At 71.7% G+C, this 111262-nt stretch carries 108 protein-coding genes and 2 pseudogenes (1 of these 110 only partly in view); 52 read left to right on the plus strand and 58 right to left on the minus strand.

The window, feature by feature from the left end; all coding sequences use genetic code 11:
- The 4 genes from ABD241_RS08660 to ABD241_RS08675 all read right to left on the minus strand — a co-directional run.
- The coding region (locus tag ABD241_RS08660) for an alpha/beta hydrolase-fold protein (protein WP_344060634.1) at nt 1–499 on the minus strand (499 nt) is incomplete at its 3' end.
- 60 nt (nt 500–559) lie between these two features.
- Nucleotides 560–1711: an alpha/beta hydrolase gene (locus ABD241_RS08665; RefSeq protein ID WP_344060637.1), complete on the minus strand. Its 1152-nt coding sequence runs from the start codon at nt 1709–1711 to the stop codon at nt 560–562.
- Nucleotides 1708–2697, minus strand: coding sequence for a Type 1 glutamine amidotransferase-like domain-containing protein (locus ABD241_RS08670; RefSeq protein WP_344060640.1), 990 nt, complete (start codon nt 2695–2697; stop codon nt 1708–1710). The genes ABD241_RS08665 and ABD241_RS08670 overlap by 4 nt, the downstream gene beginning before the upstream one ends.
- A gap of 14 nt (nt 2698–2711) precedes the next feature.
- On the minus strand, nt 2712–3941 hold the full coding sequence (locus ABD241_RS08675; RefSeq protein WP_344060643.1) for an ATP-grasp domain-containing protein: 1230 nt from the start codon (nt 3939–3941) through the stop codon (nt 2712–2714).
- Nucleotides 3942–4121: 180 nt separating this feature from the next.
- On the opposite strand from ABD241_RS08675, the gene ABD241_RS08680 reads away from it, so the two are divergent.
- Nucleotides 4122–4733 (plus strand): HdeD family acid-resistance protein, encoded by a 612-nt coding sequence (locus ABD241_RS08680; RefSeq protein WP_344060646.1) that lies wholly within the window; start codon nt 4122–4124, stop codon nt 4731–4733.
- A gap of 140 nt (nt 4734–4873) precedes the next feature.
- On the opposite strand, the gene ABD241_RS08685 is transcribed toward ABD241_RS08680, so the two are convergent.
- From ABD241_RS08685 to ABD241_RS08700, 4 genes are read right to left on the minus strand one after another with little or no spacing between them, the layout of a single operon-like run.
- Nucleotides 4874–5488 (minus strand): response regulator transcription factor, encoded by a 615-nt coding sequence (locus ABD241_RS08685; protein ID WP_344060649.1) that lies wholly within the window; start codon nt 5486–5488, stop codon nt 4874–4876.
- Nucleotides 5485–6585 carry a sensor histidine kinase gene (locus ABD241_RS08690; protein ID WP_344060652.1) on the minus strand — a complete coding sequence of 367 codons (1101 nt, stop codon included), beginning with the start codon at nt 6583–6585 and terminating at the stop codon, nt 5485–5487. The genes ABD241_RS08685 and ABD241_RS08690 overlap by 4 nt, the downstream gene beginning before the upstream one ends.
- Nucleotides 6582–7328, minus strand: a complete 747-nt coding sequence (locus ABD241_RS08695) for an ABC transporter permease (RefSeq protein ID WP_344060655.1) — start codon at nt 7326–7328, stop codon at nt 6582–6584. The genes ABD241_RS08690 and ABD241_RS08695 overlap by 4 nt, the downstream gene beginning before the upstream one ends.
- On the minus strand, nt 7325–8365 hold the full coding sequence (locus ABD241_RS08700; RefSeq protein ID WP_344060658.1) for an ABC transporter ATP-binding protein: 1041 nt from the start codon (nt 8363–8365) through the stop codon (nt 7325–7327). Before ABD241_RS08700 ends, ABD241_RS08695 begins: the two co-directional genes overlap by 4 nt.
- A gap of 110 nt (nt 8366–8475) precedes the next feature.
- Here ABD241_RS08700 and ABD241_RS08705 point away from each other — a divergent pair, with 110 nt between their 5' ends.
- The 5 genes from ABD241_RS08705 to ABD241_RS08725 are packed head-to-tail and all read left to right on the plus strand — an operon-like array spanning nt 8476 to nt 12117.
- Complete coding sequence (locus ABD241_RS08705) at nt 8476–8922, plus strand: SRPBCC family protein (RefSeq protein WP_344060661.1); 447 nt, start codon at nt 8476–8478, stop codon at nt 8920–8922.
- 46 nt (nt 8923–8968) lie between these two features.
- Nucleotides 8969–9316 carry a lycopene cyclase domain-containing protein gene (locus tag ABD241_RS08710; protein ID WP_344060664.1) on the plus strand — a complete coding sequence of 116 codons (348 nt, stop codon included), beginning with the start codon at nt 8969–8971 and terminating at the stop codon, nt 9314–9316.
- Nucleotides 9309–9731: a lycopene cyclase domain-containing protein gene (locus ABD241_RS08715; RefSeq protein WP_344060667.1), complete on the plus strand. Its 423-nt coding sequence runs from the start codon at nt 9309–9311 to the stop codon at nt 9729–9731. Before ABD241_RS08710 ends, ABD241_RS08715 begins: the two co-directional genes overlap by 8 nt.
- On the plus strand, nt 9713–10525 hold the full coding sequence (locus ABD241_RS08720) for a class I SAM-dependent methyltransferase (RefSeq protein ID WP_344060670.1): 813 nt from the start codon (nt 9713–9715) through the stop codon (nt 10523–10525). The genes ABD241_RS08715 and ABD241_RS08720 overlap by 19 nt, the downstream gene beginning before the upstream one ends.
- Nucleotides 10522–12117, plus strand: a complete 1596-nt coding sequence (locus tag ABD241_RS08725) for an FAD-dependent oxidoreductase (protein ID WP_344060672.1) — start codon at nt 10522–10524, stop codon at nt 12115–12117. Before ABD241_RS08720 ends, ABD241_RS08725 begins: the two co-directional genes overlap by 4 nt.
- A gap of 63 nt (nt 12118–12180) precedes the next feature.
- Here the strand turns inward: ABD241_RS08725 and ABD241_RS08730 are convergent, their stop codons facing one another.
- The 4 genes from ABD241_RS08730 to ABD241_RS08745 are packed head-to-tail and all read right to left on the minus strand — an operon-like array spanning nt 12181 to nt 16809.
- Nucleotides 12181–13224: a Rieske (2Fe-2S) protein gene (locus ABD241_RS08730; RefSeq protein ID WP_344060675.1), complete on the minus strand. Its 1044-nt coding sequence runs from the start codon at nt 13222–13224 to the stop codon at nt 12181–12183.
- Nucleotides 13221–14135, minus strand: a complete 915-nt coding sequence (locus ABD241_RS08735) for a phytoene/squalene synthase family protein (RefSeq protein WP_344060678.1) — start codon at nt 14133–14135, stop codon at nt 13221–13223. The genes ABD241_RS08730 and ABD241_RS08735 overlap by 4 nt, the downstream gene beginning before the upstream one ends.
- A complete protein-coding gene (locus ABD241_RS08740; protein WP_344060681.1) occupies nt 14132–15649 on the minus strand; it encodes a phytoene desaturase family protein in 1518 nt (505 codons plus the stop codon). The genes ABD241_RS08735 and ABD241_RS08740 overlap by 4 nt, the downstream gene beginning before the upstream one ends.
- Nucleotides 15634–16809 (minus strand): polyprenyl synthetase family protein, encoded by a 1176-nt coding sequence (locus tag ABD241_RS08745; RefSeq protein WP_344060684.1) that lies wholly within the window; start codon nt 16807–16809, stop codon nt 15634–15636. Before ABD241_RS08745 ends, ABD241_RS08740 begins: the two co-directional genes overlap by 16 nt.
- 156 nt (nt 16810–16965) lie before the next feature.
- Here ABD241_RS08745 and ABD241_RS08750 point away from each other — a divergent pair, with 156 nt between their 5' ends.
- From ABD241_RS08750 to ABD241_RS08780, 7 genes are all read left to right on the plus strand, one after another.
- Complete coding sequence (locus ABD241_RS08750; protein ID WP_344060687.1) at nt 16966–18489, plus strand: molybdopterin-dependent oxidoreductase; 1524 nt, start codon at nt 16966–16968, stop codon at nt 18487–18489.
- 165 nt (nt 18490–18654) lie between these two features.
- The gene (locus ABD241_RS08755; RefSeq protein WP_344060690.1) at nt 18655–19329 is read left to right on the plus strand and encodes a fasciclin domain-containing protein; all 675 of its coding nucleotides are present in this window, start codon (nt 18655–18657) and stop codon (nt 19327–19329) included.
- 66 nt (nt 19330–19395) lie between these two features.
- Nucleotides 19396–20007 (plus strand): ECF RNA polymerase sigma factor SigK, encoded by a 612-nt coding sequence (gene sigK, locus ABD241_RS08760; protein ID WP_344060693.1) that lies wholly within the window; start codon nt 19396–19398, stop codon nt 20005–20007.
- Nucleotides 20004–20861, plus strand: a complete 858-nt coding sequence (locus tag ABD241_RS08765; RefSeq protein WP_344060696.1) for an anti-sigma factor — start codon at nt 20004–20006, stop codon at nt 20859–20861. The genes sigK and ABD241_RS08765 overlap by 4 nt, the downstream gene beginning before the upstream one ends.
- 146 nt (nt 20862–21007) lie before the next feature.
- A complete protein-coding gene (locus ABD241_RS08770) occupies nt 21008–22720 on the plus strand; it encodes an ATP-binding protein (RefSeq protein WP_344060699.1) in 1713 nt (570 codons plus the stop codon).
- Between the two features lie 25 nt (nt 22721–22745).
- Nucleotides 22746–23666, plus strand: a complete 921-nt coding sequence (locus tag ABD241_RS08775) for a helix-turn-helix transcriptional regulator (RefSeq protein WP_344060702.1) — start codon at nt 22746–22748, stop codon at nt 23664–23666.
- A gap of 74 nt (nt 23667–23740) precedes the next feature.
- The gene (locus ABD241_RS08780; protein WP_344060705.1) at nt 23741–23992 is read left to right on the plus strand and encodes a DUF4242 domain-containing protein; all 252 of its coding nucleotides are present in this window, start codon (nt 23741–23743) and stop codon (nt 23990–23992) included.
- Nucleotides 23993–24092: 100 nt separating this feature from the next.
- Here ABD241_RS08780 and ABD241_RS08785 read toward each other — a convergent pair whose 3' ends face one another.
- On the minus strand, nt 24093–25190 hold the full coding sequence (locus ABD241_RS08785; RefSeq protein WP_344060708.1) for an Lrp/AsnC family transcriptional regulator: 1098 nt from the start codon (nt 25188–25190) through the stop codon (nt 24093–24095).
- Nucleotides 25191–25293: 103 nt separating this feature from the next.
- Between ABD241_RS08785 and argE the strand changes: the two genes are divergently transcribed.
- The 7 genes from argE to ABD241_RS08820 all read left to right on the plus strand — a co-directional run bounded on the left by argE (nt 25294) and on the right by ABD241_RS08820 (nt 30965).
- Nucleotides 25294–26511: an acetylornithine deacetylase gene (argE, locus tag ABD241_RS08790; RefSeq protein WP_344060711.1), complete on the plus strand. Its 1218-nt coding sequence runs from the start codon at nt 25294–25296 to the stop codon at nt 26509–26511.
- Between the two features lie 39 nt (nt 26512–26550).
- Nucleotides 26551–27837: an MFS transporter gene (locus tag ABD241_RS08795; RefSeq protein WP_344060713.1), complete on the plus strand. Its 1287-nt coding sequence runs from the start codon at nt 26551–26553 to the stop codon at nt 27835–27837.
- A 58-nt stretch (nt 27838–27895) separates the two neighbouring features.
- On the plus strand, nt 27896–28480 hold the full coding sequence (locus ABD241_RS08800; protein ID WP_344060715.1) for a hypothetical protein: 585 nt from the start codon (nt 27896–27898) through the stop codon (nt 28478–28480).
- A 31-nt stretch (nt 28481–28511) separates the two neighbouring features.
- The gene (locus ABD241_RS08805) at nt 28512–29453 is read left to right on the plus strand and encodes a phosphotransferase enzyme family protein (protein WP_344060718.1); all 942 of its coding nucleotides are present in this window, start codon (nt 28512–28514) and stop codon (nt 29451–29453) included.
- A gap of 72 nt (nt 29454–29525) precedes the next feature.
- Nucleotides 29526–30080 carry a hypothetical protein gene (locus ABD241_RS08810; protein WP_344060721.1) on the plus strand — a complete coding sequence of 185 codons (555 nt, stop codon included), beginning with the start codon at nt 29526–29528 and terminating at the stop codon, nt 30078–30080.
- Nucleotides 30081–30162: 82 nt separating this feature from the next.
- On the plus strand, nt 30163–30540 hold the full coding sequence (gene trxA / locus ABD241_RS08815) for a thioredoxin (RefSeq protein ID WP_344060724.1): 378 nt from the start codon (nt 30163–30165) through the stop codon (nt 30538–30540).
- Nucleotides 30541–30557: 17 nt separating this feature from the next.
- Entirely contained in the window at nt 30558–30965 is a 408-nt protein-coding gene (locus tag ABD241_RS08820; protein WP_344060727.1) for a DUF302 domain-containing protein, read from the plus strand.
- A 34-nt stretch (nt 30966–30999) separates the two neighbouring features.
- Here ABD241_RS08820 and cobA read toward each other — a convergent pair whose 3' ends face one another.
- The 9 genes from cobA to ABD241_RS08865 form a co-directional block, all read right to left on the minus strand.
- Entirely contained in the window at nt 31000–32226 is a 1227-nt protein-coding gene (cobA, locus tag ABD241_RS08825; RefSeq protein ID WP_344060730.1) for a uroporphyrinogen-III C-methyltransferase, read from the minus strand.
- Nucleotides 32214–33530 carry a sulfate adenylyltransferase subunit 1 gene (locus ABD241_RS08830; RefSeq protein WP_344060733.1) on the minus strand — a complete coding sequence of 439 codons (1317 nt, stop codon included), beginning with the start codon at nt 33528–33530 and terminating at the stop codon, nt 32214–32216. The genes cobA and ABD241_RS08830 overlap by 13 nt, the downstream gene beginning before the upstream one ends.
- Nucleotides 33531–33603: 73 nt before the next feature.
- Nucleotides 33604–34596 (minus strand): sulfate adenylyltransferase subunit CysD, encoded by a 993-nt coding sequence (gene cysD, locus ABD241_RS08835; protein ID WP_344060736.1) that lies wholly within the window; start codon nt 34594–34596, stop codon nt 33604–33606.
- Nucleotides 34593–35342, minus strand: a complete 750-nt coding sequence (locus ABD241_RS08840) for a phosphoadenylyl-sulfate reductase (protein WP_344060739.1) — start codon at nt 35340–35342, stop codon at nt 34593–34595. Before ABD241_RS08840 ends, cysD begins: the two co-directional genes overlap by 4 nt.
- A complete protein-coding gene (locus ABD241_RS08845; RefSeq protein ID WP_344060742.1) occupies nt 35339–37063 on the minus strand; it encodes a nitrite/sulfite reductase in 1725 nt (574 codons plus the stop codon). The genes ABD241_RS08840 and ABD241_RS08845 overlap by 4 nt, the downstream gene beginning before the upstream one ends.
- A 260-nt stretch (nt 37064–37323) precedes the next feature.
- The gene (locus tag ABD241_RS08850) at nt 37324–38073 is read right to left on the minus strand and encodes a lytic transglycosylase domain-containing protein (protein ID WP_344060745.1); all 750 of its coding nucleotides are present in this window, start codon (nt 38071–38073) and stop codon (nt 37324–37326) included.
- A gap of 217 nt (nt 38074–38290) precedes the next feature.
- The gene (locus tag ABD241_RS08855) at nt 38291–39928 is read right to left on the minus strand and encodes a 5-oxoprolinase subunit B/C family protein (RefSeq protein WP_344060747.1); all 1638 of its coding nucleotides are present in this window, start codon (nt 39926–39928) and stop codon (nt 38291–38293) included.
- 45 nt (nt 39929–39973) lie between these two features.
- Nucleotides 39974–40732 (minus strand): LamB/YcsF family protein, encoded by a 759-nt coding sequence (locus ABD241_RS08860; RefSeq protein WP_344060750.1) that lies wholly within the window; start codon nt 40730–40732, stop codon nt 39974–39976.
- Nucleotides 40733–40774: 42 nt separating this feature from the next.
- Complete coding sequence (locus tag ABD241_RS08865) at nt 40775–42136, minus strand: 6-phospho-beta-glucosidase (RefSeq protein WP_344060752.1); 1362 nt, start codon at nt 42134–42136, stop codon at nt 40775–40777.
- A 120-nt stretch (nt 42137–42256) separates the two neighbouring features.
- Between ABD241_RS08865 and ABD241_RS08870 the strand changes: the two genes are divergently transcribed.
- Complete coding sequence (locus tag ABD241_RS08870; protein WP_344060754.1) at nt 42257–43378, plus strand: carbohydrate kinase family protein; 1122 nt, start codon at nt 42257–42259, stop codon at nt 43376–43378.
- Between the two features lie 172 nt (nt 43379–43550).
- Here the strand turns inward: ABD241_RS08870 and ABD241_RS08875 are convergent, their stop codons facing one another.
- Nucleotides 43551–44012: a VOC family protein gene (locus tag ABD241_RS08875; RefSeq protein ID WP_344060757.1), complete on the minus strand. Its 462-nt coding sequence runs from the start codon at nt 44010–44012 to the stop codon at nt 43551–43553.
- Between the two features lie 46 nt (nt 44013–44058).
- Here ABD241_RS08875 and ABD241_RS08880 point away from each other — a divergent pair, with 46 nt between their 5' ends.
- The gene (locus tag ABD241_RS08880; RefSeq protein WP_344060760.1) at nt 44059–44391 is read left to right on the plus strand and encodes a cupin domain-containing protein; all 333 of its coding nucleotides are present in this window, start codon (nt 44059–44061) and stop codon (nt 44389–44391) included.
- 47 nt (nt 44392–44438) lie between these two features.
- On the opposite strand, the gene ABD241_RS08885 is transcribed toward ABD241_RS08880, so the two are convergent.
- The 4 genes from ABD241_RS08885 to ABD241_RS08900 all read right to left on the minus strand — a co-directional run bounded on the left by ABD241_RS08885 (nt 44439) and on the right by ABD241_RS08900 (nt 48254).
- Nucleotides 44439–45290, minus strand: a complete 852-nt coding sequence (locus tag ABD241_RS08885) for a carbohydrate ABC transporter permease (protein WP_344060763.1) — start codon at nt 45288–45290, stop codon at nt 44439–44441.
- Complete coding sequence (locus tag ABD241_RS08890; RefSeq protein ID WP_344060768.1) at nt 45291–46016, minus strand: carbohydrate ABC transporter permease; 726 nt, start codon at nt 46014–46016, stop codon at nt 45291–45293.
- 272 nt (nt 46017–46288) lie between these two features.
- The gene (locus ABD241_RS08895; protein WP_344060771.1) at nt 46289–47602 is read right to left on the minus strand and encodes an ABC transporter substrate-binding protein; all 1314 of its coding nucleotides are present in this window, start codon (nt 47600–47602) and stop codon (nt 46289–46291) included.
- Between the two features lie 175 nt (nt 47603–47777).
- Entirely contained in the window at nt 47778–48254 is a 477-nt protein-coding gene (locus ABD241_RS08900) for a hypothetical protein (RefSeq protein WP_344060774.1), read from the minus strand.
- A gap of 184 nt (nt 48255–48438) precedes the next feature.
- Between ABD241_RS08900 and ABD241_RS08905 the strand changes: the two genes are divergently transcribed.
- Nucleotides 48439–49356 (plus strand): SDR family oxidoreductase, encoded by a 918-nt coding sequence (locus ABD241_RS08905; RefSeq protein WP_344060777.1) that lies wholly within the window; start codon nt 48439–48441, stop codon nt 49354–49356.
- Between the two features lie 137 nt (nt 49357–49493).
- On the opposite strand, the gene ABD241_RS08910 is transcribed toward ABD241_RS08905, so the two are convergent.
- The 5 genes from ABD241_RS08910 to ABD241_RS08930 form a co-directional block, all read right to left on the minus strand.
- Nucleotides 49494–50540 (minus strand): LacI family DNA-binding transcriptional regulator, encoded by a 1047-nt coding sequence (locus ABD241_RS08910; RefSeq protein WP_344060780.1) that lies wholly within the window; start codon nt 50538–50540, stop codon nt 49494–49496.
- A gap of 78 nt (nt 50541–50618) precedes the next feature.
- Nucleotides 50619–52472, minus strand: a complete 1854-nt coding sequence (locus ABD241_RS08915; RefSeq protein ID WP_344060783.1) for an ABC transporter ATP-binding protein — start codon at nt 52470–52472, stop codon at nt 50619–50621.
- A complete protein-coding gene (locus tag ABD241_RS08920; protein ID WP_344060786.1) occupies nt 52469–53401 on the minus strand; it encodes an ABC transporter permease in 933 nt (310 codons plus the stop codon). Before ABD241_RS08920 ends, ABD241_RS08915 begins: the two co-directional genes overlap by 4 nt.
- Complete coding sequence (locus ABD241_RS08925) at nt 53398–54387, minus strand: ABC transporter permease (protein ID WP_344060789.1); 990 nt, start codon at nt 54385–54387, stop codon at nt 53398–53400. The genes ABD241_RS08920 and ABD241_RS08925 overlap by 4 nt, the downstream gene beginning before the upstream one ends.
- A 115-nt stretch (nt 54388–54502) precedes the next feature.
- Nucleotides 54503–56188: an ABC transporter substrate-binding protein gene (locus ABD241_RS08930; protein ID WP_344060793.1), complete on the minus strand. Its 1686-nt coding sequence runs from the start codon at nt 56186–56188 to the stop codon at nt 54503–54505.
- A 179-nt stretch (nt 56189–56367) separates the two neighbouring features.
- Between ABD241_RS08930 and ABD241_RS08935 the strand changes: the two genes are divergently transcribed.
- From ABD241_RS08935 to ABD241_RS08945, 3 genes are read left to right on the plus strand one after another with little or no spacing between them, the layout of a single operon-like run.
- On the plus strand, nt 56368–59766 hold the full coding sequence (locus ABD241_RS08935; protein WP_344060796.1) for a GH36-type glycosyl hydrolase domain-containing protein: 3399 nt from the start codon (nt 56368–56370) through the stop codon (nt 59764–59766).
- Between the two features lies 1 nt (nt 59767).
- On the plus strand, nt 59768–61978 hold the full coding sequence (locus ABD241_RS08940; protein WP_344060799.1) for a glycoside hydrolase family 3 N-terminal domain-containing protein: 2211 nt from the start codon (nt 59768–59770) through the stop codon (nt 61976–61978).
- Nucleotides 61975–64305, plus strand: coding sequence for a beta-galactosidase (locus ABD241_RS08945; RefSeq protein WP_344060802.1), 2331 nt, complete (start codon nt 61975–61977; stop codon nt 64303–64305). Before ABD241_RS08940 ends, ABD241_RS08945 begins: the two co-directional genes overlap by 4 nt.
- 444 nt (nt 64306–64749) lie before the next feature.
- On the opposite strand, the gene ABD241_RS08950 is transcribed toward ABD241_RS08945, so the two are convergent.
- The 4 genes from ABD241_RS08950 to ABD241_RS08965 form a co-directional block, all read right to left on the minus strand.
- A complete protein-coding gene (locus tag ABD241_RS08950) occupies nt 64750–66504 on the minus strand; it encodes a DUF262 domain-containing protein (protein WP_344060805.1) in 1755 nt (584 codons plus the stop codon).
- Between the two features lie 473 nt (nt 66505–66977).
- Entirely contained in the window at nt 66978–67151 is a 174-nt protein-coding gene (locus tag ABD241_RS08955) for a hypothetical protein (RefSeq protein ID WP_344060807.1), read from the minus strand.
- A gap of 109 nt (nt 67152–67260) precedes the next feature.
- Complete coding sequence (locus ABD241_RS08960; RefSeq protein WP_344060810.1) at nt 67261–67635, minus strand: YciI family protein; 375 nt, start codon at nt 67633–67635, stop codon at nt 67261–67263.
- Between the two features lie 313 nt (nt 67636–67948).
- Nucleotides 67949–68350, minus strand: a complete 402-nt coding sequence (locus ABD241_RS08965) for a DUF898 family protein (protein WP_344060813.1) — start codon at nt 68348–68350, stop codon at nt 67949–67951.
- A gap of 341 nt (nt 68351–68691) precedes the next feature.
- On the opposite strand from ABD241_RS08965, the gene ABD241_RS08970 reads away from it, so the two are divergent.
- The gene (locus ABD241_RS08970) at nt 68692–68919 is read left to right on the plus strand and encodes a heavy metal-binding domain-containing protein (protein WP_344060816.1); all 228 of its coding nucleotides are present in this window, start codon (nt 68692–68694) and stop codon (nt 68917–68919) included.
- Between the two features lie 377 nt (nt 68920–69296).
- Here ABD241_RS08970 and ABD241_RS08975 read toward each other — a convergent pair.
- Nucleotides 69297–69923, minus strand: a pseudogene (locus ABD241_RS08975) (NAD-dependent epimerase/dehydratase family protein); the annotation flags it as partial.
- A gap of 349 nt (nt 69924–70272) precedes the next feature.
- Here ABD241_RS08975 and ABD241_RS08980 point away from each other — a divergent pair.
- Nucleotides 70273–70485, plus strand: a pseudogene (locus ABD241_RS08980) (ArsR/SmtB family transcription factor); the annotation flags it as partial.
- Between the two features lie 155 nt (nt 70486–70640).
- On the opposite strand, the gene ABD241_RS08985 reads toward ABD241_RS08980, so the two are convergent.
- A complete protein-coding gene (locus ABD241_RS08985) occupies nt 70641–71165 on the minus strand; it encodes a GNAT family N-acetyltransferase (RefSeq protein WP_344060819.1) in 525 nt (174 codons plus the stop codon).
- Between the two features lie 150 nt (nt 71166–71315).
- Here ABD241_RS08985 and ABD241_RS08990 point away from each other — a divergent pair, with 150 nt between their 5' ends.
- Genes ABD241_RS08990 through ABD241_RS09005 form a run of 4 tightly spaced genes read left to right on the plus strand, consistent with a single transcriptional unit; the run spans nt 71316 to nt 75163 of the window.
- Entirely contained in the window at nt 71316–72167 is an 852-nt protein-coding gene (locus ABD241_RS08990; RefSeq protein ID WP_344060822.1) for an ABC transporter substrate-binding protein, read from the plus strand.
- A gap of 10 nt (nt 72168–72177) precedes the next feature.
- Nucleotides 72178–72999 (plus strand): amino acid ABC transporter permease, encoded by an 822-nt coding sequence (locus ABD241_RS08995; RefSeq protein WP_344060825.1) that lies wholly within the window; start codon nt 72178–72180, stop codon nt 72997–72999.
- A complete protein-coding gene (locus ABD241_RS09000) occupies nt 72996–73901 on the plus strand; it encodes an amino acid ABC transporter ATP-binding protein (protein WP_344060828.1) in 906 nt (301 codons plus the stop codon). Before ABD241_RS08995 ends, ABD241_RS09000 begins: the two co-directional genes overlap by 4 nt.
- Nucleotides 73901–75163 (plus strand): NAD(P)/FAD-dependent oxidoreductase, encoded by a 1263-nt coding sequence (locus tag ABD241_RS09005; RefSeq protein ID WP_344060831.1) that lies wholly within the window; start codon nt 73901–73903, stop codon nt 75161–75163. Before ABD241_RS09000 ends, ABD241_RS09005 begins: the two co-directional genes overlap by 1 nt.
- A gap of 81 nt (nt 75164–75244) precedes the next feature.
- Here the strand turns inward: ABD241_RS09005 and ABD241_RS09010 are convergent, their stop codons facing one another.
- Entirely contained in the window at nt 75245–76051 is an 807-nt protein-coding gene (locus tag ABD241_RS09010; protein WP_344060834.1) for an alpha/beta fold hydrolase, read from the minus strand.
- A gap of 1146 nt (nt 76052–77197) precedes the next feature.
- Between ABD241_RS09010 and ABD241_RS09015 the strand changes: the two genes are divergently transcribed.
- Together ABD241_RS09015 and ABD241_RS09020 are read left to right on the plus strand one after the other, a co-directional pair.
- The gene (locus ABD241_RS09015; RefSeq protein ID WP_344060836.1) at nt 77198–78463 is read left to right on the plus strand and encodes an HNH endonuclease family protein; all 1266 of its coding nucleotides are present in this window, start codon (nt 77198–77200) and stop codon (nt 78461–78463) included.
- Nucleotides 78464–78531: 68 nt separating this feature from the next.
- A complete protein-coding gene (locus tag ABD241_RS09020) occupies nt 78532–79761 on the plus strand; it encodes a DUF4236 domain-containing protein (protein ID WP_344060838.1) in 1230 nt (409 codons plus the stop codon).
- Nucleotides 79762–79775: 14 nt separating this feature from the next.
- Here ABD241_RS09020 and ABD241_RS09025 read toward each other — a convergent pair whose 3' ends face one another.
- The 3 genes from ABD241_RS09025 to ABD241_RS09035 form a co-directional block, all read right to left on the minus strand.
- The gene (locus ABD241_RS09025) at nt 79776–79931 is read right to left on the minus strand and encodes a hypothetical protein (RefSeq protein ID WP_344060840.1); all 156 of its coding nucleotides are present in this window, start codon (nt 79929–79931) and stop codon (nt 79776–79778) included.
- Nucleotides 79932–80014: 83 nt separating this feature from the next.
- Nucleotides 80015–80317, minus strand: a complete 303-nt coding sequence (locus ABD241_RS09030) for a YrhB domain-containing protein (protein ID WP_344060843.1) — start codon at nt 80315–80317, stop codon at nt 80015–80017.
- Nucleotides 80318–80473: 156 nt separating this feature from the next.
- Entirely contained in the window at nt 80474–81253 is a 780-nt protein-coding gene (locus ABD241_RS09035; protein WP_344060846.1) for a TIGR01458 family HAD-type hydrolase, read from the minus strand.
- Nucleotides 81254–81378: 125 nt separating this feature from the next.
- Between ABD241_RS09035 and ABD241_RS09040 the strand changes: the two genes are divergently transcribed.
- From ABD241_RS09040 to ABD241_RS09050, 3 genes are all read left to right on the plus strand, one after another.
- The gene (locus ABD241_RS09040) at nt 81379–82809 is read left to right on the plus strand and encodes a purine-cytosine permease family protein (RefSeq protein WP_344060849.1); all 1431 of its coding nucleotides are present in this window, start codon (nt 81379–81381) and stop codon (nt 82807–82809) included.
- Complete coding sequence (locus ABD241_RS09045; RefSeq protein ID WP_344060852.1) at nt 82806–83279, plus strand: nucleoside deaminase; 474 nt, start codon at nt 82806–82808, stop codon at nt 83277–83279. Before ABD241_RS09040 ends, ABD241_RS09045 begins: the two co-directional genes overlap by 4 nt.
- 133 nt (nt 83280–83412) lie before the next feature.
- Nucleotides 83413–83883: a GNAT family N-acetyltransferase gene (locus ABD241_RS09050; RefSeq protein ID WP_344060855.1), complete on the plus strand. Its 471-nt coding sequence runs from the start codon at nt 83413–83415 to the stop codon at nt 83881–83883.
- A 68-nt stretch (nt 83884–83951) separates the two neighbouring features.
- Here the strand turns inward: ABD241_RS09050 and ABD241_RS09055 are convergent, their stop codons facing one another.
- From ABD241_RS09055 to ABD241_RS09065, 3 genes are all read right to left on the minus strand, one after another.
- Complete coding sequence (locus ABD241_RS09055) at nt 83952–84326, minus strand: YciI family protein (RefSeq protein ID WP_344060858.1); 375 nt, start codon at nt 84324–84326, stop codon at nt 83952–83954.
- A 174-nt stretch (nt 84327–84500) separates the two neighbouring features.
- Nucleotides 84501–85397: an NAD-dependent epimerase/dehydratase family protein gene (locus tag ABD241_RS09060; protein WP_344060861.1), complete on the minus strand. Its 897-nt coding sequence runs from the start codon at nt 85395–85397 to the stop codon at nt 84501–84503.
- A gap of 105 nt (nt 85398–85502) precedes the next feature.
- The gene (locus tag ABD241_RS09065) at nt 85503–85718 is read right to left on the minus strand and encodes a hypothetical protein (protein WP_344060864.1); all 216 of its coding nucleotides are present in this window, start codon (nt 85716–85718) and stop codon (nt 85503–85505) included.
- 179 nt (nt 85719–85897) lie between these two features.
- On the opposite strand from ABD241_RS09065, the gene ABD241_RS09070 reads away from it, so the two are divergent.
- The 4 genes from ABD241_RS09070 to ABD241_RS09085 all read left to right on the plus strand — a co-directional run bounded on the left by ABD241_RS09070 (nt 85898) and on the right by ABD241_RS09085 (nt 90174).
- Nucleotides 85898–87163, plus strand: coding sequence for a threonine/serine exporter family protein (locus tag ABD241_RS09070; protein ID WP_344060867.1), 1266 nt, complete (start codon nt 85898–85900; stop codon nt 87161–87163).
- Nucleotides 87164–87325: 162 nt separating this feature from the next.
- Nucleotides 87326–88132 (plus strand): P-loop NTPase family protein, encoded by an 807-nt coding sequence (locus ABD241_RS09075; protein ID WP_344060870.1) that lies wholly within the window; start codon nt 87326–87328, stop codon nt 88130–88132.
- Between the two features lie 154 nt (nt 88133–88286).
- Nucleotides 88287–88859, plus strand: a complete 573-nt coding sequence (locus ABD241_RS09080) for a GNAT family N-acetyltransferase (RefSeq protein WP_344060873.1) — start codon at nt 88287–88289, stop codon at nt 88857–88859.
- Nucleotides 88860–89043: 184 nt separating this feature from the next.
- Entirely contained in the window at nt 89044–90174 is a 1131-nt protein-coding gene (locus ABD241_RS09085) for a TIGR03118 family protein (protein ID WP_344060876.1), read from the plus strand.
- 102 nt (nt 90175–90276) lie between these two features.
- Here the strand turns inward: ABD241_RS09085 and ABD241_RS09090 are convergent, their stop codons facing one another.
- On the minus strand, nt 90277–90852 hold the full coding sequence (locus ABD241_RS09090) for a sugar O-acetyltransferase (protein ID WP_344060879.1): 576 nt from the start codon (nt 90850–90852) through the stop codon (nt 90277–90279).
- 73 nt (nt 90853–90925) lie between these two features.
- Complete coding sequence (locus tag ABD241_RS09095) at nt 90926–91945, minus strand: zinc-dependent alcohol dehydrogenase family protein (protein ID WP_344060882.1); 1020 nt, start codon at nt 91943–91945, stop codon at nt 90926–90928.
- A 175-nt stretch (nt 91946–92120) separates the two neighbouring features.
- Here ABD241_RS09095 and ABD241_RS09100 point away from each other — a divergent pair, with 175 nt between their 5' ends.
- The 5 genes from ABD241_RS09100 to ABD241_RS09120 all read left to right on the plus strand — a co-directional run bounded on the left by ABD241_RS09100 (nt 92121) and on the right by ABD241_RS09120 (nt 96294).
- Entirely contained in the window at nt 92121–93017 is an 897-nt protein-coding gene (locus ABD241_RS09100; RefSeq protein ID WP_344060885.1) for a helix-turn-helix transcriptional regulator, read from the plus strand.
- 10 nt (nt 93018–93027) lie between these two features.
- Nucleotides 93028–93441, plus strand: coding sequence for a (R)-mandelonitrile lyase (locus tag ABD241_RS09105; protein WP_344060888.1), 414 nt, complete (start codon nt 93028–93030; stop codon nt 93439–93441).
- Between the two features lie 267 nt (nt 93442–93708).
- Nucleotides 93709–94011: a hypothetical protein gene (locus ABD241_RS09110; RefSeq protein ID WP_344060891.1), complete on the plus strand. Its 303-nt coding sequence runs from the start codon at nt 93709–93711 to the stop codon at nt 94009–94011.
- Nucleotides 94012–94209: 198 nt separating this feature from the next.
- Nucleotides 94210–94671, plus strand: a complete 462-nt coding sequence (locus ABD241_RS09115) for a phage tail protein (protein WP_344060896.1) — start codon at nt 94210–94212, stop codon at nt 94669–94671.
- Between the two features lie 84 nt (nt 94672–94755).
- Complete coding sequence (locus ABD241_RS09120) at nt 94756–96294, plus strand: hypothetical protein (RefSeq protein WP_344060899.1); 1539 nt, start codon at nt 94756–94758, stop codon at nt 96292–96294.
- 124 nt (nt 96295–96418) lie between these two features.
- On the opposite strand, the gene ABD241_RS09125 is transcribed toward ABD241_RS09120, so the two are convergent.
- From ABD241_RS09125 to ABD241_RS09140, 4 genes are all read right to left on the minus strand, one after another.
- Nucleotides 96419–97321: an ABC transporter permease subunit gene (locus ABD241_RS09125; protein WP_142180453.1), complete on the minus strand. Its 903-nt coding sequence runs from the start codon at nt 97319–97321 to the stop codon at nt 96419–96421.
- Nucleotides 97318–98313 carry a carbohydrate ABC transporter permease gene (locus tag ABD241_RS09130; protein ID WP_344060905.1) on the minus strand — a complete coding sequence of 332 codons (996 nt, stop codon included), beginning with the start codon at nt 98311–98313 and terminating at the stop codon, nt 97318–97320. Before ABD241_RS09130 ends, ABD241_RS09125 begins: the two co-directional genes overlap by 4 nt.
- Nucleotides 98314–98330: 17 nt before the next feature.
- Nucleotides 98331–99593, minus strand: coding sequence for an extracellular solute-binding protein (locus tag ABD241_RS09135; protein ID WP_344060908.1), 1263 nt, complete (start codon nt 99591–99593; stop codon nt 98331–98333).
- A 167-nt stretch (nt 99594–99760) separates the two neighbouring features.
- A complete protein-coding gene (locus ABD241_RS09140; RefSeq protein WP_344060910.1) occupies nt 99761–100561 on the minus strand; it encodes a DeoR/GlpR family DNA-binding transcription regulator in 801 nt (266 codons plus the stop codon).
- Nucleotides 100562–100692: 131 nt separating this feature from the next.
- Between ABD241_RS09140 and ABD241_RS09145 the strand changes: the two genes are divergently transcribed.
- Complete coding sequence (locus ABD241_RS09145) at nt 100693–101592, plus strand: SIS domain-containing protein (protein WP_344060913.1); 900 nt, start codon at nt 100693–100695, stop codon at nt 101590–101592.
- Nucleotides 101593–101839: 247 nt separating this feature from the next.
- Here ABD241_RS09145 and ABD241_RS09150 read toward each other — a convergent pair whose 3' ends face one another.
- From ABD241_RS09150 to ABD241_RS09165, 4 genes are all read right to left on the minus strand, one after another.
- On the minus strand, nt 101840–102673 hold the full coding sequence (locus ABD241_RS09150; RefSeq protein WP_344060916.1) for a class II fructose-bisphosphate aldolase: 834 nt from the start codon (nt 102671–102673) through the stop codon (nt 101840–101842).
- Nucleotides 102670–103626, minus strand: a complete 957-nt coding sequence (locus tag ABD241_RS09155) for a 1-phosphofructokinase family hexose kinase (protein WP_344060919.1) — start codon at nt 103624–103626, stop codon at nt 102670–102672. Before ABD241_RS09155 ends, ABD241_RS09150 begins: the two co-directional genes overlap by 4 nt.
- Nucleotides 103623–104528: an ROK family protein gene (locus tag ABD241_RS09160; RefSeq protein ID WP_344063464.1), complete on the minus strand. Its 906-nt coding sequence runs from the start codon at nt 104526–104528 to the stop codon at nt 103623–103625. The genes ABD241_RS09155 and ABD241_RS09160 overlap by 4 nt, the downstream gene beginning before the upstream one ends.
- A 218-nt stretch (nt 104529–104746) precedes the next feature.
- A complete protein-coding gene (locus ABD241_RS09165; protein WP_344060922.1) occupies nt 104747–105094 on the minus strand; it encodes an MmcQ/YjbR family DNA-binding protein in 348 nt (115 codons plus the stop codon).
- A gap of 209 nt (nt 105095–105303) precedes the next feature.
- Between ABD241_RS09165 and ABD241_RS09170 the strand changes: the two genes are divergently transcribed.
- Complete coding sequence (locus ABD241_RS09170) at nt 105304–106209, plus strand: hypothetical protein (protein WP_344060925.1); 906 nt, start codon at nt 105304–105306, stop codon at nt 106207–106209.
- Here ABD241_RS09170 and ABD241_RS09175 read toward each other — a convergent pair.
- The gene (locus tag ABD241_RS09175) at nt 106134–106691 is read right to left on the minus strand and encodes a GNAT family N-acetyltransferase (RefSeq protein WP_344060928.1); all 558 of its coding nucleotides are present in this window, start codon (nt 106689–106691) and stop codon (nt 106134–106136) included. The genes ABD241_RS09170 and ABD241_RS09175 overlap by 76 nt on opposite strands.
- A gap of 132 nt (nt 106692–106823) precedes the next feature.
- Between ABD241_RS09175 and ABD241_RS09180 the strand changes: the two genes are divergently transcribed.
- The 3 genes from ABD241_RS09180 to ABD241_RS09190 all read left to right on the plus strand — a co-directional run bounded on the left by ABD241_RS09180 (nt 106824) and on the right by ABD241_RS09190 (nt 109157).
- On the plus strand, nt 106824–108176 hold the full coding sequence (locus ABD241_RS09180; RefSeq protein WP_344060931.1) for a S53 family peptidase: 1353 nt from the start codon (nt 106824–106826) through the stop codon (nt 108174–108176).
- A gap of 217 nt (nt 108177–108393) precedes the next feature.
- Nucleotides 108394–108684 carry a hypothetical protein gene (locus ABD241_RS09185; protein ID WP_344060935.1) on the plus strand — a complete coding sequence of 97 codons (291 nt, stop codon included), beginning with the start codon at nt 108394–108396 and terminating at the stop codon, nt 108682–108684.
- A gap of 62 nt (nt 108685–108746) precedes the next feature.
- The gene (locus ABD241_RS09190; protein ID WP_344060938.1) at nt 108747–109157 is read left to right on the plus strand and encodes a VOC family protein; all 411 of its coding nucleotides are present in this window, start codon (nt 108747–108749) and stop codon (nt 109155–109157) included.
- Nucleotides 109158–109198: 41 nt separating this feature from the next.
- Here the strand turns inward: ABD241_RS09190 and ABD241_RS09195 are convergent, their stop codons facing one another.
- Both ABD241_RS09195 and ABD241_RS09200 read right to left on the minus strand, forming a co-directional pair.
- On the minus strand, nt 109199–110014 hold the full coding sequence (locus ABD241_RS09195) for a CPBP family intramembrane glutamic endopeptidase (protein ID WP_344060941.1): 816 nt from the start codon (nt 110012–110014) through the stop codon (nt 109199–109201).
- Nucleotides 110015–110160: 146 nt separating this feature from the next.
- Nucleotides 110161–110688 (minus strand): mycothiol transferase, encoded by a 528-nt coding sequence (locus ABD241_RS09200; protein WP_344060944.1) that lies wholly within the window; start codon nt 110686–110688, stop codon nt 110161–110163.
- Between the two features lie 182 nt (nt 110689–110870).
- Here ABD241_RS09200 and ABD241_RS09205 point away from each other — a divergent pair, with 182 nt between their 5' ends.
- Nucleotides 110871–111262: the beginning of an FAD-binding oxidoreductase gene (locus tag ABD241_RS09205; RefSeq protein ID WP_344060947.1), read on the plus strand. It continues 1024 nt past the right edge of the window; the window shows 392 of its 1416 coding nt (coding positions 1–392); it begins with the start codon at nt 110871–110873; the stop codon falls past the right edge of the window.

Below are 111262 nucleotides of genomic sequence, written 5' to 3' on the forward strand. Positions count from 1 at the left end.
AGCGCAGCGGCGAGCTGAAGTAGAGGTCGTCGTTGACGTGGCCGCCGATGAACTGCTCGATGGCATACGTCCCGCTCATGCACACGGCCGACTGCACGAGCTCGGGGTAGCGGCACGTGATCGCGAGGGCGTTGAAGGCCCCGATCGACGCCCCGGCCACCGTCACCGGCAGCAGGTGCCCGCCCAGGTCGGAGTGGATCGCCGGGATGACCTCGCGCGCGATCGCCTCGTGGAAGGCGTTGAAGAGCGCGAGGCGGTAGTCGGGGCTGCCGCGGCGCTCGGCGAGCGCCCGGCCCGCGACGCTGTCGACGGAGTAGACCTTCGCCCGGCCGGCCGCGAGGAGCGGCTCCAGGTGGGCGATCATCTGGTTGCGCTCGACCTCCTCGGCGTCACCGCCGGCGGTCGGGAAGAGCAGCACGGGCGACCCGTAGCTGCCCCACCTCGCGACGCTGAGGTCCTGGCCCAGGCGGTCGGAGTACCACCGGTCGGTCACCTTCATGCGGGCTGCTCCTGTCTGCTGACGGCTGGTCTGCTGCTGGTCGGCTGCTGGTCGGGTCGGTCACTCGTAGACGAACTTCTGGGGTCCGGGGAACAGCCACGAGAGCGCGTCGCCCAGGCGGTCGCGCCAGTTCTCCCAGTTGTGGCCGTCGCGCGCCTCGGTGTAGCGCACCTTCATCCCGGTGTGGCGGAACACCGGCACCATCGACCGGTTCGGGGTGATGAGCGGCTCGTAGACGCCGCACGACATGTAGATGCGGTCGACGACGGCCGTCGGCCTGGCCCGGAAGCGGTTGACGAACTTCACGACCGGGTCGAACGCCGGGCCGCCGCCGTGGTCGAAGCCGATGTCGGTGAAGACGAGCGAGGCCGACTGCAGCAGCAGCGAGCCGAAGACGCCGGGATAGCGCACCGCCACCGACAGCGCCGCGATCCCGCCGAACGAGCTGCCCATGAGGCACCGCGCCTCGGGGGCGTCGATGAGCGGCAGTCGCTCGTTCAGCAGCGGCACCAGCTCGCGGGCGACGAACCGGGCGTGCGGGGCGTGGTTGGGGTACTCCTTGAGCCGGTCGCGCGGTGAGACGAAGACCGCCACGAGCGGGTCGACCTCGAGGCGGTGGATGAGGTTGTCGAGGACCGTCTTCATGGCCGCGAACGCGAGGTAGTCGCCGCCGTCGTGGACGATGAGCAGCGGGTAGCGCTGGGCCCGGTTGAAGCGGGCCGGCAAGTAGATGGTGACCGGCTGGTCGCGGCGCAGCGCCCGGCTGCGGACCGTCTCCTCGACGAGCGTGCCCTCACGGGCCTCCGGGTCGTGGGCCACCCAGTCGGGCACGCGGTAGCCGACGGCCGCGCACACCGACGACGACCCCATCGGGCTGTGCGCGAGGCGGGAGTTCAGCGGGTCGTTGAACCGCTCGTAGTGCTCGCCCTTGCGGATCTCGATCTGGTACTCGACGCGCGAGCCCTCGGGCAGCACCGTGGTCACCGCCCACAGGTCCGACTCGCCGATCCGCTTGAGCGGCAGGGGGTCTGGCAGGCCGACGACGCGGTGGCGCACCCACACCTCGTCGACGTCGCCGCGGAAGAGGAACGTCGCGCGCTCGCCCTCGATGATGGGGCTGCCGAAGCGCTCGAGGAACCGGTCGATGGCCGGCCCGTCGAGGGGCTCCTGGGCACGCAGCCGGTTGACGGCGAGCCGCTCGACGGGGCTCATGCGGCCTGCACCACGGACACGTGACCGTCGGCCTGCACGACACGCGCCCCTGCCGGGACCACCGGCGCGCCTCCGGACGTGGCGGCACCCTCGGCGCCACCTTCGGCGCCACCCTCGGCGCCGTGAGCGGCGTCGTGGTGGAAGCGCACGACGGCGCCGTCGTCGAGCAGCAGCAGCCGGTGCTCGACGAAGCGGCGGGCGAGGCGAGCCATGTGCTCGCGGTCGTCGAGGCGCAGGCGCCGCTTCGCGTGCGGCAGCGCGATGACGCCGGGCAGCCGCCCGAGCCCGCGGTCGTGCAGCTCGGCCGCGGTGACCCCGTGCGGGGCGAAGTCGTGGAAGAGGACGACCTCGTCGGTCAGGGCCATCGCCCCGGCCGACCAGGCGACGACCACCTGCTCCGGCCGGAACGACACGTCGAAGAGGCGCAGCGTCTCGAGCAGGACGCGCACGTTGCCGCCCGCGACGACGACCCCCTCGCACTCGGCCAGCACCGCGCCGATCTCCCCGCGGTGCCACCCGATGATGCCGCTGCTGTCGGGTGACGTCGCGGCACGGAGGGAGGCGTGCAGCTCGGCGACCGCGGCGGCATACCACTTGTCGACGTCGCGAACGGACTCGATCGCCGCCTCGGCCGCCCACGGCCGGACGTCGTGCAGCGAGGTGCGGTGCGCGACGGCCTCGACGGCGTCCATCGCGCTCTGCAGCCGGATGCCGTAGAAGGCGCGCAGCTCGTCGACGCTCTCGCGGAACTCGCGCAGCGCGGTGGCGACCTGCTCGTCCTTCTCGAGCACGTCGGTCATCCGGTGGTGCAGGCCGAGGTTGACACCGCGCCCGTCGAGGTGGCCGGCGAGCTCGAAGTCGTCGGCCTCGCGCTCCTCCCAGCCGGCGTTGACCATGGCGATGCGCCCGGTCAGGTCGAGGCTGCGCACGACTGCCCCGACGGTCGTCGTGAAGCGTTGCGGGCCCAGCAGGATCGTCGTCGACATCTCGGCGGCCGCGCTCAGCCGGCGTGCACGTGGACGGTGCGGCCGATGTCGTCGAGCATGGCGCGGGCCGTGTCGTAGTCGGGGTGGCGCACCCGCACCCACGCGTTGGCCATGTAGCCGGCCTCGACCGCCTGCGTGCCGTGCCCGACCGGCGGGAAGTGCCCGTCGATGACCCACTCGCCGTAGCGGGCCTGGATCTCGTCGATGCCGCTGTAGCCGCTGATCGACCCGTCGCGGTCGGGGCGCAGCGCGACGATGCCGGCGGCATACGTCCGCTTCATCTGCTGCTCCGGCGCGCGGTGCGTGATCACGTGCGCCCACTCGCGGTAGACGTCGACCTCGTTGGCCGCCGAGTAGAGGTCCCACGCGCCGACGCCCGGCGGGCGGCAGCCGATCTCGCTGAAGCGCAGGCCCTTCGGGCCGTAGAACCACTCCATGTGCGTCGCCGACGTCTCGATGCCGAGCGCCTCGATGACCCGACGGCCCAGCTCGCGCACCTCGGCGTAGAAGGCGTTGCCCGGCTCGTCGATGCGGTTGGTCGTGATGAACTGCGGGGAGATCCAGCGGTGGCGCATCGCCTCGAGGACGTTGGGGTAGTAGTGCGTGGCCCAGTCGTGGACGACCCGCCCGTCGAGGGTGATGGTGTCGTAGAAGCCCTCGTGCCCCTCGACGAACTCCTCGATGGCGATCGAGGTGGCGCCCTCGCGGCCGTAGGCCTGCAGCGCCTGCTCGAGCTCGTGGTCGTCGTCCACGCGGACGGTGCCCTGGGCGCCGGCGCCCGCGCGCGGCTTGAGGATCAGCGGGTAGCCCTCGCGCCGCGCGAAGTCGCGCGCCTCGGCGGCCGACTCGATCGCGGCGCTGGCGGCGGTGGGGACCCCCGCCTGCCGCAGCACCTCCTTCATCGACGGCTTGTCGCGACACAGCCAGGTCGTGCGCACGCTCGTGCCGGGGATGCCGCACGCCTCGCGGACCTGCGCCGCGGGCATGGTGTGCGACTCGACGACCGCCTCGAGGCCGTCGATCCACACCCGGTCCTGGAAGTAGCGCACGGCCTGCACCATCTGGTCGACGTCGGTGACGTTGCCGACGCGGTAGTAGCCGCGCAGCGCCCCGCGCACCTCGCCGTCGAGGTGCGCCTCCTCGGTCTCGCCGATGCCGTAGACGTTGGCGCCCACCGCCGCGAGCGCATGCACGAAGCGGCGCTGGTTCGCCGGGAACGACGGCTCCACGAAGATGATGTTCACGCGCCCGACGCTATCTGCCGGCCGGGACCCTCGCCACGGCTGGCGCGCGGCGTCGCCGCCACTTCCGAGCACGTATGCCGGGTGGCCGGGCCTTGCGCAAAAGCCCCCGACGGCCGCGCGGGCGGCGTGACACTGGAGGTGCCGCACCTCGGGCGACACCTTCACCCTCAGGAGGAAGCCATGTCGAGCTCCGCACCGCACCGACCGACCTCGAGCGCCTGGGCCACGACGACGGGGAGCTCCGGGCCGCCGACGCTCTGGTCCGGCGCGGTGGTGGCCATCGGCGTCATCTCGGTCGTCCTCGGCATCGTCGTGCTCATCTGGCCCAAGGCGACCCTGCTCGTCGTCGCCATCATCTTCGGGCTGCAGCTCATCGCTGCCGGCGCCATCCGCGTCGCCGTGACGAGGGAGCTGCCCAGCGACCCGGGCTGGGTGAGGCCGGTCTCCATGGCGCTCGGCGTCCTGACGATCATCGCCGGCATCGTCTGCCTGTTCCGGCCGGGCGCCTCGCTCTTCGTCATCGCGATCCTCATCGCGGTGGGGTGGATCGCCGAGGGTGTGGCCGCGCTCGCCCACGGCTTCGCGTCCGGCCGATCCGCCGGGGCCCGGGTCTTCCTCTTCATCTTCGGCGCCATCGCGATCGTCGCGGGCATCGTCGTGGCCGCGTGGCCCGCCGAGACGCTGGTCATCCTGACCCGGGTGGGCGGCATCCTGCTCATCGTCCTCGGCGTCGCCGAGCTCGTCACGGTGTTCGTGGCCCGGCGCGCCTCGAACCGGCCGGTGGCCGCCTGAGGGCTCGGGGCGGCATACGTCCCCGGGCGGCGCGCGGGCCCGGGGCCCACCGTGGAAGGTCGCACCCCCACCAAGGGGGGCGACCTTCCACGCTCATGTGGCTCAGGATCGCGGGAGGCGCGGCCCCGCTTCGACCCGGCTCACAGCCAGCCGCGCTCCTGGGCGACCCGGGCGGCGCCGGCACGGGTCGCGGTGCCGGTCTTGCCGATGGCCGAGCTGAGGTGGTTGCGCACCGTCCCCGGCGAGAGGTGGACCACGCCGGCGATGGCGGCGACCGTCCCGCCGCCGAGCGCCACGCGCAGCACCTCCCGCTCGCGCTCGGTGAGCGGGTTGGCGCCGTCGACGAGGGACTCGGTCGCCAGCGACGGGTCGACGACGCGCAGGCCGGCGTGCACCCGGCGCACCGCCTCGGCGAGCTGCCGCGCGGGGGTGTCCTTGACGACGAAGCCCGACGCCCCTGCCTCGAGCGCGCGGCGCAGGTAGCCGGGCCGGCCGAACGTCGTCACCACCAGGGTGCGCACACCGGGCAGGGCCGCGCGGACGGCGGCCGCGGCGGCGATGCCGTCCTGGCCGGGCATCTCGATGTCGAGCAGGCACACGTCGGCGCCGGACGCCCGCGCCGCCTCCACGACCTCGTCGCCGGTGCCCACCTCGGCGACGACCTCGAGGTCCGGCTCGAGCGCGAGCAGGGCGGCGAGCGCCCCACGCACGAGCGCCTGGTCGTCTGCGAGCAGCACCTTGATCGTCTCGCTCACAGCGTCACCTCCAGCTCGGTCCCGTGGCCCTGGGGCCCGCTGCCGATGGTGAGGCGGCCGCCCGCGGCCTCGACCCTCTCACGGAGACCACGGATGCCGTTGCCCTCGGGTCGCCCGCCGAGGCCGCGCCCGTCGTCGCGCACCGTCATGCCGTCCGCCGCCAGCTCGACCCAGCAGGTGTCGGCGTCGCTGTGGCGCACGACGTTGGTGACGGCCTCGCGCAGCACCCAGGCGAGCACGGTGCGGTGGCGCGGGTCGACGGCGCTGGGGTCCTCGGGCACGTGCCCGTCGATCCCGGCGCCGGCGAGGGCCGCCCCGGCAGAGGCGAGCTCGTCACCGAGCCGGGCCACGCGCAGCCCGCCGACCGTGGCGCGGATCTCGGCGAGCGCCTGGCGGCTCAGGGCCTGGATCTCGAGCAGCTCGGCCTTGGCGCGGTCGGGGTCGAGGTCGACGAGGCGCTCGGCGAGCTCGGCCTTGACGGTCACCACCGTCAGCGAGTGGCCGAGCACGTCGTGGACGTCCCGGGCCACCCGCTCGCGCTCCTCGACGATCGCGAGGTCGCGCGACATGCGTTCGTAGTCCTCGCCGCGGTCGGAGACGAGCCGCACGCCGCCGGTCATCACCCCGACGGCGAAGACGATGATCGCCACGCTCCACGTCCCCTCGTCGGGGCTCGAGAACATCGCCGCCGCGCCCGCCGCGAGAGTCGAGGCGACCCCGACGGCCATGGCCCACAGCAGCGGCAGCGCGAACATGCCGAATGCCACGACGAAGGGCAGGAAGCCCAGGCTCGCGGCGCCGATGAGCGGTGCCGTGCCGACCGTGCAGCCGAGCAGGACGAGCAGGTATGCCGCCGCCCACCCGGTCGTCGCCCGTCCCCGCCGCATCCGCTCGAGGTCCTGCGACCCGCGCACGTAGGCGACGGCGAAGACGACGACGAGCACGAGGCCCAGCACGACCTGCCAGAGCGGGTGGGGCTCGGTGACGAGCGCGATCACCGGGAAGACGAGGAAGACGAGCCAGACCCCTCGGACCACCCATCCGTAGCGCTCCCACGGGTTGCGCACGGACGCCCGCTCGTCGCACACGTCCGTCACTGCCGCTCCCGGCCCCTGCGCACGAAGTAGGTGGCGAGGGCGCCGAAGACGAGCGTCCACACCACGACGTTGGTGATCGGCAGCCACAGCGGGTCGCGTGAGCCGTCGGTGAGCCACCCCTCGGTCAGGGGGTAGCGGGCCAGGGCCGCGTAGCCGTAGAGGGGCGTGAACTTGGCGAACGCGAGCAGGCCGCCGGACAGCGGCACGAAGAGGTTGCCGAGGAAGGCGAAGACGACGATGGAGCCGGACGCGGCGCCGGCCGACGCCTCGGACTGGAACGCGGTGCCCACGAGGAGACCGTAGACCGCGAAGACGGACGAGCCCACCAGCGCGAGCAGCGCGCTCAACGCCCAGGCGGACGCCGAGCCCCTGGCACCCGTGGCGACCCCGAGCGCATACGTCAGCGCGACGGGCACCGCCGCGACCGTCATGGCCACGAGGGCCTTGCCCGCGATGTAGGCGGAGTCGGCGAGCGGGGTGAGCCCGAGCTGCCGGCCCCAGCCCTGGACGCGTTCGACGGCGGCGTTGGCGCTGACGCTCGTCGCGGCCAGGACGGCGCCGTAGGCGGCCATCGTGATCATGACGTACATGGCGACGTTGCCGTTGCCGATGTCGGCGCCCTTGGCGTCGACCGTCGCTCCGAAGATGACGTAGAAGAAGGTCGGCAGCACCGCCGTGAAGAACATGGCGCTCCAGTTGCGCGTGATGCGGCGCAGGTCGAGCAGGACGAAGGTGGCGTTCATCGGACGAGCTCCTTGTCGACCGGTGTGGTCGGTGCGGTCGGTGCGGTCGTTGCAGTCGGTGCGGTGGCGGCGGTTCGGGTGGAGCGGGAGGCGCCGTCGGTGAGCGTCATGAAAGCCTGCTCGAGGCCGGCCGCGACGACCTCGAGGTCGGATCCTCCGGCGTCGAGGAGGAAGCGGGCGACCGCGTCGGAGTCGCTCGCGGTGACCACCGCGCGTGCACCGCGCTCCTCGACGGACGCGACACCCGGCAGGGTCCGCAGGTGCGCGAGCAGCTCGCCGGCCCGGTCCTGCGGGAGCGTCGCCGAGACGATGCGGCCGCTGGCGCGAGCGCGGATCTCGGCCGTGGTCCCGTCGGCGACGACCCGTCCTCCGGCGACCAGCACGATCCGGTCGGCGAAGGAGTCGGCCTCCTCGAGGTAGTGCGTCGCGAAGACCACGGTGCGCCCGGCGCTCGCGTCGGCGTGCATCGCGTCCCAGAAGTCCCGGCGCGCGGTGACGTCCATGCCGGCCGTCGGCTCGTCGAGCACGAGCAGCGGCGGGTCGGGCAGCAGCGCGAGGGCGAAGCGCAGCCGCTGCTGCTCACCGCCCGAGCACTTCGAGACGCGCCGGCCGGCCAGCGGTCCGAGCCCGGCACGCTCCATCACCTCGTCGACCGGGGTGTGGGCGGCATACGTGGACGCGAGCATGCGGACCGTCTCGCGGACGGAGAGGTCGCGCAGCAGCCCACCGGTCTGCAGGACGGCCGAGACGAGGCCCGAGACGACGGCCTCGCGCGGGGCGCGGCCGAAGACCTCGGCGGTGCCGCTCGTCGGCGAGGTCAGCCCGAGCACGACGTCGAGCGTCGTCGTCTTGCCGGCGCCGTTCGGGCCGAGGAACGCGACGACCTCGCCGGGCTCGATCCGCAGGTCGATGCCGTCTACGGCACGCACGGCCGGCCCACGGGAGCCCCGCCGGGAGGGGAAGGTCTTGACGAGCGAGCAGAGCTCGACCGCCGGCGCCCCCGAGGAGCCGGCGGTCGAGAGAGGGGTGGTGGTCATGGGTGCAACTGTGCCGTTCGTCCGACGCCGGTGGCAGCGGTGATCGTCACGTCCTTCGCATGACAGGTGTCACGGCCTCGGCGGCGCTGACGACCAGACAGACTGGGCCCATGGCGACCTTCACGGTGCACCTCGACTCGACCCTTCCCGCGCCGGAGGCGTGGCGACGCGTGCTCGACCTGGACGCGCACACCGCCGTCATCCCGCTGACGACGGTCACCGGTGAGGCGATGAGCGCCGACGAGCTGGTGCCGGGGTCGCGGTTCGTCGCGCGCACGGCCGTCGGCCCGGTCGGCTTCGACGACGTCATGCTCGTCGAGTCGATCACGCAGCCGGGCGCCGACCAGGCCGGCACCGCATGGATCCAGAAGGAGGGCAGGGTCGTCCGCGGCTCCATCGACCTGCGGATCACCCCGGCCGCGTCGGGCTCGACCGTCGAGTGGTCGCAGCAGATCGGGGTGCTCGGGGTGCCCCGCTTCCTCGACCCGGTCGTCGCCCGCGTGGCCAAGGCCGCCTACGGCAGCACGCTCCGGCGCCTGCTGGAGCGGCGACGTTAGGCTGTGCGCACGGCCGACGGGCCGGCGACGACTGGAGGACTCGGCGGTGGATCGCTACCAGTACCTGCTCCTCATGGCGGGCTGCCTGGCGATCACCCTGCCCCTGGAGTACCTCCTGCGCGCCCGCGTCTACCGGCGGCCCGGCCTGCTCGTCACCGCCCTCGTGCCGGTCGTCGTCGTCTTCTCGGTCTGGGACCTCGTCGGCATCCGGCGCGACCACTGGAGCTACAACCCGGCCTACGTCACCGGCCTCGACCTGCCGGGCGGTATGCCGATCGAGGAGCTCGTCTTCTTCGTCGTCGTCCCGATCTGCGGGCTGCTGACCTACGAGGCCGTCGGCTGGGTGCTGTCGGTGCTGCGGCGGCTGCGGCGGCGGGAGGCCGGCGATGCGTGAGTACACCGTGCTGGCGGTCCTCGCCGTGCTCGCCACCATCGCCCTCGAGCGGTGGTCGGGCACCCGGGTGTTCGCGCGGGCGCAGTTCTGGATCAGCATGGCCATCGTCTTCGGCTTCCAGGTGCTCGTCGACGGCTGGCTCACCAAGCTGAGCGCCCCCATCGTCCTCTACTCGCCCGACGAGTTCCTCGGCATCCGCTGGCCCTGGGACGTGCCGGTCGAGGACTACCTCTTCGGCTTCGCCATGGTCGGCGGCGCCATCATCCTGTGGGAGCGCGCCAAGCAGCGGCGGCAGGCCCGAGCTGCCGGGTCGGGCGCCACCGGAAGGGCCGGAGCCTCCGGGGCCACCCGGACCACCGACACCACCAGGGCCGCACCGGCCCACGAGGAGGATGCATGCTCCAGGGACCAGTAGCCCGCTGCGAGGACGTCCCGGAGGCGTTCGACGACGTGGCCGAGCGCTACGACCTCATGGTCGGCCTCAGCCCCGGCTACCACCGCCAGCTGCGGTCCTCGGCCCACGCCCTGGCCCGGGCGGTTCCGTCCCCACCGGCGCACGTCCTCGACCTCGGCTGCGGCTCGGGTGCCTCCACCGCCGCCCTGGTGCAGGCGCTCACCGTCCACCACGGCCCCGAGCCGACGACCGTCGTGCTCGGCGTCGACGGCTCGGAGGGCATGCTCGCGAGCGCCCGCAAGAAGCGGTGGCCGGCGACGGTCTCCTTCGCCCAGGGCCGGGCAGAGGCCCTCGGGGAGCACCCCGAGCTCGAGGCGGCCCGTGCGGCCGGCGGCCTCGACGGCGTGCTGGCGGCCTACCTCGTGCGCAACGTCCCCGACCGCGACGCAGCGCTCGGCGCCATCCACGACGAGCTGCGTCCCGGCGGCGCGCTCGTCGTCCACGAGTACTCCGTCCGCGGTCGCATCATCCCGACGCTGCTGTGGACGCTCGTGTGCTGGGGCGTCATCATCCCGCTGGGCTGGCTGACCTCGCGCAACACGAGCCTCTACCGCTACCTGTGGCGCAGCGTGCTGCACATGGACTCAACCGCCGAGCTCGAGCAGCGCCTGCGCCGTGCCGGGTTCGAGCGCGTCACCACGCACCCGGTGCCTGGCTGGCAGCGCGGCACCGTCCACACCGTCGTCGGCCACAAGCCGCACGCGGCCACCCCGACCGACGCGGCGACCGACGCGACGTCGGGGAGCATGCCGTGACGCCGCTCCGGGGTGCCCGCGCCTGGCAGCCGGGCCTCGACCCGCGCGCAGAACGCCACCTGCCGCAGCCGCCGCTGTCTTCTGGGAGCGGTTCTGCCGGGAACGGCTCTGCCGCAACGGGGCCCGTCCTCGTCGTCGGCGGCGGGATCGCCGGCCTGACGGCGGCCACCGGTCTCGCGGAGCGCGGTGTCGACGTCGTCCTCGTCGAGCGCGAGGCGACCCTCGGTGGACGGGTGCGCTCGTGGCCGGTCGACGCCGACGCCGCTGCCGAGGCCCCGGGGCTGACGATGAGCCGTGGCTTCCACGCCTTCTTCCGGCAGTACTACAACCTGCGCGCCCTGCTGCGCCGCGCCGACCCGGGCCTGGAGCGGCTGCGTCCGGTCCCCGACTACCCGCTGACGCTGGCCGACGGGCCGACCGACTCCTTCGCCGGCATCCCGCGCACCCCGCCGCTGTCGATCGCCGCCTTCGTGGCGCGCAGCCCCAGCTTCCCGATCTCGGCCCTCGCCAAGGTCGACATCGGGGCAGCCCTCGGCCTGCTCGACGTCCGCTTCCCGCAGACCTACTCCGAGCTCGACGGGGTCAGTGCCGCAGAGGTGCTCGACCGCCTGCACTTCCCCGACCAGGCCCGCCACCTCGCGCTCGAGGTCTTCGCCCGCAGCTTCTTCGCCGACCCCACGGACTTCTCCGGCGGCGAGCTCGTCGCGATGTTCCACACCTACTTCACCGGATCCGCCGAGGGCCTGCTCTTCGACGTGCCCGACGACGACTACGACAGCGCCCTGTGGCAGCCGCTCGCCCGGCACCTGACGGGCCTTGGCGTCGAGCTCCGCACGGGCACGTCGGTCACGCGGCTCGAGGAGTCGGCGGACGGCATACGCGCCGAGCTCGACGACGGCAGCTCGCTCACCGTGAGCGACGTCGTGCTCGCCACCGACCGGGCCACGTTGCAGCGGCTCGTCGGCGAGGCCACGTGGCTCGGCACCCCGACGTGGCGCGACGCGCTCGCCACCCAGCGCGTCGCGCCACCCTTCGCGGTCTGGCGGCTCTGGCTGGATCGGCCTGCGGCACAGGGCAGCCCGCTCTTCCTCGGCACGAGCGGCTACGGCCCGCTCGACAACATTACCTTCGTCGACCAGATGGAGGCCGGTGCGGCCGCCTGGGCGGAGCAGTCCGGCGGGTGCGTCGTCGAGGTGCACGCGTATGCCGTCCCGCCGGGCACCGAGGAGGCGACCCTCCGCGAGGTGCTGCGTCGCGAGCTGCACCGCCTCCACCCCGAGCTCGCCACGGCGACCGTGGTCCACGAGGAGTGGCAGCTGTCGCAGGACTGCCCGCTGGCCGGCACCGACCCCTGGGCCGACCGGCCCGGCGTCGTGACGCCCGACCCGCGGGTGGTCCTCGCCGGCGACGGGATCCGGTGCGAGCTGCCGGTGGCCCTCATGGAGCGTGCCGCCACGACCGGCTGGCTCGCTGCGAACGCCCTGCTCGCCCGCCGCGGCCTGGCCGGCCACGAGCTGTGGACCGTGCCCATGCGCGGGCGCGGCCAGTCGGTCGCGCACTCCGCGCGGCGGCTGCTCGGCGCCGCGCGCTGACGACGACCGGCTGACGTCGACGGACTGACAGCGAGCGGCTGACCGCGACCGGCGGACGGGACGTCAGTAGCCGTAGGTCTCGCCGCGGTCGCGCAGCAGCCAGCGGCGCTCGGCGTAGGCGAGGTCGTCGACCCAGAGCCGCCGGGCGGTCGAGGCGACGGCCGGGCGCAGCAGCGGGGCGAGCGACCGGGCGACCGCGAAGCCCTTGCGGTCGGAGTGGGCGATGGTCGCCTCGGTGACGACGGTCGTCGGGCGGCCGCTGCGGTCGCGGCCGACGAGTGTCGCGTGGGTCTCGACGACGCTGCCCTCACCCTCACCCTCGACGATCGTCATGACGATGGTGCGGGCGTCGGGGCAGGTGAACTCGGCACGGACGGGGACGGCATACCGCCGGGTCACGCGGAAGGCGACGTCGACGACGAGGCGGTCGTCGGACGAGGCGGCGTCGTCGACGGTGAGGTGGCTGAAGGCGTAGGGGTGGTACCACGTGCCGTGCCACGGGTCGAGGCGGTTGGCGATGACGTCGGACGGCTCGCACGTGCCGCGCAGCGCGACGACCGTCGCGAACGACGCCTCGGCCGGCGGGCGCACCGGCAGGGCCGGCGCATCGGTCGGTTCCTCACCCTCGGTGGGCAGGCGCACCCACAGCAGCACGCCGTCGTCCTGGGCGGGGAAGGTGAGCCAGTCGCGGCGGACGCCCGGCCCGAGCGCCAGCCCGTGCCAGCGGCAGTAGACCTGGTCGTGCATGACCTCGCAGTCGTCGAGCAGCGCGCCGAGGTGCGGGCACGTGCCCGGTCCGGCGAGCAGGCTGCCGTCGCCGGCACGCCAGAGGACGATCTCGCGGCCGCCGACGGTGCGCGTCACGGAGCGGGTGGTGCCGACGTCGGTGGAGGCGCCGATGACGTGCCAGCCGCCGGGGTTGCGGCCCTGGGCGTCGAGGAAGGAGCGGCGGATCCGCGACGGGCGCGCCTGCCGCCACGTGCCGGCGAGCCGGTCGCGGGGCTCCTCGGGCATCAGGCGCAGCGGGTTGGGGCTGCGGCGCTCGCGTGCCGCAGGGCGGCCGGCGGCGCGGTCGACGTGGGCGACGAGGTCGTGGGGCAGGCTCATGGGGTGACCTCCTGGGGCTGGGCAGGGCGGGCCGGGCCGAGGACGAGGACGCGGGCGGACAGCGCGGCCTTGTGCCACGTGGGCACCCGGGCGCGTCCGGTGAAGACGTCGTAGTCGCGGGCCTCGATGCGCTCGAGGATGCGCGCGTAGAGGGTGCGGGCCGTCGACACGCACCGCGCGGACGCGGCAGGGAGCAGGGGTATGCCGGCATCGGCCTCCCGGTAGAGCGCGCGGTTGCGCTCCACCTCGAAGCGCATGAGCTCGCGCCACTCGGGCGTCACCCGGCGGGCGGCGGCGTCCGCGCCGAACCGGCGCAGGTCCTCCTGCGGCACGTAGACCCGCCCCCGGTCGAGGTCCTCGCCGACGTCGCGCAGGAAGTTCGTCAGCTGGAAGGCGAGGCCGAGGGCACGGGCCGGCCCGAGCGCCTCCGGCGAGCGGGGCTGCAGGACAGGAAGCATCATCTCGCCGATGACGGCGGCCGAGCCGTCCATGTAGCCGAGCAGGTCGTCCCACGTCTCGTAGGTCGTCGTCGTGAGGTCGAGCGCCATGGCCCCGAAGAAGCGCTCGAAGCACTCGTCGGCGATGCCGCACGAGCGGACGCTGTGGCCGATGGCGGCCAGGACCGGGTCGTCGGTGGGCTCCCCGTCGGCCACGCGCCGGAAGGTCGCGGCGAGCTCGTGCAGGCGGGTCGCCGTCGTGGCGACGTGCGCGGGACTCGTCGCCCCCTCGTCGTCGACGATGTCGTCGGCGAGACGGCACAGGGCGTAGACGGCATAGACGTGACGGCGGCGCTCGGGGGGCAACAGGAGCGCGCCCCAGTAGTAGGTCGTGCCGTAGCGGCGGGTGATCTGCGCGCAGCGCCGGTAGCCCTCGGTCAGGAGCGGATCGGCTTGCGTCGCAGTGCTTCTCACAGACGTCCCCTGACGGCCGGCGGTCGGGGCCTCGGCCCCGGGAGGTAGGCGTCGACCCGGTCGGCGGCGAGCTTGCCGCTGACGAGCACCATCGGCACGCCGACGCCGGGCACCGTGCCGGAGCCGGCGAAGACGAGGCCCGGGACGCGGCGCTCGAGGTTGCCGGGCCGGAACGGCCCGGTCTGCAGGAAGGTGTGCGCGAGCGCGAACGGCGTGCCCTGGTGCATGCCCATCTGCTGCCACTCCAGCGGGGTCACGAGCTCCTCGGTGAGGATGCGGTCGGGGTAGCCGTTGGCGGTGAGGAAGCCGTGCAGCCGCTCGCGCATCGGCTCGCGCTCGCGGCTCCAGTCGATCGTCGAGCTGAGGTTGGGCACCGGCTCGAGGACGTAGAGCACGGAGTCACCGTCGGGCGCGAGCCCCGGCTCGGTCAGGGTCGGCACGGTGACGAGGCGCGACGGGTCGGGCATGAGCCGGCGGTCGTCGATGAGTGCACGGAAGGCGCCGTCCCAGTCGGCGCCGAAGTGGATGTTGTGGTGGGCCGTGCCCGGAGCCGGGGCCCCCGAGGCGCCGACGTGCCACACGACGGCCGAGGGCGAGTACGTCCCGGACCGCACGACCCGCGGCGCCTTGAGGTCGGGCAGCAGCTGGTCGTAGGCGGTGGGCAGGTCGAGCGTGCACACGACGGCGTCGGCGCGCAGCCGCTCGCCGGAGTCGAGCTCGACCCCCGCCACCGCGCCGCGGCGGTCGCGGACGAGCCGCGTGACGCTCGTGCCGTAGCGGATGTCGGCGCCTGCCTTGCTCGCCGCGGTGGCGAGCGCCGCGGGCACGGCGTCCATGCCGCCCTCGGGCCACCAGACGCCCTCGATGCTGTCCATGTAGGTGATGACCGCGTAGAGGGCGAGCGCGCTCTCGGGCGACAGGCCGGCATACAGCGCCTGGAAGGAGAAGAGCCGGTGGAGGCGCTCGTCGCGGAACCACTCGCGGATCACGGGGCCGAGGCGGCGGAAGCCGCCGAGCCGCAGCAGGCGCGCGGCGGCTCGGGGGTTGCCGGCGAGGTCGAGCGGGCTGTCGAAGTTGGCGTCGATGAAGTGCGGCATCTCGACGCGGTAGAGCTTGCGCAGCCAGTCGGCGAAGTCGACGAAGGAGGCAGCATCGACGCTGCCGCACATGGCGGCGATCTCCTCGCGCATCGCCTCGACGCCGTGCCGCACCATGATCTGGCTGCCGTCGTCGAAGAGCGCGCGGTAGGCCGGGTCGAGCAGGCGCATCGGCAGCGCGTCGTGCAGCGAGGTGCCGGCCGCGGCGAGGGCGTCACCGACGAGGTCGGGCATCGTCATGACCGTCGGGCCGGTGTCGAAGGTGAAGCCGTCCCGGCGCAGGCGAAGGCCCCGGCCGCCGGCGGCGTCGTGGCGCTCGACCACGGTCACGTCGTGGCCGCGGCCGACGAGGTGGCAGGCCGCCGCCAGGCCCGAGAGCCCGGCGCCGATGACGACGACGCTCACGAGTCGCGCCACGCGATCAGCTCGGCGAGGCTTCGCAGCTCGGCGACGGCCCCGGGTTCGAGGTCCGCGCCGTCCAGTGCCTCGCAGGCGAGCCGGACCTCGGTGGTGATGCGCTGCTCGGTGCGGTCGAGCACCCCCGCCTCGCGCATCAGCTCCTGCAGCACCGGGACCGTGTCGGGCGTGACGACGCCCTGCTCGCCGAGGTGCTGCTCCGCGACGTCGGGCGGCAGCGCCTCGCGGGCCTCCGCCAGCAGCACCGTGGGCTTGCCCGAGAGGAGGTCGTCGCCGACGGGCTTGCCGGTGCGGGCGGGGTCGCCCCACACGCCGAGGATGTCGTCCCGCAGGGCGAACGCCTCGCCGAGGTGCGTGCCGTAGACGTCGAGCGCCGCGAGCACGTCCGGCTCCGCGCCGGCCGCGAGGGCGCCGAGGTGCAGCGGCCGCTGGACGGTGTAGGCGCCGGACTTCAGGCGCGCGACCCGCCGGGCGCGCTCGAGGTCGCGGCGCCGGGCGGCGGCCCCCGTGACGTCGAGCAGCTGGCCCTGGACGAGCTCGCGGAGCATGTCGGACCACGCGCGGCGCAGGGGCGGCGCGCAGCCGGCGGCGAGGTCCCACGCCTCGTTGAGGGCCAGGTCGCCGAGGAGGATCGCGATGCTGTCACCGAAGAGCGTCGGGTCGCCGAGCCCGCCCGCGGAGACGTGCGCACGCGCCGCCTCGACGTGGGTGGTCGTGCGGCCCCGGCGCGAGTCGGAGCGGTCCATGACGTCGTCGTGGACCAGGGCGAAGAGGTGCACGAGCTCGAGCGCGGCGCACATCGCGACCAGGTCGTCGGCGGCGGCGCGGTCGGGACCGTGCGCGGCTGCCCAGCCCCAGTGGCACATCACCGGCCGCAGCCGCTTGCCCGCAGTCGGGAGCAGCCAGGCCCGCAGCAGCTGCGGGAAGTCGTCCGTCAGCACGTCCGGCGGCTCGGGGGACCGTTCGCGCCACTGGGCCTCGAGCCGCTCGCACACCTGCTCGAGGAGCTCGTCCGTGCGAGCGAGGGTGTGGGCCGGACTCTGCAGGGCCGAAACGCGCCCGGCGTCAGCAGGATCCGGGGCGACGCCACCGGCTGGGGACCGACCGCCGTGGGGCAGCACGAAGCCTGAGCCCGCCTGCATCGACACCTGCGAGGTCATGCAGCCGGCCGGGGTGCGGCGGCTCTGTACGTCGGCGACACATGCCTACCTTGTGCCACAGCGGCACCACCGGCAAGTGGGGTGTCCAATGTTGGCGCATATGTGAGAGGACATCTCGCGCAATCCGTGCGGTGGCTCCGCACCGAACTCCCACCCATGACGCGCCTCCGACTCGCCCTCAGCGGGATCCTCGCCGCGGTCGCCGGCATCGCAGCCGGCCACCTCGTCGCGAGTTTCCTCGCACCTGCCTCGTCACCGGTCCTCGCCGTCGGCTCGACGGTCATCGACCTGACACCGACTCCCTTGAAGGAGTGGGCGATCGCGACCTTCGGCACGAACGACAAGGCGGTCCTGCAGGGGTCGGTCCTCGTCGTGACGCTGGTGCTCGCCGCGCTGGCCGGCCTGCTCAGCCGGCGCCGGACGGCATACGCCGTCGGGTTCATCGTCGTGCTCACGGGACTCGCCGGCGCTGCGGCGCTCCTGCGGCCCGCCGCACGCCCGCTCGACGTCGTGCCGGCCGTCGTGGCCATGGCCGTCGGGGTGACCACCCTGCTCTGGCTGACCCGTCTGGCGGGTCGATCCTCGGCGGATGCCCCCGACCGGGTGGTCTCCGCCGCCGGCGGCACGTCGGGCCGGCGGGGCTTCCTCGCCGGCGCGCTCGGCGTCACGGCCCTCTCGATCCTCGCGGCCGCCGGGGGCCAGCTGCGCAGCGGCGCCCAGACCATCAAGAAGGTCGTGCTCCCGGCCGCCGCCGACAAGGCCGAGCCGCTGCCGACGGGCCTGGAGACGACGGTCCCGGGCGTCTCCCCGCTGCGCACGCCGACCGAGAAGTTCTACCGCGTCGACACCAACCTCACCGTCCCGAAGGTCGACGTCGACTCGTGGACGCTCGAGGTCGACGGGATGGTCGAACGCCCCTTCACCCTGACCTTCGCGGAGCTCGCGGCGCTGCCGCTCATCGAGCGCGACATCACCATGACGTGCGTCTCCAACGAGGTCGGCGGCGGCTACATCGGCGCCGCCCGCTGGCTCGGGGTCCGGCTCACCGACGTGCTCGACCGCGCCAGGGTCAAGGGCAGTCCCGACCAGGTGCTCAGCACCGCCGTCGACGGCTTCACCATCAGCACGCCGCTCGCCGCCGTCCGCGACGGCCGGGACGCGATGGTCGCGATCGGGATGAACGGCGCGCAGCTCACCGACGTCCACGGTTTCCCCGCGCGGCTCATCACCCCGGGCCTCTACGGCTTCGTCGGCGCCACGAAGTGGCTGACGAAGCTCACCCTGACGACGTATGCCGCCGAGCAGGCCTACTGGACGAAGCGGAAGTGGGCGACGGACGCCCCCATCAAGACGAGCGCGCGCATCGACACGCCGGCGCCGCTCTCGACGATCAAGGCGGGTCGCACCGCCATCGGTGGCGTCGCCTGGGCGCAGCACCGCGGTGTCGGCACGGTCGAGGTCAAGATCGACGACGGAGCCTGGCAGCAGACGCGGCTCGGCCCGGACGTCGGCATCGACTACTGGCGCCAGTGGTACCTCCCGTGGGACGCCACACCGGGGCTGCACCGCCTCTCGGTGCGGGCGACCGACCGCCAGGGCCGCCTGCAGTCGACCGAGCGCGCCACGCCGTTCCCCGACGGGTCGAGCGGCATCCAGGAGGTCGTCGTGACCGTCGCCTGACCACCGCCCCGCGGTCCAGCGCCCGCTTCCCGGCACCCACACCGAACATCGGCACGTTTGCGAAAAAACCTGTCGTACAGGCAATCCGGGGCCAGAGCGGCTCCGAACTCCTGATGACACAGCAAGACCAAGCCAGCAACAGCCACCCCACAAGGAGTGACCGACATGAAGAGCATGAAGACGCGCAGCGGCCTCGTCGCCCTCGCCATCGCCCTGCCCCTGGGCCTCGCCGCCTGCAGCAGCAACAGCGACGCCGCCAGCCCGGCAGCCAGCAGCACCGCGGCCGGCTCCATGAGCAGCACGCCGTCGGACAACATGAGCAGCACCCCCTCCGACACGATGAGCTCGTCCGCCTCGATGGACGCCGCCTCTGCCGTCTTCGGCGAGGGCTGCGCGGCCGTGCCGAAGGACGGCAAGGGCTCCTTCAACGGCATGGCGACCGACCCGGTCGCGACGGCCGCGAGCAACAACCCGCTGCTCTCGACGCTCGTCACCGCCGTCAAGCAGGCCGGCCTCGTCGACACCCTGAACTCGGCCCCCGAGATCACCGTCTTCGCGCCCGTCAACGACGCGTTCGCCAAGATCCCGGCTGCCGACCTCAAGAAGGTCCTCGCCGACAAGCCGACCCTGACCAAGATCCTCACCAACCACGTCGTGGCGGGCAAGATCGCTCCGGACCAGCTCGCGGGTGACCACAAGACGCTGGCGGGCACGACCATCACGGTCAAGGGCTCCGGCAAGGACTTCACCGTCGGCAAGGCGAACGCCAAGGTGATCTGCGGCAACGTCCCGACCGCGAACGCCACCGTCTACATCATCGACGGCGTCCTGATGCCCTGACGGTCCCGGACCAGTCAGCGGCACGCAGAACCCAGGTAGACGCGAACCACGACGACGGGCGACACAATGGACCCCATGTCAAGGATCTCGGTGGTCCCCTCCGGCGATGACTCGTCGGAGGGGCCCGCCCGCCCAGTCCAGCTGGAGCAGCTGCTCCGCAGAGCGGCAACCGGGGACGAGACCGCGTTCGCAGAGCTCTACGACGCGGTCTCTCCCCGGCTCTTCGGTCTGGTCCGCCGCGTCGTGCGCGACCCCGCCCAGTCCGAGGAGGTGACCCAGGAGATCTTCCTCGAGATCTGGCGGCACAGCGCCCGCTTCGACCCGAGCAAGGGCGGGGCGATGTCGTGGATGCTCACGATCGCCCACCGAAAGGCGGTCGACCGGGTGCGGGCGGCGGAAGCCGCCCGCTCCAGGGACGAGGGCTACGGCGCCAGCAACCAGGACGTGACCCACGACTCCACCGCGGAGGCCGTCGTCGAACGGCTCGACGCGGAGCGGGTACACCGGGCCCTGGGCACCCTCACACCGGTCCAGCGGCAGGCGCTGGAACTGGCCTACCTCTCCGGATACACACACACGGAAGTGGCGAGCATGCTCGACCTACCGCTCGGCACGGCGAAGACACGCATCCGTGACGGACTCATCAGACTTCGAGACACGTTGGGGGTGACCCTGTGAGCGACGACATCCACGCGCTCTCCGGCGCATACGCCGTGGACGCCCTCGACGACGTCGAAAGGGCGCGGTTCGAGCGCCACCTCGCCGACTGCTCGGCCTGCCAGGCCGAGGTCGACAGCCTCGCGATCACCGCATCCGAGCTGTCGGTGCTGACCGAGGTCGCACCGCCGGCCTCGCTGCGGGCCAAGGTGCTCGCCGACATCGCGACCGTGCGGCCGCTGCCGCCGCTGGCGGGCACGCTGCGGACCGACGAGACCGACCAGGCCGACCGGTCTGACCAGACCGCGCCGGCCGCACCTGCAGCACCCGGCCCGCAGGCGTCCGGTGGGCAGCCCTCGCCGGTCGAGCAGCCGGAACAGGCCGCCGAGACGGACGAGCTCGCCGCCCGGCGCTCCCGCTCGGCTCGCGGCTTCTCCCGCGGCTGGAGGCTCCTCGTGGCGGCAGCCACGGTGGCGGTGCTCGCCATCGCGGGCTTCACGGTCTGGCGCCAGGTCGAGAAGGACCCCCAGCAGGCCCTCGCCGACCAGGTGCTCGCCGCCCCGGACGCCACCCGCTACGGCAAGCGGCTCCCCGACGGCGCCACCGCGACCGTCGTGAGGTCCACCTCGCTGCAGAAGGCCGTGCTCATCACGTCCGGCATGTCGCAGCCGCCCTCGGGCAAGGTGTTCCAGCTCTGGCTCGAGGACGCGACCGGCCACATGACGTCGGCAGGCCTCATGCCGAGCGGCGGCGACAAGGTGGTCGTGCTGGCCGGCGACGCCACGCACTCCAAGGCGGCGGGCGTCACGGTGGAGCCGCCCGGCGGCTCCGACCAGCCCACGTCCCCTCCGGTGGCACTGATCCCCTTCGCCTGACACCAGCGGCCGGCCCACGGACCGGCGGTCACGAGTCTCGTCCCGGCTTCCCCGCCCGGGACTCGTGACCGCCGACCGACGCAGGCTCGAGTCGGCTGGTCGCCGAACCCTGTCCCACGGGCTCGAGCACGACCTAGCATCGACAGGTGCCGCTTCTCGAGCGCCGTGAGCAGCTCCGGGCCGTCGCCGGCTACCTCGATGAGGCGGCCGCGGGACTTGGTCGGCTCGTCTTCGTCTCGGGCGAGGCCGGTATCGGCAAGACGTCCTTCGTGACCACGGCGGCCGCCGCGGCCACAGGGCGCGCCCGGGTCGGGATCGGCGCGTGTGACGGGTCGGCCACTCCGGCGCCGCTCGCTCCGCTGCGAGACGTGCTGCCCGCCTTGCCGGCCGGCGTCTGGTCCGAGGATGCGTCCCGCCAGGACGTCTTCGTCCGGGTCGTCGACGCCCTCCGGGTCGCCCCTCCCGACGAGCCCTATCTCCTCGTCGTCGAGGACGCGCATTGGGCGGACGAAGCGACGCTCGACCTCCTGCGTCACCTGGCGCGTCGGATCCACGGATGCCGCGCCCTGATCCTGGTGACGTATCGTCCCGAGGACACCCACGCCGGGAGTGCCTTGCGAATCCTGCTGGGGGACACGGCGTCCGCTGGTGGGACGCGCCGGATCGACCTCCCGGCCCTCAGCCCCGCAGCGGTGGCCACCCTCGTCGCCGAGCGCGCTCGTGAGATGTCCGGGTCCGTTGCCCTCGACCCCGTTCAGCTGCACGACGTCACCGGCGGCAACGCCTTCTTCGTCACCGAGGTGCTCGCCGGTGATCCGTCCGGGGTGCCGCCGACCGTGCGGGACGCCGTGCTCGCGCGAGTGGCACGGCTTCCCGAGCCGGCGCGCAGGGCGCTCGAGATCGTCGCGCTGGCCGGGTCCCGGGTCGAGTCCGACCTGCTCGAGGAGCTGTTGGCCGACGGACTCCCGGCGATCGACGAGCCCCTCAGCCGCGGACTGCTGGTTCCCACGGGACACGACATCACGTTCCGGCACGAGCTCGGACGGCTCGCCGTCGCCGGCGAGGTCCCCGCCGGGCGCCGGATCCACATCCACCGCCGGCTCCTCACCGCGCTGGAAGCGCGGGGGGCCGACCCGGCCCGGCTGGCCCACCACGCCGACGCCGCCGGCCTCGGTCGCTCCGTGCTGGTGCATGCCCCGGAGGCGGGGGCACGAGCGTCCAGGCTCGGCGCCCACCGAGAGGCCGCCGAGCAGTACCGGCGCGCCCTGCACCACGCCGAGGCGCTGGGCGAGAAGGAGGTGCCCCCCGAACGGCACGCCGACCTGTTGTGGGCCCTCGGCTACGAGCTCTACCTGACCGACCACATCGACGGCGCGATCGAGGCGGTGGAGGCGGCGCGGCGCATCTGGGACCGGGCCGAGGCGACGGTGCGGGTCGGGGACGCGTGGCGGTGCCTGTCGCGACTGAGCTGGTTCGCCGGCCACAACCACGACGCGGAGTCACAGGCCCGGACCGCCATCGACGTCCTCGAGGGGACGGCGACCTACGAGCTGGCGCTCGCCTACAGCAACCGTGCCCAGCTGAGGATGCTCGCCAACGACCTGGCCGGCACGCGAGAGTGGGCCGGACGGAGTCTCGAGCTCGCCGCGTCCCTTCCCGAGGACCAGCACACCATGGTCAGGGTGCACGCCCTCAACAACCTCGGCGCGATGGAGATCGCGGCAGGTGACTTCGCCGCAGGGACGAGGCTGCTCGACGAGCAGCCTGCACCAGGCTCGCGCCCACGACCTGCACGAGCACGCCGCACGGGCCTACTGCAACTTGGCGTCCTCCGCGGTGCTCCAACGTCGGCACGATGACGCGCGCCGCCACCTGCGCGAGGGCATGGAGTACTGCACCGAGCGCGACCTGGACTCGTGGACCCGCTATCTCGAGGGCTGGGAGGCGCAGCTGCATCTCGACAGCGGCGACCTGGGCCACGCCCGGGCACGCGCCGAGACCATCCTGCGTCACCCCGAGCTCGCGAGCGTGGGCGCGATACAGCCGCTCGTCACCCTCGCGCACGTGCGCGGCCGCACCGGCGAGGGGGACGTCGACGAGCCCCTGACACGCGTGTGGGCACTCGCCTCCGGCACCGGGGAGATGCAGCGTGTGGCGCCGGCGGTCGCGGCCAGATGTGAGGTCGCCTGGATCGAGGGTGATGTCGCACGTGCCGCCGCGATCGCGGCAGAGACGTGGCCGATCGTCGAGTCGGCCGACTGCTCGTGGAACCGCGGCAGTGTGGCGCGCTGGCTGGGTGCCGATAGACCGGACGCCGACCGGCTCGAGGCCTTCGGAGGGCTCGCGGTGATCGGACCCGTGGCTGCGCCGTTCGCGGCCGAGCTGGCAGGGAGGTGGCGCGAGGCCGCCGACATCTGGGAGTCGCTCGGATGCCCGTTCGACCGGAGCCTCGCGCTGGCACGCAGCGGCGAGCGGGAGGCGCTGGCCGAGGCGGTGGCGGGCTTCGACCGCCTCGGCGCCCACGCGGCGGCCGCGCGCACCCGGGCGCAGATGCGGGCGCACGGCTGGCCGACGTCTCGTACCCCTCGCACGTCGACGCGTCAGCACCCCGCGGGCCTGACGGCGCGAGAGAGGGAGGTGCTCGACCTGCTCGAGCAGGGGTGCACGGACGCCGCGATCGCCGAGCAGCTCGTCATCTCACGTCGAACGGCCGAGCACCACGTGTCCTCGGTCCTCGCGAAGCTGGGGGCGTCGAGCCGGCGTGACCTGCTCAAGATGGGTAGTGCCTCGCGGGCCGATGGGTAGCGAGCACCCATGACCCGGCGGTCCCGGACGGCGACGCTGGACGTATCCAGTCCACACCAGAAAGGACCACGAGCATGCCGCTCTTCATGGACATCCACTCCCTCGGTGACGGGGTCACCATGGACGCCGTCGCCCAGGCCCACCAGGCCGACCTCGCCACGCAGGGACCCCACGGCGTCAGCTACCTGCGCTACTGGGTCGACGAGGACCGGGGTCAGATCTTCTGCCTCGTCGAGGCGCCCGACGCCGAGGCCGCCCACACCGTGCACCGTGACGCGCACGGGCTCGTGGCGGACTCCATCTACGAGGTGAAGGAAGGCGTCTGACCTCGCCGCGTCCACCAGCCGTATGCCGTCGGTCCGAACCGACGGCATACGGCTGCCTGGTCCTCAGCCTCGTCGACCGCACCGGAGGTGTCGCGGGGTCTCAGGACGGCTGCCGCCAGGCGGCGTCGGCCCAGATGTCCAAGGGCACCGAGCGGATGCTGCGGCCGTGCAGGTCGAGCTCGCGACCCATGCGCTTGACCGACCGCAGCACCATCGAACGGTCGTGGATCGTCATCTGCGGCACCTCGGCGGCCAGCCGCGCCTCCACGTGCGACAGCTCGTGCAGGGAGTGCGTGGTCAGGGCGAGCATGAGGTTCGACAGGCCGCCGGAGATGCGCCAGCACACCCGGATGCCCGGCAGGCGCCGCAGGGTCGTCGCCACCTCGTCGATGTCCCCGGCATCGGCCGAGGCCCACAGCCAGCTGATGACGGGCCACCCCGAGTCGGAAAGGGCCATGTCGCACCGCAGGACGACCCGTCCGTTGCCGACGAGGTCAGCCAGGCGCCGGCGAACCGTGCTCTCGCTGAGGCCCGCGCGGTCGGCCATGGTGGCGACCGGCATACGCCCGTCCTCTCCGAGGAGCAGGATCAGCCGGCGGTCGACGGCGTCGTACCCTCGAGCGGACTCCGCCTGGCCGGCGGTGAGCCCGTCCAGGCGCGGTTTCGCACCTCGCAGCATCACCGCCTGCTGGGAGGCGTCGAGCACGTGCAGCTGCCAGTGGTCGCCCATCGAGTAGACCTTGGTGACGGCGTGGCTGCTCGTCGCGACGACACCGGGGATCGCCCCGACCGACTCGAGCAGGAAGCGGGACAGGAAGGCGAGGTCCCGCACCTCCACGAGCATCGTCAGCGACCGCGGTCCGCTGGTGTGCTCGACGCTGAGCACGTGCGGCAGCTCGGTCACGCGCCGGGCGATCTCGAGGGTCTGGGCGGCGCTGCAGCTCAGCTCGACCACGGCGAGGCACGACTCGGGGCCGCCCTGCCCCGTCGCCCGACCGGACACCCAGGCAATGCCGGCGGAGGAGAGCCGCTGCCACCGGCGCGCGACGGTCACGGGGTCCACGTCGAGCGCCTCCCCCACCAGGGTCCAGGAGGCGCGTGGCTGCAGCTGCAGGCAGTTGACGATCTGCAGGTCCAGCTCGTCGGCGAGCGCGGCGGATTCCTGCGCGATCTCATGACGCGTCGCGCGATCCTGCACTGAGCCGCTCCTCGATGGCACGAGTGCCATCCTCGGTGACTGGCGCGGGCACCACAAGTGCCCGCCCGCCCAGACCCCGACCCGCCCGACCCAGGAGCCCCAGATGTCGCCCCACGGCGCAACCCGAGAGGCCGCCCACCCCACCGAGTCGAGCCGTCCCACCCGGCCGGCCAGCCTCGACTGGACCACCCGGCTGCTCGAGGTGGACACGACGAGCCGCGAGACCAACCTGCCGCTCATCGAGCTCGTCGAGGCGGAGCTGCAGGCGCACGGGGTCGAGCCCGTCCTCATCCGCAACGAGGACGGCACCAAGGCCAACCTGCTCGCCACCTTCCCCGCCGCAGACGGCACGACGACGGGGGGCATCGTCCTGTCGGGTCACACCGACGTCGTGCCGGTCGACGGGCAGCAGTGGTCGAGCGAGCCCTTCGTCCCGGAGGTGCGCGACGGCCGGCTCTACGGTCGCGGCACCTGCGACATGAAGGCCTTCATCGGGTCGGTCATGACCGCCGTCCCTCGCCTGGCCGGCACCGCCCTGCGGGAGCCGGTGCACCTGGCCTTCTCCTACGACGAGGAGGTCGGCTGCGTCGGCGCCGTCTCCCTCGTGGACGAGATCGTCGCGCGGGGCCTGCGCCCCCGCGCCTGCATCGTGGGCGAACCGACGAGCATGCGGGTCATCCGCGGGCACAAGTCCCTGACGATGATCGAGGTCACCTTCCACGGCGTCGCCGCCCACTCCTCGCGCACCCCGTACGGCGTCAACGCGATCGAGTATGCCGCCCGGCTCGTCCGCTTCGTCCGTGGCGTCGCCGACCGGTTCCGCGCAGACGGGCCGTTCGACGAGCACTACGACGTGCCCTTCACGACGGCCACGGTCAACCAGGTCGAGGGCGGCATCGCCGTCAACACCGTCCCCGCCGAGTGCCGCCTGACCTTCGAGTTCCGCGCCGTCGGAGCCGTCGACGTCGACGCGACGGTCGAGGAGTTCCGGGCCGAGATCGGTCGCATCGAGGCCGCGATGCGGCAGGAGAACCCGGACGCCCACGTCGAGGTGTCCATCGGCGCCCAGGCGCCCGGGCTCGACACGCCGGACGACGAGGACGTCATCGACCTCGTGACCTCGCTCGGCGCCGTCGCGAGCGAGGAGAAGGTCGCCTACGGCACCGAGGCCGGCCTCTTCCAGCGGGCCGGGATCCCGACGGTGGTGTGCGGGCCCGGGGACATCGCCCAGGCGCACGCCCCGGACGAGTTCGTGGCGCTCGAGCAGATCGACCGCTGCGACGCGCTGCTCGACGCCCTCATCGGCCACCTCAGCGCCTGAGCGCCTGACCACCCCACCCCGCAGGACCGAAGGAGCACCATGACCACCCTGACCGCCACACCGACAGAGGTGACTCCAGAGCGCCTGGCAGAGGCCCGCAAAGCGGTCCTCAGCAGCTCGATCGGCGCCGCCCTCGAGTGGTTCGACATCATCGTCTACGCATCGTTCGCGATCGTCATCGCCGAGAACTTCTTCCCCGACGGCGACAAGACGCTGGGCCTGATCCTCACGTTCGCGACCTTCGCCATCTCCTACCTCGTGCGGCCGCTCGGCGGGATGATCATCGGCGGCTACGGCGACCGTCACGGGCGCAAGAAGGCCCTGACCCTCACCCTCCTGCTCATGATGGTCGGCACCGTGCTCATGGCCGTCGCGCCGACGCACGCCATGGTCGGCGCGTGGGCCGGGGTCATCATCCTCGTGTCCCGCCTGGTCCAGGGCTTCTCGGCCGGCGGCGAGTTCGGCTCTGCCACCACGTTCCTCGTCGAGACCGCCCCGCACCGCAAGGCGTACTACGCCTCGTGGCAGGTGGCGAGCCAGGGCATCTCGATGTTCCTCGCCTCCGCCTTCGGCTACGTCCTGTTCAACCAGCTGTCGAAGCAGGACCTCTACTCCTGGGGCTGGCGCATCCCGTTCGTCATCGGCTGCCTCATCGGGCCGGTCGGCCTCTACATCCGGGCGCGCCTCTCCGAGACCCAGGAGTTCACCGACAGCACGCCGCACGAGGCCCCGATCCGCGCCACCCTCACGAGCCACCTGGGACGCGTCCTCACCGGCTCGGCCTGCGTCGGGGTCGCCACCATCTCGGTCTACCTCATCCTCTTCATGCCGACCTACGCGGTGAAGAACCTCGGGGTGCCCGCGAGCGCCGCCTACCTCGGCGGTGTCGTGGCCGGTGTGGTGACCATGGTCGGGGTGCCGCTGGTGGGCCGGCTGGCCGACCGGGTCGGCCCCGCCCGCGTCATGGTCTGGGCCGCCGTCGGCGCGCTCGTGCTGGCCTGGCCGCTGTTCGCCGTGGTGATCGCCTCGCCGACCGTGCCGGTGCTGGTCATCTCCATCGGCATCCTCGGGGTCATCATGGCCTTCTACTTCGGCCCGCTCCCCGCGCTCCTGACGACCCTCTTCCCGAGCGACGTGCGCGCCACCGGCGTCTCCGTGGCCTACAACGTGGGCGTCACGGTGATGGGCGGCATCGCGCCCCTCGTGCTGACCTGGCTCATCGGCCTCACCGGCTCGCTCAACGCGCCGAGCGTCTACTACATGGCCGTCGCCGTCATCTCCCTGGTCGGCCTCGCGGTCGCGCGTCGGCGGTTCTCCGCGGCCTGACCGGCGAGGCGGCCTTCGCCGCGGTACCCCCGGGCAGCCCCGGGGGTACCTTGTGGCCATGAGCGACACGCCGGGGAGGGCAGGCTCGCAGGGGCCCGACGAGCAGTTCACCGTGCCGGTGCCGCAGCCGTCGCGAGCCACCGCGGGTGCGACGCAGGCCCTGCCGGTCGTCGAGCACACCCGCGAGCTCCCGGTCACCGAGCCGGGCGGGGCGACGCCACCTCCCGCGGCGGCCCCCGTGACGGGCCCCGGGACCACCAACCCGTATGCCGGTCAGCCGGTCTGGCCGGCGCCCGTGGCGTCTGGCGCGCCGTCGAGCGGATACCGACCCACCGGGCAGGGCGCCGCCGACCCGCTCGTCTCCCAGGTCGGGATCGCGCTCTTCTGGGTCACCGTCGGCTGGTGGGGCTTCCTGCTCGTCCGGGTCCTCGGCTACCTCAGCCGGTTCGGCGCCGCCGACACCATGCTCATCCGCACGATCGACCGGGGCGCGGAGGAGACGATCGTCGCGGCGGGTGCCGCCGTCCTGGCCGCGGTGCTGCTCGTCAGCGTCGACCGCGGCCGCCGGTCCCCGCTCACCATCGCATCGGTCGCCCTCGCGCTCGCCACCGTCGCCATCGCCGTCTGGCGGGTGCTTCCGTGAGCGCAGCCGGCTGAGCCGCAGTCGGTCCCCGGTGCTCACCCCCACGGCGGCGCAGCAGGTCGCGGACGCGTACGGCCTCGCGGGGCCCGCGACGCTGACCGGGCCGGTCTCGCGCGGCCAGCTCGGCCAGGTGTGGCGCCTCGACACGGCCGACGGCAGCCACGCCGTCAAGGAGTGGTTCGCCAGCCCCGACCTCGCGGAGGTCGCCAAGGACGCCCTGCTGGTCGACCCCGCGCGGGCCGAGGGCGTCCTCACGCCGGCGACACGGCATACGCCCTCGGGAGACGTGGCGACGACCGTGGACGGCACGGCCGTACGCGTCTTCGAGTGGTTCGACCTGCGACGACCCTCGCGACGGCTCGACCCGACAGACGTCGGGCGCGCGGTCGCGCGCCTCCACCGCGCGGGGGCGCCCACCGACGCGGGCGTCGAGAACTGGTTCGCCACCGGGCTCGGGGAGGAGCAGTGGCGGCAGGTGCACCAGCGGGTCGTGGCGGCCGGCGCGCCCTTCGCGGGCCAGCTTGGCGCCCTCGTCGACGACCTCGTCGCCGTCGAGTCGGTGCTCGAGCCGCACGAGTCGCCGATCGTCTGCCACCGGGACCTGTGGGCCGACAACGTGCGCGCGACCGCGGACGGGCGGGTCTGCGTCCTCGACTTCGAGAACCTCGGACCGGCCGACCCGAGCCAGGAGCTGGCGATGGTGCTCTTCGAGTTCGGCGACGACGACCCGTCGCGGGCACGGCTGCTCCACACGGCATACCGCGAGGCCGGTGGTCCGGGGCGGGTGACGCGGCGCGGGCACTTCACGATGCTCGTCGCCGAGCAGGCCCACATCGCCCAGCTGGCGTGCTCGCGGTGGGTCGGGGCGACCAGCGAGTCGCACCGGGAGCGGCTCGCGACCTGGTTCCTCGAGGTGCCCGACGACCCGGTGACCCTGGCGCGCATCGACCGGATCCTCGCGGCCGTCACCTGATCCGCTGCCGATCCGCTGCCGATCCGCCGCCGATCCACGGCGCCCCGCCCGAGGCCGCCCTATCGTGACGGCGTGACGAGTGTCGGGCGCCTCGTGCTGGCGCAGCTGAAGTCGATCGGCTCCCGCAACGCCTGCCTGCCGGCGGGTCGACTGCCCGGGGGTCCCTGGGCGGCGCGCGGAGGACGCACCTACCGCACGGGGGCGAGCGGCAGCACCAGCGGCGCCATCACGCGGGCACGGCAGATGCGGTCGGTCACGAGCGTGCGCGCCTACCAGGAGGTCGGCCGGGCCGACCTGTTCCTCCAGGTCATCCCGTTCGCGTCACCGGAGGACGCTCGGGCAGCGGTGGACGAGCTGCGCTCGCTCCCGCGCACGATGCGACAGAGCAAGGGGCTCTCCGACATCGGCGAACCGAGGACCGTCTCCGCACCGGAGGTCGCCGGGACGACGCACGTGGCGGCGGCGGAGCAGCCCTTCGTCCTCGACGGTGCGCACTCGCGGTCGCTGACGCTGTGGTGCGTCGCAGGGAGCACGGTCGTCGTGGCCGCGCTCGGCGGGCGCGCCGAGGTGGTCCGCTGGCCGGACCTCGCCTCCATCGTGGAGGCGCAGGTGGCCGCGCTCGGGTGAGCCGGACCGCGGAATCTTTCTCGCGCACCGCTCGTTGAATACCCCGAGGGGTATAGGATCGACGTACCGAGAAGGAGCACCCATGACCACTCGCACCCTGACCGCGGCCGACTTCGAGGCCACCATCACCGACAACGACATCGTCCTCGTCGACTTCTGGGCGTCGTGGTGCGGGCCGTGCCGCATGTTCGCGCCCGTCTACGAGGCGGCGTCGCAGCAGCACCCCGACATCGTCTTCGGCAAGGTCGACACCGAGGCCGAGCCGCAGCTCGCCGGCGCGGCGCGGATCACCTCGATCCCGACGCTGATGGCCTTCCGCGGCGGCATCCTCGTCTTCAGCCAGCCCGGCGCCCTGCCGGCGGCCGCGCTGGAGCAGGTCATCACCGCCGTTCGCGAGCTCGACATGGACGACGTGCGCCGGAAGGTCGCCGCCTCGCAGGCCGGCGACGTCAGCGCCTGAGATCCGGAGGCACCAGCATGGGACACACGATCAGCACCACGGTCGACCACGGCTTCGCCGAGACCCTGGAGGCCACGCGCAGCCGGCTCGCCGACGCCGGGTTCGGCGTGCTCACCGAGATCGACCTCGCCGCCACGCTCAAGGCCAGGATCGGCGCCGACATCGCGCCCCAGGTGATCCTCGGGGCGTGCCGGCCGCCGCTCGCCCTGGCCGCCCTCGAGGCGGAGCCGACCATCGGGGTCTTCCTGCCGTGCAACGTCGTCGTCCGCGCGGTCGACGCCGACCACACGCTCGTCGAGGCGATGGATCCCGAGGCGATGGTCGAGCTCACCGGCAACGAAGGCCTGGCCGAGGTCGCGGCCGACGCGCGCAAGCGGCTCTCGGCAGCCCTCGAGGCACTGTCGGCCGAGGCGGTCAGCCCGTAGGGCGCCACCCGGCGTCGAGTGCCGGCCTGCCGCGTCAGTGCGCGGCGCGCCAGTCGGGCCCGAGGCGCACCACGTCGCCGACCACGACGACCGCCGGTGCCTGCACGCCGCGCTCACGCGCGAGCTTCGCGATGGTGCCCACCGTGCCGACCGTCGTGCGCTGGTCGGGCGCGTAGCCGCGCTCGACGACGGCGGCCGGGCAGTCCGCCGAGCGTCCGTGCTCGACGAGCAGCTCGGCGGTGCGGCCCAGCTGGGTGACACCCATGAGCAGCACGAGCGTGTGGTCGCCACCCACGGGCAGCACCGGGATGTCCTCGTGGCCCGTCACGACGGTGAAGCCGCGCGCGACCCCGCGGTGGGTCACGGGTATGCCGGCCGCTGCCGGGACGCTGACCGCGCTCGTCACGCCGGGCACCACCTCGACGGGTATGCCGTGTGCCTGGCACGCCTCGCGCTCCTCGCCCCCGCGGCCGAGGACGTAGGGGTCGCCGCCCTTGAGGCGCACGACGCCGAGGCCGCGCCGGGCCTCCTCCACGAGGATGTCGTTGATGCGTGACTGGGGCACCGGGTGGTGGCCCGGCGTCTTGCCGACGTCGATGACGCGGACGGAGGCGGGCAGCCGGTCGACGACGGCGCGCGGCGCGAGCCGGTCGACGACGACGACGTCGGCCGAGGCGAGCAGCTCGTGGCCGCGTGCCGTGAGCAGGCCGTCGGTGCCGGGTCCGCCGCCGACGAGGGCGACCCAGCCGGTCCGGCCGTGCGTCCGCGTGCGGCGCAGGTCCAGCGCTCCCGAGACGAGCCCCCTCTCGACCCCGTCGCGGACGGTCACGGCCAGGCCGGGGTCGCCCGCGGCATACGCGGAGACGGTGACCCGGCCGTCGGGGGTGACGACGTCGGCGCGGGCGGTGACGCTCGCGGTCGTGCCGGCGGAGTCGGTGGCGTCGACGCACCAGACGCGGAGCGACTCGGCGTCAGCGGCGACCTCGCGGTCGACGGAGGGCTCTCCGGTCGCGGTGTGCGCGAACCAGGCGCCGTCGAGGTCCGAGGGGCCGGCGTAGTCGCGCTCGACCCAGTCGATGCGCCCTGCGGCGACCAGGTCGCGCAGGTCCTCGCAGAGCCACGGCGCGACGACCCGCACGACGGCGCCCTCCTCGAGGAAGGCCCGCACCCGTCGGGCTGACACGGGCCCGCCTCCGACGGCCACGACGAGGCGACCGGCCACGTCGAGCACGACGGGCAGGGCCGACTTCAGATCTCCCATTCCTCGTCACCCTCCGGCTGGGACGGCGCGGGGGCCGCGGTGGGCAGCGTCGCACCGACCATGCCGGCGGCGACCGTCCGCCCGTCATGGGCGTCGATGAGCAGGAACGACCCGCCGCGGCGCGAGACCGAGTAGTTCTCCACCGGGACCGGCGACGCGAGACGCAGGGTCACCACGCCGATGTCATTGAGGGACAGGGCTTCTGCCGGCACCGCTTGCAGGTCGTCGAGGTCGAGCACGCCGTCGAGCGTGCGGACCGCGGTCTGGACGGTGCGCGAGCCGTGCTTGAGCAGCAGCCGCTGGCCCGGGCGCAGCGGCGCGTCCCCGAGCCAGCACGCGACGGCCTTGATGTCCTGCGTGGGCTCGGGTGCGTCGGCTGCGGCGGCGATGACATCGCCGCGCGAGATGTCGATCTCGTCGGCGAGGCGCAGCGTGACCGACTGCGGCGCGAACGCCTCCTGCAGCTCACGGTCCCCGAGGTCGATGCCGGTGACGGTCGTGCGCCGGCCGGACGGGAGGGCCACGACCTCGTCGCCGACGCGGACGACGCCCGAGGCCACCTGGCCGGCATACCCGCGGTAGTCGCGGTGGGTCTCGTCGCGGGCGGCACCCTGCGGGCGGATGACCAGCTGCACCGGCAGCCGGAAGGACTCGCCCCCCGGGTCGTCCGACGGCGGGAGCGCCTCGAGCAGCTCGAGCAGGCTCGGGCCGTCGTACCACGGGGTCCGGGCCGAGCGCTCGGCCACGTTGTCGCCGTCGAGCGCGCTCACGGGGATCGCGATGGCGTCGACGACGCCGAGCTCACGGGCGACGGCCTGCACCTCGGCCTCGACGCGCTCGTAGACCTCCTGCGAGAAGTCGACCAGGTCGATCTTGTTGACGGCCACGACGACGTGCGGCACCCGCAGCAGCGCCGTCACGGCCAGGTGCCGGCGGGTCTGCTCGAGCACCCCCTTGCGGGCGTCGACGAGGAGCACCACGACGTCGGCGGTGGAGGAGCCGGTGACGGTGTTGCGGGTGTACTGCACGTGCCCGGGGCAGTCGGCGAGCACGAACGACCGTGTCGCCGTGGCGAAGTAGCGGTAGGCGACGTCGATCGTGATGCCCTGCTCACGCTCGGCACGCAGGCCGTCGGTCAGCAGCGCCAGGTCGGCGGCGGTCAGGCCGCGGTCGCGGCTGACGCGCTCGACGGCGGCGAGCTGGTCGGAGAGCACCGACTTCGTGTCGTGGAGCAGCCGGCCGACGAGGGTCGACTTGCCGTCGTCGACCGAGCCGGCGGTGGAGAGCCGGAGCAGGGTGCTCATCTCAGGGTGTCCTTGTCTTGGGGCCCACGCGAGGTATCGGAGCGAGGGACGAGCGGAGAACGTCGTGGGGTGTTCAGAAGTAGCCCTCCTTCTTGCGGTCCTCCATGGCGGCCTCGGAGATCCGGTCGTCGGCGCGGGTGGCCCCGCGCTCGGTGAGCGTCGAGGCAGCGACCTCGACGACGATCTCGGCGTTGGTCCGGGCTGGGGACTCGACGGCGCCGGTGCACGACATGTCGCCGACGGTGCGGTAGCGCACGAGGCGCGTCTCGACGGGCTCGTCGTCGCGTGGCCGGCTGTACGGGCCGACGGCCAGCCACATGCCGTCGCGGCGGAAGACCTCGCGCTCGTGGGCGTAGTAGAGCGGAGCGAGCGGGATGTCCTCGCGCTCGATGTAGCGCCAGATGTCGACCTCGGTCCAGTTGCTGATCGGGAAGATCCGCACGTGCTCACCGGGGCGGTGGCGCGGGTTGAAGAGGTTCCACAGCTCGGGCCGCTGGTTCTTCGGGTCCCACTGGCCGAACTCGTCACGGAGGGAGACGATCCGCTCCTTGGCGCGCGCCTTCTCCTCGTCGCGCCGGCCGCCGCCGAATACCCCGTCGAAGCGGTTGTCGTTGATGGCGTCGAGCAGCGGCAGGGTCTGCAGCGGGTTGCGGGTGCCGTCGGCGCGCTCGCGCAGCCGGCCGTCGTCGATGTAGTCCTGCACGCTCGCCACGACCAGGCGCAGACCGAGCCGCTCGACGGTCTCGTCGCGGTAGGCGAGCACCTCGGGGAAGTTGTGGCCGGTGTCGACGTGCAGCACCGGGAACGGGATCGGTGCCGGCCAGAAGGCCTTGGTCGCCAGGTGCAGCATGACGACGGAGTCCTTGCCGCCGCTGAAGAGCAGCGCGGGACGCTCGAGCTCGCCGGCCATCTCGCGGATGACGAGGATCGCCTCCGCCTCGAGCGCGTCGAGCTGGCTCAGCCTCCGGTCGGCGGAGATGCCTTCGTACGCGGCGGCCTCCGTCGCGCGGGCGAGCGCGGTCTCCGGGATGGCTTGCGGGGCAGTCGGGTCCACGGTCGTCGTCATGTGTGGAGTCCGCACTCGGTCTTGGCGAAGCCGGCCCAGCGGCCGGCGCGAGGGTCCTCGCCGGGCTCGACCCGGCGCGTGCACGGCTCGCAGCCGATGGAGGGGTAGCCGTCCGAGAGGAGGGAGTTGACCTCGACACGGTGCTCGGCGGCATACGCAAGCAGCTCGTCGAAGGTCCACGCGGCGATCGGGTTGATCTTCACGAGGCCGTTCTTGTCGTCCCACGTCACGAGCGGTGTGTCGGTCCGGGTGGGGCTCTCCTCACGGCGGACTCCGGTCACCCACGCCTCGTACGTCGGCAGGGTGCGGGCGAGCGGCTCGACCTTGCGCAGCTGGCAGCACAGGGCGGGGTTGCGCTCGTGGAGGCGCGGTCCGTACTTCTCGTCCTGCTCGGCGACGGTCAGCTCGGGGGTCACGTTGACGAGGGTGATCGGCAGGTCCTCGGCGACGATGTCGCGGGTCACGATCGTGTCGGAGAAGTGGTAGCCGGTGTCGAGGAAGAGCACGTCGACGCCGGGGGCGAAGCGCGAGACGACATGCGGCAGAACGGCATCGGCCATCGAACAGGCCACCGCGAGGGAGCCGTCGAAGTGGAAGGCAGCCCAGGCCGCGACCTCGTCGGCGGTCGGCTCGTGCTCCGGGTCGGCGGCGAGCGTCGCGTTGAAGTCGTCGACGAGGGCCTTGAGCTCGGCCTCGCTGCGCCGCTTGCGGCGCACCGTGGGGGTGGCGAGGTTGACGGTGGTCACTGGAGGGCTCCTTCCTCGGCGCGGTGGCTCCACTCGGCGAATGTCTCGCCGTCGGCGCGCTCCGCCACGTAGGTGCGCACGACGCGCTCGACGTAGTCCGGCAGCTGGGTGGCCGGCACCTTGAGGCCGCGGACCGTGCGACCGAGGCCGGCCTCGTCCCGGTCGCTCGAGGCCAGGCCGCCGCCGAGGTGGACCTGGAAGCCGGCCTGCTGCACCCCGTCGACCGTGATGATCTGCCCCTTGAGGCCGATGTCGGCGGTCTGGATGCGGGCGCAGGAGTTGGGGCAGCCGTTGACGTTGAGCAGGATCGGCGTGTCGAGCGAGCCGTCGTCGACGAGGTCGGCGAGGCGCGTCTCGAGCTCGGTGATCGCGGCGGCCGCGGTGTCCTTGGTGTCGACGATCGCCAGCTTGCAGAACTCGATGCCGGTGCAGGCCATCGTCGTGCGGCGGAACGGGCTGGGCTTGGCGATGAGGCCCAGGGCCGGGAGCCCGGCGACCAGCGCGTCGACCCCCTCCTCCGGCACGTCGAGGATGACGAGCTTCTGGTGGGCGGTGAGGCGCACGCGGCCGGCGCCGACCGACTCGAGGAGGTCGGCCAGGCCGGTGAGCGTGTTGCCGCCGACGCGTCCCACGACCGGTGCGGCGCCGACGTAGAAGCGGCCGTCCTTCTGCGCGTGGACCCCGACGTGGTCGCCGGGGCCGGTCGCCGGCGCGGGTGCCGGGCCGTCGGGCAGCGGGTGGCCGAGGTACTCCGTCTCGAGCACCTCGCGGAACCTGGCCGGACCCCACTCGGCGAGCAGGAACTTCAGGCGCGCCTTGTTGCGCAGCCGCCGGTAGCCGTAGTCGCGGAAGATCCGGATGACGCCGTGCCAGACGTCGGCGGCCTCGTCCTCGGTGACGAAGACGCCGAGGCGCTCGGCCAGGCGCGGGGTCGTGGAGAGCGCGCCACCGACCCACAGGTCGTAGCCGGGTCCGAGCTCGGGGTGCACGACGCCGACGAGCGACACGTCGTTGATCTCGTGGACGACGTCGAGGCTCGGGTGGCCGGTGATCGCGGTCTTGAACTTGCGCGGGAGGTTCGCCAGCTCGGGGTCGCCGAGGTAGCGGCGCTTGATCTCGAGGATGACGGGCGTCGGGTCGATGATCTCGTCCGCCGCGATGCCGGCGACCGGGCTGCCGAGGAAGCCGCGCGGGGTGTCGCCGCACGCGGTCGTCGTCTCGAGCCCGACCGTCTCGAGCCGGCGCCAGATCTCCGGCATGCTCTCGATGTCGATCCAGTGGTACTGCAGGTTCTGCCGGTCGGTGATGTCGGCGGTGCCCCGGGCGAAGTCGGCCGAGATGCCGCCGAGGACCCGCAGCGCCTCGGGGCTCAGGGCCTGCCCGTCGGTGCGCACCCGGAGCATGAAGTAGCGGTCCGACAGCTCGTCGTCGCTCAGCTGCGCGGTGCGGCCGCCGTCGATGCCCGGCTTGCGCTGCGTGTAGAGGCCCCACCAGCGGAACCGGCCGGTGAGGTCCTGTGGTGGGATGGAGTCAAAGCCGTCTCGCGCGTAGATCGTCTCGATGCGCTCGCGGACGGCCAGGCCACCCTCCTCCTGCTTCCACACCTCGTTGGCGTTGAGCGGGGTCGTGCCGTCGACCTTCCACTGGCCGTTCGAGCGGTCACCACGGGGCGGGCGGGTGGCGGCGCGGCCGGCGGGGCCGGAGGTCTCGGTGACGGTCATGTAATCGAATGTATAACCCGGCCTTATCTGACCAGCAGGTCGGTCCACACTCCGGGCCTTTCCCACCGTTTGGGTGGGAGTTCGGGCTGGCCGTCACCACCAGAGGACGTATGCCGTCCCGCCGGCTCGGCGACGCGGCATCCCGGACGGGCGGGAGCGATGACGGAGGTTCGTCACGCCCCTCCGCTCGGCGGCCGGTCCCGACCCCCGGAGGCTCCGTCGTCAGGTCCCGGCGCCCGCGTCAGGGGCCGGCGACCGCGTCAGGGGCCGGCGACCTGGCCGGAGTCGACGGCCTGGACGATGCCGAGCACGGCCGCGAGGTACTGGCTGGAGTGGTTGTAGGAGAGCACCGCCGCCTGCAGGTCCGCGGGCCGGGACAGGTCCCGCCCGCCGGCGCAGAGGTAGCCGGCGGCCGCGAGCGCCGCGTCCTCGATGTTCTGCGGGTCCCTGACCCCGTCGCCGTTGCCGTCGGCGCCCCACAGCCGCCACGTCGCCGGGATGAACTGCATCGGGCCGACGGCGTGGTCCCAGACCGGGTCGCCGTCCCACTGCCCGTGGTCGGTGTCGGGGATGGCGGCGAAGGTCCCGCCGGACAGCACGGGGCCGACCACCGGCGGGACGGCGTCGTGCGCCGCGCTCAGCGTGCGCCCGCGCAGCGACGACGACTCGACCTCCCCGATCGCGGCGAGCAGCATCACCGGCAGGTGGCAGCTGCCCTCCTCGGCGGCGGCGGAGGTGTAGGCCGCCCAGATCAGCTGGTCCTTCGACAGCGCGGTGCCGGTGCCGGACTTGCCCGAGGGAGCAGGCGCGGCGGTCGGCACCCGGAGGTCGGCCCTGGGGTGCCACGGCGTCGGGTTGCTGCTCGACCCGCCACCCGGTTCCAGGGCCGTGACGGGGACCGGACCGGACGCCTCGATGCTCAGGGCCGCTGCGACCCGGATCTCGTCGAACACCGGGGCCACGACGTCGCCCGCCACCGCACCGAACCCCGGGCCGGGCGATGGTGGCACCGGAGCTCCACCGCCTGCGGCTGCGGACGCGGTCACTGAGAGAACGCAGGCCATCGCGGCGGCCATGGCCGCGGCGACAACGTGTTGCATCCGACCTGTCATGCCCCTACCTCGAAACGGCTCGGCCTGCGCCGAGCCGGGCCCCCCGGCCCTGCCTCCAGTGAAGCGCCGAAGCCGTCACCGCGGGACGGAAACGCGCAGCTGCGGCCCGACGCGCCTAGACCTGGACCCAGCGCAGCCGGACCCGGTCGCCGGGGCGCAGCTGCGCCGCCCGGGCCACGGCCTGCGCGGTGAGCACGGCAACGACGGGGTAGCCCCCGGTGACGGGGTGGTCGGCGAGGAAGACGACCGGCTCGCCGCCGGGTGGCACCTGCACCGCCCCGGGGACGAGACCCTCGCTCGGGAGCTCGCTGGCCGCATACGCCTCGGAGCGCTGGACGGGCTTGCCCTCCAAGCGGATCCCGACACGGTTGCTGCGCTGGGCGACGGTGCGTATGCCGTGGGTCAGGCCCTCGAGGTCGCACCAGTCCGCGCGTGGCCCGGGCGTCATCGAGAGGACGACGTCGTCGTCCGTGGCGGCGTGCGGCGCGAGCTCCACCGACGGGAACGCGTCCGGCGGGGGCCCGACCGCCAGCACGTCGCCTGCCTTCAGCGGCGCCGGGCCGACGCCCGACAGCGTGTCCGCAGAGCGGGAGCCGAGGACCGGTTCGACGTCGATCCCACCGCGCACCGCGAGATACGTGCGCAGGCCGGCGACCGGCGTACCGAGCGCGAGCATGCGGCCGTCAGCCAGCGTGAAGGGGGCGGCGTGGCCCACGGGGGTGCCGTCCACCGTGGCCGGGCACGGTGCGCCGGTGAGCGCGACGAGCAGGTCGCCCTGTGCACGGACGACGAGCCCACCGAGGGTCGCCTCGACCGAGGCGGGCGCGCGGGGGTCGTCCGCGTCCGGGTCGTCGACGGCGTGCCCCACGAGGCGGAGCCCGAGGAGGTATGCCGCCCGGTCGGCTGCGCCGGAGCGCCCGACGCCGACGTCGCCGAGCCCACTGCGGCCGAGGTCCTCGACGAGGGCGAGGGGGCCGGGGTCCACCACGTGGAGCGCGCGAGCAGGTGGTCGGGTCGTTGCCCGGCGGCTCTGTGCCCCAGACGGTTTCAGGGCAGCGACCTCTTCCGTGGCGGCGGCCCGGCCGGGCGGCGGTGCCCACTCGGCCCGGTCGGCGTCGACGAAACGCACCGTCGTGCCGGGCGCGAGCAGGGCGGGCGGGTCGCGTTCGACGTCCCAGAGGACGACCTCGGTCGTGCCCACGAGCTGCCAGCCGCCGGGCGACTCCTGCGGGTAGACCCCGCTGAACTCGCCGGCCAGGCCGACGGCGCCGGTCGGCACCCTCGGGCGCGGTTCGGCGCGGCGGGGCACGTGCAGGCGCCGATCCCCGCCGACGAGGTAGGCGAAGCCCGGCGCGAACCCGCCGAAACCGACCCGCCAGGGCGTCGCCGTGTGGGCGCGGATGACGGTCGCAGGGGTCAGCCCGGTGTGGCGGGCGACGTCCTCGAGGTCGGGCCCGTCGTAGCGCACCGGCAGCTCGACGGCGTGGACCGACCCCGGAGTCTCGAGCGCCGCGCGGTCCAGCGTGCGGGCCAGCTCGGCCACCGCCTCGGCGACCGCGTCGCGGTGCTGCGGGGCGGCCACCCGGAGCAGCACGGTCCGGGCCGCGGCCACCACCTCGGTCACCGCCGCCCACGGGTGGTGACGCGCGGCCACCCGGCCGCCCACCGCGAGTCGCAGCGCCACCGCGTGCGAGGTGCCCTCGACCTCGACGAGGACGGCCGTCCTCCCCATCGGCAGCAGCCTGGCGTCCATGCTCTCGGGCTCTCGTCGGTTTCAGCAGGTCAGCGGGCCGGCAGGTCAGCGCGTGAAGGAGCGGATGGTGACGCCGGCCGCCTCGAGGGCGGCACGCACCCCGCGCGCCAGCACCTGGGCGCTGGGGGTGTCGCCGTGGATGCACACCGAGGCGGCCCCGACCGCGACCTCGTGCCCGTCGACGGAGGTGACCTTCCCCTCGGTGACGATCCGGACCACGCGAGCGGCCACCGAGTCGGCGTCGTGGATCACCGCACCGGGCTCGCTGCGCGGGACGAGTCGGCCCTCCCGGGTGTAGGCCCGGTCGGCGAACGCCTCTGCCACGACAGGCAGCCCGGCCGCCTCCGCCGCCTCGAGCAAGAGGCTGCCGGGCAGCCCCAGCACCGGGAGCTGGTCGTCGTACGCGAGGACGGCCTCGACGACGGCCTTGGCCTGCGCCTCGTGGTGCACGACCGCGTTGTAGAGCGCCCCGTGCGGCTTGACGTAGGCGACTCGCGTCCCGGCCGCTCGCGCGACTCCGGCGAGCGCCCCCAGCTGGTAGACGACCTCGGCGGCGAGCACGTCGGCGGGCACGTCGATGAAGCGCCGCCCGAAGCCCGCGAGGTCGTTGTAGCTGACCTGCGCGCCGACCGACACGCCGCGGCTCGCGGCATACCGGCACGTCGTCAGCAGCGTGAGCGGGTCGCCGGCGTGGAAGCCGCACGCGACGTTGGCGCTGGTGACGACGTCGAGGATCGCCTCGTCGTCACCGAGCGTCCACTGCCCGAACGACTCGCCGACGTCGGCGTTGAGGTCGATCTCCACGAGTCGATTGTCCCGCACCGCGGCGTCAACCGCGCCGACCGCTCAGCGCAGGCCGGAGTAGAAGGCCGGGAGCCGGGTTCGGTAGGCGTCCAGCAGCTCGCGTGCCACGGTGACGGAGTCGACGAGGGGGTGCAGCGCGAACGCCTCGACGGCCAGCGACCCGGACCGCTCGACGGCGGCCCGGATGACGAGCTCGTCGACGGCCTTGACCTGTTGGGCCAGGCCCAACGCGTGACCCGCCAGCCCGGTGACCGGCAGCGGCACCGGACCTGAGGCGTCGACGCGGCACGGCACCTCGACGACCGCGTCCGCCGGGAGGCCGGAGACGGCGGTTCCGTTGCGCACGTTGAGGATCAGGCGCGCGGGCTCGTCGCGCGCGATCGCTGCCATGAGCGCGAGCGCGACTCCTTCGTAGCCGCCGCCCTCGACGTCGGCCTCGGCCCGCTCGTGGGACTCGCCGTCGTCGGCCTCGCGGGTCTCCTGCATGTAGGTCGCGTTGCGCTCGCGCCGCACGGCGTCCCACCGCTGCCAGGCGTCGTCGCGCGAGCCGGCCACGGCCGAGTAGAAGTCGGCCTGCTGGGCGACGAGGTACTCGCCGCGCGTCCGGGGAGCGCTCATGATCTGCGCGATCGCGTCGCGCGTGTAGTAGTAGTAGTAGAGGTACTCGTTCGGCAGCGACCCCAGCGTCCGGAGCCACTCGGTGCCGAAGAGCTGCCCCTCCTCGATCGCGCCGAGGGCCGCCTCGTCGGCCAGCAGGGCGGGCAGCACGTCGCGCCCGTCGACGCGCAGGCCGGTGAGCCAGCCGAGGTGGTTGAGCCCGGCGTAGTCGATCTCGAGGTCGGCGAGGTCGTGCCCGAGCGCCCCGGCCGCGCGCTTGGCCAGGCCGAGCGGCGAGTCGCAGATGCCGACGACCCGATCGCCGAGCACCGTCTGCATCGCCTGCGTGACCATGCCCGCGGGGTTGGTGAAGTTGATGACCCACGCGTCGGGCGACAGACGGCGTATGCGTTCGGCCACGTCGAGCGCGACCGGGACCGTGCGCAGGCCGTAGCCGACACCCCCGGGCCCCGTCGTCTCCTGCCCGAGCAGGCCGAGGTCGAGCGCGATCCGCTCGTCGGCGGTGCGCCCCTCGAGGCCGCCGACGCGCATCGCCGAGAAGACGAAGTCGGCCCCGGCGAGTGCCGTGTCGAGGTCGGTGGTGGCGGTGACCGTGGGCGGCTCGACCTCGGGCGCCGACTGCGACTCGGCCTGCGCGGCGAGGACGCGCTGCATGACCTCGAGCCGAGTCGGGTCGGTGTCGTGGAGCACCACCTCAGTGACCCGACGGTCGGCGGTGTCGCGCAGCAGCGCACCGTGCACGAGTGGCACGCGGAACCCGCCGCCGCCGAGGATCACCAGCTTCATCGCGTCACCACCCTCGGACCGTACCAAGGCGGGACGCGCGGCCCGCTCGACTGGGGCGGGAGGCTCACTCCAGGTGGGGAAGTCGGTGAGTCGCGCACGCGCATGCGCGATCATGGAGGCGTGCCGCTCAACCAGTCCTTCGACCCGCTTGTCTCCCGGCGCGGCGCCGACGAGCCGCCGCTCGACGTGTTCGTCTGGGGCACCGTCTTCCTCGACATGATCTTCGCCGGGCTGCCGAGCGCCCCCAAGCCGGGCACGGAGGTGTGGGCCGAGGGTCTCGCGTCGTGCCCCGGCGGCATCGCGAACCTTGCCGTGGCCACCCGTCGCCTCGGGCTGCGCACCGGCCTGGCCGCGGCCTTCAGCGACGACGACTACGGCGACTTCTGCTGGCGCACCCTCGAGGAGCAGGAGGGCATCGACCTCGGCTCGAGCCGCCGCTTCGCCGACTGGCACAGCCCCGTGACGGTCTCGATGTCGGTCGACCGCGACCGCAGCATGGTCTCCCACGGCCACCCGTCGCCGGTCCCGGCGAGCGAGCTGATCGGCACGCCGCCGCGGTCGCGTGCCGTCATGGTCGACCTCGCCGAGGACGAGGTCTTCGGCTCGAGCGGCCGCACCTGGGTCGACGTGGCGCGCGGCAACGGCGCCCTCGTCTTCGCCGACGTCGGCTGGGACCCCGACGAGCGGTGGTCGCCGCACGTGCTCGACCGGCTCGACCGCTGCGACGTCTTCATGCCCAACGCCGTCGAGGCCATGGCCTACACGGGCACGGGGTCACCGGCCGAGGCGGTCTACGCCCTCGCCGACCGGGTGCCGGTCGCCATCGTCACCAACGGGTCCGAGGGTGCCCTCGGCATCGACGCCCGCACGGGCGAGGAGGCGAGCGTCCCGTCCCTGTGCGTGCAGGCGGTCGACCCGACCGGGGCCGGCGACGTCTTCGGCGCGGCCCTGCTCGTCGGCACGCTCGCCGAGTGGCCGCTCCAGCAGCGGATGGCTTTCGCGAGCCTCTGCGCGGGGCTCTCGATCCAGCAGTACGGCGGGTCGCTCGCGGCTCCCGGCTGGGGCGACCTCGCCGACTGGTGGAACGCGCTCGTCGCCGACACGAGCGCCGACGCCTACCACCGGTCGCTGCGCCGCCGCTTCGCCTTCCTCGACGACATCGTGCCGCGCGTGCCCGTCATGGCCTGCCGCCGCGCGACCGCCACGATCGCCCGCCGCGCCGACGTCCACGACCTCGATTGACCGCGCCCCTCCTGGCGCCGGCTCCCACACATCGCGGCGGCCCTGCGTCAGTGACCCACTTTCCGGGTCACTGACGTAGCCCCGAGCCCGCACACCCCGCCAGCCACCCCTACGTCACTGACCCCCTTTCCGGGTCACTGACGCAGCCAGTGCGGCGCGGCGCTGGCGGTGCTCAGTCGAGGCAGAACTCGTTGCCCTCGACGTCCTGCATGACCAGGCACGACTCGTTGAAGCCGTCGGCCGTCAGGAGGCGTACGCGTGTGGCTCCGAGCGCCTCGAGCCGGGCACCTTCGGCCTCGAGCACGTCGAGGCGCTCCTGGCCCACGAGCCCACGACCGACGCGCACGTCGAGGTGCACCCGGTTCTTGACGACCTTGCCCTCGGGGACGCGCTGGAAGAACAAGCGGGGACCGGTGCCGGTGGGGTCCTCGCACGCGAACGCCGAGCCCTGGCGTTCCGGCGGCAGGGACCGGTCGAAGTCGCCCCACGAGTCGAAACCGGGCGGTGGCGGCGGCACGACGTAGCCGAGCACCTCGCACCAGAAGCGCGCCACCCGCTCGGGGTCGGCGCAGTCGAACGTGACCTGCACCTTCTTGACCTGACCGACCTGCCCGACCTGCCCCGTTGCCGTCATGGCGCTCACCCTAGGCGCCGCACCGCGATGAGTGCCATGGTGAACCATGGAGAAGTCGTCGCTGACCGCCCTCGCCCGTGAGCTGCTCGAGCACGCCACCCGGACCTCGAACGGGCGTGCGGCCGACACCGTCTACGGCGGCCACGAGCACGTGCTGCGCCAGACCGTCATGGCCCTGGCGGCCGGCCAGTCGCTGACGGAGCACGAGAACACCGGCGAGGCCACGGTCCACGTGCTCCGCGGACGTGTGCGGCTCGTGTCCGGGGACCTCTCGTGGGAGGGCGTCGCGGGCGACCTGCTGATCGTGCCGCAGGCGCGACACTCGCTCGAGGCGGTCGAGGACTGCGCGGTGCTGCTCACCGTCGCCAAGCGCGACTGAGGCCGGCCGCGAGAGCGCGCGACACGGCATACGCCCTCGGTGCCGCCCTAGTCGCCGGCGATGCCGGTGCGCTCGACCCCCTCGACGATCCAGCGTTGGAGGAAGAGGAACATCAGCAGCAGTGGCACGATCGCCACGAGCGCGGCCATGAAGAGCTGGCTCACCTGCACCGACTGGGCGGTGAGGAAGGTGGAGAGCGCGATCTGCACCGTCCACGACTCCTGGTCGCGGCCGATGACGAGCGGCCACAGGAAGGCGTTCCACGACCCGATGAAGGTGATGGTGCCGATGGCCGCGACGAAGCCCAAGGAGTTCGGGACGACGATCTTCCAGAAGGTGCCCCAGTAGCCGAGGCCGTCGATGAAGGCGGCCTCCTCGATCTCCTTGGGGAAGCCGAGGAAGAACTGCCGGAAGAGGAACGTCGCGAGCGCCTGGAACAGGCCCGGGATGATGAGGCCGCGCAGCGTCGAGATCCAGCCGAGCGTCGAGACCAGCACGAAGCTCGGCACGAACGTCACGGCCGCCGGGATGAGCAGCGTCGCGGTGATGACGTAGAAGACGGCGTTGGACCAGCGGTAGGGGATGCGCGCGAGGCCGTAGCCGGCGAGCCCCGAGATGACGAGCACGCCGACGGTCTGCGTCACCGCGATGAGGCCGGAGTTGAGCAGGCTGCGCGCCATCGGGATCGCCGGGTTGTCGAAGAGGCCAGTGAGGTTCGAGGTCTCCCACTGCGGCGGCAGCCAGTGGAAGTCGGGCGAGCCGAGGTCCTGCTCGCGCATGAACGCGCTGCGCAGCAGCAGGTAGAAGGGGATGAGGAAGAGCACCGCCCCGACCACGAGGGCGCTGTAGCGGGCCCACCCCACGACGCGGGACTGCCGCTTGCTCCGGACGATCGCCATCTAGTCGCCCCTCTCGCCGAGCCGGAGGACGCGGCCCTGCACCACCGCGATGACCGCGATGATGAGGGTCAGGATGACGGCGCCGGCCGAGCCGTGGCCGAAGTCCTGGCCCGAGCCGAGCGCCGTGTAGTAGAGGTAGACGAGTGGGGGCCGCGCGTAGGGCGGGTAGGTGCCGAAGCTCGCGAGGATGTTGTAGAACTCGTCGAACGCCTGGAACGCGTTGATGAGCAGGAGCAGCAGCACCGCGGTCGAGGTGGCACGCAGCTGCGGCAGGGTGATGTGGCGGAAGACCTTCCAGCCCTCGGCGCCGTCGATCGCGGCCGCCTCGTAGAGCGTCGGGCTGATCCGCTGGATGCCGGCGAGGAACAGGATCATGTAGAAGCCGACCTGCAGCCACAGGCGGGCGGTGACGATGACGAGCCAGTACCACGGCGGGTCGGCGAGGCTCAGCCACGGGATGGAGTCGACGCCGAACCAGCCGAGCACCGCGTTGGCCAGGCCCGAGCGGATGCCGCTGAAGATCGACATCTTCCAGATCAGCGCCGCGACGACGTAGGAGCAGGCCGTCGGCAGGAAGAAGACCGACCGGAAGAACGCCTGCATGAACCGGGTGCGGGCCACGAGCAGGGCCGCGGCGAGCGAGAGCACGAACGTCGTCGGCACGATGAAGACGGCGAAGGCCAGGAAGGTCAGCAGGCTGCTGCGGAACGCCGGGTCGCCCAGCATGTCGAGGTAGTTGCCCAGGCCGACGAACGTCGTGGGCGTGACCGTGTTGTAGGAGTCGAAGAACGACAGGTAGATCGACCAGGCGATCGGGATGTAGACGAAGACGACCAGGCCGATGACGAAGGGGCCGACGAAGACCCAGAACCACAGGTTGCGGTCCTGCCGCCCGCGCAGGCGGCGACCGAGCGACGGCTTCGGTGGTCCGGGAGCTGGCGTCCCGGGTGCCTGAGGTGCCGTCGCCCGGTCGTATGCCGCCGGGCCGGCCTGCGCTGTCAGGCCTGGACCCGCTTCAGCTCGGGCTCGGCGACCGCCTTGACCTTGGCGATCTCGGCGGCGGGGTCGGCGCCCTCCTTGACGATGCGGTTCATCGCGTCACCGAACGCCGTGGAGCACTTCGGCGTCCACAGGATCGGGCTCTGCGCGTGGCCGACGTCGGTGGCGAGCTTGGCGGCCTCGGCCGCCTGGCCGCTCTTGAGGGTGTTCGCCTGGCTGATGAGGCTCGTGCGCGCCGGGATGTGGAAGCCGTAGGAGGTCGCGAAGTCGAGCTGGTCCTGGGTCTGGTCGATCCACAGCCACTTGACGAACTTCTTGGCCGCCTCGACGTCCTTGCTCTTGGCGCTGACGCACGAGCCGTAGGCGCCGACGGGCACCGACGCCTTGCCGCTGCCGTCGAGGGCCGGCCACGGCATGACGCCGAAGTCGTCGCCGAGGCCCTTCTTGATGTCGGGGAAGGTCCACAGGCCGGTGAACTGCATCGCCGTCAGGCCCGAGACGAGCGCGGACGGGTCGAACCAGTCCTTCGGCGCACCGAGCAGGAGCACCTTGGCGTCCCACATCTCACGCAGCTTGCCGAGGGCGGTGGCGGCGCGCGGGTCGTCGAAGCCGAACTGGTTGTCCTTGGTCAGGTAATCGAGCCCGGCCGACCACAGCATCGGGCCGCCCATCAGGTCGGCGCCGCCGGCGTTGCCGAGGAAGAGGCCCTTGACGTTGCCCTGGGTCAGCTTCTTCGCGGCGGCGATGAGCTCGTCGATGGTCTGCGGCGGGGTGATGCCGGCCTTGTCGAGCATCGACGTGCGGTAGACGAGCAGCTGCATGTCGATGACCTGCGGGATGGCATACGTCTTGCCCTGGTAGGTCATCCGCTCGAGCAGGCTCTGGTTGAAGTCGGACTTCGCGTCGCCGAGCAGGTCGGTGAGGTCGACGACCTGGCCGCCCTTGATCATGTCGATCGTCGGGCCGTTGCCGTACTCGAAGACGTCGGGGCCGGCGCTCGTCAGCAGCGAGGCGGCCGTGGACTGGTCGTAGTCGCCGGGCTTCCAGCTGACCTTGACGGTGGCGTCCTTGTAGGCGGCGGCGTACTTCTCCACGGCCTGCTGGGTGCCGGCCTCGCCGTACTGGTGGTACCACTGGTTGAGCGTCGTGCCGCTGCCGCCGCCGCTCGCGCCGCCGGAAGAGGCGGCCTCGCGCCCGGTGTTGCTGCCGCAGGCCGCCAGGGCGCCCGTCACCGCAGCGGCACCGCCGAGCGCGAAGAGCGACCGCCGGCTCAGGTTGGCCCGGAGGGCCTGACCGATGTGCTTGTCAGACATGAGGTTTCCCCTGCGTCCTTCCTGCCCGGGCGTGCGGGCACGTCTCTGACGGGCGCTCGGCCAGGCTGCTCGACCTCGCCCACCCGGCGATCGTATGCCCGACCCGTACCCGTATGCCGGATGGGCCACTCGGCGACCTTGTGCGGTCGGCCCGGGGTCGGATCGGCAAGGACGCTCAGATGGCGGTGGAGGAGTCGAGCGGGTTGTCCTCGGCCTCCTCGGCAGACGTCTGGAGGAGCTGTCCCACGAGCAGCAGGGTCTGCTCGTCCTCGACCGTCATCCGCCGGCCGAAGGGACCGCGGGCGCGGGCGACCGACTCACCGACGCGCAGGATGCTGGCGCGGACGTCGTCGCGGGTGTCGGGGGCCATCCGCTCGAGCAGGCGCGTCACGGCCAGCAGGCCCGAGACGACCGGCCGCCCGTCCAGCTCGAACTCGTCGAAGAGCCAGCGGCGCTCGGCGGCAGCCGTACCGAGCAGCTCGCGGCCAGGGCCCGTGCTGCGCAGCGCGGCGTCGGTCACCGCGTCCCAGAAGGCGCTGCGCTCGTCGGCGTCGAAGCGGACCCGTCCCGCGATGGCGCTGAGGACCCACACGGGCCCGAGCCGGAGCGTGGCCCACTCCGGGTCGGTCCACTGCTCTTGCCACTTCGACACGGACACAGCGCCACCTCCCGCACCTCCGAGCGAGTCCAGCGTACGACCGCCCGGCAAGCGCCGGTCAGCGCACGATGACCGCCTCGGGCATCCCGGAGCGCCGTTGCGCGTTGTCAGGGACGATCGACAGCAGCCCCCGCCCACGCGTGCTCGCTCGGGCGGCACCCTCAGAGAGGCACCGCGCATGGACCAGCTCCCCGACCTCACCGGCAGATACGTCGTCGTCACCGGCAGCAACAGCGGCACCGGCAAGGAGGCAGCCCGACGCCTGGCGGCGGCCGGCGCCGACGTCGTCATGGCGGTGCGCTCCACCGAGAAGGGAGACGCCGCCCGGGCGGAGATCCTCGCGGGCACCCCCGACGCGTCGGTGACGGTCCGCCGCCTCGACCTCGCCGACCTCGCGTCGGTGCGGTCCTTCGCTGGCGAGCTGCTCGCGGAGGGGCGCCCGATCGACGTGCTCGTCAACAACGCCGGCGTCATGGCGCCGCCCAAACGGTTCGAGACCGTCGACGGGTTCGAGCTGCAGCTCGGCACGAACTTCCTGGGCCCGTTCGCCCTGACCAACCTCCTGCTGCCGCTCGTGCTCGCCGGCGACCGGCCCCGGGTGGCGACGATGACGAGTGGCGCCGCGTCGTTCGGCACGATCGACTTCGCCGACCTCCAGTGGCGGACGCGTCGGTGGAGCCCGTGGCGCTCCTACGCCCAGTCCAAGCTCGCCGACAGCCTCTTCGGCCTGCAGCTGGCGCGGGTGGCGACCGAGCGCGAGTGGCCGCTGATCAGCACGCTCGCCCACCCCGGCTACACGCGGACCAACCTGCAGGTCGCCGGCGCGAGCCTCGGCCGTGAGGGCGCCAAGCCGCCGCTCTACACCCGCATCTCGGTGCTGCCCGTCCAGGAGGTGGAGCAGGGCACCGAGCCGCTGCTGCGCGCGATCGCGGACCCGACCGCCACCCAGGGCGCCTTCTACGGCCCCGGCGGCCGGTTCGGGATGGCCGGCCCGGCGACCCTCGTGACCCAGCCGCGCTCGGCCCGCAAGCCAGAGCTCGCCGCGTCCCTGTGGGCCGTCGCCGAGAGCCTCACCGGCACCTCGCTCCCCGACTGACGCGCCCGCTGCGGCTGTTCGTAAGCGCTGCGGGCTCCTTGTCGGCGGTCTGGCAGCGACAAGGAGTCGCAGCACGCACGAACGGACGCAGCGCTGCCGGCGCGTCAGCTGGCTCAGACGATCGGCATCCGTCGGGGTCAGCCGCCGACGACGGAGGTCTGGTCCCAGTCGCAGCCGCACGAGCCGCGCACGACCATGCGGGTGGGCAGCACCTGCGGGTGCACGTCGAACTTGCGGCCGGCGATGCGCTCGTGGAGGCGGATCGCGGCCCAGCGCCCGAGCTCGCGCATCGGCTGCTGCACGGTCGTAAGGCCGGGGGCGAGGTAGCGGGAGGTCATGATGTCGTCGAAGCCGACCACGGCGACGTCGTCGGGGACGCGGCGCCCCTCGCGGCCGAGCAGCACCATGGTGGCGAGCGCCAGCTCGTCGTTGGCGCACACCAAGCCGTCGACCGACGTCCCGGCCGCCTCCGCCGCGCGCAGGCCCTCCAGCACCCGGAGCCCCGACGTCTCCTCGTACTCGACGCGGATCGGCGGCGCCACCTCGGCACCGCGCTGCCGGGCGAGGGCGTGCAGGAAGCCGCGGTAGCGCTCCGAGACGTCGTGGGAGATGTCGGGGTCGCCGACGAAGAGCAGCCGCCGGCGACCGTGCTCGAGCAGGTGCCGGGTCAGCTCGGCGGAGCTGATGAAGTTCTCGACCTGGACGGCGTCGCAGCCAGGGACCGCGTTGCGGGCCACGAGCACGGTCGGGGTGCTCTTGACGACCTGGCGCACCATCGCGTCGCTGACCGTGTCGTTGGCGATGACGATGCCGTCGACCCGGCCGAGGATCTTGCGCACCGAGGCCTCGGCGTCCTTGTGGGCGTCGCAGACGACCACGACGACCGAGCGCCCGTCCCGCGCAGCCGTCGACTCGAAGCCCGAGAGCAGCTCGGAGTAGTACGGCCCCCGCAGCCCCGGCAGCACGAGCCCGTGCGTCTCATGGGACGGCACGTCGACCGGCCGGCCGGCCCGCAGCGGGACGTACTCGAGGTCCTCGACCGCCCGCAGCACCCTGTGTCGGGTCATCGCCGACGCCGGGGTCGACCCGCTCAGAACCCGGGACACCGTGGCGATGGACACGCCGGCGCGCTCGGCCACGGTGTAGATCGTGACCGGCCGCGCGTCGTTGTGCTCCGTGGACACCCAGGCTCCCTCTTCCGGGACAACTGTGCCCGGGGTCGCCGCGCTTCACAACTCCACCCGATCTACCCGAAGCGCACCTCAGAAGGGGTTGGGGATGGCGTCGATGAGCCGGCGGGTGTAGTCGTCGCTCGGGTCGCGGATGACTTGCAGCGTCGGGCCCTGCTCGACCACCCTGCCCTCGTTGAGCACGATGACCTCGTCGGCGAGCATCCGGGCGCTCAGCAGGTCGTGGGTGATGTAGAGGATGCCCACGTCCTTGACCTGCACGAGGTCGTTGAGCAGCTCGAGGATCTCCGCGCGGATCGACACGTCGAGGCTGCTGATCGGCTCGTCCGCGACGATGATCTCCGGCTCGACGGCCAGGGCCTTGGCGATGACGACGCGCTGGCGCTGGCCACCGGACAGCTCGTAGCCGTAGCGGTTCATGAACCGGTCGGCCGGGGTCAGGGCCACCGTCTCGAGCAGCTCCTTGACCCGTTCGCGCAGCTCCTCGCCGCGCAGCCCGTGGTAGTTGGCCAGCGGCCGGGCGAGGATGTAGCCGACCCGCTTGGCCGGGTTGATCGAGCTGTACGGGTCCTGGAACACCATCTGGACCTCGCCGCGGTAGTCGCGCAGCGCCCGGCCCTTGAAGCCGGCGACCTCCTGGTCACCCTTCGGGCCGTGGAAGACGATGCGCCCGCCCGTGGGGCTGTCGACGCCGGTGATCATGCGGGCCAGGGTCGACTTGCCGCTGCCGCTCTGGCCCACGAGCGCCGTGACCTCGCCCTTGCGGAGGACGAAGCTGGCGTCGGTGACGGCCTCGGTGCGCTGGACGGCGAGGCCCCGGCGGCGGGTGAAGACCTTGGAGACGTGCTCGAGGCTGAGCACGACGTCGCCGCGCAGCGCCTGCGTGGACTCCTCCGCCGTCTTGACGAACTGCGGCCCGTCGAAGGCCCGCTTGGGCTCGCCGTGCTCGCCCGTGCCGCCTTCCTCGCGCTGGAGCCGCGCGACGTGGCAGGCGGCCCGCCCCGCGCCGAGCGGCAGCAGCTTCGGGTCCTGCTCGGCGCACAGCTCGATCCGCTCGGGGCAGCGCGGGCAGAAGCTGCAGCCGACCATGGTCAGGCTGAGGTCCGGCGGCCGCCCCGGCACGTAGGTGATGCGCACCGTCTCGGCACGCGGGTCGCCGTACGACCCGAGCAGGCCCTTGGAGTACGGGTGCAGCGGCTCGCGCACGAGCGCAGCGGCCGGCTGCTCCTCGACGATGCGGCCGGCATACATCACGAGGATCCGGTCGGACAGGTCGAGGACGGTGCCGATGTCGTGACTGATGAAGAGCACCGCGAAGCCCTGCTCGGCCTGCAGGCGTCTCACGTTCTCGAGGATCGAGTGCTGCACGACGACGTCGAGGCCGGTCGTCGGCTCGTCGAGGAGGACGAACTTCGGCTCGAGCGCGAGCGCCAGGGCGAGGTTGACGCGCTGGCGCATGCCGCCGGACAGCTCGTGCGGGTAGGACCCGATGAACTTGTGGTCGATGATGACCATGTCGAACAGCTCGCGGATCCGCCTCGTGACGGCCTCGCCCCGCAGCTGCGAGTGCTGCTCGATGACGTCGCGGAACTGCGCCTCCACGCGCGTCACCGGGTTGAGCGCGTTCATGCTGCTCTGGAAGACCGTCGAGACGTCGCGCCAGCGCACCGCGCGCAGGTCGTCCTCGGGCAGGTGGGTGATGTCGGTGCCGTCGAAGGTGATGCTGCCGCCGCTGATCCGGCCGGGCCGCTGGAGCAGCCGCAGCAGCGCGGTGCCGAGCGTCGTCTTGCCCGAGCCGGACTCGCCGATGAGGCCGACGAACTCGCCGGGCTCGATCGAGAAGCTCACCTCCTGCACGGCGTCGAGCGGACGGTGGCTCTTGGGCTCGTAGCGGACCGACAGGTCCTTGACCTCGAGCAGGCTCATGAGTCCTCCCTCAGGTGGGGGTTGCTCAGCAGGTCGACGCCGAAGTTGATGAACGACATGCCGGTGATGAGGATGGCGAGGACGAGGCCGGGCGTGAAGACCCAGAGCCACAGCCCCTGCGTGATCGCGCCCTGCGCGTTGGCCTGGTAGAGCATCGTTCCCCACGAGACGCTCTGCGTGTCGCCGAGACCGAGGACCGCGAGGCCCGCCTCGGCGCCGATTGCGCCGGTCGCGGCGCCGACGAAGGCCGCCACGACGAGCGAGCTCATGTTGGGCAGGATCTCGCGGAAGATGATGCGCAGCGTCCCCTCGCCGGAGAACTTCGCGGCCGTCACGAAGTCGCGGTTGCGCAGCGTGATGATCTGCGCACGCTTGGCCCTCGCACCGCCCGCCCACGAGGTGATGGCGATGACGAAGACGATGAGCCAGACGCCGCGCACCTCCGAGTAGGCGACGAGCGTGATGATGAGCGGCAGCGCCGGGATGACGAGGGCGACGTTGGTGATGAACGAGAGGATGTCGTCGACGATCGTGCCCTCGGCGTAGCCGGACACCATTCCGATGACGAGCGCGATGAGCGTCGCCAGCAGTCCGCCGAAGAGGCCGACTATCAGGGAGATCCGCGTCCCGTAGATGAGCTGCGAGGCGATGTCGCGGCCGTCGGTCGTCGTGCCGAGCCAGTTCTCCGCGCTGGGTCCGGCCAGCGGCGTGAAGGTCGAGTCGAGCGGGTCGTGCGGGGAGATGAGCGGGGCGAAGACGGCGACGAGGACGTATGCCGCCACGATGACGACGCCCACGCGCGCCTTCCGGCTGCTCCAGATCACCTCCCACCAGCGCTCGGGGCGCTCGGCGTCGAGCACCTGCTCGGCGTTGACGGCCTGGGTCGGATCACCCTCTGCCATCACGTCGTTCACGGGCAGGATCGTCATGACTGGGCCCTCCTCGCGCGCGGGTCGAGCACTCCGTAGAGCAGGTCGGCGACGAGGTTCGCGACGAGCACCCCGACGGTGGTGAGCAGCATCAGCGTCTGCAGCAGCGGGTAGTCCTTGTTCTGCACGGCCTCACCCATGAGGCGGCCGAGGCCCGGGTAGTCGAAGGCCTGCTCGACGAGGATCGCCCCACCGAGCACGCCACCGAGGGCCAGCGCGAAGCCGGTCACGCTGGGCAGCAGGGCGTTTCGCGCCGCGTACTTCAGCGCAACAACCCGGTCGGGCAGGCCCTTGGCCCGCGCCAGGCGGATGTAGTCCTCGCCGAGGTTCATGATCATCGTGTTGCGCATGCCGAGGATCCAGCCGATCGGCGTCACGATGAGCAGGGCCACGGCCGGCAGGAACGAGTGCGACACCGCCTCGTTGATGAACGGGAGGTTGAAGCCCGGCGTCGACTCCTCGTAGCCGCCCGATGTCGGGAACCAGCCGAGGGTGTAGCCGAAGACGTAGAGCAGCAGCAGCGCGATCCAGAACGGCTGCAGCGTCCCGAGGAAGGTCGACCCGAGGGTCACGACGGAGTCCAGGCGCGAGTTGCGCCGCCACGCGGCATACGCCCCGAGGACGATGCCGACGGCGAAGGACAGGACCTGCGTCACGGTCACGAGGATGACCGTCCACCAGAAGGCCTGGCCGATGACCTCGGTGACCTTGAACGGGTAGTAGCTGTAGGACAGGCCGAAGTTGCCGTGGACCAGCTCACCGAGGTAGTCCCAGTACTGCTGCAGCAGTGAGCCGTCCGGCGCGCCGAGCATGGCGCGCATCGCCTTGACCTGGGCCGGGTCGAGCTGGGCGTCCTTGCCGGCCAGCTTCTTGACCATGATCTCGGCCGGGTCGCCGGGCTGCAGGCGCGGGATGAGGAAGTTGAGGGTCACGACGGCCCACAGGGTCGCCATGAAGAAGCCGAACTTGCGTGCGAAGTACTTCATGCTGCCCTCCTGACCGGAGTGGGGCCCGAGCGGGCCGTGCTGCCCGGGCGACCGGCCCGGCCGGGTGGGGCGGGCACGAGTGCCCGCCCCACCGTGCCGGCGGATGCAGGTCGCATCACTTCGGCGCGGTCAGCCGCGTCATGACGAGGAGTCGGTCGTCCGACGGGTTGGCGTACGCGTTCTGCTCGCTCGGCCAGCCGACGGCGTGGTCCGTGCGGTAGATGATGCGCGCCGGGGCGTAGATGAGCGAGGTGACGGGGTACTTCGTCATCATCGTGTCGACGAGCTCGGCGAGGTACTTCTTCTGGTCGGCCTTGTCGATCGACTCGGAGAGGTTCTTCACGGCCTCGTCGGTGGCCGGGTCGTTGTAGCGCTCGACGTTGGGGAAGATGTCGGTCGCGGTCGGCATGGACTTGCTCGAGAGCTTGGCGCCGATGTTCTTGGCCAGCTCGCAGCCGCCGTGGAGGTACTCGAGCACGAGCTGGAAGTCGCCGGTCTTCTTCTGGCCGTCGACCGAGTCGGGCGCCGAGGCGGTCACCTTGGTGTTGACGCCCGCGGCGTTCATGCCCTGGGCCACGACGTCGGCGATGGCCTGGTAGTCGATGAAGCCGGCCTGCACCGAGAAGTTGACCGCCAGCGGCGAGCCGTCCGGGTTGGTGCGCTTGCCGTCGGCGCCCTTCTTGTAGCCCGCGGCATCGAGCAGCGAGTTCGCCTTGGCGACGTCGAACGGGATGACCGTGTCCTTGCCGGCGTACTTCTCCGGGAGCAGGTCGTTCATCGACGGCAGCTTGAGGCCGGTCTGGCTCGCCGGCTTCATGATGCCGTAGGTGGCCTTCGTCGACATGCCCTGCTTGTCCATCGCGTAGCTGATCGCCTCGCGGAACTTCGGGTCGTTGAAGGGGGCCTTCTGGTCGTTGCCGGTGAGCACGGTCGTGCCGTTGGGCGCGTAGTAGAAGTGGTTGTTCTTCGGGTCGGCGTCGACGAACGTCTTCTGCGGGTTGGGGATCTCACCCCAGTACGCGTCGAGCTGGCCCGAGCGCAGCTTGAGGGCTGCCTGCGAGGCGTCGTAGTTGCCCTCGAGGACGAGCTTCTTGACCTTGATCTTGTCGGCCTGCCAGTAGTCGGCGCGGCGCTCGAGGACCAGGCGGCGGCCGTTGTAGCTGCCGATCTTGAAGGGGCCGGTGAAGACGGGCGTCTTGTCGATGTACTTCGACGGGTCGCCGACCTTGCCGTAGTAGTGCTCGGGCAGGATCTTCGTGCTGATGATGCCGTCGTACTTCGGGGCGGCGTTGCCGGTGAACTCGAAGACGACCTTGTTGCCCTCTGCGGTCACGGACTTGGCCGGGGCGCCGAACGTGTCGTTCCAGACGCCGGCCTTGTCGATGGCCGGGTACTGCTTGCCGAGGTTGAAGGTGAAGGCGACGTCCTTGGCGGTGAAGGGCTGGCCGTCGCTCCACTTGACGCCGTCACGGATGTCGAGGGTCAGCTTGGTGGCGCCGTCCCACGTCGACTTGGTGGCGAGCCAGGGGGTCTCCTCGCAGGTGAGGTTGTTGCGCACGATGAGCGGCTCGTAGAGCCAGTTCGTCGTCAGCGGCTTCGGCGAGTTGGGGTTGTAGTTCACCAGGCCACCGACGGTTGCGTCGGCCTCGGCGGGGAACGTCAGCTGCTCGATCATGCCGCCGCTGCCACCGCTGCCCTGGCTCTGTTTCTGGGCGGCGCTCCCGGCGCAGCCCGTCAGGGCGAGGGTGGCGGCCGTCAGGCCGGTCACGATGAGCAGGGGTTTGGTGCGTGTTCGCGTCATTGCGGACCTCCGTGGGGGGCGGGACTGCCGCCAATCTAGGTCCGCTCCGACGACGACTGTCAACGCTCTGGAAGCATGTAACTACTTTCATGGGGTCAGGCGTGCGTGCTCTGACTTTCATTTGTTTTCAAGGGGATTCACTCTGGCGTGGATTCGCGGGCCGTTGGTAGACAAGAGCCGTGCTCGACGACAACGACGTCCTGACCGCCCCCCGTGTCATTACCCTCGAGGGCGGCCCCAACCACTTCGCCGAGGTGCTGCCCAACGGTGCGCTGCGCCGCCTCGAGGCCTACGGCCGCAGCCTGCTGCTGCACCCCGCCACCGTCGCGGAGGCCGGCCTGAGCAACGTGCACCTGCGCGTCCACGCGCCGGACGGCATACGTCGTCTGACCCTGCTGGGCCCCGGCAGCGGCTCGGTCGTGACGGCGGGCGAGGGTCACGTCGTCGTGACCGGTCGGCACGAGGCGCTCGACTACCGACTCGTGCTCACCCTCGGCCGCGAGCACGCCTCGTGGCACTGGGACCTCGAGCTGACGAACACGTCGGACGCGCCGGTGACCGCCGACGTCGTGCTCACCCACGACCCGGCGCTGGCGCCGCTCGGCGCCGTGCGCACCAACGAGTACTACGTCAGCCAGTACCTCGACATCACGCCCGTCGCGACGGCCGGCCACGGCACCGCGGTGGCCGTGCGCCAGAACATGCCGGGCGAGCTGGTGCCCTGGCTCATGGTCGGGTCGACCGGCACCGGCACCGGCTGGGCCACGGACGCGCTGCAGCTCGTCGAGCGGACCGAGCGGGGCGTGCGCTGGTCCGGCCTCGACGCCGCCGAGCTGCCGAGCGCGCGCCTGCAGCACGAGCACTCGCTCATCGCCCTGCAGGACGTGCCGGTGGCCATCGAGCCCGCCGCCACGCACCGCACCGGCTTCTGGGGCGTCGCCCTGGAGGACCACCCGGAGGCCACCTCCGACGCCGACGCCCGCTGGGCCGAGGTCGCCCTCGCCGACCGCCCCTCCGAGGCCGCCGGCCACGCCCTTCGACCCGACCACAGCGCGGCGGCGAACACGGAGCCCACCCCCGCCACGCTGTGGTCGGCCAGCGCGCCGTTCCCCTCCCGGCCGCTGGCGCACACCGAGCTCGACGCCGCCGGCCTCCTCGACGGCCGCACGCACGTCGAGACGGCCGAGGACGGCACCGACCTGGCGTGGACCGTCGCCGGCGGACAGCTCGTCACACCCGCCAAGGAGCTCGCGGTGCTGCGCCCGCACGGGCACCTCCTTCGCACGGGCGATGCGTTCACACCCGACAGCCGCTCGCTCGCCTCGACGGTGTGGATGGCCGGCACCTTCCACTCGCAGATCACCCGCGGCCACGTCGGCCGCAACCCCGTCGCGACCGGCCGGCGCACCTACCTCGGCCTCCAGCGCGCCCATGGCGTGCGGCTCTTCGTCGAGGACGCCGACGGCTCGTGGACCCTCCTCGAGACGCCGAGCGCGTGGTTCACCGGCCTCGACCACTGCACGTGGTGGTATGCCGCCGCGTCGGGCCCGCTGCTCACCGTGACCTCGAGCGCCCCGGCCGACGAGCACGTCCTCCGGCTGTCGGTGGGCCAGTCCGGGGGCGCGACCCCTCGGCGGGTGCTGCTCGCCGTGCAGGTCGCCGACGACCTCACCGACGCACCCTCGGTGCACACGGCCGACGACCACGTCGACGTGGTGACCGCGGGCGACCCGCGCCCGTGGCGCCTCTCGTGGACCGGCCGCGGCACCGCCGAGGCCGGCGATGCGCGCCTGCAGTCCGACGGGGTCACCCGCGGACCCGGCTGGCTCACGGTTCTCTTCGACCCGAGCGAGCAGCTCGAGGTCGTCGTCGCCTCCGCTCCGAACGCCGGGGACGCACCGGCGGGCGAGGTCGTCCCCAGCGGCGAGCGCCTCGGAAAGTCGTTCTGGGACAAGGCCGGTCACGCCGTCACCCTCGACGGGTCGCGCCTCGGCGCCGTCGGCTCGCAGGCCGCGAACCTGTCGGCCGCGCTGCCGTGGTTCACCCACAACGCCTTCGTCCACTACCTCTCGCCGCGCGGGCTCGAGCAGTTCTCGGGCGGAGCCTGGGGCACCCGCGACGTCTGCCAGGGACCGGTCGGGCTGCTCACCGCCCTCGGCCGCCAGGACGCGGTCCGCGACGTGCTGCTGCGCGTCTTCCGCGCCCAGAACGCCCGCGGCGACTGGCCGCAGGCCTTCGAGTTCCTCCCGCCGCTGCCCGAGACCGGGCAGCAGGACTCGCACGGCGACGTCGTCTTCTGGCCGGTCCTCGCGGCCGGCGACTACCTGCGCACGACCGGTGACGCGAGCCTCCTCGACGAGCAGGTCGCCTTCGTCGGCGACCACGCGCTCGGGGAGCCCGCGAGCGTGGCCGAGCACCTGCGGCGTGCCGTGGCCCGGATCGCGGAGAGCACGGTCCCCGGGAGCCCGCTGCCGGCATACGGCCACGGCGACTGGAACGACTCTCTCCAGCCGGCCGACCCGCACCTGGCCGCGCACCTCGTCTCGACGTGGACGGCCGTGCTGCAGACCCAGTCACTGCGCACCCTCGCCGAGGGGCTGGACGCGGTCGGCACGCCCGGCGACACCGCGGAGCTGCTCGCCGACGCCGACGAGCTGGCCGAGCGCACCCACGACGCGCTGCTCGAGCAGCTCGAGGCCGACCCGGTGATGCCCGGCTACCTGCTGCACCACGAGGACGGGTCGTTCGAGCCGCTCGTGCACCCGTCGGACGAGCGGACCGGCCTGCACTACGGCGTGCTGCCGTGGATCCACGCCATCGGTGCCGAGCTGATGACGCCGGAGCAGGCCCGGCACCACCTCGACCTCATCGAGGAGCACCTGATGGGTCCGGACGGGGCGCGCCTCTTCGACCGGCCGGTCAGCTACGTCGGCGGCCCGATGACGGTCTTCCAGCGCGCCGAGGCGAGCACCTTCTGGGGCCGGGAGATCGGCCTGATGTACATGCACGCGCACCTGCGCTACGCCGAGGCCCTGGCCCGCGTCGGCGACGGCGCGGCCCTGCTCACCGCCCTCACCAAGGCGAGCCCCGTCGGTCTCGAAGCGCTTGTGCCGCAAGCGAGCCCGCGCCAGACGACGTGCTACTACTCCTCCTCCGACGGCGCCTTCACCGACCGCTACGACGCCTCCGAGCGGTATGCCGCGCTCATGGCCGGCGACGTGCCGCTCGAGGGCGGGTGGCGCGTCTACTCCTCCGGGCCCGGCCTCGTGCTGCGCCTCGTCACCGAGGTGCTGCTCGGCATCCGCCAGCGCGCCGAGGAGGTCGAGGTCGACCCGGTGCTGCCCCCGGCCGACGGCGGCGACGCCCGCGAGCTGACCGCTCGCCTGCCGCTCGCCGGCACCGACCTGACCGTCCGCTACGTCGTCGGCCCCGAGGGCCACGGCGTCCGCCGGGTCACGGTGGCCGGGCGCGAGCTCGACCTGCGGCCCCTGAGCAACCCCTACCGCCGGGCCGGGGTGGCCGTCCCGCTCACCGACCTGCTGTCCGCCCCCACCGAGATCATCGTGGAGACCCACTGACATGACCGACACCACCGTGACGGCCGACTCGACCACCCATGCCTCTGAGCGGCCGTGGCTCGATGCGACGCTGCCCGTCGAGGAGCGCATCGACCTGCTCCTGGCGCAGATGACCCTCGCCGAGAAGGTCGGCCAGACCCACCAGGTCGCCAACATCGACCCCGACGCCGACGCCGCCGAGATCGCCGCCGGCCGGATCAGCTCGAGCCTCTACGCCTCGGGCCCGACCGGCGGCAACGAGCGCGACGAGGGCGTGCTCGTCGGCAACATCGACGCCGCGCAGCGCCACGCGGTCGAGGGCAGCCGCCTCGGCATCCCGCTGCTCTTCGGCCGCGACGTCATCCACGGCCACCGCACCGTGGGCCCGGTCCCGCTCGGCATCGCCGCCTCCTTCGACGAGGGCCTCGCCGAGCAGGTCGGCGAGATCGCGGCCCGCGAGGCCGTCGTCGACGGCGTCGCGTGGACCTTCGCGCCGATGGTCGACCTGTCGGAGGAGCCGCGCTGGGGCCGGGTGGCCGAGTCGCTCGGCGAGACGCCGGTCCTCTCGGGCCGCTTGGCCGCCGGGCTCGTGCGCGGCTTCCAGGGCGACGACGTCAGCGACCCGGACCGCCTCGCCGCCTGCGCCAAGCACTTCGCCGGCTACGGCCTCGCCGCCGGCGGCCGCGACTACGACACGGTCAGCGTCGGTGAGAACACCCTGCGCAACCTGCACCTTCGCCCGTTCAAGGACGCGGTCGACGCCGGGGTCACGACCGTCATGGCGGCTTTCAACGACGTCGACGGCATCCCGATGCACGCCCACGAGCACCTCATCCGCGAGGTCCTCAAGGGCGAGTGGGGCTTCGACGGCATGGTCGTCGCCGACTGGAACGGCGTCGGGCAGATCGTCAACGCCGGCGTCGCGGCCGACCTGCGCGAGGCCGCGGCCCTCGCCATCCGCGCCGGCGTCGACCTCGACATGTGCGGGGGCGCCTACCTCGCGCACCTCGGTGAGCTCGTCGAGTCGGGCGAGGTCGAGCTCGCGCTCGTCGACGACGCGGTGCGTCGCGTGCTGCGCCTGAAGTTCCGCCTCGGGCTCTTCGAGCGTCCGTATGCCGCCCGCCCCGGTGCGTCGAACGCGCCCACTCCCGAGACCCGCGAGGTCGCCATGCGGGCCGGCCAGGCCGCGCACGTGCTCGTCAAGAACGACGGCGTCCTGCCGCTCGACCTGTCGTCCGCCGCCGCGGGCTCGCTCCTCGTGAGCGGCGCGTTCGTCGACGACGGGGACGCGCTGCTCGGCACGTGGGTGCTCGACGGCCGGGGTGAGGACGTCGTCACCCCCGGTGAGGCCCTCCGCGAGCGCCTCGGCGACCGGGTCACCGTCGCCGACGGTCGCTTCTCCGACGTGACGCTCATGCAGGCGCGCGGAGCCGAGACGACCGTGCTACTGCTCGGCGAGCACCGGTCCCGCTCCGGCGAGGCGCAGTCGGTGGTCGACATCGGCCTGCCGCCGGGCCAGCTCGAGGTGCTGCGTGCGGTCGCCGCCTTCGGCAAGCCGCTCGTCGCCGTCGTCTACACCGGGCGCCCGCTCGACCTGTCGGAGGTGCTCGACCTGGCCGACGCCGTGGTCGTCGTGTGGCACCCGGGCACCGAGGCCGGCAACGCGCTCGCCTCCGTGCTCCTCGGTGACGTGGAGCCGAGCGGCCGCCTGCCGATGACCTTCCCGCTCACGACCGGTCACATCCCGACGAGCACGCACCAGCGGCCGACGGGCCGGCTCATCCGCGCCGACGTCGACCACAAGGAGGGCCGCTACATCGACGCCCTCACCTACCCGCGACTGCCCTTCGGGTTCGGCCTGTCGTACACGACGGTCGACTACGGCGCGCCCACCGTGTCGGCCCCGACGATGACCACCGACGGCTCGGTCACGCTCTCGGTGACCGTCACGAACACCGGCGAGCGGCCCTGCCGCGAGGTCGTCCAGCTCTACTTCCGCGACCCCGTCGCCCAGGTGACCCGCCCCCTCGTCGAGCTGACCGACTGGGCGCTCGTCGACCTCGACCCCGGCCAGGCGCGCGAGGTCACCTTCGACGTGTGTGCCGGGCAGACGGCATACGCAGGCCGTGATCTCACCACCCGCGTCGACGAGGGCGAGATCGTCCTGCTGACGGGGCCCGACGCCGCCCGCCTCCAGCCCGTGTCCGTCACGGTGACGAAGAAGGACTCATGATCGAGATCAGCCAGCGCCAGATCCGCATCGACGGCGAGCCGCGCATCGTCATGGCCGGGGAGGTGCACTACTTCCGCGTCGCGCGCGCCGAGTGGGGGCAGCGCCTCGACCTGCTCGTCGAGGCGGGCTGCGACACCGTCGCGACCTACATCCCGTGGATCTTCCACGAGCTGCCCGACGGCACGATCGACGTCACCGGCGAGACCCGGCCCGAGCGCGACATCGGCGCGTTCATCGACCTCGCCGCCGCGAAGGGGCTGCGCGTCCTGGCCCGTCCGGGGCCGTTCATCATGGCGGAGCTCAAGAACGAGGGCATCCCGTTCCGCGTCTACCGCGAGCACCCGGAGATCGTGCCGCTCGGCTGGGACGGCGTGCCGGTCACGTCGAGCACGGTCGACTACCTCGCGCCGGCGTTCCTGTCGGAGAGCGCCCGCTGGTTCGACGCGATCATGCCGGTGCTCGCGCCGCGGCTGCAGCCGGTCGGCGGCCCGATCGTCGGTGTCCAGCTCGACAACGAGATCGGCATGCTCGCCTGGGTGACGAACTCGCCCGACCTCACCGACGGGCTCGTCGAGTCGTTCGGGGAGTTCGTGATGGAGCGCCACGGGGCGTCGCTGCCGTATGCCGTGTCGCCGGGTGAGCCGGGCTGGGCGGAGGCCGTGCGGTCGCCGAAGGAGGAGTGGGCCGGCGCGCTGCGCCTCGACCTCGGGCTCTTCATGCGGCAGCGGTTCGCCTCCTACGTGGCGGCGCTGCGCGGGATGTGCGAGGAGCGCGGCGTCGCTGGCGTGCCGTTCCTCATCAACATCCACGGCACCGAGGGCGGCAACGGCGCCCCCTTCCCGATCGGCATCAGCCAGCTCGTCGACACGTATGCCGGCGTCCCGGGGATGCTGTCGGGCTCGGACCACTACCTGGGCGAGGCCACGCTCAACACGATGACCGACCTCTACGTCATGAACGCGTTCATGGCGGCGGTGCACGACTCGGACCAGCCGCTGACGTCCCTAGAGTTCGAGGCGGGTTCGGGCGACTACGGCGCGGGGGCGGAGATGCAGTACGACCCGTCGACGGCCGACCTCAAGACGCGCCTGTGCCTCGCGCAGGGCAACCGGCTCATCAACTACTACCTCTTCGCCGGCGGCATCAACCCGCCGCTCGACGAGAAGGTCTCCGACGGGAACGAGCGAATCTCCTTCACCGGTGAGCGTCACGGCACCGCAGCGCCGGTCGGGCCCGAGGGGCAGCGCGGCTACGCCTACGAGGCGACGGCGCGCGGGGTGCGCGCCGTCAAGGCGAACGAGCCGTGGCTCGCCCGGATGGACGAGGAGCACGACGACGTGACGCTCGGGCTCGTGCTCGACGCGTACATGACGGAGTACCACCACCCCGGCTCTGAGGTGATGACGGAGGTCGTGAACGACCTGACGGCGCACCGTGGTGCTGGTGAGCGCAAGACGCTGGCGCGGTCGCTGCTGCTCGGGGGGTTCCGCTTTGGGGCGACGCACCTCGAGCGGCGCGACCCTAAGCCGGGTTCGACGGTGCTGCTGGGGACGGGTCGCTACCTCTCGCGCGTCGTGCAGGAGCGGCTGGTCGGGCACGTCACGTCGGGCGGCAATCTCGTGCTGCTCGGGCTGGTCCCCGAGCGTGACCTGGATGGTTCGCCGTGCACAGTGCTGGCCGACGCGCTCGGTCTCACGGCTGGGGAGGTCGTGCGCGACTCGGGGCACTACTTCCCATCCCTCGTCGCCCAAGGTTGGGCGCAGCCGTGGCCGGAGATGCGCGCCGGCTGGCTGCAGCAGCTCGAGCACGAGCGCGGCGATGTCGTGCTGACGGACGTCTACGGAGCCGTATGCGGCGTCGACGTGCCGCTGGGCGAGGGCCGCGCGATCGTGCTCGCGGCCCAGGTGCCGTCGGACCCGGTGCTCTTCGACCGTGCGCTGTCGAGCCTCGGCGTCATGCCGGGGCTGCGGCTGGAGACGCAGTGGCCCGGCGTCTTCGCCACGACGACTCGGAGTGAGGACGGGCAGCGGGCCCTGCACGTTCTCAACATCTCCGGGTCGCCCGCCACGGTGACGGTTGCCCTCGACGGGACGCCGATCGCTGCAGGGACGACCTTGAACGTGCCGCCGCGGTCGGGGCACATCCTGCCGCTCGGCCTTGATGTGGCTGGTCGCCGGATCGACTGGGCCTCAGCAGAGATCGCCGGAGTCGACGCCCACGGCGCCATCCACTTCCGCCCCGGTCTCGACGAAGACGGCGGCACCACGCTCGTCGTCGACGGCGCACAGCTAAACCTCGCGCAAGGCGAGCACACGAACCGTCCCTGAGGCACTGCGCGAGAGAACGGCCGGGGCAGCGAACAGTCGCACCTCGGCCGTCCTCATGCAGGGCGTCCCGCCAGCCATGGTCCGGTGGGACGCCTGAGCGCAGACACGTCGCCGGCACGACGCCTGTGGTCCGGGGGCCACCAGTCGGGGTCAGGTCGGCAGCAGGCCGGCCCATACCGCTTCCCCGCCGCGCGAGGTGTTCCAATGACCACAGCGATCATGCTCGTCCCGCTCCAGCCCGCGAACATGTCAGCACTCCAGTCCGCGGCGGTGTCATTCCTGGTGCGTTCCTGCGCCCCTTAAGCACGACCTCTAGTTCCAATTGAGTGGGTGGTACGCGTGGTGCGAGTCCATCGGGCTCGAGCCGCTCCACGACATCCGGCGCGCCGCCAAAGGGGCTTTACCCCTGCGAGATCGACGAGGCAGGCTCACCAAACGCGTCCCCTAGAGGATCGCCCATACGACGTCAACGGCGACATCCGCCAGCGATTCCGCGCGAGCGGAGATGTCGGCAGCAAGCACCTCGTCCTTCGTATTGTCTGCGAGCCACTTTGAGAGCTCAGGATCCTTCCAGGGAACGTAAGCGTTGAGCCCGGTCCGCTTCGCCGTAAGGTCGCCGTCGCCAAGGTCGCCGTTGGCTCCGCTTGTCAACAGCGCCAAGTTGCCGATCGAGTACTCCGGACTCCCGACCTCGCCAGAGGCAAGCTTTTGTGGCCTGATGTGCTCGATGGTCCAAGAGGTCAGGTCTTGTCCGACCGGCAACGTCTTGTTGTCTTGGGCAAACTTAAGCAGCACGTAAGAAATGAAGTGCTTGCGCGAGCGACGCTTCTGAGCGTTGGTCAAGCGTGAGTTGGGGGCATAGAACAACTTAGCGAACGCTTCCTTGGCTTTGTCCGCGTCGGGAAGGCTGCCGGCGAGTTTGACCTTGAACGACTCAACGGCCTCGCGCACCGCCTGCTTCGACGAAGCTTCTTCGAGTTCGACGGCGAAGCGGTTGTATCGACCGCGTGTGCCACCCGTCGAGCCGCTGTTCATGAGCGCCGTGAATTGGAAATGGAAGTCCTCGATCGCACGGCATGCCTCGATCACGTTCTTCTTTGTTATCAGGGCTGTCTTTTCGTACTTGCGGACGATTGCGAGTAGCGCTGAGTTGGCGACCGATACGTTAAAAACCGCCAAGGCGCGAAGTGTGTCTCCGACCTCCGGGATCTTGAGAGCGCTCTTTACTCCCAGCTCGCTTTTGTCGATGACGAGATCGACCTCGTCGATATACTGGTAGACGATTGAGTCGAACTCCAGTTCCTCCAGATACTGGAGATGCTGTCCGGAGTCACCTTCGACGAGTTCAAGAATCTTCTTGTAAAGCTCCGCCTCCGTGACCGCTGCGCGACGTGAGTTCCACGATTGCCACATGAACTGGTCCACAGCGCCCAAGGAGGCGCTGTCGGGTTGCAGCCTGTCGACCAGGCGCTCCCATCTCTCTGAGATCGTCTTTCGGTCGTCAGGCTCCGTGGCGCCGCCGCGTACGAGCAAGTTCTTGACTAGATCGGCCAGTCGGAGATCAGCGCCTCTGGTATTGAGAGTTTCGAAGATCAGGAAGCCATCCTCTTCCGACGTCAATTCGACTTGAATGAGGCGGGCTTTTAGGACGTTGTTTCGGACTGACTTGAGAGTGTCAATGGCTTCGGTGAGGGGTTTACCTTCGAGTGCCTTCTGCACCCTGTCCTCAAAAAATCCCCGTGCCGTCCCAATCTGCCGGGCGCTTCCATTGAACTTCTTGCCTGACGGAATTGCGCTGGGGTTCTGCACAACTTCCTTGAAGTTGGGCTCATCTCGCTGGATTACCGGATACTTCTTGCCGTCGTCGTCTACGGCGACCAAGTAGCGCTGCGTGTTCTTCGCCTGCACCTTCGCCTGATCTCGGAGCTCTTTGAGCGAATCGTCTTCATCGCCTCCATCTTCAAGATCCTTGGCGGCTGCCGTGAATGCGTCTCGAATCACCGACAGAATGATGGCGCTGGTGGTAAGACGCTGTTGACCATCGATGATCGAATAGGAGTTGTTGAAGAGTTCTCGGGACTCACTTTCCCAGGTGACAGTGGAGCCAAAAAAGAAGTCGCCCCTCGCGAGCACAACGTCGGCCCAGTAATCCTCCAACTCATCGATATCCCAACTGTACGGTCGCTGAAAGTTAGGCACGACGTACAAGCATGACCGGAAGCAGTCCTGGACAGTGCGCGTGGTGGACTTGATTGGGATGAGTTCCGACGTTGCGGACGACAATTCAGACTCCTAAGCGTGGGTTGTCTAGGAGACTAGTGCCACACACAGCCCCCTAGGGGGATGGCGAACTGGGACTCCAGCGAAGATGCGCCACTGGCGGAGACACCGCTCAGCTCTCTCGGCAGCTCGCATCCCCTTCACCCCGTTCGCATATCCGCTCCAGTAGTGGTGCGTCGGCTCGGTCCAGGCCGTTCCTAGAACGTTGATCAGAGCCGAGGGCGAGGTCGTATCGCATTTCCACGACCCTGACAGCAACACCTTCGCGACCGAAGCCGACACCTCACACGAGTCACCCGGCCGGTTGCCCCCATCCGCCGCGTCGGAGTCTGGCAACCGGGCGAAGTGCTGCCCCAGAAGTGACTGCTACCCCAGCTCTCCGTGCAGGCCCTTTAGCCTCGGCCCTGGGTCTGACAGGACGTCGCGGCGACGGACATGTCGACGTTGGCGCCGTTGAAGACCTCGCCGCCGGGCGCGTCGACCTCGAGGCAGTGCACGATCTGGCCCACGTCGCGGGTGTGGAAGTAGTCACAGACTTGGCGCCGGCGCAGCGCCGGGCTCTGCATGAACGGCCTGCCGAACCGGGCGCGCCGACTCGAACGCGGCTCGCTCCGCGGCGCGCTGTGAGGTCTGCGCCGGCACGGCTACTTCCCGGTGCCGGCGCAGACCGAGATCTCACGCGCCGGGCGCGTCCGGCCCCTCGGAGATCTGGCGCAGCGTCGCGACGACCTTGACCTCGGGCCAGTGCTTCGCGTGCAGCTCGGCGAACTCGCGCTGGTCGGCGACGGCCTCCTCGAGCGAGTCGTACTGCATGATCGCCCAGCCGCCGACGATCTCCTTGTTCTCGGCGTACGGCCCGTCGACCCGTGTCACCGTGCCGTTGTCGACGACGAAGTTCACGGCGTCCTCCGTGCCGTAGAGGCCCCCGCCGTCGAGGAACACACCCTTGGCGGCACGCTCGCCGATGTGGACGTCCATCGCCTCGAAGAGCGACTGCGGGGGCGCTCCGATGCCCTCTTCCATCCTCACGAAGCCCATGAAACGCGGCATCTACATCTCCTTCTGGTAGCTGGTGGTCCTGCCTGTCACCGCTGCGTCGAACGGCTCGGCACCGCTTCGACATCGTCGTAGGAGAAAGATCGTGAGCCGCCGCTGCGGACGGGTCGACGACGAGCCCACCTACGCCCTCCTGGTCACGACCCCACGCTGAGCCACGCCTCGGCGGCAGGCGCGGGGGTCGAGGAGGACGTAGCGGGTGCCGAGCACGTTGTCGAATAAGTCTTCGCGTCCCACGTGAGCAGGATCGCCGACACCGCAGCGCCGGGCGCCCCACCCGGTGCTCGGCTCAACGCCGAGCGGAGGACTACAGGTGCGTCGAGTCGCCCGTCCGCATGGGGTGACCGAGGTTCACATTAATCGTCGGCCCCTGCGCCCCAGATAAGCGCGTCGTCGGGTCGAAATCGGTGTGTTCCCACTTCCACTGGACGATCCGCGGGCCGACCCAGAGCAGATAGATGCCTGCCGTCAGGAAGATGAGCACCAGCCATTTGATCCACGTGCCGAAGAGGCCGACCGCCGAGCCGGTGAAGATCAGCCGCTGCCCGTCGATGTAGGAGTGCTTGGCCCTCCACCGCTCGTTCAGCACAAGCGCGTACGGATAGCAGATTCCGAAGGTCACTACCGTGATGAGCACCCCGAGAAGGGCGGTTCCCAGGTAAGTGCCGGCACCGCCATCGAAGCGGAAGCGCCGAGAGTTGTAAGTCATCGTTCCCTGTCCTCTACTCGTGACTCGAAGCCCCTGGTTCACGTCTACCTACGCTTGCCGAGCCCCGGTGGAGTATGCCGCGAATACAGGAACGCAGGAGGGCGATTGGCGCAATTCGCTCACCAGCTCAAAGCGCCCCATCGGGCGGACTTCTCGGACCCCGACGACTACCCGCTATGGGACGTTCGTCATGCTTGCGCACGATGCGCGCATCTGTCGCCGCTCTGGGCGACACTTGCCGCTGGTCTTCCGGGGTGGGAGCGCCTGGCGATGACGCGGTGCAGATTGATCGGGGGACGTCTGGCGTCTTCTCGCGAGCGACTGATGTGGGAGCGAGTTTGATGTCATCACTCGTTCACATTCGACGCAACGCGCTCAACGAGTTGAAGGAGTCGGCGTACGCGCTCGGCTGCAACGCGGTCATTGGCGTCGACTTCGACTACCTGACTCTGCACCCGGAGACCGCCAATTCGGGCGGCGGGACCATGTACCTTCCCTACGTCTTTGGCGTGACTGCAAATGGGAACGCTGTCGTGATCGAGCGGTCTGAGCGTGCAGGGGTCGCGTGACCTCACATAACGCGTTCAAGCGAGTAGGGCCTCGCGTCGACGCATAGAAGCTCCAGATTCGCGGCCCCGATCATGCGCTCATTGTGGTCAGCGGAGTGGCGGGCTCTGAGAAGCGAGTCCCGCCACTCCGGCCAGAGAGATGTCACATAACCAGACGGCCTGAAGCGGCCCCGATGAATCTCCGCATAGCAAAGCTGCGCGGAGCGTGGTCCCGGCCGTTGGCTGGTAGACGGCTCCACTCGACGGCCACCAAGTAGCGCAGCGCTGCCCCGCGGGAGCCGCCGGACTGCATGCGAAACACGAGTGCAGGATCAGACGGCTTCGTGATGAAGGCTGGTGCTCAGGGGCCCTTCCAGACCCCGCCGAGCCAGCCGCTTTCAGGCGCGGTAGCCAGGGTCCGGCAGGACGTCACGCCAGGAATGCTCGGGCGAGTAGCCGAGCAGGTCGCGGGCCTTGTCGATGGAGTAGAAGGTCTCGTTGCGCCCCATCGGCCGCCGCAGCTCCACCCCGTCGTAGAAGCGCTCGCGCACCTCGTCCGTCGTCGCGGCCACGGACATGTCGGCGTTCGCGACGTTGAACACCTCGTAGCCGAGCCCGTCGACCTCCAGGCAGCGCGCCACCATCTGGCCGAGGTCACGGGTGTCGATGTACGCGAAGACGTTGCGCCGCCGCAGCGCCGGGTCGGCCAGGAACGGCGGGAACATCTCGGCGTACTCGTGCGGCTCGATGACGTTGTTGATCCGCAGCCCGTAGACGTCGGCGCCGGTGCGGGCCTGGAACGAGCGCGCCGTCACCTCGTTCGCGACCTTCGACATCGCGTACGAGTCCTCCGGCACCGTCGGGTGCTCCTCGTCCACCGGGACGTAGAGCGGGCGCCGCTCACCCTGCGCGAAGCAGATCCCGCAGGTCGTCTCCGACGACGCGAAGATCACCTTGCGGATGCCGAGCCGGGTCGCCGCCTCGAGCACGTTGTACGTGCTGAGCACGTTCGCCGCCCACTGCCGCCACTCCGACGCTGCGTCCTTTCGCCTCCTGTCGGCGCGGACAAGCGACCGGGTCTGCTCTTGACGGAGTTTCCGAGCAGCTCGTTAGACGGCGAGGGCGTCGTTGTCGTCCTATGGCGGCGGCTCGCACTCTGCTGAGGCATGCAGGCTTGTCGTGTCGACCAGGCCGACTCGCGCGGCCGCTCCTCGCCGCCATTGCCGGTAGCTGCCCGGGCCGGAACCCGCACCTGCGACTTCGGGGCCGCCGCTGTGAACGCCCGCAGGTCGGCTGCGCCTTCACGCCGCGGCCACCGCGAACCTTCCGGCGGAAGCCTGACGACAGACAACCATGTGGTTGCATGTTGTCTCCATGGATGGAGCCGACGAAGACCGGGCGGATGCCTGGTTCCGCGCACTGTCCGACCGCACCCGACGCGACATCCTGCGCCGGGTGCTGGCCGGCGAGCACTCCGTCTCGATGCTCGCGGCGTCTTGCGACATGAGCTTTGCCGCGGTGCAGAAGCACGTCGCCGTACTGGAGAAGGCAGGACTGCTGACTAAGCGTCGCCGGGGGCACGCGCGCCACGTTCGTCAGCACCTACGCCACCGCCGAGGCGCTGCAGAAAGTCCTCGACATGGGTGTCGTGGAGGGGGGCCTCCTCGGCGATCAACCAGATCGACGACCTCGTCGCCGCCTGACCACGGGAGGAGCTGGCACCCTGTCACCCACCCGCACCCCTACGAGCGATCGGTGAACGCCCAGTCCCCGCCGTCCTCGCCCTCGTCGTCGAAAGCGGGATCTCGTCGCAGGCCGATCTTGGTGGCGACCCTCTGGCTGGCCAGGTTCGTGGGCCGGATGCGGGCGACGACGAGCTCGCCAGGAATCGAGTCCTGCGCCCAGTGCACCAGGGCGCCCGCGGCTTCCGTGGCATAGCCGTGTCCCCAGGTCGAGGGATCAAAGCGATACATCAGATTGAGGACGCGGTCCCCGTGCATCGTCATCCACCGAACACCGCAGTTGCCGATGAGTCGACCGGTCGGCGTCTCGAAGACGCAACAGTTCCCGAACCCGTGCCGCTCCCAATGTGCCAGCCAGTGCCGCATCAGCACCTCGACGTCCTCGAGCTCCGTCACCCGCTCCGACGGGTTGTGCTGGACGACCGCTGGATCGGACAGGATCCCGAGGACCGCGACGGCATCAGCCTGCGCCGGCCGCCGTAGCGACAACCGTGCGGTCGGGAGGCGATCGGGCTGCCGGGGCACCTCGGCACTGTACTCGCGGCGCGTCCGTCCACCCTTCGAGACGCCCACCCGGCCGGCCGGTCGAGTTACCGGAACGTGCCCTTGGGAACGTATCCGGATGAGACACCCCTCTGTAGTCTCGCCGAAACCAACAACCCTGGAGGAACACAGATGTCGCAGGTCAGGTCAAGAATTCTCGGCGTCGCGGCGGTCGTCTCCGCCACCTCCCTCGCCCTCGCCGCCTGCGGCTCGGGCTCGAGCAACAACAACGCAGCGAGCAACCCCTCGGGTGGACCGCAGCTCGTGAGCCAGGGGACCCTCACCGTTTGCACCCACCTGTCCTACAAGCCGTTCGAGTTCAAGGACAGCTCCGGCAAGGTCGTCGGCTTCGACATGGACCTCGCGCAGGCCGCGGCGAAGCAGCTGGGGCAGCCCGACGTGACCATCGTCGACATCGACTTCGCCTCGCAGACCTCCGGTGCCGTGTTCGCCGCGAAGAAGTGCGACATGGCGATGGGCGCGGTCACCATCAACGACAAGCGCAAGAAGTCGGTGGCGTTCTCGACGCCGTACTTCAGCGCGACACAGGCCCTCCTGGCGAAGAAGTCCTCCGGCATCACCGACCTGTCGTCGCTCAAGGGCAAGAAGCTCGGTGTCCAGACCGACACGACCGGGCAGGCCTACGCCGACAAGAACAAGGACGCCAACGGCTACGAGACCGTTGTCTTCGACGACCTGCCCACCGAGATCGCCGGCGTGCAGTCCGGCCGGGTCGACGCCGCGATCAACGACAACGGACCACTGCTCGACTTCACCAAGACCAACCCGGACTTCGCGGTGGTCAAGGAGTTCGACACCGGTGAGCAGTACGGCTTCCTCTTCCAGAAGGACGATGCCAACGCCGCCAAGATCAAGGACGCCTTCAACGCGGCCCTGAAGAAGTCGATCCAGGACGGGTCCTACAAGGCCAGCTACAAGAAGTGGTTCGGCTCCGAGCCGGCCGTGATGCCGAGCGTGTCCTGAGGTCGGTGCCATGACGTCCCCTGCAGCAGCGGGGCGAGGGCGTTCCCTCTCGCCCCGCAAGCGGGCCCAGCGCATCCGGTGGGTGCAGTACGCCGTTCTCGTCGCCGCCGTCGTCGTCCTCATCGCGGTCGCAGACCTGCGCCAGATCCAGAAGGTCTTCTTCCGGGGCGACCTGATCGTCGACACCCTGACCCAGGGGCTCGGCCGCGCGCTCTTCAACACCGTCGCGTATGCGCTCGGCGCCTTCGTCCTCGGCCTGGTGCTGGGGACGATCCTGGCCCTCATGCGGCTGTCCTCCGTCGGTCCCTACCGCTGGATCGCGACGGTCTACATCGAGTTCTTCCGGGGGCTGCCGGCGATCATCGTGCTGCTGGCCTTTGGGCTGCTCCCGCTGGCCTTCCCCGGCCTGGAGATCCCGTTCGGCATCTACGGGACGGTGTGGAGCGCTCTTGGCATCGTCGCAGCGGCCTACATGGCCGAGACGATCCGCGCCGGCATCCAGGCCGTGCCGAAGGGGCAGGTCGAGGCGGCCCGCTCGCTCGGCATGCCGGCCGGGGCCGCGACCCGCAAGATCGTTCTCCCGCAGGCGTTCCGGATCGTCACCCCGCCGTTGACGAACGAGCTCATCCTCGTCGTGAAGGACAGCTCGCTCGCCTACATCATCGGGCTGTCGGCGACGTCCTTCGACCTGACCAAGTACGGCCGGGACCTCGCCAACACGAACGCGAACCTCACGCCGCTCGTCATCGCGGGTCTCTGCTACCTCCTCATCACGCTGCCGCTCACCTTCGCGGTCAGGCGCATGGAAGCGAAGTCGGCGAGGGCACGATGACAGCGAACCCAGGCACGACGCATACGACCTCATCGGACGGCGGGGCCGTCGTCGTCGAGATCACGGACCTCCGCAAGTCGTTCGGGTCGGTCGAGGTGCTGACCAACATCACCGCCTCGATCAGGCAGGGCGAGGTGGTCTGCGTCATCGGGCCCTCGGGCTCGGGCAAGTCCACGCTGCTGCGGTGCATCAACCTGCTCGAGCAGCCGAGCGGCGGCACGGTGCTCGTCGACGGGATCGACGTCACCGACCCCGACTGCGACATCGACCGGGTGCGCAGCAGGATGGGAATGGTCTTCCAGCAGTTCAACCTCTTCTCGCACCTGACCGTCCTCGAGAACTGCACCATGGCGCAGCAGGTCGTCCACAAGCGGAGCAAGGCCGAGGCCGAGAAGGTCGCCCGGGCCAACCTCGACAAGGTGGGGCTCGCGGACCGGGCCGACGCCTTCCCCGCGCAGCTCTCCGGTGGCCAGCAGCAGCGCGTCGCGATCGCCCGCGCGCTCTCGATGGACCCGGAGCTCATGCTCTTCGACGAGCCGACCTCTGCCCTCGACCCCGAGCTCGTCGGCGACGTGCTGGCCGTCATGCGACGGCTCGCGTCCGAAGGCATGACGATGATCGTGGTGACCCACGAGATGGCGTTCGCGCGGGAGGTCGCCGACCGCGTCATCTTCATGGACGGCGGCGTCATCGTCGAGGACGGACACCCCGACCGCGTCATCGGCGACCCGCAGCACCACCGGACCCGGACCTTCCTCAAGCGCGTCCTCGACCCCACGCACGTCGACCCCGAGGCCGACGTGGACCCCGACGACGAGCGGCGATCCCAGATCAAGGACGCCGAGCTCAGCGCGCGGGCCCAGCCGCACCTGCCCGGCGACATCACGGACCCACGGTTCTGATGCCGACCGGTGAGGTCGCCGTCGTCGGTGGCGGGCTGATCGGCCTGTTCAGCGCGCACTACCTGCTCGAGCGTGGGTATGCCGTCACGGTCCTCGAGGCGGGAAGCGGGATCGGCGGGGGCGCGGCTCGCGTCAACGGGGGCTGGGTCTGCCCGGCACGCAGCGACCCGCTCCCGTCGTGGGGTGTCGTCCGCGACGGTATGCGCTCGCTCACCTCGCCGGACAGCGGCAGCTTCCGCTTGAGCGCGCGAGCGCTGCCGCGCGTGGCGGGCTACCTCGCACGGTTCCTCGCGAGCTCGGGCGAGGACAGGTTCCTCCGGTCCTGGGACGACCTCGACCTGCTCAACCGGCGTACGCCCGGTCTCGTGGACGAGCTCGTCGAGGAAGGGATCATCGACGGCTTGCAGGACGAGGGTTTCCTCATGCTGCACCCGACCCGCGACGAGGCGGAGGCGTCACGAGCGTCCCTGCTCGCGGTCTCGCGGCGCGGCCTCTGCCCGGCGCCCGAGCCGATCCTGGAGCGGCAGGCCCTGCTCGAGCTCGAGCCCGGGCTCGGCGACGCCGCGCAGGTCGGTTTCGTCCATCGGGGCGACCGGTGGCTGGACCCGTCTCGGTTGGTGGACCGCCTCGGCGAAGCGCTGGCGGCACGCGGCGTGCGCTTGGTGACGGACACGCCGGTCCGAGCGGTGCGCCAGCGCGGGACACGGGTCGAGCTCGCCACGCGCTCGGGTGTCGTGGAAGCCGGCCATGCCGTCATCGCCGCCGGTGCGTGGTCCGAGCAGCTGCTGCGGCCGCTGGGGATCCGGGGGTATGTGACCCCGGGCAAGGGCTACAGCTTCACGATCCATCCCGAGCACCCACCGACGCACGTGCTGCGGCTCGGTGAGACCCATGTCGGGGTGACCCCCATGGGCGACCGGACGAGGGTGGTCGGCATGGTGGAGCTCGACGGGACCGCCGAAGGCTTGCATGCCGGGCGCATCGACGTCATGAAGCGCAAGGCGGCGCCCTACCTGTCCAGGATCGACTGGAGCCGCAGCACCGACGAGCAGGTCGGGCCTCGTCCCATGACACCCGACGGCAAGCCGCTCATCGGCTGCGCACCGGGTGCCGAACGCATCGTCGTGGCGACCGGGCACAACATGCTCGGGCTCAGCCTCGCGGCTCCCACGGCGTCACTGGTGGCCGACCTCGTCGCACGCGGCCCAGTCGCAGCGGTTCCGGCCTTCGACCCGACGCGGTTCACCCACCGGGTCCGGTAGGACCGTCTCGAGAGCTCCGACCTCTCTGGTCACCCAGCACGTTCCCCTGCCGGGACGGCAGCTGCCAGGCCGTCCGGCGGGTCAGCGGTCGGGCTTCTGCAGGAACGCGAGGGTCCGGGTGTTGAAGCCCTCGACGTCTTGGTAGATCGGTGCGTGCGCGCACCCGTCGAAGACGACGAGCTCGGTATCAGGGATACGCGACGTGATGGCGCTCGCGAACCGGGTCGAGGTGCATTGGTCGTGCTCACCGAAGGTGAGCAGGGTCGGCGCTGAGATCCGGTCGAGCACGTCGGTCGCGTCGTGCGCCAGCACGGCGTCCGACTGCCGCATGAAGGCGTTCACCGTCGGCATCGGGCGGCTCCTGACGAAGTCCGCGAGCGACTCGATGTACTCCGGCTTCGCCGCGTACAGCTCCGGGGTGAAACACCACGGGAAGATCCCCTGGATCACCATGTCGGTGACGCTGTCGAGCTGCTTCGCCATCGTCCGCCAGGTCCGGACGACCGCGGCGAGGTAGGGGTCGGTCTTGTCCCAGGCGCTGTGCAAGGACAGCGACGTGACCCGCTGGGGGTGCTTCGCCGCGAGCCACATACTGGTGGCCGCACCGAGTGAGAGTCCCATGACATGGGCATGCTCGAGGCCGACCACCTGCATGAACGCCGCGACGTCGTCGGCGAGGAGCTCGGTGGTGTAGGTGCCCTCGGGCTTTCCCGACAGCCCGGCTCCTCTGAGGTCGACGGTGTAGCACGTGAAGTGCTGCGCGTAGTCGGCGACCTGAAAGGCGTAGCAGGCTTGGTCGGCGGCGAGGTAGGGGATGAGGACCAGCGGCGAGCCCTCCCCTTGGACCTCGTAGTAGATGTCGATGCCGTTGGCCGAGACGGTGGGCATGCTGGCCTCCTCACACGGTGGGACCTGACGACTCGATCTTCGCCCCAGTCGTGCAGTCACCATGTCTCATCGGCCACATCTCGCAAGCGCGGGCCGCAGGCGTACCCGGTCGTCGTTCGCACGCGCCGCGATCAGCGGAAACGCCAAGAGCTTCGCTGGTCCAGGACGAGAGCAATCGACCGGTCACGACCCGCCCCCCGGAGCCGGCCTATCGGCCCGTCGCGAGCACCCAGAGTGGCGGACATGCCCAGGGATATGGTCACGGAGGGGCACGGTCGGGGGTCCTCGGACCACTCGAAAGGGGGCCAGATGGGCATGTCGGCGGCTCGGCTGCGTCGGTTGATGTCCAACTGCCTGGCACAGCCGCGCGGGGAGATCGGGAGCGGTGACGCGCTGGAACGTCGTGAGGGCTTCACGGCGCACGAGTGCCTGTGCGGTGCCGGCGCCGCAGCAGGCGCCGCCGTCCACGCAGAAGGACCCCTCTAGGTAAAACGGTCATTTCGCAGCGTACGGCGTACCGAGCACGTAGCCTCAGGGCGCATCGGGCGGCGTGGGCCACAGGGGCGGTGGCGTTCGCGGCAGCAGGCGTGCCCTCGTCGGCTCGTTCTCGCCCAGGGGGCGCCCGTTGGCCCACTGCCGTTGCTGGCATTAAGGACGATGGCCGTCCCCGGTCAAGCGATATGCCGACGTTACGCAAACCACAGCAGGACGCCGCTCGAAGCCGGGAACGGTCGGGAACGGCGACATAGCGTGAGATGACAGGCCAAGGGCCTGCCGCAACAAGAGGATCATTGAGTTCGAATGCCTGTCGAGTTCCACGCACCACCGGGATGGCCCACACCACCGACCGGATGGGTTCCGCCACCCGGCTGGCTGCCCGACCCGGCCTGGCCTCCAGCACCGGACGGCTGGCAGTTCTGGAGGAGCGCGCCGGAGACCCCGGGCGGCGTCTCCTCGGCCTCTTCCTCGCTGCCGCCACTCCGGGATCAGCCGACCAGCCCGCCCTACGGGAGTGCACTACCCGTGCGACCCCCGACGGTGTGGTCGCGTCAGCAACAGAGCACGGCTGACGGGCCGCCGGGCGCTGCGGTTTCTGCCTTCGTCGCCGACACGGCGCATCCGGCGGGCAGCTCCGGCCGAGGCCGCATGCTCGCCGTTGCCGGCTGGGGCGGCCTGGCCGTGACGACGCTCGCCGGGCTGGTCTCGGGCATCGGCGGTGCACTGCTCTTCGCGGGGATGTTCGCTTTCTTCGTCGCCATCGTGACACTCGTCCGCGGGCACGTGCAGTGGGCTCACCTGCCGAGTCGTGCCGCTGGTGCGGTGGCCCTGGTCGGTGCGCTGGTGGCCGTGTCGGTCGGCGGGGCGCTGTCACCCTCGCCGGTGTCCGCCCCCACGACCCCGCAGACGGTTCTCCCCGCCGCGCCGGCGACCTCGCCGGCGGCCGACTCCGCGACGAACGAGCCGGCCACCGCCTCCCCGACGTCGACCCCCGCAAGCGCCAGCTCGTCCGCGACCGACCCGGTCAGCGCCGAGATCGCGCAGGCCCGGCCCGGCACGGCTTTCGCGCTGCTCGGCACCTTGGCGGTCAAGGGCCGGGCCCCGATGACGGGCTACAGCCGCGAGGCGTTCGGCCCCGCGTGGAGCGACACCGACCGCAACGGCTGCGACCAACGCAATGACACCCTCCGACGCGATCTTCGCTCGGTGACGCTCAAGGCCGACACGAACGGGTGCGCGGTCATGACCGGCACCCTCGTGGACCCATACACCGGCAAGACGGTGCCCTTCTCGCGCACCTCCGCCAGTTCGCCGGTGCAGATCGACCACGTCGTTGCACTGGCCGACGCATGGGTCAAGGGCGCCGCAGGATGGCCCCAGGCGAAGCGGACCTCGTTCGCCAACGACACGCTGGACCTGACGGCGGTGTCCGCCTCGATCAACGCCTCCAAGGGCAGCGGTGACGCGGCCACCTGGCTGCCGCCGGCGACGTCGTACCGGTGCACGTATGTAGCCCGCCAGGTAGCCGTCAAGGCCCGGTACCAGCTGGCCGTGACAGCCGCGGAGCGCGCCGCCATGGCCCGTGTCCTCACGGCTTGCCCGGCCACGCCAGTCCCGGCGGTATCCGTGGCCAAGCTCGGGGGGTTCCCGGTCTACGCGCCGCCCGCACCGCCCGCACCGCCCGCGCCGAAGACGACCGTGGCACCCGCTCCCCAACCGACCGTCAAGCCGGCACCCAAGCCAGCGCCCCAGCCCAGCCCGTCGCCCTCGCCCGCTGCGCCGGCGCCGAGGCAGGGCGTGCACCCTGGTGCCTTCTGCTCGCCAGCGGGGGCGCTGGGCTACACGAGCGCGGGCACGCTGATGCGCTGCTCGTACAAGGCCGGCGACACCCGGGCACGCTGGCGTGCCGCGTGAGCCGCACCCCCATGGCGACGACAGTGCAAGGACCGCAGGCCGCGCGTCCGGGAAGGCAGGACCGGTAGATGGGCCTCGGCGTCAGCTTCAAACTCGCCCCCGGAGTGCGCGTGCGCGCCTTCAGCAGGGGAGTGCGCACCAGCATCGGCCCCCGCGCCGCCAGAGTGCACGTGGGCGCGGGCCGGACCCGCATCTCCTCGGGGGCCGGGCCCTTCACCGTCTCCACCGCCGTCGGTGGTGGCTCACGCCGCAGCCGGGCGGGCTCGTCCACGCGGTCCTCCTCGGGCGCGTCGACTCGGTCGTCGGCAACCCCGGCGCGGCCCCGGCAGCCCACCGTCGCCCAGCTGCAGGCCCAAGCCCGGGCCGCCGAACGCGCCCAGCAGGTCGCGGCCGTCGCCGCGGTGGAACGCTCCCTCACGACGCTGCACCACGAGGACTTCCCCGAATCGACACGGCCCCTCGTGGCCATCCCCCCGCTCCCGGGCTCAGCCGCGGACGAACGGGTGCGCCGCGAGCTGTACCAGTCGGCCATCGCCGGGGTGCCGTTCTGGAAGCGGACTGAGCGCCGGCAGGCGAAGGCCTGGGCCACACAACAGGCCCCTGCCGAGACCCAGCGCCGGCACACCGGCGCGCTGGTGGCCGCCCAGCTCGAGCAGTGCCGACTCGACCAGCAGTGGGACGCGCTGGTCGACCATGACCCGCAGACGGTGATCGAGGCCGTCGAGGAGGCGTTCGCGGACAACGCCAGCGATTCCACCTGCGTCGACGCCGGCGCAGCTTCCGACACCGGCGTCCGATACGTCACCGCCGTCGTCACCTACGGCGGCATCGACCTGGTCCCGGACGTTCGGCCCGACACGACCCCCGGGGGAAAGCTGACGCTGCGCAAGCGCACCAAGACCGACCGCAACGCCCTCTACGCCAGCGCCATCGCCTCGACCGTCCTGGCGACCGCCAAGGAGGCCCTGGCCGTGGCGGTCACCGCCACGGAGGTCCGCGTGCTGCTCATCCGCAGTAGCACCGGTGACAGCGCCGGCGGCGTCGAGCCGGTGTATGCCGGCACGCTGCGCCGCGACCACCTCGCACACCTCAACTGGGCAGCCCTGGACCCGCTGACGGTCGCCATGTCCGCCGAGGACGCCCAGATGGCGCGCAAGGGCAGCACCCGGGAGGTCGTCGCCCTTTCCGTCGAGCCTGGCTCACCGGCACAGGAGCTGCTGGACGCCTGGTCCGAGGCGCTCGAGGAGCAGACAGAGGCGCAGCCGGCAGCCTTCCATCCCGCTACACCGACGAGCTGAGGGAGTTCGGTGTATCAGGTCAGTCGTGCAGGCAGGTCCGCCGACTCCGGTATCCAGCCGGTGGCTCCGTCAACTGGTTCCTGTCCGCAACGGTCGTCGTTCAGCTCGCCTACGCCGTGCACGATCTGCCCGCCGACCCCGGTGAGCAGATCGAAGGGCGGCAGGTTCACCTGCAGCGCTCCCTTCGAGGGCTGCCGCGGGCTGCTCGCTGGTCCCTGACGGTTGTCCGACGAGCGGCATGACCGAGCATGGGTCAGATGCTGTTCGGGTCGCCGTTTTCGTCGAGCCAGAGCCTGAACTTGTCGTACTCGCTTGGAGCCGAGCCATAGAGATGGACAGCACCCGTGGCCTTGTCGACGACGAACGCGGACGACCCGACCGACAGATCAGAGATCGACCGTGACGCGACCCAGCGGCGCGTTGCGAAGTGCGCTATCCATGCGCGCGAATGCTCCTGGACCTTCCAGACGACGAACTCTGGGTCCGGCGAAGCTGGCTTCGGCCAGCCCGGCATGACGCTCTCGACCTCGCGCCGCGCAGTGGCCTCATCCAGCATGACGACATGCTTAGGCAATCGTTTGGGGAGCCCCCTGTCATCGGCAGAAGCGGTCGCTCACGACCGTTCCAGTGGAGCGTTGCCGTGGACTCCACCCCGCGTCAATTGGCTGCGAGGCGCGTGTCGTCGCCAGGGCCTCGAGCCAACCCACTCAGCTCAGAGCCGGTCCCACCGACGTGGCAGGTCGGCCACAGAGTCGAGCACGGCGTCGGGGCTCACCCCGCCACCGAGATCGGACGCCCTGAACTTGCCCGTGCGCACGAGCACACCGGTCAGGCCCGCCCGCTGTGCGCCCTCCACGTCGGTGTGGATGTCGTCGCCGACCATGATGACCTGGTCCGCCGGAACGTCCAGGGCATCGACCGCGGCGCCGAAGAACGTCGGATCCGGCTTCCCCACGACGACCGCGGTGCGGCCCGTGGCGTACTCCAACGCCCGCACGAAGGCGCCCGCGTCCAGTCGCAGGCCGTCTTCGGCCCGCCAGTACCGGGTCATCCCCAAGGCGATCAACGGGATCACCGGGTCGCTCATCAGCAGGCGAAGTGCGCGGTTGAGGGCGGAGTAGCTCCACCCAGCGCCCAGGTCGCCGATCACCACCGCACCAGCGCCCCGCTCCAGGCCGTCCGGGAGAGGGTCCACATCGGCGAACTCCGCGGCGGTCGCATCCGGAACGAACACCGCGGGACGGGTGATGCCGTGGCGCCGCAGCCATGCCACCGCAGAGACTGCCGGTGTGAGGACCTGGTCCGCCTCCGCCGGGATCCCCAGACCAGCCAGCTTGGCGACGATCGCCTGTCGCGGCCGCGAAGTGGTGTTGGTCAGGAAGACGTGCGCTATGCCCTCATGGCGGAGCCAGTCAATCGCCTCGGCGGCACCTGGCACCGCCCGGTCACCCACATAGACCACACCATCGAGATCGAGCAACACGCCGCGCACGGTCCCATCATCGTGCGCCAGCGCGTCCCCGGCGCGGACCAGCGGCACAGCACTCAGCGGCCATTCAGCCTCCCGTTACACCTCAGAAACCCACAGGGGTCGGCAGGTGCGGGATCATCGCGCCCATGACACCAGCCGAGCGGCAAGCCGTTCCCCTCGAGGACGCCAACCCCATTGCCGCCGAGCACTACGGCGCCAAGACCCTGGCCGTCGAGCCGGGTGGGATCGAGCAGATCCCCGACAGCGAGCGGCACGGCAGCCCGGTCAACCTCCTGTGGACCTGGATGAGCCCGAACCTCGAGTTCGCGACGGTCGCCGTGGGCATCATCGGGCCGCTCTTCTTCGGCCTGTCCTTCGGGCAGACGCTGGCCGCGATCGTCCTCGGCACGGTCCTCGGCTCGGTGACGCACGGCGTCCTGTCGAGCTGGGGTCCCCAGCACGGCCTGGCGCAGATGGTGCTCTCGCGCACCGGCTTCGGCTTCCTCGGCAACATCCTGCCCGCCGGGCTCAACGCGCTCGTGGCCGGCGTCGGGTGGTTCGCGGTCAACAGCATCAGCGGGGCCCTGGCCCTCCACGCCCTCGTGGCAAGCCTGCCGAGCTGGGTCTGCCTGGTCGTGGTGGTCGCGGCGCAGCTGCTCATCGCGTTCCTGGGGCACAACCTCGTCCACGCCTTCGAGCGCTATGCGCTGCCGCTGCTCGCGGTCGTCTTCGCCATCGGCCTGTTCTACGTGTTCTCCAAGGCGGACCTGGGCGCGGCGGGCAAGCCGGTCCCGGGCGCGTTCCTCATCCAGACGGCAGCGGCGTTCGGCTACGCCTGCGGCTGGAACCCGTACGCGTCGGACTACACCCGCTACCTGCCGAGGACGTCCAAGGCCAGGGCCGTCGGGCTCTTCGCCGCGCTCGGCATCACCATCTCGTGCATCGTCCTCGAGGCGGCCGGCGCGGCGATGGTCTCGGCTGCGGGCAAGGCCGCCGCGGTCGACCCCGGCGTCTACACCGGGCTCATGCCGACGTGGCTCGGCGACCTCACCCTCCTGTGCATCGCGCTGGGTGCGGTCGCGGCCAACGCCCTCAACATCTACTCCGGCGCCATGTCGTTCCTCGCGCTCGGCATCAAGCTGCCGCCGCACCGGGCCCGAGCCGTCGTCGCGGTCATCTTCGGCCTGCTCGGTCTCGTTCTGGCGCTCTTCGGCCTCCAGAACGCCGGTACCAACTACGAGAACTTCCTGCTCGTCATCGCCTACTGGATCGGCCCGTGGCTGGGCGTCGTCCTCACCGACCGCCTGCTGCGCCGAGGGGACCCGAGGGCCGAGGTGAGCGCGATCGCCACCGACCGGCGCTACGTCAACTGGGCCGGGGCCATCGCGATGTTCGTGGCCATGGTGGTCTCGATCTGGCTGTTCTCCAACCAGCAGCTGTACACCGGCGTCATCGTCAAGGCCAGCCCGGGGGTCGGTGACATCACCTTCCTCGTCGGGTTCGTCCTCGCCGCGGGGTTGTATGCCGTCCTGCGGCGCGTGCTGCCCGCCCGCACCTCCGTGGAGGTGACGGCATGACCGTCCTGCCCTCCGCTGGGTCCGAGTCCGACCGCGAGATGCTCGCGGTCGCCCTGGCCGAGGCGCGTGCGGGGCTGGCGGAGGGCGGCATACCCATCGGCGGTGCGCTCTTCGCTGCCGACGGCACGCTGCTCGGACGCGGCCGCAACCGCCGGGTGCAGGAGGACGACCCCTCCATCCACGGGGAGACCGACGCCTTCCGCAAGGCGGGCCGGCAGCGGTCCTACCGCGGGACGACGATGGTGACCACGCTGTCGCCGTGCTGGTACTGCTCGGGGCTGATCCGGCAGTTCGGCATCGGCCGGCTGGTCATCGGCGAGTCCCGGACGTTCACCGGAGGCCACGACTGGCTCGCGGACGACGCCGGCGTGGAGGTCGTCCTGCTCGACGACCCCGACTGCGTGCGCATGATGACCGACTTCATCGCGGCCCGCCCCGACCTGTGGAACGAGGACATCGGCGTCGACTGACCCCCCCGACGTCGACACAGATCCGGATCTCGCCACCACGGGGCCGCTCCGGCCTTCCCGATACGACGCCCTGAGCCGGGAGGGTCGAGCGCAGTTCGGCAGGCGGGTTCGGGGCCGGAGGCAGACTGTCACCATGGTCATCGAGGTCAGGGCTGACTCGCGGCGCGAGCTGGCAGCGGCCGCGCAGCTGCTGCACGACTTCAACACCGAGTATTCCGAGCCGACCCCTCCGCCTGAACAACTGGCAGCCCGCCTGGCCCAGCTGCTCGGGGACCACCACGTCGTGGTCCTGCTCGCCCAGGAGCCCGAGACCGGTGCCGGCGTGGGCGTCGCCGTGATGCGTCTCCAGCCTTCGGTCTGGAGCACCGCACACGAGGCGTACCTCGCCGAGCTGTACGTGCTCCCGGGCCAGCGGGGACGCGGGTACGGACGGGAGCTGATCACCGAGGCCATCCGGGTCGCACGCGACCAGGGCGCCGACTACGCCTTGGTCGTCACCAGTGAGGACGACGGTCTGGCGCAGCGCCTCTACGAGGCGGCCGGGTTCCGCCGCACCGAAGGCGAGGGCGGTCCCCTCCTGCGTGCGTACGAGCGAGACCTGTAGGCCTGGGGCCAGCCGTGTCAGGTCTGCGCCGGCACGGCTGCTTCCCGGTGCCGGCGCAGACCGAGACCTCACGCGCCGGGTGCGTCCGGCCCTTCGGAGATCTGGCGCAGCGTCGCGACGACCTTGACCTCGGGCCAGTGCTTCGCGTGCAGCTCGGCGAACTCGCGCTGGTCGGCGACGGCCTCCTCGAGCGAGTCGTACTGCATGATCGCCCAGCCGCCGACGATCTCCTTGCTCTCGGCGTACGGCCCGTCGACCCGTGTCACCGTGCCGTTGTCGACGACGAAGTTCACGGCGTCCTCCGTGCCGTAGAGGCCCCCGCCGTCGAGGAACACACCCTTGGCGGCCCGCTCGCCGATGTGGACGTCCATCGCCTCGAAGAGCGACTGCGGGGGCGCTCCGATGCCCTCTTCCATCCTCACGAAGCCCATGAAACGCGGCATCTGCATCTCCTTCTGGTTGCTGGTGGTCCTGCCTGTCACCGCTGCGTCGAACGGCTCGGCACCGCTTCGACATCGTCGTAGGAGAAAGTTTGCGAGCCGCCGCTCCGAACGACTCGACAACGGGCTCACCGACGACCTCCTGGCCACGGATCCGCGCTGAGCCACGCCTCGACGTCAGGCGCGAGGATCGGGGAGGACGTCGCGCCAGGAGTGCTGCGGGGAGTAGCCGAGCAGGTCGCGGGCCTTGTCGATGGAGTAGAAGGTCTCGTTGCGCCCCATCGGCCGGCGCAGCTCCACCCCGTCGTAGAAGCGCTCGCGCACCTCGTCGCTCGTCGCCGCGACGGACATGTCGGCGTTCGCGACGTTGAAGACCTCGTAGCCGAGCCCGTCGGTCTCGAGGCAACGCTGCACCATCTGCCCGAGGTCGCGGGTGTCGATGTAGGCGAAGACGTTGCGCCGCCGCAGCGCCGGGTCGGCCAGGAACGGCGGGAACATCTGCGCGTACTCGTGCGGCTCGATGACGTTGTTGATCCGCAGCCCGTAGATGTCGGCGCCGGTGCGGGCCTGGAACGAGCGCGCCGTCACCTCGTTCGCGACCTTCGACATCGCGTACGAGTCCTCCGGCACCGTCGGGTGCTCCTCGTCCACCGGGACGTAGAGCGGGCGCCGCTCACCCTGCGCGAAGCAGATCCCGTAGGTCGTCTCCGACGACGCGAAGATCACCTTGCGGATGCCGAGCCGGGTCGCCGCCTCGAGCACGTTGTACGTGCTGAGCACGTTCGTCGCATACGTCTTGGCGTCCGAGGTGAGCAGGATCGCCGGCACCGCGGCGAAGTGCACGACGGCGTCGTAGGCCGGCTTGGCCGCCAGCTCCAGCTCGTCGAAGCGCGCGAGCCCCGCGAGGGCGGAGTAGACCTCGCCGATGTCGGTCAGGTCGACGCGGAGGTCGTCGACGCCCGGGTGCCCGAGCCGGACGAGGTCGGCGTTGGTGACCTGGTGGCCCTGCTCGGCGAGGAACGGTGCGACGTGCTTGCCGGCCTTGCCGCTGCCGCCCGTGAAGAAGATGCGCATGCCCCGATCCAACCACCACTGCCGTCCGACGCCGGGGGCACACGAACGGCGGCCCGGATTCGAGGACCCGAGCCGCCGCCGTGGCTGAGGAGAAGGGGCGACCCCTCAGCAGAAGGACTTGGCGAGGGCGTTCTTCGCCTGGCCGCCGCCGACGCCCTGGACGAGCTGGCCGACGTTGTCGAAGCCGGGCACGCCGCCGGCGTTGACGGTCTTGTGCACCTGGCCGAAGCACGCGGAGTCGGACGGCGCGGCACTGGCGGTGCCGGCAAACCCGATCGTCGCGAGGACGGCGATGGACCCGGTGGCAAGGATGCGCTTCATCGAACAATCCCTTCGGTAGGTGGGTGCAGGTTCACCCATCACCGCTGCTTCGGAACGCCGGACAGATCGGATTGGTCCGTCTCGGACTTTTTCCGCCGGCCCCCAGTACGCGTGCCGCGTGGTCCCGGGACGGCGGCAGCGACGCTGTGGCACAGTCACCGGCTGACATGATGGCGACCATGCCCGCACCCGATCCCGTCGAAGGGGACGAGCACACCACGACCCGCGCCCTGCTCGCCGAGCTCGGCACCGCGATGATCGCGACCGGCCAGCCGGTGCAGGAGATCGAGGAGGAGCTCGCCGAGGTCAGCGCCAGGCTCGGCTACCCCGACGTCCAGTCCGCGGTCGGGCCCACCGGCCTCATGGTCACCCTCACGCCCGGCGGCGCCGCCACCTACCGCTCGGCGGTCGCCGGGCTGCGGCTGCACCAGGCGGCGAGCGTGCGCCTCATCCGCCACCAGCTCCTCCAGGGCGAGCTGACCGTCGCCGAGGCCCGCGACGAGCTCGCCGCCACGGCCAGGCGGCCCGTCCAGCAGCCGCCGTGGCTCGTCGCGCTCGCATGGCCGGTGCTCGCCACTGGGATCGCGCTCATCCTCCAGCCCGGCTGGGCCAACGTCGCGGCCGCGGCGGTCTGCGCCCTCGTCGTGCTCGCGCTCGTCCAGCTCGCCGCGCGCTACGAGGTGGTCACCGCGCTGCTGCCGACCCTCGCCGCCTTCGCCGTGTCGCTCGCCGTCTTCGGTGCCGCGAACGCCGGCCTGCTCGAGGGTCCGCTGCGCACCGTCCTGCCGCCGCTGGCCGTCCTGCTCCCCGGCGCCCTCGTCGTCAACGGCATGTCCGAGCTCGCCGCCGGGCACATGCAGGCCGGCTCGGCCCGCCTCACCTACGGCCTGGCCCAGCTCGGCCTCTTCGCCCTCGGCCTGCTCATGGCCACCGCCGTGCTGCGCATCCCGACCGAGACCCTCGTCAACCTCCGCGTCGACGAGATCGGCTGGGCCGCCGCGCCCGTCGGCCTGCTCCTGGTCGGCGCGAGCATCTGCCTCATGGAAGGCGTGCCGCTGCGCCTGCAGGGCTGGGTGCTGCTCGTGCTCAGCCTCGCCTTCGGCGCTCAGCTCGCCGGGCAGCAGCTCGGCACCGTCGCCCTCGGCGGCTTCTGCGGCGCCGTCGCCGCCAGCCTCGGCGCGAGCATCGTCGAGCTGCGCCGGCCGCTGCTGCCGCGCCTCGTGCTCTTCCTCCCCGCCTTCTGGCTGCTCGTGCCGGGCAGCCTCGGCCTCGTCGGCGTCACCGAGCTCGCCGCCGGCCGCGAGTCCGTCACCGACGTCGCCCTGGGCCTGCTCGGCGTGGCCATCGCCATCTCCCTGGGCCTGCTCGTCGGGTCCTCCGTCGGTCGCGCCCTGCGCGGACGCTTCACCGCCCCCGTCGACCCGGCGGCGCCACGACCCACCTGAGCCGCCCGCGCGCACCCGGGCACACGGCATACGCCCTCGGCACGCCGACCACGCGAGGGCACCGGAGCGCGGGTGGGTACGCACCGCAGTGCGCCCGCGGACCCGCGGACCGTAGGCTCGTGGGGCCAACTGGCGCCCGAACCAGCATGCCGAGGAGGCACCGTGTCTCAGACTTCATCGCGGATCCGGACGATCCTGCCGCCGACGAGCCGCACCGCCATCGGGGCGACCGTCGCCACCGGCCTGCTGACCGCGCTCGCCTCGGCGCCCGAGCGGATGGGCCGGCTGCTGCGCGACCGCTACCCGATGGTCGCCGTGACCGGCATGACCGGCGTCGGCAAGAGCCAGCTCGTCGACCGGCTGACCCGCCGCCCCACCGGCGACGCCACCACCGAGGTCGGCTCGGCGGTCATGGAGCGCCGCACCCGCAAGGGCGCCCGGCTGCACGGCTTCCGCTTCCTCGTCGTGCCCGGCGACAACGCCGCCACCCGCCTCAGCGCCCTCGACGAGGTCTTCCACGACGAGCCCGTCGACGGGATCATCCACGTCGTCGCCAACGGCTACGCCACCCCCCGCCGCGCCGCCGGCATCACCGGCGCGGCCACCGCGACCCGCGAGGAGCAGCTCGCCGCCGAGCTCGAGGACTGGACGATCACCTCGCACCGCATCGCCTCGATGGCCGTGCGCAGCAACAAGCCGATCTGGCTCATCATCGCCGTGACGAAGACCGACCTCTACCCCGACGACATCGACGAGGTCGTGCGCTACTACTCCCCGGGCAGCGGCACGCCCTTCGGCGACCGGGTCGACGCGCTGCGCGCCCTCGCCGGCGGCGCGAAGCTGTCCATCGACGTGCGCGCCGTCTCCAGCCAGGGCGGCGACCGCAAGTCGACCTTCCCCGAGAAGCGCGCCTCCGCCATGGTCGACGCCCTCGCCGACCGGCTGGGCCAGCTGAGCGGCCACGCCTGATCGGCCCTTCCGGGCCGCTTGCGTATGCCGTGTGCTCACGGCTGGAGGTCACGCTCCGTCACATTGCGCGTCCTCCAGCCCCCGCGATGCCCCCGTCGCACGGCATGCTGGTCCGGACGCGACGACGCGTCGCCCGCACCGGAGGAGGGGACCGATGTCGGACAGCGAGGCTCTTGAGGTCAAGGCGCTGACGCCGGAGACGTGGGACGCCTACGCGGCGTTGGTGGAGCGGCACGGCGGCGTCTTCGGCGGCTGCTGGTGCACGTGGTTCCACACGATGGCCGCGGAGAAGGAGCGCACCTACGAGGCCAACCGGGCGCTCAAGCAGCGCCTCGTCGAGGAGGGCCGCGCGCACGCCGCGCTCGTCTTCGACGGGGACGAGGCGATCGCGTGGGCCCAGTTCGGTTCTCCTGCCGAGCTGCCCAACATCTACCACCGGAAGCAGTACGACGAGGAGACCGACGTGCTGCCCGACTACCGGGTGACGTGCATCTTCGTCGACAAGCGCCACCGCCGGAAGCACCTGTCGGACCTCGCGCTGCAGGGGGTGGTCGACCTCATCGCGGCGGCCGGCGGCGGCACCGTCGAGGGCTACCCGCACGACAACGAGGGCAAGAAGAAGTCGGTGCTCTACGACGGGACGCGGGCCCTGTTCGAGCGCGCCGGGTTCGAGTACGTCCGCAGCAAGGGCCAGGGCAACTGCGTCATGCGCCGCACCGTCCCGTGACCCTCGGCCTGACGTGAGGTCACTGCGTGGCGACCCAGGCGTCGCGCCGGGGCCGCCGCGAACCGAGGTCGCGCGACTGATCTCCACGATTTCGGCGCACTGCTGAACCCGGCAACGGCGTGGCGGCGTCTCCTCATGGGTGCGAGTCCATCTCGGACTCGCGCTCCTGAAATGGAGGTCACCCATGACACACACCATCCGTCGTTCGTCATGGCTGCTGGCGATCGGCGCCAGCCTCGGCGCAGCCGTCGGGTCGCTGGGGGCCGGCGCCGCGGCCGGCGCGAGTGCCCGCGTCGCCCCGCAAAGCCCCGTGTCGGCATACAGACAGGTCAACCTGGTCTCGGACGTGCCCGGGAGAGCGCAGGTCACCGACCGGCACCTCGTGAACGCCTGGGGTGCCTCGCACCTGGGCACCAGCCCGCTGTGGGTGTCGGACAACGGCGCCGACGTCACCACCCTCTACTCCGGAGGGGTCCCGGGCCGGCCGCAGACCATCGTGCCGCTCGTGGTGAGCATCCCGGGCGGGTCGCCCACCGGCCAGGTGTCCAACCCCACGACGTCCTTCACCGTTCGTGACGCAGCGGGTCACTCCGCCCCCGCGCGGTTCCTCTTCGTCGGTGAGACCGGTCATCTCAGCGGCTGGAACCCGGCCGTCGGTGGGACCGGGGCGGGCTCGTCGACGCACGCCGTCGACGCCGTCGTCACCCCTGGCGCGGTCGACAAGGGGATCGCCATGGCACAGACCGGGACCGGCCCACGGCTGTATGTCGCGGACTTCTCCGCCGGCGTCGTCGACGTCTACAACGGTCGGTTCCAGCGCGTCATCACCCAGGGCAACTTCATGGACGACCAGCTGCCCCGGGGCTATGCGCCCTTCAACGTCATGGTCGCCGGCGGCAACGTCTACGTCTCGTACGCGCAACAGGACAGTGCGCGCCACGACGAGGTGGCCGGCCCCGGACGGGGACGGGTCGACGTCTTCACCCCTGACGGCGTCCTCCTGCGTCGCCTGGCGAGCCACGCCGTGCTCAACGCGCCGTGGGGCCTGACCATCGCCCCGGCAGGCTTCGGCACGTTCTCCGGAGACCTGCTCGTGGGCAACTTCGGTGACGGTCGGATCAACGCCTTCGACCCCCGCAGCCTGACGTTCGCGGGCAGCCTCCGGACTCCGGGTGGCAAGCCGGTGGCGATCGACGGGCTCTGGGCCCTCCTGCCCGGATACGGCACCGAGGGAACGACCCACGACGTGCTCTTCACAGCCGGTCCGCAGAACGAGGCACACGGCCTGCTGGGCCTGTTGCGCGCGACGCCTTGACCACCGTGACCTGACGCGGCGGTGCTGCGGGGTCGCGACCGGCGCGACGACCCCGTGGCACCGCACACCTGCACCCGCGAGATCCGGTCGGCTGGACCGGGTCTATGCCATGAAGCCGGTGCCGCGGATGGGCTTGGCGGGGACGCCGGCGACGATGGTGTCCGCCGCGACGTCCTTCGTCACGACCGCACCGGCGCCGACGATCGCGCCGTCGCCGATCGTGACCCCCGGGACGACCGTGACCCCGGCGCCGAGCCAGACGTCGCGCCCGATGGTCACCGGCGCCGGGAGCATGTCGGCCCGACGCGACGGGTCGACCGCGTGGTTCAGCGTCGTCAGCGTGGAGCCGTGGCCGATGAGCGTCCCGTCGCCGATGGTGATGCCGCCGGTGTCCTGGAAGCGGCAGCCCATGTTGACGAAGACCCGCTCACCGAGGGTGAGGTTCCTGCCGAACTCGCTGTAGAACGGCGGGAAGACCGTGACGGACTCGGGCACGGCCTTCCCGGTCAGCTGCGACAGCAGAGCCCGCACCTCGTCCGGCGTCCGGTAGCCACCGTTGAGCTCGGCGACGACCCGCAGCGCCTCCTGCGCCGCGCCGTGCATGAACTCGTGCGCTGCCGAGCCGCCCGCGATGAGGCGTCCGGCGTTCACGTGGTCGAGGAACTCCTGCAGCTCCACGCGTCACTCCCTTCTCCGCGCCCGCACGGCCGACCCGACCGGCGCCACACGGCATACGGCATACGGCATACGGTCACAGCGTCAGCAGGACCTTGGTGGCGGTCCGCTCGTCCATGGCCTGGTAGCCGGCAGCAGCCTCCTCGAGCGGGAGGGTGAGGTCGAAGACCTTGCCGGGATCGATCTTCCGGTCCCAGATGAGCTGGATCAGGTGCGGCAGGTACTCGCGCACCGGCGCCGGTCCGCCGTGGAGGTGGACACCGGCCATGAACAGCTCGTCGCCGGGGATGGCGACGTCGTGCGAGACCCCGACGAAGCCGACGTGTCCACCCGGACGCGCGGAGTGGATCGCCTGCATCATCGCCTCCTGGGTGCCGACCGCCTCGATGACCGAGTGCGCCCCGAGCCCGCCGGTCAGCTCCTTGACCCGCGCCACACCGGCCTCGCCGCGCTCCTCGACGATGTCGGTCGCGCCGAACTCGCGCGCGAGCGCCTGCCGGTCGGCGTGCCGGCTGAAGGCGATGATCCGCTCGGCGCCGAGCTCGCGGGCGGCGAGCACTCCCATCAGGCCGACGGCCCCGTCGCCGACGACGGCCACGGTCCTGCCCGAGCCCGCCTCGGCCGCCACCGCCGCGAACCACCCGGTGCCGAGCACGTCGGAGGCCGCCATGAGCGAGGGGATGAGGTCGGCGTCGGGCCGCCCCGGCGTCGCGACGAGGGTGCCGTCGGCGAGCGGGATCCGCGCCAGCTCGGACTGCGTGCCGATCGTGCCCATGAGGACGCGGTGCGTGCAGTACGCCTGGTAGCCGGCCCGGCAGATCTCGCACGTGTTGTCCGAGGCCCAGAACGAGCCGACGACGAAGTCGCCGACCTTGACCGTTCGCACGTCGGCCCCGATCTCCTCGACGACCCCGACGTACTCATGCCCCATGACCTGGTGGTCGACCGGCTCGGCGCCGCGGTAGGGCCACAGGTCGCTGCCGCAGATGCACGTCGCCGTGAGGCGGATGATCGCGTCCGTCGGCTCGATGATCCTCGGGTCCTCGCGTTCCTCCACCCGCACGTCGCCGGGTCCGTGCATGACAACTCCACGCATCGCGTGAACTCCTTCAACTCGCGTCGAGCGGGCCGCCGCCCGCCGGGGCCGGAACCGGCCCACCCACCGAGTGAAGCCCGCGCCGAGAGGAAGGGGGAGTCCCTGTCGAGGGACGTACTGACAGGGCACCTCTCACGGCTCGGCGTATGCGGTGGCCCGGCCTAGTCTCGACAGCGTGGACAACCGCCAGGAGGTGCGCGAGTTCCTGATGACCCGCCGCGCCCGCATCACTCCCGAGCAGGTCGGCCTGCCCGCCGGCCGCGGCCGGCGCGTCCCCGGCCTGCGCCGCAGCGAGGTCGCGACGATCGCCGGCCTCAGTGTCGAGTACTACGCCCGGCTCGAGCGCGGGCAGATCGCCGGCGCCTCGAGCGGCGTGCTCGACGCCCTCGCCCGCGCACTGCAGCTCGACGACACCGAGCGCGCCCACCTGCTCGACCTCGCGAGGGCCGCGGACGGCATACCGACCTCCGGACGCCCCCGGCGCCGCGCAGCCGGCAAGCCGGCCTCCCGACCCAGCCTGCAGTGGGCGCTCGAGTCGATCCGCGACGGCGTCGCCTTCGTCCGCGACCCGCACCAGAACCTGCTCGCCACCAACACCCTCGGCCGCGCCTTCTACTCGCCCGTCATCGGCGAGGGCGGGCGGATGCCCAACCTCGCCCGGTTCCAGTTCCTCGACCCCGCCTCGCGCGACTTCTACCCCGACTGGGCGCTCTTCGCCGAGATGTGCGTCGGGATCATGCGCACCGAGGCCGGCCGCGACCCCCACGACCGCGGGATGCAGGACCTCGTCGGCGAGCTGTCCACCCGCAGCGAGGTCTTCCGGCGCCTGTGGAGCGCCCACGACGTGCGCACCCACGGCACCGGCACCAAGCGCTTCGACCACCCGGTCGTCGGCGAGCTGACCCTCGCCTACGAGGAGCTCGCCATCACCGCGGAGCCCGGCCTCGTCCTCATGGTCTACACCGCCGAGCCCGGCTCACCCACGGCCGAGCGGCTCCAGCTGCTCGCCTCCTGGGCGGCCTCGACGCCGGCGCCGACGGCCACCACCGACGCCCCGATCCCCAACGGATAGAAGGAAACCCATGCAGATCACCCGCAGCTCGGTCGACACCGCGAAGGGCCCGAGCGACTGGTTCACCGGTGACGTCTACATCGACGCGGTCGCCGCCGCACCGGACCCGTCGCGCGTCAGCGCCAACCTCGTCCACTTCATGCCCGGTGCGCGCACCCACTGGCACCGCCACCCGCTGAGCCAGACCGTCTTCGTCACCGAGGGCGTCGGCCTCTGCCAGCGCCGCGGCGGACCCGTCGAGGTCATCCGCCCCGGCGACCGAGTCCTCTTCGAGGCCGACGAGGAGCACTGGCACGGCGCCGCCCCGAACCGGCTCATGGTGCACCTCGCCATCAACGAGGGCGACGCCGACCACGACGTCGTGCACTGGCTGACCCCGGTCACCGACGAGGAGTATGCCGCCGCACCGTCCGTGACCGACTGACCGACTGACCGACTGACCGAACCCGCTCCGGGCGCGCCGGGGAGCGCCGCGTGCCCGGTGTCCGCAGCGGAGCCTTGGCAGTACGTCTCCGCGACGACCCCAGGGATCTTTGGGGCGCTTCCCGACGAGTGGTGACAGCGCTCCTGTGGCTGCCGCCCGTTCCCCTTCGGCAGCTCGTGGGCGCGCGTAGCGTCGACGTAGCCCCGGCGAGACCTTCGCGGGTCCCCCTCCAGGCCGGGGCCCAACCGAAGAAGGAAGTGCATCGGCATGAGCTACGGCGTCGTCCACCAGTTCACAGGGGGCACCAAGGAGCAGTACGAAGCCTCCATCGGGGCAGTGCACCCCTCCGACGGGAGCCTGCCCGCCGGGCAGCTCTTCCACGCGGCGGGCCCGTCGGCCGACGGCTGGACGATCGTGGCGATCCACGAGTCGAAGGAGAGCTGGGAGGCCTTCCGCAACGGGATCCTCATGCCCCGCATGCAGGAAGGCATCCCGGGCGGCTTCACCGAGCCGCCGCAGGAGACCGTCTTCGAGGTGGTCAACGAGGTAGGGGTCCCGGCCACGGCCTGAGCCTCACCCACGGGCGACGCCCCGCCGTCCCGTGTGGACGCGGTCCGTCCGTCCGCGAACGCGGCTCCTTGTCGGTGGTCTGCCACCGACGAGGAGCCCGCACGCGTCCAAGGAGCCGCAGCGCCCACACGAGCCGGCCACGTGGCTAGCCTTGCGCGGAGGAGCAGGCCAAGGTCAGCGGCAATCAGGAGGTGCGTCATGGCATACGACGTCGACTTCACGAACGTCTCGACGGTGGGGCTGGAGTCCTCGCCCGTGGCGGAGGCGCTGGCGGGCCTGCGCGCCAACGAGGCCCGCTACTTCAGGAACAAGTACGACCACACGTTCACCACGGAGGCCGCCGGCGAGGCCGACGACGTCGTCGACCACGTCGCCCGCATCCTCAAGGAGGAGCGCGACATCGTCATCGGCTCGCCCGCGCTGGAGGCGACGCAGTTCGACGTCGACGGCGTCCGCTGGTCGTACGTCTTCTACGAGTCGGGCCTGTCGGTCAACGTCCTGTGGACGCTCGCCGACGGCGGCAAGCGGGCCGTCGGGTTCAAGCTCTCGGACGGCATGGAGGTCCCCGCAGAGCTGGCCGACTTCAAGTTCGCGCGGCAGAAGTCGAAGCTCGCCGGCACGATCCGCGGCTCCTACTTCGTCATCAGGGGCGACTACTGAGTGGGACCCCGCCCGGTGTACACGTAGGGTCGACCGGGTAGATCCCTCCTTGTAGACCACCGACCTTCCGTGAGTGCCCGAACCATGACGACGCAAACCCTGGCTCCCGGGCCCTCGGTCCGGCGGATGCGCCTCCTCGCCCCCGCTCCCCGTCGCCGGTACCTCGTGCCGGCCGTGCTCGCCGGGGTCTTCGTCGTGACCGAGGGCCTGGCGCAGGCGCTGACGCCCTTCATCCGCAACGACGACTGGCCCTTCCTCCTGCCGCCGAACACGCACGGCGTGCTCCCGGTGTCGTACTACGACAAGAGCGAGGGCCGCTGGCTCAACACGGTCTGGTGGACCCTGGTCGGCCAGCACGGCACCGTCACGACGGCGGCGATGACGTATGCGCTCGCCTACGTCGTCCTCGTCGCGGGCATGTGGCGCGTGCTCCACCTCTCCGGCATCCGCCCCCGCCCGGCGGTCGACGCGCTCCTCGGCGCCACGCTCTACGCGTCCGCCGTGTGGGTGCAGCTGCTCTACTGGCCGGGCACGCTGACGGCGTCGGTGATCGTCGGTGCGGTGGCCATCTGGCTCCTGCCGTGGGCAGCGCGCTCCCGGCGGCGCCTCGCTCTCTGGCTGCTCGCCGCCGAGGCCGCAGCCGTGCTGACCTACCCGCCGGTGGGCGTGGTCCTGCTCGTCTTCACCGTCCTGCTCCTGCGCGAGGCCCCGTGGCGCCGCGTGCTCGCCGTCCTGGCCACGTGGCTCGGCGCGTTCGCACTCGGCGTCTTCATCGCCTACAGCCTGAACTGGCTCCTCAACGGGCACTTCCGCCTGCAGCTCGCGTCCTGGCGCCACCCCAACCCCCTCACCTCCTTCGAAGCGCTGGTCACCAACGTCGGCCGGTGGTTCTCGGCGGTCGGCGACCTGTGGGCCGCGCAGTGGTGGCTCGCGCTGGTCGCGCTCGCGGGGATCGCCCTGGGCTGGCGCCGCGCCACCGTCCGCCACCGGCTCGAGCGGCTCCTGCTCACCTTCGCCGTGGCCCTCGGGCTCGACGCCGTCCAGACGCTCGTGACCGGGGTCGTGACCGAGCCCCGCGGCCAGCTGTGGACCTGGTCGCTGGCCGTGCTGCCCGCGGCCCTCCTGCTCCTCGACCACCGGGAGCGCACCACCGACCAGCCGGAGCAGACCATCGACGAGCGTGACCGCGCCGAGCAGCCGGCACCCCGGCTCGGCCCCGCCGCCCGAGCCGGCACGGCGCTGCTCGCGGTGCTGGCCGTCGGCGGCGTGCTGGCCTGGCGTGGCGACATCGGCGAGCACCAGGCCGTGCGCCAGCAGTACGAGAAGATCGCCACGGCGGCGACCGGGAACCGTGCCGGCGCCGACTCGTCCTTGGTCATCGTCTACCAGGACCCGGACCTGTCACCGACGAGGTCGGGCCAGATCATGGCCAGCACCCTGATGATGGCGGTGCAGCAGGAGCAGGGCGGTGCCATCCCCCGGCGGTGCAGCCCCACCGAGTGCTTCGAGGTCGCGGCACGGCTGGCGATCCACCCCGCGACCGGGACGGTCGTCCCGCTCGGCCAGGCCGACGGCCGGGACCTCGTGGCCGTCGTGGTCCCGGTCCCCCCGAGGTGGCTCTGAGCGACCCGGGGCCCGGCCCGACCGGCATACGGCTCGTCCGGCATACGGCTCGTCCGGCATACGGCTCGTCCGGCATACGGCTCGAGCGGCACGCGGCTGGCCGGCCGGCCGGCCGACGTTCTCGCTACTTGACCGAGCCCGCGGTCAGGCCGCCGACGAGGTGCTTCTCGATGATCGCGAAGAGGATGACGACCGGGACGACCGCGATGACCGAGGCCGCGAAGAGCTGGTCCCAGTGCTGCTCGTAGCCGGTGATGTAGGCGCGCATGCCGACCGTCAGCGGCTTCTTGTCGTCGTCGATCATCAGCGTCAGGGCCACGACGTACTCGTTCCACGCGGCGATGAAGGTGAAGATCGTCGCCGTGACGAGGCCCGGCAGGGTCAGCGGGAGCATCACCCGGCGCAGGATCTGCCAGCGGGTGGCCCCGTCGAGCGACGCCGCCTCCTCCACCTCGAGCGGGATCGAGGAGAAGAAGCCGTGCAGGATCCAGATCGCGAAGGCGAGGTTGAACGCGGCGTTCGTGATGATCAGCGCCAGGTAGGTGTTGATCAGGTTGAGCTCGAAGAACTGCCGGTAGAGGCCCACGACGAGCGAGGTCGGCGCGAACATCTGCGTCACCAGCACGAGGAAGAGGAACGCGCCCCGGCCGGGGAAGCGGTGCCGCGCCGTCATGAACGCGGCCGGGATCGCGACGAGGACGACGATCACCGTCGAGCCGCTCGCCACGATGAGGGAGGTCTTGAGCCAGTTGAGGAACCGGTCGTCGCCGAGGATCTGCGCATACGTGTCCCACTGCCAGACCTTCGGCAGGATCGAGGTCGGCGTGCTCTTGACGTCGGTGCTCGTGCGCAGCGAGTCGAGGACCATGATGATGTAGGGCGCGAGGAAGACGAACGCCAACACGGCGCCCCCGATGCCCATCAGGGTGCGCTTGCGCCGCCTCGGGTCACGGCCGCGTGCGACCACACCCTCCTGTGCCGGAGGGGTGCCCGGTGCGACCGGCGCGGCAGCCGTCGTGGTGCTCATCGGGTCGTCTCCTCGCGCACGTTGATGATCTTCAGGTAGATCGCGACCACGACCAAGATGAGCAGCACGTTGAAGATGCCCGCCGCCGCCGACATGCCCACGTCGTGCTCCTGGCTCTTGAAGGCCAGCTTGTACATGAACGTGATCGTCGTGTCGTGCGCGTAGCCCGGGTTGCGGTCGTTGAGGGTGTAGATGATCGGGAAGCTGTTGAAGACGTAGATGACGTTGAGCACCGTGGCGATCATCAGCGCCGGCCGCATGAGCGGCAGGGTGATGTTCCAGTAGCGCTGCCACGGGCTCGCGCCGTCGACCGTCGCGGCCTCCATGATGTCGTCGGGGATCGCGCCGAGCCCCGCGATGAAGACGAAGATCGTGAACGGCAGCGACACGAAGACGCCGACGACGACCATCGAGAACATCGTCCAGCTGTCGTTGCCGAGGAAGTCGACCGGCGTGCTGATCAGGTGCAGCTTGAGCAGCACGTAGTTGATGACGCCGTAGTTGTAGTCGTAGAGCAGCACGAACAGCTGGCTCGTGATGACGAGCGAGGCCGCCCACGGCACGATGACCGCCCAGCGCACGAACCGCCGCCCCGGGAAGCTCTTCACGAGGAACTGCGCGAGCGCCAGGCTGATGACGATCGTGAGCGCCACGACGGCGATCACCCACACGACGGTGTTGCGCAGCACCTGCCCGAGGTCAGGGTGCGCGAGGACCTTGCTGTAGTTCTGCCAGCCGGCGTCACCCGTACGCAGCCCGGTGATCGAGTACTGGCCGCGCGAGGCGTCGAACAGCTTGATCGCCGGGTAGAGCACGACCCCGATGATGAGCGCGAGCGCCGGCGCCAGCCAGAGGAGCGCGACCAGCGGGTGGACGTGGCCGACGCGCCCGGCCCGCTTGCGCCGGGACGAACGGGACGGCATACGCGAGCCCGTGGCCCCCGCCCCCGCCGAGTCGGCGGGAGCGGAGGTCACGGCAGTGCTGTCACTCATCGCGGGGAGCTCCGGGCTCAGCCGGCGTTCTCGGCGGTCTTCTGCAGGTCGTCGAGCACGGCCTTCGGGTCACCCGACATGGCCTTGCCGAGGTTCTGCTGGACGGCGAGCTTGACCTTGTCCCACGTGGGGTCGTCGGTCGGGGTCAGGCGCGCGTTGGGCAGGGTGTCGAGGTAGACCTTGAGCTTCGGGTCGCTCGAGAACTGCTGGACGCCGGACTTCGTGACCGGCAGGAAGCCCTCGGCCTTGATGAAGGTGTTGACCTGGTCGGGCTGGTAGTAGAGGTCGTAGAAGGCCTTGACCGCCGCCTGGTTGCCCGGCTTCTTGAACGCCATCAGGTAGTCGGTGACACCGAAGGTCTTGCTCTCGGTGTTGTCGTTGCTCGGGAACGGCGCCACGCCGTAGTCGACCTTCTTGTCCTCGTCGAGCGCGCCGGCGAGCGGGCTGAAGCCGACGACCATGCCGGCCTTGCCGGACTTGAAGAGGTCGAACGCGTCGGCGCGGTTGGTGCGGGCCGGGTTGTTCTGGGTGACCTTCTCGTCGGACAGCTTCTTCATGAACGTCAGCGTCTGGACGTTCTTGTCCGAGTTGATCGTCCACTTGCCGTCGGTCTTCCAGTCGCCGCCGTTGTTGAACAGCCACATGGAGAACTCGCCCTGGGACTCCTCGGGCCCGAGCGGGAGCGCGTAGCCGACGTTGCCGGTCGCGGCGACCTTCTTGGCGTCCGCCTCGAGCTCGTCCCACGTCTTCGGCGGGTTGGCGATGCCGGCCTGCTTGAAGAGCGTCTTGTTGTAGAAGAGCGCGCGGGCCGAGGACAGGTCGGGGAAGCCGTAGAACTTGCCCTGGTAGGTGCCGTACTTGACGAAGGTGTCGAGGATGTCGCTCTTGGCCGACGCCGGCAGCACCTCGTCGGAGTTGTAGAGCAGCCCGTCCTTGGCGTAGCTCGCGTACGCGTTGAGGTTGAGGATGTCGGGCGCCTGGTTGTTCTGGATCATCGTCGAGGACTGCTGGTCGATGTTGTCCCAGCTGACGACCTGGACGTCCAGGGTGTTGCCCGTCTTCTCCTTGTACGTCTTGGCGAACGCGTCCCAGAACGCCTTGGTGTGGTCCTTGGAGTACTCGGCCGCGACGAGCTTGATCGTCGTGGGCCCTCCGCTGCTGCCCCCGGAGGCGTTGCCGCCGCCTGCCGACCCGGCGCCGGTGCCTCCACCGCACGCGCCGAGGGCGAGGCCTGCGATGGCCATCCCCGCGACGACCACAGACTTCTTCGTCGACCTCATGTCTCTCCCTTGGTTCGGTGCCGGGACTGCTGGCGCGAGGTGAAGCGCCGGCCCGGCGACACGGTGACGCCCAACCTAGATCGGCGTCCTCGGCCATTCAAGAGCAATGATGACCGGATGTTCATCATTTCGATCACAAACACGCAACGCGTCGGGGCTTAGGCACCTCAGACCTGGTGGACCTCGACCCCGGCGGCACGCAGTGCGTCAACCTCGTCCCGGTCTGCGCCCACGGTAGTGACGAGATGGTCGATCCGCTCGGGGGGACAGATCGAGGCGAAGGTGCGCACGCCGAGCTTCTCCCCGGTCGCGACGCAGATGACCTGCCGGGACCGCTCGATCATCGTGCGGCTGATCGCCGCCTCCTCCTCGTGGCGGCAGGTGGCACCCTCACGGGCCGACAGCGCGTTGACCCCGACGATGGCGACGTCGATCCACAGCTGCTGGAGCACGAGGGTGGCGAGCGGGCCGGTCACCTCGTAGGACTCGGGCCGTGCCACCCCGCCGAGCGAGACGCACTGGACGTGCGGGCGCAGCACGGCCTCGGAGGCGATGTTGAGTGCGTTCGTGACGATGGTGATCTCGCCGTCGGCCGCGAGATCCTCTCGGGCAGTGATGGCCCGGGCCGTGGCGGTCGTCGTGGTCCCGCCGTTGAGGGCGATGACCTGGCCGGGCTGGACGAGGGCCGCGGCCGCCTCGGCGACCCGGGCGCGGTCCTCGTCGGCGCGGGTGCTGCGGTAGCGGTAGGGCAGCTCGTAGGCGACGTTCGTCGCGACGACGCCGCCGTGGTTGCGGGCCACGAGCTGGCGCCGGGCCAGCTCGGAGAAGTCGCGCCGGATCGTCGCCTCGCTCACGCCGAGCAGCTCGGCGGCCTCGCTGACGCCGAGGCGCCCCTGCGTCGCCAGGCGGTCGAGCATGGTGGACCAGCGACTGGCTCGGGACGGGGCGAGATCGCTCTCTTGGCTCACGCGCTGACGATACCGCGCACTTCGATCAATGGACATGTCCAACTCTGCACGTTTAGGCTGCAATCCAAGCACACACAAGCATCTCGTCGCCGTGCCGCCTCGCGGTGTCACGGCCTGACCCCGGAGAGTCCATGTCGCAGAGCACGCACCTCGCCCGAGAGATCGCCACGCAGGCCGACGACTGGGAGCGCGTCGTCGGCCGCCTCGGCGACGTCGCCGCGCACCTCCCGCACCCCGGCGAGCGCGTCGCGACCATCGGCTGCGGCACGTCGTGGTTCATGGGCCAGGCGTATGCCGCCCGCCGCGAGGAGCTCGGGCAGGGCCCCACCGACGCGTATGCCGCCTCCGAGCACCACCTCGCGCGAGGCTACGACCGCGTCGTCCTCATCAGCCGCTCCGGCACGACAACCGAGGTCATGGAGGTGCTCGACGGCCTGCGATCGGCCGGGACGCCGCACGTCTCGATCGTCGCGACGGCCGGCACTCCCATCGCCGAGCAGTCCGACGCCACCATCCTGCTCGACGACGTCGACGAGCAGAGCGTCGTGCAGACCCGCTTCGCCACCTCCACCCTCGCCCTGCTGCGCGCCTCCCTCGGTGAGGACCTCGCACCCGTGGCCGAGCAGGCCCGCGCGGTGCTCGCGGAGGCCGGCGACACGGCATACGGCCCCCTCGTGGACGCCGAGCAGGTCACCTTCCTCGGCCGCGGGTGGTCCAACGGCATCGCCAACGAGGCGGCGCTCAAGCTGCGCGAGTCGGCGCAGTTCTGGTCGGAGTCCTACCCGGCGATGGAGTACCGCCACGGCCCGATCAGCATCGCGGCGCCCGGCCGGGTCGTGTGGGCGTTCGGCGAGGTGCCCGAGGGGCTGCGCGAGCAGGTGGAGGCGACCGGCGCGCGCTTCGAGCACCGCGACATCGACCCGCTCGCCGACCTCGTGCGGCTGCACCGGCTGTGCCTGGCCAAGGCCGACGCCGCGGGCCTGGACCCCGACGCCCCGCGCAACCTCACCCGCAGCATCGTCCTCACCTGACCCGACCCGACCCCACCTGACCCGACCCGCCTCTCCACCGTCGAGAGGCCACGTGTGGCCGCCCCTCCACCGTCGAGAGGCCACGTGTGGCCGCCCCTCCACCGTCGAGAGGCCACGTGTGGCCGCCCCTCCACCGTCGAGAGGCCACGTCTGGTCGACGGCCTGACCTGGCCACTCGATCGGTGTGAAGCGGCCGTACGTGGCCTTTCGACGGTTGCCTAGCGGCCGTTCGTGGCCTTTCGACGGGTCAGCGGAGCGCGAGGAGCTGCATCAGCCTGGCGGCCTCGTCGGTGACGGCGTCGCGGGCCGCGCCGAGGTACTTGCGGGTGTCGACGGTCGGCGCGGCCTCGAGCCGCGCGGTCAGCGCCCGGGTGAACACCTGGTTGAGGTGCGTCGCGATGTTGACCTTCGTCATCCCGGCGCGGACCGCCGCGACGAGCCCGTCGTCGGGCACGCCGGAGGAACCGTGCAGGACCAGCGGCACCGGCACCGAGTCGTGCAGTGCCGCAATGAGATCCGTGTCGAGCTCGGCCGTCCGGTCGGTCATCGCGTGGCTGCTGCCGACGGCGACCGCGAGCGCGTCCACGCCCGTGTCCGCGACGAACCGCGCCGCGTCGGCAGGGTCGGTGCGCACCCCCGGTGCATGGACGCCGTCCTTGCCGCCGACCTCTCCGAGCTCGGCCTCGACGCTGACCCCCGCGGTCCGGCACAGCTCGACGACGTGCCTTGTCACGGACCGGTTCTCGTCGTCGGCCAGGGTCGAGCCGTCGAACATCACCGAGGTCATCCCGAGCCGGACCGCCTCCTCCACGAGCGCGACGTCCTCGGCGTGGTCCAGGTGGACGACGACGGGCTGGGAGCACGCGTCTGCGATCGCGAGCGTCGCCGCCGCGATCGGCGCGAGCGAGCCGTGGTAGCGCACGCAGTTCTCCGAGATCTGCATGACGACAGGCAGGTTCACGCGTTCGGCCGCGGCGGCATACGCCTCCGCATGCTCGAGCTGGATGACGTTGAAGGCCGCGACGGCCCGCCCGGCAGCCGCTGCCTCGGCGAGGACGGTCGTCAGGGGTGAGCGGCTCACAGGTGGATCTCCTCGATCTCGACGGTGGGGAAGAGGCGGTCGACGTCGGCGGGATCGACCGCCCCCGCGACGGGCTGCAGGACCGCGGCGGCCGACCATGCGACGCCCCGACGCAGGGCGGCTGCCCAGGCGTCGCGCCCCGCCGGCAGGTCGCCCGTCTCGTGCAGGTCGTCCGCGAGCGCGGCGGTGAGCGCATCACCGGCGCCGGTCGGGTTGCCCGAGAGCGGACGCGGCAGCCGGGCCCGCAGCGCCACGTCGCCGTGCACGAGAACGAGCCCGTCGGTGCCGTCGCTGACGACCGCCGCGCCCGCGCCGGCAGCCACGAGGGCGCGGGCCGCCTCGGGCACCGAGGGGACGTCCGCGCGCCCCAGGCTGCTGAGCGACACGGCGGCCTCGAGGCGGTTCGGCTTGACGAGGTCCGGGCCGGCCGCGAGGGCGCGGGTCAGGTGCACGCCGCTGACGTCGAGGACGACCCGCAGTCCGGCGTCGTGGGCCAGCAGGGTGAGCCGCCGGGCGAGGTCGGGATCGGTGCCCGGCGGGAAGCTGCCCGAGACGGTCAGCACGGACGCCTCGGGCGCGAGCGCGGTGATCTCGTCGCAGAGCCGCTCCCAGACCCGCCTGGACTCCGGGACCCCGACCTCGTTGAAGAGCGTCGCGCGCCCGCCGGCCTCCACGACCGCGACGGACCGCCGGGTCGGGCACGGCGAGGACACGAGCCGGTGCGCGACCCGTCGCGCGTCGAGCTCGTGCCGGAAGAGGTCGAGGTCCGGCTCGCCGACCGGGGCGACGGCCACCGCAGGGCGGCCCATCGTCGTCAGCACCGATGCCACGTTCAGGCCCTTGCCGCCGGCTCGCTCGGTGACCGAGCTGACGCGGTGGGACTCCCCGAGCGCGACGGACGGGACGGCATACGTCAGGTCGAGCGCCGGGTTGGGCGTGACGGTGATGATCATCGGCCCACGAGGTCCAGGGCGATGGTGGCGGCGCCGAGGGAGCCGGCGCGGTCGCCCAGGGCCGCGGCCTCGACGGCCACGTCGGCGCGCCGGCCCAGCCGTGCCCGCAGCGCCGCCCGCAGCGGCTCGAAGAGGGTGTCACCAGCGCGGGCCAGCCCGCCGCCGACGAGGACGAGCTCGGTCCCGGCCGCGGCCACCACCGGCGCGACCACCGACGCCAGCGCGTCGACGGCCTCCTGCCAGACGCGACACGCCTCCGGCTCGCCGCCAGCGGCTCTGCGGGCCACCTCCTCGGCGTCGCCGACGAGTCCCGTGGCCTGCGACCACCGGCGGCCGATCGCCCCGGCGCTGGCCAGCGCCTCGAGGCAGCCGCGCTCCCCGCAGCCGCAGAGCGGGCCGTCGGGCACGACGACGACGTGGCCGATCTCGCCGGTCCACCGCGACCCGGTGACGAGCCGGCCACGGCTCAGCATCGCGCCGGCGAGACCGGTCCCGAGGGGGACGAAGAGCACGTTGTCGGCCTCGCGCGCGGCGCCGAGGCGGTGCTCGGCGAGCAGACCGGCGCGCACGTCGTGGCCGACGGCGACGGGCACCTCGACGTGGGCGGCGACGCTGCCGCGTAGGTCGAGGTCGGTCCAGCCGAGGTTGGCCGACCAGACGCCGATGCCGTTCACGTCGTCGACCAGTCCCGGGACCACGAGGCCGACGGCGAGCACGCGGACGGGGCCGCCGGCCTTGCGCGTCAGCTCGGTCAGCGCCTCGGACGCCACCTGGCCGAGCCGGTCGCCGACGGACTGGGGCGTGGGGTGCACGGTCTCCGCGAGGACCTGGCCCTCGGGGGTCACGAGGGTGGCCTTGACCCGGGTGCCGCCCACGTCGATCCCGACCACTGCCTCGCGCATCACGGTGCGCAGTCTATGAGCACTCGTGCGCGGATCTGCACCTGAACGCGCAGCTTTGGACACGACCGCCGTGACGTCACCCGCTCAGGATGCCAGCCAGAGAGACGGCTGCCCGTTCCCGGCATCCTGCTCCGTATCGGGGAGCAGGTTCCGAGTCCGCCGGGACCCGCTGGCCGTCACCGGCGGTAGAGCCACTCGATCTGAGCGGACCGGACGGCTCAGCCGTCGGCGGTGTGGGCGAGCGCGACGGTCCTGGGCACGACGAGCCGCCAGGCGTCGAGAACGATCTCACGCATCCGTGCCTCGTCGAGCGCGGCGAGCCGCACCTCCACCCAGTTGAAGCGAAGGTCGGACCGGCGCGGCATGAGGAAGACGTCGGGCTCGCTCGCGACGAGCACCTGGCGCTCCTCCCTGGGAAACGCGAAGCCCATCTGCGTCTCGTCCGCGGAGAAGGCCAGCCACACGATCCTGCCGACGCGGAACTTGACCCGGTCGCGGACGAGCACCTCGTAGGAGCGGGGCAGCTGCTCGGCCACGCGGCGCACGTCCTCGATGGTCACGGGCACCCCTCGAGCGTGCCACGTGCGGCGAGCCGACGCACCGTCCGAGGGCCCTGTGTTCGAGACCGTGTGCCGTCCCACGACCGCACCCGCCACCCGGGGAACCCCTTCCGCGGACGGGTGCGACGGCATACCCTGCCTCCGTCGCGACCCCGACGGCAGCCGGCCGGGCGGGCTGAAACGTCGACTCCACGCCACGACAAAGGAGACGACGTATGCCGTCACAGCCGACCCAGCCCACCGCCCCCGGCTCCCCCCAGCCCACCACCGCAGCCACCGTCCCGCAGCGCCTGCTCGCCTTCCTCGACCGGCTCGGTGCCGAGCTCGACCGTCGCGGTGACGCCGTGGCGCTGCTCGGTCTCGGCTCGGTCGGGCGCGACCTGCACCGCCTCGACGAGCACTCCGACGCCGACTTCTTCGTGGTCGTCGACGACGCGGCCGCGCGCGACCGCTACCTCGCCGACCTCGACTGGCTCGAGGCGGCGCAGCCGGTCGTCTGGTCGTTCGAGAACAGCGCCGCGGGGCGCAAGGCCCTGCTCGAGGAGGGGCTCTTCGCCGAGTACGCCGTCTTCTCGCTCGCCGAGCTCGAGACCGCCGGCTACCCCCCGGGCCGGGTGCTCTGGAGCCGGGCCGACGCGCCAGCCGGTCTCGAGATCCCGAAGGTGCCTGTCCCGCAACCCGACTCGCTCGAGCACCAGGTCGGCGAGGCGATCACCAACCTCTACGTCGGGCTGCACCGCGACCTGCGCGGCGAGCGCCTCACCGCGACCCGGTTCATCCAGGGGTATGCGGTCGACCGCTGGGTCACCGTGCTCGGCCACCTGGGGCTCGCCCGAGGAGCCCAGCAGGACGTCTTCGTCATCGACCGCGGCGTCGAGCGCCGGTTCGACCCGGCGCTGCTGCCGCTCGCGGACCTCGTCCCCGGCTACGAGCGCAACGCGCACGCGGCGGCCACGCTGCTGCGGCTGCTCGAGGCGCACGTCGACCTGGACCCGGCGATCACCGCGGCGGTGCGCGAGCTCATCGACCGCGCCGGCGCGGCCGCTCAGTCGCGCTCGGGCTCCGACCCACGCTCGAGCGCCGACGCACGTTCGGGCGCGGGCTCCAGCTCGAGGACGTAGACAAGGAGCTTCAGGTCGCGGACCGGCGACCAGTCGCGCTCGGGGGCGCGCCGGAAGCCGAACCGCTCGTAGATCGCGTGGGCGGTGTGCATCGAGGCCTGCGTGGACAGCACGACCCGGTTGCGCCCCAGGGCCCGGGCGCGCTCGATGCACTCGCGGACCAGCGCGGTCCCGATGCCGCGGCCACGGCCGGCGGGGGCGACGGCCAGCATGCGGAACTCCGCCTCCCCCTCGCGGGCGATGTCCGCGAACGGACCCGGGCCCTCGACGAACGCGACCCCACCGAGGACGGTGCCGTCGGCGTCCACGGCGACGAGGACGTCGGTGTGCGCGGCGCGGTGGGCGACGTCGCGCAGCACCTCGAGGTAGGGGTCCTCGGCGCCGAAGTCCAGCAGCCCGTCGTCGAGGTAGGCCGCCGCGGTCAGCTCGCCGAGCCGCTCGTGGTCCTGCGGGAGCGCCGCGCGGATGGTGAAGCCGTCCATGACCGCAGTCTCGCAGCCGGGGCGGGCTGTCATGGTTCGGGCAGGTTGTTCCCAGCCGGTTGGCATACGTGCCACCTACTTTCCGTGACAACTCAGGCCAGTCGGTCACGAGGGTCAGGGAAAAGGGGACTCATGCGCAATCGGACTCGGCGCACGCGTACGTACGTGGGGGCGGCCCTCGCCTCGGCGGCGCTCGCACTCGGCACCACGTTGGCCGCCGGCTCGGCCGCGACGGCCGCCGGGACGGACAACAGCGACATCGTCTACACCGTCCACCCGCACGCGTTGCAGTACTCGACCGGCAGCCAGGTCGGCGCGCTGCCCACCCCGTCGCAGTGCGTCGCCCGCATCGGCCTCGCCTGCTACACGCCGGCGCTGATCCGCAAGGCCTACGACATCCCCGACGGCTGGACCGGCAAGGGGCAGCGCATCGTCATCGTCGACGCGTACGGCAGCCCGACGGTGCGCCAGGACCTCGACGTCTTCAGCCAGACGTTCGGCCTGCCCAAGGCGAGCCTCAACGTCTACTACCCCGGCGGCAAGCCGCAGACGAGCGCCGCCCACCAGGGCCAGCCGCTCGGCTGGGCCGGCGAGACGAGCCTCGACGTGCAGTGGGCCCACGCCATCGCGCCCGACGCGACGATCAACCTCGTCGTCGCGCCCAACAACTACGGCAACGCCCTCAACGTCGCGGTGCGCTACGCCGTCGACCACGACCTCGGCGACGTCATGTCGATGAGCTACGGCTCCGACGAGGCCGCGATCAAGGGCGCCGGCAACAACCTGCAGCTCCAGCAGTCGCACGCCGACTTCGAGGCCGCGGCGACCAAGGGCATCTCGGTGTTCGCCTCCTCCGGGGACGACGGCGCCTCCAACGGCGGCCCGCGCCTCGCGGCCGGCTACCCGGCGTCCGACCCGCTCGTGACGGCGGTCGGTGGCACGAACCTCTTCGCGAGCGACACCGGCGCCTACCAGGGCGAGACCGTCTGGGGCGACCAGGCGTCCTGCGCCCAGCACCAGCCGTTCGGCTGCACCCTCGGCCCGATCGGCGCGACGGGCGGCGCTCCGAGCGCGATCTTCGCGGCGCCCTCCTACCAGGCCGGCGTCACCGGCAGCGCGATGCGCACGACCTCCGACGTCTCCTACAACGCCTCGGTCTACACGTCGGTGTTCGTCTACGTCGGCTTCAACGCCAAGGCCTCCGACAACGGCTTCTACTTCTACGGCGGCACGAGCTCGGGGTCGCCGCAGTGGGCCGCGATCGGGGCGCTCGCCGACCAGCAGGCGGGCCACCGCCTCGGCCAGCTCAACCCGGCGCTCTACGCGATCGGCACGGGGGCGACGCACGCGCTCGCCTTCCACGACGTGACCTCGGGCAACAACGCCTGGGACGGCCCGGGCTTCGACGCCCGCGCCGGCTACGACGACCCGACGGGCCTCGGCTCCCCGGACGTCGCGGGCCTCGTGGGGCAGCTCGTCCACTGACCCCTTCCGTATGCCGTGTCGTGGCCACCCAGCACTCAGCTGGGTGGCCACGCCGCTGCCCGGGACCCGGTCCGGTCCGGTTCCGGCCTCGCCGCTGCGGTCAGCGGGATGCATACAGGAAGAATGTCCGTTTTGGACCACGGATTGTGTCGATCTTGCGGTTTTCTTGTCGTTTCGCGCGCCTGCTTCTTGCGTGGGCCCCGGCACAGTTCCTGTCATGAACCCGGTGATCCTCGACGGAGCGTCCTCACTTCTGGCGGCGTGGCCCCTCGCGATCGTCGCGCTCGTCATCGCCTGGCTCGTCGGTGCAGCGTTCGTCCGGGCCGGCCGTCCGGCCCGCGGCGCACAGACCTCGGCGCGCGGCGAGAGCAGCCCCAGCCGCACCTGCCGCTCGGCGGGCCACCACTACCTCAAGGGCGCGGCCGGCTGGCACTGCTCGCACTGCGGCGACGAGATCGGCCACGAGGCCCGGGCGCCGCAGGGCGTACGCGAGGTCGCCGGCGTCTGACGCCCGGGGCGATGGCCCGCTGAGGGCGCCTTCCCGCGCCGGCTGCCCTAGCATCCGGAACCATGACGGCACTGACGCCCTACCTGCACCTGCCCGGAACCGCCCGCGAGGCCCTGGCCTTCTACGGGAACGTCTTCGGCGCGGAGGTGCACGTCCACACGCTGGCCGAGTTCAACCGAACCGACGGACCTGCCGACGCGATCGCCCACGGCTACCTCTCCGGAGGCCCGGTGACCCTGTTCGCCTCCGACGCGACGGGCGACGACTCTGCCCTCAACTGCGAGGGCATCATGCTCTCGCTGCTCGGCACCGCCGACCCCGGCACGTTGCGCGCCTGGTTCTCGGCCCTCTCCGAGGGCGGTCGCGTCGTGGACGACCTGCAGCAGCGGCCGTGGGGAGCCTCTGACGGACAGGTGGTCGACCGCTACGGGCTGCACTGGCTCATCGGCTTCGAGGCCGACGAGACCGCCTGACCCGACCGCGGGGCCCGGCCGGCCGCGTCGAGGGCTGAGGCTCAGGCGGCGAGGCGCCAGGCGAGGACGCCGAAGAGGACGCCCAGCGCGTTCGTGGCCCAGTGCATGCCGACGCTGGCGAAGAGGCTGCCGCTGCGGCGGCGCAGCTCGCCGGCGACGACCCCGCCGAGAGCCGTGAACGCCACGGTGCCGGCGATGACGGCGGCCTTCGCGAACGGGCCGAGCCCCGCGACGACCGAACCGATCGCCGCGTTGCCGCTGGCCGAGGCCATCGCGGGGAGGACGTGCCACAGGCCGAAGAGGACGGATGATCCGGCGAGGACCTGCCACATGCGCGCGTGCCGGGACAGGAACCCCCACAGCACCGAGCGGAAGGCGACCTCCTCGAGCAGCACCGTCCCGAGCGGGATCATGACGAACGCCGTGAGCAGCGCGCCGGCCGGCGGCAGGTGGTAGCGCGCGTCGAGGAACGCCGTGCGCGTCGCGGGCAGCAGGATGCCCAGGAGGTAGACGGACGCGACGACGGCGATGACCCCGAGACCCCACCGTATGCCGCGGGCGTGGGTGTGCCGGGCGAGGCCGAGCTGGTGCCAGGTGAGGCCCTGCGAGCGGGCGAAGAGCAGCAGGGCGACGGCGCCGAGCGGACCGAGCCACATCGTGTTCCAGCCCAGCACGTGGTCGGCGACGTTGACGCCGGCGAGGGCGAAGACGACCGTCACCGTGGACGCGAGGCGCGCACGGCGGCCCCGGTCGATGAGGGCCAGGCGGCGGCGACGCGTGTGGTCGTGGGAGGGCAAGACGGCGCCGTCGGTCGGGGACGCGACGGCGGACTGGGTGCTCACGACGGTTGCGCTCATTGCCTCCAGTTTCGCACGGCGACCTGTGCGCCGGCGTGCTTCGAAGGCCGGTGAGACCACGGCCGCCCCATCCACCACAGGCGCCCCAGCGGCATACGGCAGGTCCCGGCCAGCGGGCGCGCCGGATGGTGCCCGAGGGCGGCCGGTCAGCGGCGCCGCTCGACGAGGCCGCGGACGTACTCGGCCTGGCCCAGGTGCTTGGCCGCGTCGTCGAGGACCGACACGAGGCGGATCCCGACGGTCACGGGCGGGTCCCACCGCGGGTCGATGACCCGCGCGTAGCCCTCGGCGTCGAGGCGCTCGATGAGCGCGGCGGTGCGGTCGTGCACGTCGCCGTGGTACTCGGCGAAGAGGCCGGGGTCGGCGACGGTGAAGCTGCCGACCTCCTCCGAGCTCATGCTCCAGCCGTGCGCGTCGGGCGGGTAGGGCAGGCCGAACCGGTCGACCCACCCGTCGGCCAGCCACGCCGACTCCTCGGTGGCCAGGTGCGCCACCTGGTCGTCCTGCTGGCGCGCGAGGTGCCACACGAGCCAGGCGATGTGGTTGGCGTCGGCGTCCGGGCGCCAGAGCAGCTCGTCGACGGAGAGCCCGTCGACCACCTCCGGCACACCGTCGCGGATGCGCCCGAACGCGTCGAGCATGAGGTCCCGGGCAGCTGTCGTCTCGTCGTCCACCCACCCAGCATGCCGCCGCACGCCCCGCCGCGGGGCCGGCGAGCGTCGCCTTCTCGAGCCTGCCGCACCACCACCGGGCGGGACCAAACGGACCTTTCGCCCGGCGTGTATCTGCAGCGCGTGCCTGCGCTCTGAACAGCCGGCGCCCACACCCGGGCCGCAGACGAACGAGGAGAGACAGCATGACGACCACCCTCACCCCCACCGCCCGACGAGCCGCGAGCCTCGCCGGACTCTGCGACGGTGCGGTCCACCTGCCCGGCGACCCCGGCTACGACGCGGCGCGGATGCCGTGGAACGTCGCCCTCGACCAGCGCCCGGCAGCCGTCGCCCTGCCGCGCACGGCCTCCGAGGTGCAGGACGTCGTCCGCGCCGCCGCAGCGGCGGACCTCCGGGTCGCGCCGCAGAGCACCGGCCACAACGCCGGCCCGCTCGTCGCCCGCGGCCTCGACGACGTCGTCCTGGTGCGCACCGAACGCATGCGGGGAGTGACCATCGGCCCCGACCGCCGGATCGCGCGCGTCGAGGGCGGCGCCCTCTGGATCGACGCGACCGAGCCCGCCGCCGACCACGG

This window comes from Terrabacter lapilli, from assembly GCF_039531305.1.
GTDB lineage: Bacteria > Actinomycetota > Actinomycetes > Actinomycetales > Dermatophilaceae > Terrabacter > Terrabacter lapilli.

What these genes read in the sequence shown, in the direction of transcription:
- ABD241_RS09155 (WP_344060919.1), bottom strand. Translation starts at nt 103,626, where the DNA reads ATGATCATCACCGTCACGCCCAACCCGGCGCTCGACCTGACGTATGCC.
- ABD241_RS08680 (WP_344060646.1), top strand. Translation starts at nt 4,122, where the DNA reads ATGTCGAGCTCCGCACCGCACCGACCGACCTCGAGCGCCTGGGCCACG.
- ABD241_RS08665 (WP_344060637.1), bottom strand. Translation starts at nt 1,711, where the DNA reads ATGAGCCCCGTCGAGCGGCTCGCCGTCAACCGGCTGCGTGCCCAGGAG.
- ABD241_RS08845 (WP_344060742.1), bottom strand. Translation starts at nt 37,063, where the DNA reads ATGACCGTCACCGAGACCTCCGGCCCCGCCGGCCGCGCCGCCACCCGC.
- ABD241_RS09020 (WP_344060838.1), top strand. Translation starts at nt 78,532, where the DNA reads ATGGGCCTCGGCGTCAGCTTCAAACTCGCCCCCGGAGTGCGCGTGCGC.
- ABD241_RS08920 (WP_344060786.1), bottom strand. Translation starts at nt 53,401, where the DNA reads ATGACGATCCTGCCCGTGAACGACGTGATGGCAGAGGGTGATCCGACC.
- ABD241_RS09010 (WP_344060834.1), bottom strand. Translation starts at nt 76,051, where the DNA reads ATGCCCACCGTCTCGGCCAACGGCATCGACATCTACTACGAGGTCCAA.
- ABD241_RS08695 (WP_344060655.1), bottom strand. Translation starts at nt 7,328, where the DNA reads ATGAACGCCACCTTCGTCCTGCTCGACCTGCGCCGCATCACGCGCAAC.
- ABD241_RS09015 (WP_344060836.1), top strand. Translation starts at nt 77,198, where the DNA reads ATGCTCGCCGTTGCCGGCTGGGGCGGCCTGGCCGTGACGACGCTCGCC.
- ABD241_RS08970 (WP_344060816.1), top strand. Translation starts at nt 68,692, where the DNA reads ATGTCATCACTCGTTCACATTCGACGCAACGCGCTCAACGAGTTGAAG.
- ABD241_RS08830 (WP_344060733.1), bottom strand. Translation starts at nt 33,530, where the DNA reads ATGAGCACCCTGCTCCGGCTCTCCACCGCCGGCTCGGTCGACGACGGC.
- ABD241_RS09080 (WP_344060873.1), top strand. Translation starts at nt 88,287, where the DNA reads ATGTCGGACAGCGAGGCTCTTGAGGTCAAGGCGCTGACGCCGGAGACG.
- ABD241_RS09045 (WP_344060852.1), top strand. Translation starts at nt 82,806, where the DNA reads ATGACCGTCCTGCCCTCCGCTGGGTCCGAGTCCGACCGCGAGATGCTC.
- ABD241_RS08875 (WP_344060757.1), bottom strand. Translation starts at nt 44,012, where the DNA reads ATGACGGCAACGGGGCAGGTCGGGCAGGTCGGTCAGGTCAAGAAGGTG.
- ABD241_RS08990 (WP_344060822.1), top strand. Translation starts at nt 71,316, where the DNA reads ATGTCGCAGGTCAGGTCAAGAATTCTCGGCGTCGCGGCGGTCGTCTCC.
- ABD241_RS08755 (WP_344060690.1), top strand. Translation starts at nt 18,655, where the DNA reads ATGAAGAGCATGAAGACGCGCAGCGGCCTCGTCGCCCTCGCCATCGCC.
- ABD241_RS08775 (WP_344060702.1), top strand. Translation starts at nt 22,746, where the DNA reads ATGGAGTACTGCACCGAGCGCGACCTGGACTCGTGGACCCGCTATCTC.
- ABD241_RS09175 (WP_344060928.1), bottom strand. Translation starts at nt 106,691, where the DNA reads ATGGACGGCTTCACCATCCGCGCGGCGCTCCCGCAGGACCACGAGCGG.
- ABD241_RS09105 (WP_344060888.1), top strand. Translation starts at nt 93,028, where the DNA reads ATGCAGATCACCCGCAGCTCGGTCGACACCGCGAAGGGCCCGAGCGAC.
- ABD241_RS09160 (WP_344063464.1), bottom strand. Translation starts at nt 104,528, where the DNA reads ATGCGCGAGGCAGTGGTCGGGATCGACGTGGGCGGCACCCGGGTCAAG.
- ABD241_RS08745 (WP_344060684.1), bottom strand. Translation starts at nt 16,809, where the DNA reads ATGACCTCGCAGGTGTCGATGCAGGCGGGCTCAGGCTTCGTGCTGCCC.
- ABD241_RS09120 (WP_344060899.1), top strand. Translation starts at nt 94,756, where the DNA reads ATGACGACGCAAACCCTGGCTCCCGGGCCCTCGGTCCGGCGGATGCGC.
- ABD241_RS08890 (WP_344060768.1), bottom strand. Translation starts at nt 46,016, where the DNA reads ATGCTGGGCGACCCGGCGTTCCGCAGCAGCCTGCTGACCTTCCTGGCC.
- ABD241_RS08940 (WP_344060799.1), top strand. Translation starts at nt 59,768, where the DNA reads ATGACCGACACCACCGTGACGGCCGACTCGACCACCCATGCCTCTGAG.
- ABD241_RS08880 (WP_344060760.1), top strand. Translation starts at nt 44,059, where the DNA reads ATGGAGAAGTCGTCGCTGACCGCCCTCGCCCGTGAGCTGCTCGAGCAC.
- trxA (WP_344060724.1), top strand. Translation starts at nt 30,163, where the DNA reads ATGACCACTCGCACCCTGACCGCGGCCGACTTCGAGGCCACCATCACC.
- ABD241_RS09085 (WP_344060876.1), top strand. Translation starts at nt 89,044, where the DNA reads ATGACACACACCATCCGTCGTTCGTCATGGCTGCTGGCGATCGGCGCC.
- ABD241_RS09065 (WP_344060864.1), bottom strand. Translation starts at nt 85,718, where the DNA reads ATGAAGCGCATCCTTGCCACCGGGTCCATCGCCGTCCTCGCGACGATC.
- ABD241_RS08855 (WP_344060747.1), bottom strand. Translation starts at nt 39,928, where the DNA reads ATGGACGCCAGGCTGCTGCCGATGGGGAGGACGGCCGTCCTCGTCGAG.
- ABD241_RS09000 (WP_344060828.1), top strand. Translation starts at nt 72,996, where the DNA reads ATGACAGCGAACCCAGGCACGACGCATACGACCTCATCGGACGGCGGG.
- argE (WP_344060711.1), top strand. Translation starts at nt 25,294, where the DNA reads ATGTCGCCCCACGGCGCAACCCGAGAGGCCGCCCACCCCACCGAGTCG.
- ABD241_RS09185 (WP_344060935.1), top strand. Translation starts at nt 108,394, where the DNA reads ATGAACCCGGTGATCCTCGACGGAGCGTCCTCACTTCTGGCGGCGTGG.
- ABD241_RS09070 (WP_344060867.1), top strand. Translation starts at nt 85,898, where the DNA reads ATGCCCGCACCCGATCCCGTCGAAGGGGACGAGCACACCACGACCCGC.
- ABD241_RS09095 (WP_344060882.1), bottom strand. Translation starts at nt 91,945, where the DNA reads ATGCGTGGAGTTGTCATGCACGGACCCGGCGACGTGCGGGTGGAGGAA.
- ABD241_RS09060 (WP_344060861.1), bottom strand. Translation starts at nt 85,397, where the DNA reads ATGCGCATCTTCTTCACGGGCGGCAGCGGCAAGGCCGGCAAGCACGTC.
- ABD241_RS08895 (WP_344060771.1), bottom strand. Translation starts at nt 47,602, where the DNA reads ATGTCTGACAAGCACATCGGTCAGGCCCTCCGGGCCAACCTGAGCCGG.
- ABD241_RS08750 (WP_344060687.1), top strand. Translation starts at nt 16,966, where the DNA reads ATGACGCGCCTCCGACTCGCCCTCAGCGGGATCCTCGCCGCGGTCGCC.
- sigK (WP_344060693.1), top strand. Translation starts at nt 19,396, where the DNA reads ATGGACCCCATGTCAAGGATCTCGGTGGTCCCCTCCGGCGATGACTCG.
- ABD241_RS09190 (WP_344060938.1), top strand. Translation starts at nt 108,747, where the DNA reads ATGACGGCACTGACGCCCTACCTGCACCTGCCCGGAACCGCCCGCGAG.
- cobA (WP_344060730.1), bottom strand. Translation starts at nt 32,226, where the DNA reads ATGGGAGATCTGAAGTCGGCCCTGCCCGTCGTGCTCGACGTGGCCGGT.
- ABD241_RS08800 (WP_344060715.1), top strand. Translation starts at nt 27,896, where the DNA reads ATGAGCGACACGCCGGGGAGGGCAGGCTCGCAGGGGCCCGACGAGCAG.
- ABD241_RS09125 (WP_142180453.1), bottom strand. Translation starts at nt 97,321, where the DNA reads ATGAGCACCACGACGGCTGCCGCGCCGGTCGCACCGGGCACCCCTCCG.
- ABD241_RS08945 (WP_344060802.1), top strand. Translation starts at nt 61,975, where the DNA reads ATGATCGAGATCAGCCAGCGCCAGATCCGCATCGACGGCGAGCCGCGC.
- ABD241_RS09040 (WP_344060849.1), top strand. Translation starts at nt 81,379, where the DNA reads ATGACACCAGCCGAGCGGCAAGCCGTTCCCCTCGAGGACGCCAACCCC.
- ABD241_RS08930 (WP_344060793.1), bottom strand. Translation starts at nt 56,188, where the DNA reads ATGACGCGAACACGCACCAAACCCCTGCTCATCGTGACCGGCCTGACG.
- ABD241_RS09055 (WP_344060858.1), bottom strand. Translation starts at nt 84,326, where the DNA reads ATGCCGCGTTTCATGGGCTTCGTGAGGATGGAAGAGGGCATCGGAGCG.
- ABD241_RS08960 (WP_344060810.1), bottom strand. Translation starts at nt 67,635, where the DNA reads ATGCCGCGTTTCATGGGCTTCGTGAGGATGGAAGAGGGCATCGGAGCG.
- ABD241_RS08670 (WP_344060640.1), bottom strand. Translation starts at nt 2,697, where the DNA reads ATGTCGACGACGATCCTGCTGGGCCCGCAACGCTTCACGACGACCGTC.
- ABD241_RS09180 (WP_344060931.1), top strand. Translation starts at nt 106,824, where the DNA reads ATGCGCAATCGGACTCGGCGCACGCGTACGTACGTGGGGGCGGCCCTC.
- ABD241_RS08925 (WP_344060789.1), bottom strand. Translation starts at nt 54,387, where the DNA reads ATGAAGTACTTCGCACGCAAGTTCGGCTTCTTCATGGCGACCCTGTGG.
- ABD241_RS08885 (WP_344060763.1), bottom strand. Translation starts at nt 45,290, where the DNA reads ATGGCGATCGTCCGGAGCAAGCGGCAGTCCCGCGTCGTGGGGTGGGCC.
- ABD241_RS08730 (WP_344060675.1), bottom strand. Translation starts at nt 13,224, where the DNA reads ATGAGCCTGCCCCACGACCTCGTCGCCCACGTCGACCGCGCCGCCGGC.
- ABD241_RS09170 (WP_344060925.1), top strand. Translation starts at nt 105,304, where the DNA reads ATGCCGTCACAGCCGACCCAGCCCACCGCCCCCGGCTCCCCCCAGCCC.
- ABD241_RS08700 (WP_344060658.1), bottom strand. Translation starts at nt 8,365, where the DNA reads ATGACCACCACCCCTCTCTCGACCGCCGGCTCCTCGGGGGCGCCGGCG.
- ABD241_RS08995 (WP_344060825.1), top strand. Translation starts at nt 72,178, where the DNA reads ATGACGTCCCCTGCAGCAGCGGGGCGAGGGCGTTCCCTCTCGCCCCGC.
- ABD241_RS09135 (WP_344060908.1), bottom strand. Translation starts at nt 99,593, where the DNA reads ATGAGGTCGACGAAGAAGTCTGTGGTCGTCGCGGGGATGGCCATCGCA.
- ABD241_RS08865 (WP_344060752.1), bottom strand. Translation starts at nt 42,136, where the DNA reads ATGAAGCTGGTGATCCTCGGCGGCGGCGGGTTCCGCGTGCCACTCGTG.
- ABD241_RS09005 (WP_344060831.1), top strand. Translation starts at nt 73,901, where the DNA reads ATGCCGACCGGTGAGGTCGCCGTCGTCGGTGGCGGGCTGATCGGCCTG.
- ABD241_RS08915 (WP_344060783.1), bottom strand. Translation starts at nt 52,472, where the DNA reads ATGAGCCTGCTCGAGGTCAAGGACCTGTCGGTCCGCTACGAGCCCAAG.
- ABD241_RS09145 (WP_344060913.1), top strand. Translation starts at nt 100,693, where the DNA reads ATGTCGCAGAGCACGCACCTCGCCCGAGAGATCGCCACGCAGGCCGAC.
- cysD (WP_344060736.1), bottom strand. Translation starts at nt 34,596, where the DNA reads ATGACGACGACCGTGGACCCGACTGCCCCGCAAGCCATCCCGGAGACC.
- ABD241_RS09110 (WP_344060891.1), top strand. Translation starts at nt 93,709, where the DNA reads ATGAGCTACGGCGTCGTCCACCAGTTCACAGGGGGCACCAAGGAGCAG.
- ABD241_RS09115 (WP_344060896.1), top strand. Translation starts at nt 94,210, where the DNA reads ATGGCATACGACGTCGACTTCACGAACGTCTCGACGGTGGGGCTGGAG.
- ABD241_RS08820 (WP_344060727.1), top strand. Translation starts at nt 30,558, where the DNA reads ATGGGACACACGATCAGCACCACGGTCGACCACGGCTTCGCCGAGACC.
- ABD241_RS09050 (WP_344060855.1), top strand. Translation starts at nt 83,413, where the DNA reads ATGGTCATCGAGGTCAGGGCTGACTCGCGGCGCGAGCTGGCAGCGGCC.
- ABD241_RS08715 (WP_344060667.1), top strand. Translation starts at nt 9,309, where the DNA reads ATGCGTGAGTACACCGTGCTGGCGGTCCTCGCCGTGCTCGCCACCATC.
- ABD241_RS09130 (WP_344060905.1), bottom strand. Translation starts at nt 98,313, where the DNA reads ATGAGTGACAGCACTGCCGTGACCTCCGCTCCCGCCGACTCGGCGGGG.
- ABD241_RS08780 (WP_344060705.1), top strand. Translation starts at nt 23,741, where the DNA reads ATGCCGCTCTTCATGGACATCCACTCCCTCGGTGACGGGGTCACCATG.
- ABD241_RS09030 (WP_344060843.1), bottom strand. Translation starts at nt 80,317, where the DNA reads ATGCTGGATGAGGCCACTGCGCGGCGCGAGGTCGAGAGCGTCATGCCG.
- ABD241_RS08955 (WP_344060807.1), bottom strand. Translation starts at nt 67,151, where the DNA reads ATGCAGAGCCCGGCGCTGCGCCGGCGCCAAGTCTGTGACTACTTCCAC.
- ABD241_RS08905 (WP_344060777.1), top strand. Translation starts at nt 48,439, where the DNA reads ATGGACCAGCTCCCCGACCTCACCGGCAGATACGTCGTCGTCACCGGC.
- ABD241_RS08705 (WP_344060661.1), top strand. Translation starts at nt 8,476, where the DNA reads ATGGCGACCTTCACGGTGCACCTCGACTCGACCCTTCCCGCGCCGGAG.
- ABD241_RS08720 (WP_344060670.1), top strand. Translation starts at nt 9,713, where the DNA reads ATGCTCCAGGGACCAGTAGCCCGCTGCGAGGACGTCCCGGAGGCGTTC.
- ABD241_RS08965 (WP_344060813.1), bottom strand. Translation starts at nt 68,350, where the DNA reads ATGACTTACAACTCTCGGCGCTTCCGCTTCGATGGCGGTGCCGGCACT.
- ABD241_RS08795 (WP_344060713.1), top strand. Translation starts at nt 26,551, where the DNA reads ATGACCACCCTGACCGCCACACCGACAGAGGTGACTCCAGAGCGCCTG.
- ABD241_RS09195 (WP_344060941.1), bottom strand. Translation starts at nt 110,014, where the DNA reads ATGAGCGCAACCGTCGTGAGCACCCAGTCCGCCGTCGCGTCCCCGACC.